This window comes from Herbaspirillum sp. DW155 (assembly GCF_037076565.1).
In the GTDB taxonomy this organism is placed as follows: Bacteria; Pseudomonadota; Gammaproteobacteria; order Burkholderiales; family Burkholderiaceae_D; genus Herbaspirillum.
In genome coordinates this window covers 57,672-168,537 of the sequence record NZ_AP029028.1, presented here as the reverse complement: position 1 = coordinate 168,537, position 110,866 = coordinate 57,672, and the positions used below count along the sequence as shown (strand labels likewise).

Below are 110,866 nucleotides of genomic sequence, written 5' to 3'. Positions count from 1 at the left end.
CATCAGCCAGGCGCATGTTGCATGTCATTTGCATTGCAACATCCATCCGTGTTTATACCAGAATAACGGGGCGGGATGGAAGCGCCGATGCGTTCGGCCCGCCGGCCAAGACTCAGGCGTGCCGCCGGGCGCACACCGGGCACTGGCGGTCGCGGCCGATGGCGATGCTGGTCCACTCCATCTCGCGCGCATCCAGGATCAGCAGGCGCCCGGCCAGCGAGCGGCCGATGCCGGCCACCAGCTTGATGGCCTCGGCCGCCTGCATGGTGCCGATGATGCCCACCAGCGGCGAAAACACGCCCATGGTGGAACATTGCACTTCCTCGAATTCGCGCTCGGGCGGGAACAGGCAGGCGTAGCAGGGGCTGGCGTCCTGGCGCGGGTCGAACACGCTGACCTGGCCATCGAAGCGGATCGCCGCGCCCGATACCAGCGGCACGCCGGCCGCCATGCAGGCGCGATTGACGGCATGGCGGGTGGCGAAGTTGTCGCTGCAGTCCAGCACCACGTCAGCCGTCTCCACCAGTGCCTGCAGCCGCTCACCTTCCACCTGCTCGGCCAGCGCGGTGACCTGCACGCCGGGGTTGATCTGCTGCAATGCCTCGCGGCCGGACACGACCTTGGGCTGGCCCACGCGCGCGGTGGTATGCATGATCTGGCGCTGCAGGTTGGTCAGGTCAACGCTGTCGTGATCCACCAGGGTGATGTGGCCTACGCCAGCCGAGGCCAGGTACATGGCGGCCGGCGAGCCCAGGCCACCGGCGCCGATCACCAGCGCATGGCCTTGCAGCAACCGGGTCTGGCCTTCGATATCGATCTCGTCGAGCAGGATGTGGCGCGAGTAGCGCAGCAGCTGTTGGTCATCCATCGTCAGATCTGCCGTGGTTGATATGAAAAAAAGGGCCGCTGGCAAGTGCTAGCGGCCCGATGTGCCTGCCCGGAGGCGGCGAATTACTTGGTGGTGTCGATCTTCTCGGCCGGCGCCTTGTTGTCCTTGCGGTCGTCCTTCACCGGGGTGTCGTTCTTGCCTTCTTCATTGCGTACTTCCGGCTTGGCGTTGGAGACCTTGACCGGCAGGCCCTTCAACTGGTTCAGGGCCTGCATCAGCTGGAAGTCGTCCTTGCTGCCGAAGTCCAGCGGCTTGCGCTTCTTCTCGGCGGCGATCAGGCGTTCTTCGGACTGTTCATCCATCGATTGCGCCTTGACCTCGGCGGACTTGTCGGTGTCGTTGGTGAGGTGCTTGGAGAGATCGGCTTCACGCAGGCGCAGGCCGTTCAGGCCGTCGCCATCCGGATATTCGTCCACCATGATGTCAGGCACGATGCCGCGCGCCTGGATGGAACGGCCCTTGGGCGTGTAGTAGCGGGCGGTGGTCAGCTTGACCGCGGTGTTCTTCTCGGGCGGCAGCGCGATCACCGATTGCACCGAGCCCTTGCCGAAGGATTGCGTGCCCATGATGGTGGCGCGCTTGTAATCCTGCAGGGCACCGGCCACGATTTCGGAAGCCGAGGCCGAGCCGCTGTTGATCAGGACCACCATCGGTACCTTCTTGATGGCGTCCGGCAGGCGCGACAGCGGGTCCGACAACGGGTTGGAGGCGTAGTACTCGCGCTTGGCGTAGAAGGTCTGCTTGGAGCTGGGGAGCTGGCCGTTGGTGGACACGACCACCGAATCCTTGGGCAGGAAGGCTGCGGCCACGCCGATGGCGCCCGGCAGCACGCCGCCCGGGTCATTGCGCAGGTCCAGCACGATGCCCTTCAGGTTGGGTTCCTGGGCGTAGATGGCGGCCAGCTTCTTGGACATGTCGTCCACCGTCGGCTCCTGGAACTGGGTCACGCGCAGCCAGGCGTAGCCGGGTTCGACCACCTTGGCCTTGACGCTCTGCACGCGGATCTCCTGACGGGTGATGGTCAGGATGATGGGCTTGTCTTCTTCCTTGCGGGCGATGGTCAGGGTGATCTTGGTGTTGGGTTCGCCGCGCATCTTCTTGACGGCTTCATCCAGGGTCAGGCCCTTGACGGGGGTGCTGTCCAGGCGGGTGATCAGGTCACCGGCCTTGATCCCGGCGCGGAAGGCCGGCGAATCCTCGATGGGGGAGATGACCTTGACGTAGCCATCTTCCATGCCGACCTCGATGCCCAGGCCGACGAACTTGCCCATGGTGCCTTCGCGCAGTTCCTTGTAGGCCTTCTTGTCCAGATAGGCGGAGTGCGGGTCGAGCGAGGCGACCATGCCGGAAATGGCCTCGGTCAGCAGCTTCTTGTCATCGACCTGCTCCACGTAATCCGACTTGATGAGACCGAACACGTCGGCCATCTGGCGCAGCTCCTCCAGGGGCAGCGACGCCGTTGCATTCTTTTGCGCGATGGCGTCGAACTGAATCATTGCAGTGGCACCTGCCACCATGCCCAAACCGATCAGACTGATATTCTTGAGTTTGCTGCCCATGTGTCACCTAGAAGTTACCCACCCCTGTGGGTCGAATGCGCGGCCTTGATACCGCATTTCAAAGTATAAACCCGATTGCTCATTGCCGCCGCTGTTGCCTGCAGTGGCAATGGTTTCGCCGGCCTTGACCAGATCGCCGGCGCGTTTCAATACCGCCTGGTTGTTACCGTAGATCGTCATGTACTGGTTGCCGTGGTCGACGATGATCAGATTGCCGAACCCGCGCAGCCAGTCCGCAAAGACCACCCGTCCCGCCGCCACCGCGCGCACTTCCGCACCCTCGGGGGCGCGGATGAAGAGGCCCCGGCTGGTCGGCCCGTCGCCCCGGCGGCTGCCGAATTTCGAGCTCAGGTCACCCCTGACCGGCAGATGCAGCTGTCCGCGCAGGCTGGCGAAGGGCTTGCCGAAGTTGTCCGACTGCGGCTCGGGCAGGGTGTCGTTGCGGCCCAGGGAGGCGCTTTGCGGCGGTTCGTCATCATCGATGGCGTCAGCCGGATCGGGCATCCTGGGCGCCGGCTTGCCCTCCCTGGCGGCCTTGGCCGCTTCGGCGGCGTGCTTCTCGGCGCGGGCGCGCTGCTCCGCCAGACGCTTCTCGCGTTCGGCCCTGGCTTTGGCCAATTGTTCCTGGCGACGTTTCTCGCGGGCCTCGGCTTCGGCCTTTTTCTGCTGCTCGATGATCTGCGCCAGCTTGTCCACCAGGCTGGACAGGCGCTGCTGGTCCTGCTCCAGACGGCCGACTTCCTGGCGCTGGGCGTTGAGTTTGGTGGAAAGCTGCGCGAGCAGGGTCTGGCGGCGACCCTTCTCGCGCTCCAGCACCTTCTTTTGCTCCAGTTCTTCCTGGGCGATTTCTTCCAGTTCGAACTTGGCATTCTGCGTGTCGGCCTTGTTGGCACGGATCGCCTGCTGGTTGGCGCGCAAGGTTTCAATGAGCTTGGCCTGGGCTTGCGAGACATAGCCCATGTACTGCAGCTCGCGGTTGATGCGGTTGGGATTGTCCCCTGAGAGCAGCAGCTTGATGCGATCTTCGTTGCCGGCCACGTATTGCTCGCGCAGCAGCTTGGAAAGCTGCGCCTGCTGAGCGTTGACCAGGGCGGTCAGTTCATTCAACTGCTTGACCAGCTGCGCCAGGCGCGCCTCGGTATCCTGCTGTTCCTGTGCCAGGTCACGCAATGAACGATTGGCCTTGGAGATCGCCTGCTCGGAAGCGGCCAGGGCATCGGCCGCATTGTCCTTGGCGGTTTCGGTCTGGTCGATATCGCGCTTGAGCGCGCTCAGGCGCTGCTGCAGGTCGGCCTGCTCCTTCTCGGCGGCCTGCTTCTGCCGGGTGCGCTCGGTGATCGGCTGGGCCTGCAACGCTGCACACAGCAGCATCCCCGCCGCCAGCGCCGAGAACAGGCGCACAGCGGCCCGCGGCGCGCCTGTCAACAGGACCGAACGCGCCGGTGCAATGCACTTGGCGGAAAGAGACGCCGCCTGTGCGGCCGGCGTCTTGCTGGAGCAACGCAGTTTTATTTCGACTTCCCTTGATTGGCCACGGCCTTGAGCGCTGCCTCGATGGCGGACTGGTCGCCCAGGTAGTAGCTCTTGATGGGCTTGAGATCGGCATCCAGTTCATAGACCAGCGGCTGGCCATTGGGGATGTTCAGGCCGACGATATCGTTGTCGCTGATGCCGTCCAGGTACTTGATCAGGGCGCGCAGGCTGTTGCCGTGCGCCGAGATGATGATCTGCTTGCCGGCGCGGATGGCCGGGGCGATGGAGTCATTCCAGGCCGGCAGGACGCGGGCCACGGTGTCCTTCAGGCATTCGGTCAGCGGCACCTGTTCGCGCGAGAGACCGGCGTAGCGGGCATCACCGAAGGAGTCACGCTCTTCGCCCGGAGTCAGCGGATTGGGCGGGGTGTCGTAGCTGCGGCGCCAGACCAGCACCTGCTCGTCGCCGTACTGGGCGGCGGTCTCGGCCTTGTTCAGACCTTGCAGGGCGCCGTAGTGGCGTTCGTTGAGGCGCCAGTCGTTCTTGATCGGGATGTACATCTGGTCCATTTCATCCAGCGTGGTCCAGAGGGTGCGGATGGCGCGCTTCAACACCGAGGTATAGGCCAGGTCGAAGGAGAAACCGGCTTCCTTGAGCAGCTTGCCGGCCTGGCGGGCTTCGGCCACGCCCTTTTCGGTCAGGTCGACGTCGACCCAGCCGGTGAAGCGGTTGGCCAAGTTCCAGGTCGATTCGCCGTGGCGCATGAATACGATTTTGTACATAGCAGGACTTGTATTGATGATGGATAAACCGCTGCGGCTGCCCCAAAGATCGACTACGCGAGACCGGGCACACACCTTAGACTAGTCTGTTCGGTCCGGATGCAAACCGCGAATGCTTCTATTTTATAATGCCGGGATTCAGTAAACTCATTGGACTGCCGTGAAATTCATCATCGACAATATTTTCCTGATCGCCCTGGCCTTGGTCTCGGGCGGTGCGCTGCTGGTTCCCTACCTGCAGCAGCGCGGCAACAAGCTGAGCCTCTTGCAGGCCACCCAGATGCTCAACCAGGGCAAGGTGCTGGTGCTGGACGTGCGTGACACCGAGCAATTCGCGGCCGGCCACCTGCGCGACGCCCGCAACATTCCCCTGAAAGAGTTGCCGCAGCGCATCGGCGAACTGGACAAGCTGAAGGCCCGCCCGGTCATCGTGGTGTGCCAGACCGGCACCCAGGCCAACCGTGCCGAGGCGTCGTTGAAGAAAGCCGGCTTCACCGAAGTATACGGCCTGAACGGCGGCATCGCCGCCTGGCAGGGCCAGGGCCTGCCGCTGACCACCAAGGAGGCCAAATGAGCGCCCCCGTGACCATGTACTGCACCGCCGTGTGCCCGTATTGCATGATGGCCGAGCGTTTGCTGGCCAGCAAGGGAATCACGCAGATCGAGAAGATCCGCGTGGATCTCGAACCTCAGCAGCGTGAGCTGATGATGCAAAAGACCGGCCGCCGCACCGTGCCCCAGATCTATGTCGGCGACACCCATGTCGGCGGCTTCGATGACCTGAGCGCACTGGACCGCGCCGGCAAGCTGGACCCGCTGCTGCAAGCCTGAAGCCAGGGCAGCACACTCCCCCTATCGATTCACCGAACCTGAAAGAGATCCATGTCGGAACAGAACCAAGAAGCCCAACAGCAACCCGTTTTCCAGATCCAGCGCGTCTACCTGAAGGATCTGTCGCTGGAACAGCCGAATTCCCCGGCCATCTTCCTGGAGCAGGAAGCCCCTTCGATCGAAGTGTCGGTGGACGTCGGCGCCGAAGCGCTGGCTGAAGGCGTGTTCGAATCGACCGTGACCATCACCGTGACCGCCAAGGTCAAGGACAAGGTGGCCTTCCTGGTCGAGGGCAAGCAAGCCGGCATCTTCGAGATCCGCAACGTGCCGGCCGAGCAACTGGACCCGCTCTTGGGCATCGGCTGCCCCAACATCATCTACCCGTACCTGCGCGCCAACATCGCCGACGCCATCACCCGCGCCGGTTTCCCGCCGGTGCACCTGGCCGAGATCAACTTCGAGGTGTTCTACCAGCAGCGCCTGCAGGCCCTGGCCGAGCAACAAGGCGCGACCCTGGTCAACAACGGCTCCACCGCCGTCAACTGATCCTGCATCACCCTCTGTCCGCCTGCCGGGCCGGCCGCATCCCCTGCGGCAGCCCGGCACGACAACGAGCCGCCGCAGCCTGTGCTGCGGCGCTTTCCCTTCTGCGGAGACCTTCACGATGAAACGCCTGCCCCTGATTCTTTGCGCCACCCTGCTCGGCGCCTTCATGGCCAAGGATGCCCTGGCCCTGGACTTCAAGTCGGTCGGTGCCTCGCCCGCCATCATGTACGACGCCCCTTCCGAAAAGGGCCGCCGCGTCTACGTCGCGCCGCGCGGCATGCCGGTCGAGGTGGTGCTGACCTATGGCGAATGGAGCAAGGTCAGGGATGCCGCCGGCACGCTGTCCTGGATCTCTTCCAAGGCCTTGACGCCCAAGCGCATGCTGGTGGTATCGGTGGCCAATGCGCGCATCTTCAGTGCCGCCGATGAAGGCAGCCCGGTGGTCTTCACCGCCGACAAGTCGGTGCTGCTGGAGATGCTGGAGAGCCCCAGCAATGGCTGGGTCAAGGTGCGCCATCGCGACGGCCAGAGCGGCTTCGTGAAGGCTGGTGAAGTCTGGGGCGATTGAGCGAAGAACGGCTGACCATGAAGATCACTATTCTGGGCGCCGGCGCATGGGGTACCGCGCTGGCCATTCCGCTGGCACGCAAGCACCAGGTCGTGCTGTGGGGGCGCAATGCCCAGGCCATGCAGGCGGCCAGCCAGCAGCGTGAAAACAGCCTGTACCTGCCGGGCTTCCCGCTGCCGCCTGAACTGACGGTGAGTTCGGACTTCGATGCCGCCGTGCGGCATGTCTGCGACGATCCTGATGATGCGCTGCTGATCGCGGCCTCGTCGGTGTCGGGCCTGCGCGAACTGGCCGGACAACTGCGCGCCCGTGCCATCCCCAACCTGGTATGGCTGTGCAAGGGTCTGGAAGAAGGCACGAGGCTGCTGCCGCATCAGGTGGTGCAGGAGGTCTTGGGTTCAGAGCTGGCCGCAGGCGTGCTCTCTGGCCCCTCCTTTGCCCAGGAAGTGGCGCGCGGCCTGCCCTGCGCGCTGACCATCGCCGGCGCCGATGCGGCGCTGTGCGAGCGCGTGGTGGCCGCCGTGCATGGCAACAACATCCGCATCTATTCCAGCGATGACCTGGTGGGCGTGGAGATCGGCGGCGCCGTCAAGAACATCCTGGCCATCGCCACCGGCGTGGCCGATGGTCTGCAACTCGGCCTGAACGCCCGCGCCGCATTGATCACGCGCGGCCTGGCGGAGATCACGCGATTGGGCGTGGCGCTGGGCGGACGTGCAGAAACCTTCATGGGACTCTCAGGCGTGGGCGACCTCATCCTGACCTGCACCGGCGACCTTTCGCGCAACCGGCGCGTCGGCCTGGGACTGGCTCAGAACAAGAAGCTGACGGATATCGTCGCCGAACTCGGTCACGTGGCCGAGGGTGTGCGCTGCGCACAGGCGGTACGTGAGCTGGCGCGCGAAAAAGGCATCGAGATGCCGATCACCGATGCGGTGGCGGCGGCCTTGTTTGATGGCGTATCGGTGCAAGAAATGGTGGCCCGGCTGCTGGCGCGGGATCCGCGCGAAGAAAGCCTGTAAGACAGCCGCCCCCGCTCGCAAGCTGGGGCGGGAGATTCACCAAACCTCACCTGAAAGTGAAGCGGAGAAAACGACAGCCGGAGCAGACATGCCTCCGGCTGTTTTTTTATCGCACGAGAATTGGAAGGGATTCAGGCCGGACGCCGCCTGAATCCACCCTGCATCAACGCGCGATGATGTCGCTTTCCATCTTGGGACGCTTGAAACGCTGCGGCGAACCGCCTTCCAGGGCGTCATCCATCTGCTTGGAAATCTTGTCGTAACGCGCGCCGCAGTCGTCGTCCTGATGCGCGGCGTCCGCGCCCTTGAGGCGCTTGGCCAGGCGGGAAGTGCGCGCTTCCCCGCCCATGACGTATTGCTGGGCGGCGCGGCCGGCGTGGTTGTTATTGGTGGTCTTGTTGCGTTGTATGGCTTGCATCATATTTCCTCTTACGTCGCTGACGCTCAACGTTCTTCCTTCCTGAGTTGTTGTTCGGAAGAACACGCAGCGCCCCGGAAGATGTTGCCTGCTGCCTTGATTCCGGGAGACTGCTCCAGATACACAAGCGCTGCTTTTCTTGACAGCACTTTAGCTATGTAACGTCCGAGCGGCGATTTGGAATACGCGAAAAGTCAGTATTTTGTCAGCCAAATTGAAATTCCCTGGCTGAAACAATTCCGTGCGGCTCCGCAAAAAACGGCGCAAACCCGCATCCATCAAGGCTGACAGCGCTGTCAGAATGTGCCGGATTGTGCACTTTTACTGAACAAAAAAAACGAAAAAAAAGTGTTTCGAAACGTATCTTCCTTCACGTGACGCGACAAAAAAGCGACGAAAACTTACTCCACAGCATAGTTGTCAGGCGCCGCGACAGCTCAGGTACGCACCGGGACAGGAAGCCCCAGATCGGTCGGCACCAGTGAAAAAACCTTGGCATCGCGCGGTTCGCCATGAAAGACCAGGCGATTGCGGGCCAGGCATTCCAGCGTCGCCCCGGCCTTCTCAGCGACCCGCTGGCTGCGCAGGTTGCCGGCTTGGGCGACGATTTCCAGGCGCGTCAGTCCCGTTTTTGAAAAGGCGAAGACCGCCGCCGCCCGCGCGGCAAGGGCGGCGATGCCGCGCCCCGTGTAACCTTCGCGTACCCAGTAGCCGAGATTGGCCATCTGGTTCAGCTGGCTGACCTGGTTGACGGCCACCGAGCCAATCACCAGGCCGTTGCTGCGATCGATGATGTTGAAGTCGTAGGCCGCGTGGACATGCCATTGCTCGATGGAACGCTGCAAGAAGAGCTTGGCGTCCAGCAGGCCGTAATCGGGGGTACACCAGGCTTCCCACTGGCTGATGGCCACGCGCGACTGGTGTACGGCGTCATACAGCGCCGGGGCCTCGCGCAGGCCCAGCGGACGCACTTCGATGGCGCGGTCGCAATAGATGATTTGCCGTTCGCGGTCTAGGGAGCGGAGCATGGGAGCCGTCAGGTGAAGTTTCTTGCAGATCTTACCGAAATCGGGCGCAGCGGGAACTGTCCCCGCGGTCAGCCCAGTTGCGCGCGCAACTGCGCCAGGTGGGTGATGACCGCTACCCCCTCCGGCATCTCCGGATGCACGCCATGCTCCTGCAGGGCGATCACCTGCATGCCCGCTGCCAGTCCGGCCTGCACGCCCGGCAGGCTGTCTTCCACCACCGCGCAGCGCTGCGGGGCCACCCCCAGGCGGTCGGCCGCGAACAGGAACAGGGCCGGGTCGGGTTTCCAGCGCTGCACGTCATAGGCACTAAAGATGCGGCCGGCGAAATGCGGCAGCAGGCCGGTCACGCGCAGGCACAGCTCGATCTTGTGATGCGGGGCATTGGAGGCCAGGGCGAAGGGCAGATGCAACTGCTCCACCATCTCCAGCGCACCGTTGATGGGTTGCAGGTGCCGCTCCAGCATGCCGCCCATGAGCGCGCGCAGTTCCTGCTCGAAATGTGCCGGCAGGACCTGGCCGCTCAATTGCTCGATATGCGCGATACACCACTTCATGCTCACCCCGCGAAAGCGCGCCAGCGCTTCCTCGGGACTGAGCGTGACGCCATACCCGGCCACATACTCGGACCAGGCACGCGCGGCCACCACTTCGCTGTCGACCAGGGTGCCATCGCAGTCGAAGATGACCAGTTCCGGCGCGGCAGAGGGGTGCTTCATCGTTGCTCCTTGTAATTCAGAGGGCGGGGCCGCCCTCTTCAAGGAGCCGCCGGCGCCATCAAAGTTCGCCGTAAGAATGCAGGCCCGAGAGGAACATGTTCACCCCCAGGAAGGCAAAGGTCGTCACCAGCAGGCCCACCAGCGCCCACCACGCGGCGGTACGGCCACGCAGGCCCTTCATGAGGCGCATGTGCAGCCAGGCAGCATAGTTGAGCCAGACGATCAGGGCCCAGGTTTCCTTGGGATCCCACGACCAGTAGCCGCCCCAGGCCTCGGCCGCCCATAGCGCACCCAGAATGGTGGCGATGGTGAAGAAGGCGAAGCCGACGGCAATGGCCTTGTACATCACGTCATCGAGCACCTCCAGCGAGGGCAGGCGATCGGCCAGGATGCCGCGCTCGCGCAGCAGGTAAGCCACCGCCACCATGGCGGCCAGGGCGAAGGTGCCGTAGCCGATGAAATTGGCCGGCACGTGGATCTTCATCCACCAGCTCTGCAGGGCCGGTACCAGCGGCTGGATCTCGGCCGCATCCCGCGAGACGGTATACCACATCAGAAAACCGACCGCTGCCGTGATGACGGTCAGCACGAAAGCACCGAGCTGGCGCGTGGCGTAACGTTCTTCGTAATACAGGTAGAAAAGCGCCGTAATCAGGCAGAACAGGACAAAAACTTCATATAAATTGGAAATCGGGATGTGGCCCACATCCGGCCCGATCAGGTAGGACTCGTACCAGCGCACCATCATGCCGGTAAAGCCCAGCACCACCGCCGCCCAGCACAGGCGCGAGCCGATTGCGCTGCCGGTGCCGGCCCGGGTGGCCAGGCCGCCCCAGTAGAACAGCGTAGACAGGCAGAACAGCGCGCTCATCCACAGGATGGCCGACTGGCTGGAGAGCATGTACTTGAGGAAGAACTTCTTGTCGGCCAGTTCCAGCGCGCCGCCATACATGGCGATGGCCCCCAGCGAGAGCACGGCGATCACCAGCATCAGCAGGCGCACCGGCTTCCAGTGCCAGCCCAGCCAGGCGAAGGTCGGTGCGGCCAGCAACAGCACGGCTTTCTCGTAGTAATCCATATAGCTGCCGAAGCGCCCGAAGGCGTACAGCGAGCCCGCCACCAGGGCGACGGCGTAAATCCAGTCGACGATGCCGAGGCGCCGGAAGAAGCCTTGCTCTTGCTCGTAGGCCTGGTTTGCTTGGGTCAGTTGCATTGCGTTCTCCACTGCTGCTGTCCCGGACGATGCGACCGGGCAAGGCCCTGGCGCAACGCTCGGAAGAATGGCCGCCGTAGCCCGGCGGCATGAGGGTACTAGGCCGACGGACCTGGTGCGGATTGTGCCGCACCGGTCAGACGGCCCTTCATCTGTTCGAATTCCTTGTCGAAATCCAGCGTGCGGCGCTGCGTGCTCATGGCCAGCAGCGCCTGGCTGCCCTGGCCATCGGGGCCGGGCTTGATCCAGATCCACAGGCGCCGTTCACGAATGTACAGCATCGCGAACACGCCCAGTACCAGGAACAGGCAGCCCAGGTACACCACCTTCTTGCCGGGCGAACGCGTCACCTGCAGCACCGAGGCCTTGATCTCCTGGAAGCCTGATAGCTGCAGGAACACCGGCGCCGGGTAGAACGCGGCGTCGGCCAGGGCATTGATGGCCAGTTGCAGATAGCGGCCATGCTTCTCATCGCTGGCCACCGGACCCAGCCCATCCCGGGCGCGCGCGGCTTGCCACAGTTCCCACATGCTGCCGTTGAGGATCTTCATGAAGATGTCGGCGGCCTTTTCCTGCTCGGCAGCGGGCAGTTGTTCCAGGAAGCGCGTCACCGCGATGTAGCCCGAGACCTTGCCGTCGCCGGCGAAGATGGTCAGGCCGCGCAGGGCCGATTGTTCCAGTTGCTCGCGCAGCGCGGGTGACGTTTCGCGCCCGCCGCTGATGGCCTGGCGCGCATAGCGGCGCGCCGCTTCCTCGCGCAGGGCCGGATTGGCCAGGGCGGCACGCAGGCGCATCCATTCGGCCACGCTGTCCTGGTCATCGGCGGGAATGCGCAGGTAGCGGAAGGGCTGGTCAGGCTGCTCGCGCATGCCGGCCAGGAAGACGTCGGCGCCATCGATGGGCAGCGACTGCATGTAGTTGAAGTATTCGCGCGCCTGGCCGGTCTTGTCGCGCAGCTTGTACTGCACGCTCGGGCCGACATTCTTGAAGTCCTTGCTGTTGGCGTTCTTGGCGCCGGAGCCGAGATGCTTGTCGAGATCGGCGATGAAGCCCCGATTGACGTTCTTGCCGACGTTGACCGCACGGGCATCACCCGAGGCCGAGCCGGATCCCTGGGTCTGCATGTTCTCCACGTTGAAGGGGCGGAAGCCGCTCCATTCGATCGTGTAATCGCCCATGCCGGCCGGCAGCGGCGTACTGCCGTTGACTTCGCCGGACAGGTCGAAGCGGCTGTTGGTGCCGCCGCGCATCGGATAGCCGACCAGCTTGAGCTTGCTGCCGCCATCCTCGAAGCTGGACTGGTAGATCGCCACGCCCTTGTAGATCAGCGGTTCGTTGACCTTGATGGTGGCGGCGGTCTCCTTGCCGGTCTCATGGTCACGCACCACCACTTCGCTGGCGAAGAGCTTGGGCATGCCGGTCGAGTAGAAATCGATGATGAAGCGCTTCAACTGGATGGTGAAGGGCAGGTCCTGGATCATCACGCCATCCTTCTGCGGGATGATGGCGGTGCTGCTGCTGGAGCCTTCCGGGATGAGCGTGTTGCCGCGGAAGGTCGGGTTGTTCAGTCCCAGGCGATAGCGTTCCGGGATGTCAGCAATGATGCCATTGCCGGCAAAGGCCGATTTGCCGTAGAACCATTGCTGGAAGCGGATCGGCAAATCCGAATCGAGCAGGCCGCCCAGACAGATGATGACGATGGCCGCGTGCGCGAAGATGTAGCCCCACTTGTTGGCCGCGCCCTGCTTGGCCGCCAGCAGCGTGCCACCCTCCTTGTCGGCCAGCCTGGTCTTGTAGCCGCGTGCGCCGACCTGGCGGGCCAGCCGTGCGGCAGCCTCGGCCGGGGCTTCGGCCGTGGTCCACTCGTGCTTGTGATGGAAATTGCGCAGCGACTGCTCGCGCACGTTGTCGCGCCAGCTCTTCACGTCGCGCAGCATCTTGGGCGCGTTGCGGGCGATGCACAGCGAGGTCGACAGCACCAGGAAGCCCATGAACAGCAGGAACCACCAGGCCGAATACACCGCATACAAGCCCAGCTTGTCGAAAATCTCGAACCAGAACGGGCCGAACTGGTTCACGTAGTTGGGCATCGGGTCGTTCTGCTTCATCACCGTGCCGATCACCGAGGCGATGGCGATCAGCGTCAGGAGGCTGATCGCAAAGCGCATCGATGAGACCAGTTCCACGGCCTCGCCCAGCCAGCGCTGGCGGGTCCTGATCTGGATTCCTTGGGTACTGCTGCCCGTCGTCATATTCCTGCCTTACCGGACCGGGCCTGCCGGTTCCGCTTACCTGTTGGGGATCTCCTTGCCCATGGGCAAAGCGACGCGAACCCGGATTTTACCGCTCCGGGGGAAACTCCGTGATACGCGCCTGCGTAGTACAGATATGCCGGGGCGCCTATCCGGTCCGGCGGGAAGGGATGATGCCGCGCAGCGGCACCGCGCGCCACGACGTGCGTCAATTCCCATGAAAAAAGGCGGCACGCCGGCCGCCTCTTTTCTGCCCGCGCCATCCAGCGGCGCCTGGCTGCTTACTTCAAACCGGCAATGTAGTCGGCCACGGCCTTGATTTCCTTGTCCGAGAGGCGGTCGGCGATGGCCGTCATCTGCGTGCTGTTGGTGCGCGCACCACCACGGAAGTTGGTCAGCTGCGCGATCGTATAGTCCTGATGCTGGCCGGCCAGGCGCGGATACTGCGACGGGATGCCGGCACCATTGGGGCTATGACAGCCGGCACAGGCCGGTACGTTCTTGGCAGCGATACCGGCGCGCCAGATGTGCTTGCCCAGCTCGATGGTTTCCTTGTTCTTGGCCGCACCCGGCTTGGCTGCCTGGGCCGACAGGTAGGCGGCGACGTTGTGGATGTCTTCATCCGAGAGCGCCTTGGCCAGCGGCGACATCACCGGGTTGTTGCGCTCGGGCGTACGGAAATTGAGCAGCTGCTTGGCGATATAGGCCTCATGCTGGCCCGCCAGCTTGGGATTCTGGGTAATGGTCGAATTGCCGGCCGCGCCGTGGCAGGACACGCAGGCCACGATGTTGCGGGCGTTGTCGCCATTGGTGTAGAGGGCTTCCCCCTTGACCGGATCGGCCTTGATCGGGGCTTTCTTGTCATCGGCCGCATGGGCCGCCGAGGACACTGCCAGCACGGCAGCAAGAACGGTATACAACAGTGGGGAAAAGGCACGGTTCATTCGTCACCCTAATACTTATTGTGGAATTGAGAGATTTTGCCCGTTCGGCGGCTGGCTGCCCCCTTCCCAAATGCCTGTTGTTTGACCTGTCTCCAATGGCCGCCATATTTTTTGCTTGCTGGGCGTCAACGAGGCGTTGGGTTTCGGGCCATTGTACAATAGCTTCTCCGCGTTTTTCCCTCCTCTTTCGGATTTCCCCCCACCATGTCGCAACTTTGGCAAGCCCGTTTCTACACCACCGTCAATCACCTGCGGGACCTGCCCAAGACCAGTGTGCCAGAGATCGCCTTCGCCGGCCGTTCCAACGCCGGCAAGTCCAGCGCCATCAACGTGCTGTGCAACCAGAAGCGCCTGGCCTTCGCCTCCAAGACGCCGGGGCGCACCCAGCACATCAACTATTTCTCGCTGGGCGGCGCCCACGTGGGCCAGCACCGCAATGACGAGGCGCGCCCCGACGAGATCCGCGCCATGCTGGTGGACTTGCCCGGTTACGGCTATGCGGAAGTGTCCGGCTCGGCCAAGCACCACTGGCAGGCGCTGCTGGGCGACTACGTGCGCCAGCGCGAGCAGCTGGCGGCGCTGGTGATGATCGTCGATTCGCGCCGTCCCTTCACCGACCTCGATATCCAGATGATCGAATGGTTCGCCCCCACCGGCAAACCCATCCATTGCATCCTGAGCAAGGCCGACAAGCTCAACCGCAATGAGTCCACCAATGCCCTGCGCCAGGCCCAGACCTTCCTGCAAAGCTATGTGGATGCGGACGGCCAGCCCTTCCCGTTCACGGCCCAGCTGTTCTCGGCCTTGAAGCGCATCGGCCTGGAAGAAGCCAACGACAAGATCCTGGAACTGGCCGGCCTGAACGAACCGGCCACGCCGCCGGTGCCGGCCGAGGCTGCCGGCGCGGCCGAACCCGGGGCCGAAAGCGCACAAGCCTGATCGCCGACAAGGCAAGAACCTTCCAGACGGAGTACAACGCATGAATAAAAAAACCCCGGAGAACAGGGATATTCTCCGGGGCAGAACGCCTTTCGCTTGCGCGATCAGCCCCGCTCAGGGAGGGAAGGGGAAGCGGGAGGTGAAAAAATCACCTGCCGCCAAGATAAAGTAAGTCATGGAAATTTGGGCGGATTCGCAATCAAAGGAATCAAATCTCCGAAGATAGCGATATTTGTCTCGAAATAATTCCAAGATCGCCTCAAATAACATCTAATTTTTTGAAAGCTGACCTATGTCTCTGACCGATTTCAGTTCCAACGCCGGCTACCCTGCACTGCGTATGCGCCGCATGCGCCGCGACGGTTTCTCGCGTGCTCTGATGGCCGAAAATGTCATCACCAGTGCCGACCTGATCTACCCGGTATTCGTACAGGAAGGCCAGAGCCTGCGCACGCCCGTGCCCTCGCTGCCGGGGGTGGAGCGCCTGTCGCTGGACGCGCTGCTGCCGGTAGCGGAGCAATGCGTGACGCTGGGCGTGCCGGTGCTGGCGCTGTTCCCGGTGATCGACCCGTCCCTGAAGACGCCCGACGGCATCGAAGCCACCAATCCCGATGGCCTGATCCCGCGCGTGGTGCGTGCGCTCAAAGACCGCTTCCCGGAACTGGGGGTGTTGTGCGACGTGGCACTGGACCCCTACACCAGCCACGGCCAGGATGGCGTGCTGGATGAAACCGGCTACATTCTCAACGACGAAACCCTGGCCCTGCTGGTCCGGCAGGCGCAAACCCAGGCCGACGCCGGCGTGGACGTGGTGGCGCCGTCGGACATGATGGATGGCCGCATCGCCGCCATCCGCGCCATGCTGGAGGCCAAGGGCCACATCTACACCCGCATCATGGCTTATTCGGCCAAGTACGCCTCGGCCTTCTACGGTCCCTTCCGCGATGCGGTCGGCTCGGCCGCCAATCTGGGCAAGGGCAGCAAGGCCACCTACCAGATGGACCCGGCCAACAGCGACGAAGCCCTGCGCGAAGTGGCGCTGGACCTGCAGGAAGGAGCCGACATGGTGATGGTCAAGCCGGGCATGCCCTATCTGGACATCGTGCGCCGCGTGAAGGATGAATTCCGCGTGCCCACCTTCGCCTATCAGGTCAGCGGTGAATACGCCATGATCAAGGCCGCTGCCCAGAACGGCTGGCTGGACCACGACAAGACCATGATGGAAGCCATGATGGCCTTCAAGCGCGCCGGTGCCGATGGCGTGCTGACCTACTTCGCGCTGGACATCGCGCGCAAGCTCAAGCAAGGCTGATCCCCGCCGCTGCCCAGGCCGATGACGGACGATCCCGCGCTCGCCCTGTTCACGCAGCACCGGCCGCGCCTGTTCGGCGTGGCCTACCGCATGCTGGCCTCGCGCAGCGATGCGGAAGACGTCCTGCAGGATGCCTGGCTGCGCTGGCACGCCCAGGACAAGTCGGTGCTGGATTCAGCCGAAGCCTGGCTGGTCACGGTAGTCACGCGGCTGTGCATCGACCGCCTGCGCCAGCTGCAGCAGGAGCGCCAGCACTACGTCGGCCACTGGCTGCCCGAGCCGCTGGTGGGCCTGGCCGAGCCCGGCCCCGACATCGACCTCTACGGCCAGACGCAGCTCACCCCCTCCCCGGAAGCCCTGCTGGAACAGCGAAGTGACGTTTCCTTCGCCTACCTCCTGCTGCTGGAGCGCCTGAAGCCCGAGGAACGCGCCGCCTTCCTGCTGCGTGAAGTTTTCGACAACGACTATCCCGACATCGCGGCGATCCTGCAAAAGTCCGAGGCGAACTGCCGCCAGCTGGTGCATCGTGCCCGCCAGCGGCTGGCGCGCCAGGATACCGATGCAAGCCAGAAATCAAACCGCGCAGCCTCCAGCCCCGTGACGCGCGAAACCCACGCGCTGCTGCTGGACAAATTCCGGCAAGCCGTCCAAAGCGGGCAGCGCGAGGCCATGCTGGGCCTGCTGGCCGAGGATGCGCGCCTGATCGGCGACGGCGGCGGCAAGGTGGCCTCCTTCCCTCATCCACTGGCCGGCGGCGAACGCATCTCCTGGCTGTACTACGCCAACGTGCGCCGCTTCGTCCGGCGCATCGTCTATCGTGCAGCCTGGATCAACGGCAGCCCGGGCCTGCTGCGCTATGTCGATGGCGCGCTGGAATCGGCCCAGGTGCTGGAAACGGATGGCAGCCGCATCCACGCCATCTACGTGGTGCGCAACCCGGACAAGCTGGCATCCATCGCACAGCAAAACAAGGACCGCTGAGATTTTTCAGATTTCTTCACTTCTTTTTCATCAAAACTGTCACAACGGGAGAGCCCACCCCGTCTGGTAGGGGAACACCGGCGATTGGCGCCGTTGTCACCTTATCCCGATGGAGAATTCCCATGTCCGACTTCAAGCAACGCCTGCCCTACGCCCGGCTGGCCGCCCCCGCCTACAACGCCCTCATCAAGGCCAGCGAAGCGGTACACCAGAGCGGCGTCGATCCCAGGCTGGTGGAACTGGTCTTTTTGCGCATCTCGCAACTGAACGGGTGCGCCTTCTGCGTCGACATGCATGCGCATGACCTGCTGCAGAAGGGTGAAGACCAGCAGCGTCTGAACACCCTGGCGGCCTGGCGCGAGATCCCCTTCTTCAGCGAGGCCGAACGTGCCGCGCTGAACTGGGCCGAGCGCCTGACCCACCTGCACCAGCAGGATGCCGACCAGGAGGACGCCGCCTTCGCCCGCTTGCAGCAGCACTTCAGCGATGCCGAGATCGCCCACCTGAGCTTCGCCGTGGCCATCATCAATGCCTGGAACCGCCTGGGCGTGGGCATGCGTCCACAGGTGACGCGCCGCACCTGATCCCCCGCGCAGCGCCGAAAAAAAACGCACCCCGGTTACCCGGGATGCGTCGAACATGGTCCGATCCACATCGGACCTCCTGCTCAAAGACGGATCAAGTCTTATCCGATGGTGGCGCGCGTCTGTTCGCCATCGACCAGGCGCATCAGGCCCAGCGGATTGGCGTTCTGCAGCGCGGCCGGCAGCATCGCGTCCGGGTAGTTCTGGTAGCACACCGGGCGCAGGAAGCGCTCGATGGCCAGCGTGCCCACCGAGGTGCCACGCGCGTCGGAAGTAGCCGGATACGGGCCGCCGTGGACCATCGCATCGCACACCTCGACACCGGTCGGGAAGCCGTTCAGCAGCAGGCGGCCGGCCTTCTGTTCGAGGATCGCGATCAGGTCCTGGTTGCCTTGCAGGTCAGCGATCTCGGCTTGCAAGGTGGCAGTCAGCTGGCCGTTCATCTTGGCGGCGAAGTCCAGCAGTTGTTCACGGCTTTCCAGCTCGACGATGACGGTGGAGGGGCCGAAGACTTCTTCTTCCAGCGGCGCTTCCTTGGAGAACAGCAGGGCGGCATCGGCCTTGAACAGGTGCGGTACGGCCTGGGTGTAGCTGGTGCCGCCGGTGGCGATGACCTTCACGCCCGGCAGCTGGGTCAGGCGCGCCACGCCACCGTTGTAGTGGGTCAGGCCGCCGCTGTTGAGCATGGTGGCCGGACTGGTGCCGCCGAAGGCGGCCGACAGCTTCTCGATGAAGGCGGTCAGTTCCGGCGAACGCACGCCCAGCAGCAGACCGGGGCTGGTGCACAGCTGGCCCACGCCGACCGTGACGGAGCCGGCCAGGTCCTTGGCGATGGCGTCACCGCGCACCTTCAGCGCTTCGGACATCAGGATGATGGGGTTGATGCTGGACATCTCGGCAAACACCGGGATCGGCTGCGGACGGGCTGCCGCCATGTCGCACAGGGCGCGGCCACCGCGCAGCGAGCCGGTGAAGCCGACGGCCTGGATGCCGGCGCTCTTGACCAGCTGGGCGCCCACGCGGTCACCGTAGACCATGTTGAAGGTGCCGGCCGGCATGCCGGTCTTCTTGACGGCGCGTTCGATGGCATCAGCCACCAGTTCGGAGGTGACCAGGTGGCCGCTGTGGGCCTTGAACACCACCGGGCAGCCGGCCGCCAGGGCAGCAGCGGTATCGCCACCGGCCACCGAGAAGGCCAGCGGGAAGTTGCTGGCGCCGAAGACAGCCACCGGACCCACGCCGATCTTGTACTGGCGGATGTCCGGACGCGGCAGCGGCTGGCGCTGCGGCAGGGCGGTATCGATGCGGGCACCGTAGAAGTCGCCACGGCGCACGACCTTGGCGAACAGGCGCATCTGGCCGCTGGTGCGGGCGCGCTCGCCGGCCAGGCGCGGGGTGGCCGGCAGGGCGGTTTCGCGGGCCACGGCGGCGAGGAAGTCGTCGCCCAGGGCGTCGATCTCGTCAGCGATGGCTTCCAGGAACAGCGCGCGCTGCTCGGCCGGGATGGCGCGGTAGAGGGGATAGGCCTTCTCGGCGGCTTCCACGGCGGCCGCGACTTCCTTCTCGGTGGCGGTCAGGAAGGGTGTCTCGAAGAGAGCGCCGGTGGTTGCGTCCACGCTGTGCAGGGCGACGTCGCCCTGGCCGCTGCGCTGGCCGCCGATGTAGTTGTGTCCAAGGATCTTGTAGCTCACGTTGTGCTCCTGCTGGTGTCGTTGATGCCGCCCGTGGCCGGGTCAGGCAAGAAAACCGCGCCCGCGCATGGCGGAAGCAGCTGAGGGGGACATGCGGACAGGCCGGTTCCGGCCTGCCCGCGCTGTTCATTGTCGGCCATCACATGGATTGCTGCAGCATGTGCAGGTAATCCTGTTCCGAGGCTTCGCGCGGATTGGTCTTGTGGCTGTGGTCGGCCAGGGCGCCCTGGATGATCCGGGGGAACCAGTCCGGGCTCACGCCCAGTTCGGCCAGCCCTGCGGGCAAGCCCAGGCGGCGGCTCATGTCGCGGATCGCCGGGCCGATCTCGGCGCCGCTGGCCAGGCCCATGGCGTGGGCCATGCGCGCCATCTTGTTGTCCTTGACCATGCTGGGCGCGCTTTCGTTGAAGGCGATGATGGCCGGCAGGAAGATGGCGTTGAGGGTGCCGTGGTGCAGCCGGGGATTGAGGCCGCCCAGCGCATGCGACAGGCTGTGCACGCAACCGAGTCCCTTCTGGAAGGCCATGGCGCCCTGCATGGAGGCGCTCATCATGTTCAGCCGCGCCTCGCGGTCGCCGGGTTCGCGGGTGGCGCGCTCGATGTGCGCCCAGGCGCGCCACAGGCCGTCCAGGGCGATGCCATCCGCGGGCGGGTTGAAAGCGGGGGCCATGAAGGTTTCCAGGCAATGTGCGATGGCATCCATGCCGGTGGCAGCCGTCATCAGCGGCGGCAGGCCTAGGGTCAGTTCGGGGTCGCAGATGGCCATCCTGGGCACCAGATGCGGCGAGATGATGCCGACCTTGCGGCCATCATCGAGGATCAGGATGGCGCCGCGGCCGACTTCGCTGCCGGTGCCGGCCGTAGTCGGGATGGCGATCACCGGGGCGGTCCTGGCGGTAATGTTGGTCAGACCGCCTTCGATCAGCGCGAAGGACTTCAGCGGCCCCTCATGCGTGCCGCACACGGCCACGCCCTTGGCCAGGTCGATGGAGGAACCGCCACCAACGGCCACGATGCCATCGCAGCCATGCGCACGAAACAGCGCCACGGCTGCGCGTACCGCTGCCTCGTTGGGGTTGGGCGGGGTCTGGTCATAGACCACGGCGCTGGCGCCCTGCGTCAACTGGGCCAACACCTTGTCCAGCAGGCCGGCGTTGCGGATGCCCATGTCGGTCACCACCAGCGGCCGGCTGATGCCCAGGCGGTCGCATTCCTGCTGCAGCAGGGCCAGCGCGCCATAGTCGAACTGGACCTGGGTGATGTAGTTGATGAGTGCCATTAGCTTGTCTAGCGTGCCGTTACATAGCCTTGATTTATAGACGTCTCCACTGCGTCCGCTCCCGGCGGGCATCTTCCGGAAGTCGCCAGAGCGGCATTTTCGCAGCCGCGTCCAGTTTTTGAAAGCCAGACTCTAAGCCATCGCGGGCCCCTTGGCTAATGAGAGCTGTTGATATGGGTATAACCAACGCTCATACTAAGCGCTTCTTCAAGGACGATTGCCATGCACAACACCCTGCCTTCGCTGGCTTCCATCACTTCGCGCCTGCACCTGCGCCAGTTGCGCCTGCTCATCGCCCTGTCCGACCACGGTTCCCTGCTCAAGGCGGCCGAACAGGTCGCCCTCACCCAGCCGGGCGCCAGCAAGGCCTTGCAGGAAATCGAGAGCACCCTGGGCGCACAATTGTTCACCCGCACCAATCGCGGACTGGAGCCGACCGAACTGGGCCATTGCGTGATCCGCTATGCACGGCTGATCCAGACCGACCTGACCCACCTGCGTGAAGAAATGTTATCCATCATGCAAGGCCACGGTGGACGGCTGTCGGTGGGCACCATCATGGGCGCGGTGCCACTCTTGACCGATGCGCTCACGCAATTGCTGGAGACGCACCCGGCCCTGTCGGTGGAAATCGTCGAAGACACCAGCGCGCGCCTGCTGCGCCTGCTCGACCAGGGCCGGCTGGATCTGGCGATCTGCCGCACCAGCATCAGCCAGCGCCCGGACCTCTATGACGCCTTCAACATCCATGAGGAAGAGCTGGCCGTGGTGGCCAGCGTGCAGCATCCGCTGGCCGGGGCGCAGAGCCTGCAACTGGCCGACCTGGCCGATTCGCGCTGGGTGGTCTATTCGGCCAACATGCCCATGCGGGTTACGCTGGAGCGCGAATTCCACGATGCCGACCTGCGCTTCCCGCTGCACCTGATGGAAACCACCTCGGCCTTCACCACCTTGTCACTGCTGCAGAAGAATCCGCACTTCGTGGCGCTGCTGTCGGTGGACGTGGCGCAGTTCTGTACGCGCTTTGGCATGACACGCATCCTGCCCCTGACACTGCATACCCGCAGCGAGCCCTACCAGCTGGTGACGCGACGCGGCACCTTGCTCTCGCCAGTGGCCCGGCTGTTCGTGGACGGTTTCGCACGCACGGTGACGCCAGCCGTCTGAAGGCAAACAAAAAGCGCTCCCGCAGGAGCGCTTTCTGATCGGTTCCGACGCAAGGATTACTTGTTCGGTTGCGGCGTGATGCGCAGGTAAGGACGCGGTGCCTTGTAGCCCTTGGGATATTTCTGCTTGATGGTTTCCTCATCCTTGATCGACAGCGGGATGATGACGTCATCGCCATCCTTCCAGTTGCCCGGCGTGGCCACGGTATAACCGTCGGTCAGTTGCAGGGCATCGATGACGCGCAGCACTTCGTCGAAGTTGCGGCCGGTGCTCATCGGGTAGGTGATGATGAGGCGCACCTTCTTCTTCGGATCGATGATGAAGAGCGAACGCACCGTCGCGGTTTCGGACTGGTTGGGGTGGATCATGTCGTAGAGGCCCGCGACCTTCTTGTCCACATCAGCCACGATGGGGAAGCCGACCACGGTCTGCTGGGTTTCCTCGATGTCCTTGATCCACTGGTTGTGGGCCTCGGCACCATCCACCGACAGGGCGATGGCCTTGACGTTGCGCTTGTCGAATTCGGGCTTGAGCTTGGCCGTCAGCCCCAGCTCGGTGGTGCAGACCGGCGTGAAGTCGGCCGGGTGCGAGAACAGCACGACCCAGGAGTCACCCGCCCAGTCGTGGAATTTGATCTTGCCGATCGAGGATTCTTGCTCGAAATCCGGTGCGGTATCGCCCAGGCGCAACGTCATGGTGGTCTCCTTGGTGGACAGAATGAAAACAGAAGGCTGACTATAACGCGGGGCCAGCCTCGGGCCAACGACTATAAAGTGCTTTTCAAATTACCTTGGGACATGAGGAAACTACAGGTTTTGCAGGGTAGAAATGAACTTGTCGGCATCCTGATAACCGATCACGCGGCGCGACGTCAGTTCCCGTCCATCGGCATCGAAGAACATGATCCCCGGCGGACCGAAGAGATTGAAGCGCTTCAACATGGCGCGGTCATCGGCATTGTTGGCGGTGACATCGATCTGCAGCAGCAGCATCTGGCCGAAACGTTCCTTCACGCGCGGGTCGGTGAAGGTGAACCGTTCCATCTCCTTGCAGGACACGCACCAGTCGGCATAGAAATCCAGCATGACCGGGCGACGCTCACCGGCGGCGTTCTGCTGCAGCGCTGCATCCAGCTCGGCACTGGAGCGGATGCGCACGAAGTCGGTAGCACCGGTCGCAGCGGACTGCCCGCGCAGATGCGACAGCGGCGCCAGCGGATCGCGTCCGCCCGTGACGACACTGACCAGCTGCAACAAGCCCAACGTGACCACGGCCAGCCCGAGCGCGCGGGACATCCATCCGGCCGGACGCGTCCACAGCAGGAAGGCGCCATAGCCGATGCCCAGGGCTGCCCAGCCCGCCACCTGCAGCCAGGCCGGGATCACCGGCGACACCATCCACAGCGCCGTGCCCAGCATCAGGACGCCAAAGAAGCGCTTGACCGCATCCATCCAGGCCCCGGCGCGCGGCAGCAGCGCGCCCGCCGAAGCGCCGATCAGCAGCAGCGGCACGCTCATGCCGGCCGCCATCGCAAAGAGCGCACTACCGCCCAGCACCACATTGCCGGTCTGGCTGATATAGAGCAGCGCACCCGCCAGCGGGGCAGCGACGCAGGGGCCGACGATCAGTGCGGAGATCGCGCCCATCAGGAATACGCCCAGCCATTTGCCACTGCCGCCGCCGGAGGCTGTGGATAATTTGGACTGGAGCGCAGCGGGCACTTGCAGCGTGTAGAGATCGAACATCGACAAGGCCAGTGCGGCCATCAACAGCGCGAAGGCGCCCAGCACCCAGGGATTCTGCAGATAGGCCGACAAGCCTTCGCCCAACATTCCAGCGACCACGCCCAGTGCCGTATACACCAGCGCCATGCCGAGCGAATAATCAACCGAGAGGAGGAAGCTACGGACCCGTCCGCCACCCGCAGCCGGCGCCTGGCCAACGATGATGGACGACAGGATGGGCAGCATCGGCAGCACGCAAGGCGTGAACGCCAGGCCGATGCCCAACACGAAGAACAGCGACAGGATGCGCCACAGCTGCCCGCCCTTGAGCACGGCGGCGATGCCGTCGATGTCACTGCCGCCTGCACTCTGACTCGCGCCAGCGGCACCAGCCGGGCTCACGCTCTGGCCGATGGCCTGGGCCGACATGGGCAGCTTCAAGGTCATCGGTGGATAGCACAAGCCCTTGTCGGCGCAGCCTTGCGAAACCGCCGAAACGACAAAATCCTTCACTGCGCCGCTCACCGGAATACGCGCGGTCACCGACTGGTGGTAGATTTCGACTTCCTTCTGGAAGTTTTCGTCATACTTGCGTTTACCCGCCGGAAACCGGGGCTCGCCAAGCGTAGCGCCCTCGGCGCTGAAGTGGAAACGGTCCCGGTACATGTAGTAGCCATCAGCGATGCGATAGCTCAGCTCCAGGGTCTGGCCATCGACCATGCGGCCGCTGAGCTGGAAGGCTTGTTCGGGTGGCAGGTAATCGTCCGCCGCCTGGGCGGCCTTGGCCAGCAGCAGGCCGAGCAGCGCCAGCAACGCCAGTACGACCAGCAGGGGAAATCTTGTCAGGCGCTCGCGCCGGTTGATGCGGTTCAACGGTGTTCCTCGTTCAAAGGGCCGGCTTGCGCTTACACGCGCAGGGGCCGGGCGGTCTCATCCTGCATCCACGCCAGATAAGCGGGCAGGCCGGAGGTGATGGGCAGGGCGATGATCTCGGGCAGGTCGTAGGGATGGCGTTGGACAATCGCCTGCTCCAGCTCCTGATAGCGCGCCTGGGTGGTCTTGATCAGCAAGGGGATCTCGGTATCCCGCTGGACCTTGCCCTGCCAGCGATAGACGGAGCTTGCCGGCGCCAGAATATTGACGCAAGCCGCCAGCCCTTGCTCGACCAGAGCATCGGCAATGCGTTCGGCCACGGCCAGGTCAGGCACATTGGCCAGCACCAGCAAGGGCTGGTTCAACAGAGAAGCGGACATGGATGGATCTCCTTGCAGAAGCGGTATTCAACCACATCCGGAGGCCAGGCGTGACGGCGCATATCAGCCGCATGAAAGAAAATGCAGGCGCACAAAAGAAAAAAGCCAGGCAGAGCCTGGCTTTTTGTCGATGATGCAGCGCCCGGTGAATTATTCAGCGGTCGGAGCGTCAGCAGCGTCGGTGACTTCCGGACGATCGACCAGCTCGACGAAGGCCATCGGTGCATTGTCGCCTTGACGGAAGCCCATCTTCAGGATGCGCAGGTAGCCGCCGTTACGGGCAGCGTAGCGCGGGCCCAGTTCGGAGAACAGCTTGCCGACGATTTCGCGGTCGCGCAGGCGGTTGAAGGCCAGACGCTTGTTGGCCAGGGTGTCGGTCTTGCCCAGGGTCAGGATCGGCTCGACGACGCGGCGCAGTTCCTTGGCCTTCGGCAGGGTGGTCTTGATGGCTTCATGACGCAGCAGCGAAACAGTCATGTTGCGCAGCATGGCCAGACGGTGGGACGAAGTACGATTCAGTTTGCGGAGACCGTGACGGTGACGCATGGTAATTTCCTTTCAGGTTACAGTTTTGATCCAGTTCTTCTATCGGCAGGGCAGCTGGGCTGTCCGGACCGCGGACCGGTAAATATCGGATAAAAGTTTTTTGCTACAGATATGACGACTACTTCAGGTAATGCTTCGTATCAGCCTGGCAGGGCGGCTCGCACCGCAGCCCGCCAGGCGATATGAATTACTTTTCCAGACCGGCCGGCGGCCAGTTTTCCAGCTTCATGCCCAGGGTCAGGCCACGCGAAGCCAGGACTTCCTTGATTTCGTTGAGCGACTTGCGACCCAGGTTCGGGGTCTTCAGCAGTTCGTTTTCGCTGCGCTGGATCAGGTCGCCGATGTAGTAGATGTTCTCGGCCTTCAGGCAGTTTGCCGAACGGACGGTCAGTTCCAGATCGTCGACCGGGCGCAGCAGGATAGGATCGACCTGCGGTGCGCGCGACGGTGCTTCTGCAGTCGCTTCGGTGCCTTCCAGGGCAGCGAACACGTTCAGTTGATCAACCAGCACGCGAGCCGACTGGCGGATCGCTTCTTCCGGGGTGATGACGCCGTTGGTCTCGATGTTCATGACCAGCTTGTCCAGGTCGGTACGCTGTTCCACACGAGCGGATTCGACGGCGTAGGACACGCGACGCACCGGCGAGAACGAGGCATCCAGGATGATGCGGCCGATGGTCTTGTTGGTGTCTTCGGACAGGCGACGCACGTTGCCCGGCACGTAGCCACGGCCCTTTTCGACCTTGATCTGCATGTCCAGCTTGCCGCCACCGGTCAGGTTGGCGATGACGTGATCCGGGTTGATCAGTTCGACGTCGTGCGGCAGATCGATATCGGAAGCCAGGACGGCGCCTTCGCCTTCCTTCTTCAGGGTCAGGGTCACTTCGTCACGGTTGTGCAGCTTGAAGACCACGCCCTTCAGGTTCAGCAGGATGTCCACGACGTCTTCCTGCACGCCGTCCAGGGACGAGTATTCGTGCACCACACCAGCGATGGTCACTTCGGTGGGAGCGTAACCGCTCATGGTCGACAGCAGCACGCGACGCAGCGCGTTGCCCAGGGTGTGACCGTAACCACGCTCGAACGGCTCCATCACGACCTTTGCGTGACCGGGGGCCAGGGTTTCCACTTCGATGATGCGGGGCTTCAACAAACTGTTTTGCATGAATTGTCCTTTTCAATACCCTCGGCTCGTTACACCGATAAGGCTGATGGCAGTTCGGAAAAATGCCCACCATGAGGTGGGCACGAGGTAAAGCAGGTACGACGAATTAACGCGAGTACAGTTCGACGATCAGCGATTCGTTGACGTCGGCAGCGATTTCGCTACGGTCCGGAGCGGACTTGAAGGTGCCTTCCAGCTTCTTCGAATCCACCGAAACCCACTGCGGGAAACCGTTCGACTCGGCCAGCGACAGGGCTTCGGCGATACGCACTTGCTTCTTGGCCTTTTCGCGGACGGCGATGACGTCGCCAGCCTTGACGGAGTAGGAAGCGATGTTGACGACTTGACCGTTCACGGTCAGGGCCTTGTGGGACACCAGCTGACGCGCTTCAGCGCGGGTCGAGCCGAAGCCCATACGGTAGACGACGTTGTCCAGACGCGATTCCAGCAGCTTCAGCAGGGTTTCGCCGGTGTTGCCCTTGCGGCGGTCGGCTTCAGCGAAGTAGCGGCGGAACTGGCGCTCGAGGACGCCGTACATGCGCTTGACCTTCTGCTTTTCGCGCAGCTGGTTGCCGTAGTCGGAGGTGCGGGCGCCCGAGGTGCGGCCGTGCTGACCCGGCTTGGAATCCAGCTTGCACTTGGAATCCAGCGAGCGGCGTGCGCTCTTGAGGAACAGGTCGGTGCCTTCGCGGCGGGAGAGTTTTGCTTTCGGTCCGATATAACGTGCCACGGTATTTCCTTTATCAATGACGTCCCATGTTGCCGGACGCTAGTCTGACCTGCATGCGGCCAGACAGTGGTCTTAAGAACAAAACCCGCCAAGGTGATTGGCGGGTGATTTGCCTGCACTTTTGCCTGACGAACAGGCGAAAGCGCAAGATTATACTACAACTTAGATGCGACGGCGCTTCGGCGGACGGCAGCCGTTGTGCGGGACCGGGGTCACGTCCTGGATCTGAGTGATCTTGATGCCCAGGTTGTTCAGAGCGCGCACTGCGGATTCACGGCCCGGGCCGGGGCCCTTGATACGCACTTCCAGGTTCTTGATGCCGCATTCGATGGCAACCTTGCCGGCGCTTTCAGCGGCGACCTGGGCTGCGAACGGAGTCGACTTGCGCGAACCCTTGAAGCCAGCACCACCCGAAGTTGCCCACGACAGAGCGTTGCCCTGACGGTCGGTGATCGTGATGATGGTGTTGTTGAACGAAGCGTGAACGTGCGCGATGCCTTCAGCAACGTTCTTCTTGACTTTCTTACGAACACGCGATGCTGCTGCGTTGTTGGGGGACTTTGCCATAATTTCTTCCTTGAATCCGACCAGTGCTTGCGCCTGCCGGGATTATTTCTTCAGCGATTGAGCGGCCTTGCGCGGACCCTTGCGAGTACGGGCGTTGGTGCGGGTGCGTTGACCACGGACCGGCAGACCACGACGGTGACGCAGGCCGCGGTAGCAACCCAGGTCCATCAAACGCTTGATGTTCATGGACAACTCACGGCGCAGATCGCCTTCCACGACGAACTTGGCGATTTCGTCACGCAGCTTTTCCAGCTCGTTATCGTCCAGGTCCTTGACCTTCTTGTTGGTCGGAACGCCGGTAGCAGCGCAAATGTCTTGTGCGCGCGGACGGCCAATACCATAGATGGCGGTCAGGCCGATCACGGTGTGCTGATGGTTGGGGATGTTGACCCCTGCAATACGTGCCATTCGTTATTCCTCGATCAATAACGTTAAGTTAACCCTGGCGCTGCTTATGGCGGGGTTCGGTGCAGATCACACGAACGATGCCATTGCGCTTGATGATTTTGCAGTTGCGGCAGATCCGCTTGACTGATGCGAGCACTTTCATTGTGGCCCTCTTTCTTTCAATGTTTCACTGTTACTTGGTTCGGAACACGATACGTGCCCGGCTCAAATCGTAAGGCGTCAGTTCCACCGTTACCTTATCGCCAGGCAGGATGCGGATGTAATTCATGCGCATCTTGCCGGAAATATGGCCGAGTACAACGTGACCGTTTTCCAACTTAACCCTGAATGTCGCGTTGGGCAGATTTTCAAGAATCTCGCCCTGCATCTGAATAACGTCGTCTTTTGCCATTCCGTGTCTTCTTCCTCTGGAGCATGCGCCCGCTTATCGCGGTGTCATGCCACCCTTGAAATTAGCTTTGCGGAGCAACGATTCATACTGCTGCGACATCACATAGTTCTGCACTTGGGCCATGAAATCCATCGTCACGACCACAATGATCAGCAGCGATGTGCCACCGAAGTAGAACGGCACCTTCCAGCGTGCGATCAGGAACTCTGGCAGCAGGCACACCAAGGTGATGTACACGGCGCCGGCCAGGGTCAGGCGCATCAGGATCTTGTCGATATAACGCGCAGTCTGGTCACCCGGACGGATACCCGGAACAAAAGCACCACTCTTCTTCAGGTTGTCTGCCGTTTCCTTGCTGTTGAACACCAGTGCGGTGTAGAAGAAGCAGAAGAAGACGATAGCTACCGCATACAGCAAGGCATGGATCGGTTCGCCTGGTGCCATCGATGCCGCCAGATCCTTCAGGAAACGAATGAAGGGATTGGACGTATCACCCGAGGTAAACCAGCTGGTGATCGTGGCCGGGAACAGGATGATCGACGATGCAAAGATCGGCGGGATCACGCCAGCCATGTTCAGCTTCAGCGGCAAGTGGCTGCTCTGGCCACCATAGATCTTGTTGCCGACCTGACGCTTCGCATAGTTCACCAGGATCTTGCGCTGACCACGTTCGATGAAGACCACTAGGAACGTCACCAGACCCACGATCGCACAGATCAGGATTGCCGACAGGGCGTTCATCGAACCGGTACGGACCAGCTCAAACAAGCCACCCAGAGCATTCGGCAGACCTGCCGCAATACCGGCGAAGATGATGATCGAGATGCCATTGCCCAGACCACGTTCAGTGATCTGTTCACCCAGCCACATCAGGAACATCGTACCGGTAATCAGCGTCACCACCGTGGTCAGACGGAAGGCCAGACCCGGATCCAGCACCAGGCCGGCTTGCGACTCCAGCGCCACCGCAATGCCCAGCGCCTGGAAGGTCGCCAGCACCAGGGTGCCGTAACGGGTGTACTGCGTGATCTTGCGACGACCGGCTTCACCCTCTTTCTTCAATGCTTCCAGCTGCGGCGAAACCACCGACAGCAGCTGCATGATGATCGATGCCGAGATATACGGCATGATCCCCAGTGCGAAGATCGTGAAGCGCGACAGGGCACCACCGGAGAACATGTTGAACATGCCCAGAATGCCGCCCTGATTCTGCTTGAACAGCTGCGCCAACTGCGTCGGATCAATACCCGGAACCGGGATATGTGCACCGATGCGATAAACGATCAACGCCCCCAGCAGGAACCACAAACGACCCCAGGGGAATCCTTTTGCAGCGCCTTTTGCTAATTGAGGAGTAGTTGCCAATTAATGCTCCGGGACCGGATCACTCAGCGATGGAACCACCGGCAGCTTCGATAGCGGCCTTGGCACCAGCGGTTGCGATCAGACCCTTGACGGTTACCTTCTTGGTCAGTTCGCCAGCCTTGATGATACGCACGACACGAGCCAGTTCCGACACGAGGCCGGCTTGCTTCAATGCCAGCACGTCGATCTCGGCGACGGGCAGCTTTTCCAGGTCGGACAGGCGCACTTCAGCCTTGTAGGGCGTAGCCAGCGACTTGAAACCGCGCTTGGGCAGACGACGTTGCAGGGGCATCTGGCCGCCTTCAAAGCCGACCTTGTGGAAACCGCCCGAACGCGACTTCTGACCCTTGTGGCCACGGCCGGCCGTCTTGCCCAGGCCAGAACCGATACCACGACCGACGCGACGCTTAGCGTGCTTTGCGCCTTCTGCGGGTTGGATAGTGTTTAATTGCATGATTCGCTCCGTTCGCAAGCCGCGGCTTACGACACAACTTTCACAAGATAGGACACTTTGTTGATCATGCCGCGCACCGACGGGGTGTCTTCCAGTTCGGACACCGAGTTGACGCGACGCAGACCCAGACCGCGCACGGTAGCGCGGTGATCCTGACGAGTACCGATCAGACCCTTGACCAGCTTGACTTTGATTGTGTTAGCCATCTCGATCACCTTAGCCCAGGATTTCTTCGACCGACTTGCCGCGCTTGGCAGCAATTTCAGCCGGAGTGTTCATCTTCGACAGACCGTCCAGGGTGGCACGGACCATGTTGTAGGGGTTGGTCGAACCGGTCGACTTGGCCACCACGTTGGTCACGCCCATCACCTCGAAGATCGCGCGCATCGGACCGCCGGCGATGACGCCAGTACCGTCCTTGGCCGGCGAGATCATCACCGAGGAGGCGCCGTGCTTGCCGATGACGGTGTGTTGCACGGTACCGTTCTTCAGGGTCACCTTGATCAGCTTGCGACGGGCTTCTTCCATCGCCTTCTGCACGGCCACGGGCACTTCCTTGGACTTGCCCTTGCCCATGCCGATACGGCCATCGCCGTCACCGACCACTGCCAGCGCTGCGAAACCCATGATGCGGCCGCCCTTCACCACCTTGGTGACGCGGTTGACCGCGATCATTTTTTCGCGCATGCCGTCATCAGGCTTGTCGCTTTGCGTTTTCGATTGCATTTTTGCCATGATCGATAATCCTTAGAACTTCAGGCCGGCTTCACGCGCAGCCTCAGCCAGCGCCTTGACGCGACCGTGATAACGGAAACCGGAGCGGTCGAATGCGACTTCAGTCACACCGGCCTTCAGAGCCTTCTCCGCCACGCGCTTGCCGATCAGGGCAGCAGCGGCAGCATTGCCACCCTTGCCGGACTGACCTGCCAGCTGGGCGCGGACTTCTGCTTCCAGGGTGGAAGCTGAGGCCAGCACGTTGGCGTCGGGGCCGATGACGCTGGCGTAGATGTGCGTGTTGGTACGGTGCACAGCCAGACGATTCACCTTCAGTTCTGCGATCTTGGCGCGAGTCTGAGTCGCACGGCGCAGGCGAGATTGTTTCTTGTCCATCGTCAACCCCTATTACTTCTTCTTGGTTTCTTTGAGCGTCACCACTTCGTCAGCGTAGCGCACACCCTTGCCCTTGTAGGGTTCGGGTTCGCGGTACGCGCGAATTTCAGCGGCGACCTGGCCAACCACCTGGCGATCGATACCCTTGATCAGGATTTCGGTCTGGGTCGGGGTCTCAACCTTGATGCCGGCAGGCATCTGGTGAACGATGGGGTGCGAGAAGCCCAGCGACAGGTTCAGCTTGTCGCCTTGTGCTTGAGCACGGAAACCCACGCCAACCAGGTTCAGCTTCTTTTCGAAGCCCTTGGTGACGCCGTTGACCATGTTGTTGACCAGAGCACGCAGGGTGCCCGACATCGCGTTGGCTTCGCGGCTGTCATCAGCCACTTCGAAGCTCAGCGAGCCATTGTTGTTGACCACCTTGACCTTCTTGGTCAGCGGTTGGGTCAAGGAGCCCAGCGGGCCCTTGACGGTGATTTGCTCTGCAGTGATGGTCGCTTCCGCGCCATTCGGCAGTGCAACAGGCATTTTACCTACACGAGACATCTTGCACTCCTTAGGCCACGTAGCAAATCACTTCGCCACCGACACCGGTTGCGCGTGCTTTGCGGTCAGTCATCACGCCGCGCGGGGTGGACACGATTGCCACACCCAGGCCGTTCATGACGTTGGGGATATCGTCCTTGCCCTTGTAGATGCGCAGACCCGGACGGGACACGCGCTCCAGGCGCTCGATGACCGGACGGCCAGCGTAATACTTCAAACCGATTTTCAATTCAGCCTTGCCATCAGCGGCAACCACGGCGAAATCTTCGATATAACCCTCGTCCTTGAGGACGTTGGCAATGGCGACCTTCACTTTGGAAGACGGCATGACGACGGTAGTCTTGTTCACGCCTTGCGCATTGCGGATACGGGTCAGCATATCGGCGATAGGATCGCTCATACTCATTGCTTCTTCTCCTATTACCAGCTAGCTTTGGTCAAACCCGGGATTTCGCCGCGCATGGCGATTTCACGGACCTTGATACGGCCCAATCCGAACTTGCGGAAAGTACCACGGGGACGGCCAGTCAGCGCACAACGGTTGCGCTGGCGGGTCGGAGCGGAGTTACGCGGCAGGGCCTGCAGCTTCAGGCGGGCTTCGTAACGCTCTTCTTCCGACTTCGATTGGTCGTCGATAATAGCCTTCAACTCGGCGCGCTTGGCAGCATACTTCTTCACCATTTCTGCGCGCTTCTGTTCACGGTTAATCAGTGCCAGTTTTGCCATGGCATCCTCAGTTTCTGAACGGGAATTTAAATGCGGCGAGAAGCGCCTTCGCTTCGTCGTCGGTCTTTGCAGTCGTGGTGATGCTGATGTTCATGCCACGCAGTGCATCGATCTTGTCGTACTCGATTTCGGGGAAGATGATCTGCTCTTTCACACCGATGTTGTAGTTGCCACGACCATCGAACGCACGACCGGACACGCCACGGAAGTCACGCACGCGCGGCAGGGCCACGGTGATCAGACGATCCAGGAATTCGTACATGCGGGCGCCACGCAGGGTCACCATGCAACCGATCGGGTAGCCTTCGCGGATCTTGAAACCTGCGATAGCCTTGCGAGCCTTGGTCACCACCGGCTTCTGACCAGCGATCTTGGTCAGATCGCCAACGGCGTGCTCGATGATCTTCTTGTCCGCAACTGCTTCGGACAGACCCATGTTCAGGGTGATCTTCAGGATGCGCGGAACTTCCATCACCGACTTGTACGAATACTTCGTAGTCAGATCGGCGACGACCTTATCTTTATAAAACTGTTGAAGACGTGCCATGATGTTTAAACCTTAACGACTTCGCCGTTGGACTTGTAAGCGCGGACCTTCTTGCCGTCCACTTCCTTGTAAGCCACACGATCTGCCTTGCCGGTCGCAGCGTTGAACAACGCGACGTTCGACACATGAATTGGCATCAGCTTATCGACGATGCCGCCAGTTGCACCCGTCATCGGGTTCGGACGGGTCGCCTTCTTTGCGACGTTCACGCCTTCCACGACGACATAATCGGCGCTGACGCGAGCAGTCACGACACCGCGCTTGCCCTTGTCTTTGCCGGTCAACACGATGACTTCATCGTTTTTACGAATCTTTGCCATGACCACTCCTTACAGAACTTCAGGCGCCAGGGAGACGATCTTCATGAAGCGCTCTGTACGCAGCTCACGAGTCACCGGCCCAAAGATACGGGTGCCGATGGGCTCCAGCTTGGCGTTCAGCAGGACGGCAGCATTACCATCGAACTTGACCAGCGAACCATCCTGACGACGCACGCCCTTGGCGGTACGAACGACGACAGCGTTATAAATTTCACCCTTCTTGACGCGACCACGCGGTGCTGCGCTCTTGACAGTAACCTTGATCACATCGCCAATGCCCGCATAGCGGCGCTTGGAACCACCCAAGACCTTGATGCACAGAACTTCGCGCGCACCAGTGTTGTCGGCCACTTCGAGCCGGCTTTCAGTTTGAATCATGATATTTTCTTTCCCAACTTAATCCGCTTCGCAGGATGCGCTGGCGGTCAGTCTTGGTCCTGTTAGCAAGCGAACTCGCTAGTTAGGGGACGAATAGAGCTACTCTTGAGCCTTTCTCTGCAAACTTTGTTTTGCAAAGAAAGAGCTCGATATTATGGCACCATAATATCGAGCACGCAAGTACTACATTTACTGCTTAGACGATTTGTGCTTCCTGCACCACACGGGTCACAGTCCACGCCTTCGTCTTGGAGATCGGACGGCTTTCGGTGATTTCCACCACATCGCCGGCCTTCGCCGAGTTTTGCTCATCATGCGCGTGGTACTTCTTGGTGCGCTTGATGATCTTGCCGTACAGCGGGTGCTTCATTTGACGCTCGATTTCGACAGTGACGGTCTTATCCATCTTGTCCGACACAACTTTGCCAATCAGCGTGCGCTTGAGCGCTTGTTTCACTTGATCGTTCATTGTTGGCCATCCTTCGAGTTGATCACAGTTTTCACACGTGCGATGTCGCGACGTACCTTCTTCAGCTGTGCGGTATTGTTCAGTTGCTGGGTCGCAATTTGCATGCGCAGGCTGAACTGAGCTTTCAACAGCTCGCCCAGTTCCTTTTCCAGTCCTGCCTTGTCCTTACCGCGGAGTTCAGATGCTTTCATGTTCCGCTCCTAATTATTGACCGACTTGGCGAACAACGAAAGTCGTCGACAGCGGCAATTTGGCAGCAGCCAAACGGAACGCCTCGCGCGCCAGGGCTTCGTCCACACCGTCCATCTCGTACAGTACCTTACCCGGCTGGATTTCAGCCACGTAGTACTCCGGATTACCCTTGCCGTTACCCATACGCACTTCTGCAGGCTTCTGGGAAATTGGCTTGTCCGGGAAGACGCGGATCCAGATACGACCACCGCGCTTGATGTGACGGGTCATCGCACGACGAGCAGCTTCGATCTGACGGGCAGTGATACGGCCGCGGCCGGTTGCCTTCAGACCAAAATCGCCGAACGAGACGGCAGTTCCGCGGGTGTGCGAAATGCCGGTGTTACGACCTTTTTGTTCTTTACGATATTTTCTACGTGCTGGTTGCAGCATGATTATTCTCCTGCTTTCTCAGCCGACACACCGGCATCGGCAGCTTGAGGACGACCACCGCCACGCTTTGCACCAGCGCCAGGAGCGCCAGTCTTGGAGCGGGGACGTGCACCCGGCTTGCCGTCGTCACGACGGGGGCCACGACGCTTCTTGTCGTCTTCCGGTTCGCCGACCAGCACCGGCGCTTCGCCGTTTGCCAGGCGATCGCCCTTGTAGACCCACACCTTCACACCGATGATGCCGTAGGTGGTTTCAGCTTCGCCGAAGCCATAGTCGATATCGGCGCGCAGGGTGTGCAGGGGCACACGGCCTTCGCGGTACCATTCGGTACGTGCAATTTCGATGCCGTTCAGACGGCCCGAGGACATGATCTTGATACCTTGGGCGCCCAGACGCATGGCGTTCTGCATCGCACGCTTCATGGCGCGACGGAACATGATGCGCTTTTCCAGCTGCTGGCAGATCGAGTCGGCGATCAGCTGAGCATCGGCTTCCGGCTTGCGGATTTCTTCGATGTTGACGTGCACGGGCACGCCCATCAGCTTGGCCAGTGCGGTCTTCAGCACTTCGATGTCTTCGCCCTTCTTGCCGATCACAACGCCCGGACGGGAGCTGTAAATGGTGATGCGGGCGTTCTTGGCCGGACGCTCGATGACCACGCGGCCAACCGAAGCGTTCTTCAGCTTCTTCTTCAGGTAAGCACGGACCTTCAGGTCCTCGTTGAGCATGTCGGCAAAGTTGTTGTTGCCTGCATACCAACGCGAGCCCCAGTTACGCGTAACCGCCAGACGGAAACCGGTTGGATGAATCTTCTGTCCCATCGTGACTCCTTAGTTTCCGACGGTCACGTAAATGTGACACGACTGCTTGGAAATACGATCACCACGGCCCTTTGCACGCGCTGTGAAGCGCTTGAGGACCGCACCCTTTTCCACATAAATGGTCTTGACTTTCAGCTCGTCAATGTCGGCACCATCGTTATGTTCGGCGTTCGCGATTGCGGACTCCAGAACCTTCTTGATGATGACCGCGCCCTTCTTGGGGCTGAAGGCCAAGATATTCAGTGCCTGATCAACTTTTTTACCGCGGATCAGGTCTGCAACCAGACGGCCTTTCTGGGCCGACAGGTGCACACCGCGCAGAGTAGCTTTAGTTTCCATCATAGGACCTTATTTCTTAGCCTTCTTATCGGCAGCGTGACCCTTGAAAGTACGGGTCAGCGCGAATTCGCCGAGCTTGTGACCAACCATGTTTTCCGACACATAGACCGGCACGTGTGCCTTGCCATTGTGCACGGCAATCGTCAGACCGATGAAGTCCGGCATGATGGTCGAACGACGCGACCAGGTCTTGATCGGCTTCTTGTCCTTGGTAGCCTGGGCAGCCTCAACCTTTTTCACCAGGTGGGCGTCGCAGAAAGGACCTTTTTTCAATGAACGTGTCATGTTTTATCCTTTATTTCTTGCCGCGACGCGAGACAATCATCGAAGTCGTACGCTTGTTGCTACGAGTCTTCTTGCCCTTGGTCTGCTGGCCCCACGGGGAAACCGGGTGACGACCAGCGGCGGTCTTGCCTTCACCACCACCGTGCGGGTGATCCACCGGGTTCATGACAACGCCACGAACGGTCGGACGCACACCGCGCCAACGGGTTGCACCGGCCTTACCGATCTTGCGCAGGTTGTGCTCGCCGTTACCGACTTCACCGATGGTGGCGCGGCATTCGATGTGAACGCGACGCACTTCACCGGAGCGCAGACGAACCTGGGCGTAGGTGCCTTCACGTGCCATCAGCACGACAGCGGCGCCAGCGGTACGGGCGATTTGCGCGCCCTTGCCCGGCAGCATTTCCACGCAGTGGATGGTGGTACCGACGGGGATGTTGCGGATCGGCAGGGTGTTGCCCGACTTGATCGGAGCTTCAGAACCGCTGATCAGCTGATCGCCAACCGACACGCCCTTGGGAGCGATGATGTACTTGCGCTCGCCGTCCGCATAGCACAGCAGTGCGATGTGCGCGGTACGGTTCGGGTCGTATTCGATACGCTCAACCTTGGCAGGGATACCATCCTTGTTGCGACGGAAGTCGACAACACGGTAGTGCTGCTTGTGACCACCGCCGATGTGGCGGGTGGTGATGTGGCCGTTGTTGTTACGGCCGGCGGTCTTGGACTTCTTTTCGACCAGCGATGCCAGCGGACGGCCCTTGTACAGGTCGGGATTGACGACCTTGACCATGCCGCGCCGACCGGGCGAGGTCGGCTTCACTTTTACGAGTGCCATTATTTAGCCTCCTCGGTGAAGTTGATTTCTTGACCCGGCTTCAGGCTGACGAAAGCACGGCGGGTGTGGTTGCGGCGACCCATACCGTTGCGCGAGCGCTTCTGCTTGCCCTGACGGTTGGCGACTTGCACCGATTCCACTTCCACCTTGAACAGCAGTTCGACGGCGGCCTTGACTTCCAGCTTGGTGGCGTCCTTGGCGACCAGGAAGACGACTTGCTCGTTCTTCTCGGCGACAAAGGTTGCCTTTTCGGAGATCACCGGTGCCAGCAGCACCTTCATCAGGCGCTCTTCGCTATGTTTCACGATTGCGTTCATGCCAGCAACTCCTCAATCTTTGCCAGAGCCGGCTTGGTGATCAAGACATTCTTGAAGTACACCAGCGACACGGGATCAGCTTGACGCGGCTCGACCACCAGCACGCCCGGCAGGTTGCGCGAGGCCAGCAGCAGCTTTTCGTCCAGGCTGTCGGTAATAACCAGCACCGATTCCATGCCCATACCCTTCAACTTCTGGGCCAGCAGCTTGGTCTTCGGGGCTTCGACGGCGAACTCTTCGACGACCGACAGGCGGCCTTCACGAGCCAACTGGGACAGGATCGAGCAGACACCTGCGCGATACATCTTCTTGTTGACCTTGTGGGTGAAGTTTTCGTCAGGCGAGTTCGGGAAGATACGGCCACCACCGCGCCACAGAGGCGACGAGGACATACCGGCACGTGCACGGCCAGTACCCTTTTGACGCCACGGCTTCTTGGTGGTGTGGCTGACTTCTTCACGATCCTTTTGCTTGCGGTTGCCGCTACGCGCGTTGGCTTGGTAGGCAACCACGACCTGGTGGATCAGGGCTTCGTTGTAGTCGCGGCCGAAAATGGTATCCGGTGCGGCGACGTTCGAAGCAGCTTGACCTTGGTCATTCAGGAGCTTCAGTTCCATTGATTAAGCCCCCTTCTTCGCTTTGACTTTGACTGCCGGCGAAACGATCACTTGACCGTTCTTGGCGCCAGGAACGGCACCCTTGACCAGCAGCAACTGACGCTCTGCGTCCACACGGGCGATTTCCAGGTTCTGGACGGTGGTCTTGACATCACCCAGATGACCGGTCATGCGCTTGCCGGGGAACACGCGGCCCGGATCCTGCGCCATACCGATGGAGCCAGGAACGTTGTGCGAGCGGGAGTTACCGTGGGTCGCGCGACCCGACGAGAAGTTGTAACGCTTGATGGTACCGGCGTAGCCCTTACCGATCGACACGCCTTGCACGTCGACTTTCTGGCCAGCTTCAAACATGCCGATGCCAACGACGTCGCCCGCCTTCAGTTCGGCAGCCTTGGAAGCGTCAACACGGAATTCTTTGAGGACAGTACCTGCCTCGACGCCAGCTTTGGCGAAGTGGCCGGCGGCGGCTTTCACCACGCGCGAAGCGCGGCGTTGACCGAAGGTCACCTGAACAGCGGAATAACCATCCACTTCAGGCGTTTTGATTTGAGTCACGCGGTTGTTGGACACGTCCAGCACGGTCACAGGGATCGAATCCCCATCTTCCGTGAAGATGCGCATCATACCAACCTTGCGACCAACAAGGCCCAGGCTCATTGTTTTCTCCATTCCCGCCTGCGATTGGGCGGGGCTGATGTTCGTACTACCATAAATTATGGGCCTTGCAGACGCAAAACCCACATCGAAGCCGAGCATTATAGCCCGTAAAACAAAAGCGCACAACCGAGGTTGTGCGCTTTTCCAACACTATGCCAGCTGATTACTGCAGCTTGATTTCAACATCAACGCCAGCGGGCAGGTCCAGCTTCATCAATGCGTCAACCGTCTTGTCGGTCGGATCGACGATATCCATCAGGCGCTGATGGGTACGGATTTCGAACTGATCGCGGGAAGTCTTGTTGACGTGCGGCGAACGCAGGACGTCGAAGCGCTGGATGCGGGTCGGCAGGGGAACCGGGCCCTTGACGACAGCACCGGTACGCTTGGCGGTGTCAACGATTTCCAGTGCGGACTGGTCGATCAGACGATAGTCGAAAGCTTTCAGACGGATACGGATTTTTTGGCTAGGAACCGACATGATTTTCCTTTAAAGAACGAACCGGGGATGGGGATCATCCCCGGCGATGTTAAAAATGCGACTGGTGTTACTTGGGTACTGCCACTGCTGATCCGACGATTAGTCGAAGATCTTGGCAACCACGCCGGCGCCGACGGTACGGCCGCCTTCACGGATAGCGAAGCGCAGACCTTCTTCCATGGCGATCGGGTTGATCAGTTGCACGGTGATCGACACGTTGTCGCCCGGCATGACCATTTCCTTGTCCTTCGGCAGTTCGATCGCACCGGTCACGTCGGTGGTACGGAAGTAGAACTGCGGACGGTAGTTGTTGAAGAACGGGGTGTGACGGCCGCCTTCGTCCTTCGACAGAACATAGATCTCGCCGGTGAAGTGCTTGTGCGGCTTGATCGAACCCGGCTTGGCCAGAACCTGGCCACGCTGAACGTCTTCACGCTTGGTGCCGCGCAGCAGCACGCCAACGTTGTCGCCAGCCTGCCCCTGGTCCAGCAGCTTGCGGAACATTTCCACGCCGGTGCAGGTGGTCTTCTGGGTGTCAGCGATACCGACGATTTCGATTTCTTCGCCGACCTTGATGATGCCGCGCTCAACGCGACCGGTCACCACGGTGCCACGGCCGGAGATCGAGAACACGTCTTCCACCGGCATCAGGAAGGTACCGTCAACGGCACGTTCCGGGGTCGGGATGTAGGTGTCCAGAGCTTCTGCCAGAGCCATGATGGCTTGTTCGCCCAGGGGACCGGTGTCGCCTTCCAGCGCCAGCTTGGCCGAACCCTTCACGATGGGCAGGTCGTCGCCAGGGAACTCGTACTTCGACAGCAGTTCGCGGACTTCCATTTCCACCAGTTCCAGCAGTTCAGCGTCGTCCACCATGTCGGCCTTGTTCAGGAAGACGATGATGTAAGGCACGCCAACCTGACGCGACAGCAGGATGTGTTCACGGGTCTGGGGCATCGGGCCGTCAGCGGCCGAGCACACCAGGATCGCGCCGTCCATCTGCGCTGCGCCGGTGATCATGTTCTTCACATAGTCGGCGTGGCCAGGGCAGTCAACGTGTGCGTAGTGACGGTTTGCGGTTTCGTATTCGACGTGCGCGGTGTTGATGGTGATGCCGCGGGCCTTTTCTTCAGGCGCTGCGTCGATCTGGTCGTAGGCCTTCGCTTCGCCGCCGAACTTCTTCGACAGAACGGTTGCGATTGCAGCGGTCAGGGTGGTCTTGCCGTGGTCAACGTGACCGATGGTGCCGACGTTCACGTGCGGCTTGGTCCGTTCAAACTTGCCTTTTGCCATTTTAAATTTCCTTCAAAAGAACGATATGTTCGATGTTCAATATTCAATGATTGGCTGGTAATCCAGCCGGCGCTCCGCCCCACACGGAGCAGAACGCCATTCCCGCAACTTACTTGGCCTTGGAGGTGACGATTGCGTCGATCACGTTCTTGGGCGCTTCGGAGTAGTGCTTGAATTCCATCGTGTAGGTTGCACGGCCTTGGGTAGCCGAACGCAGCGAGGTCGAGTAACCGAACATTTCCGACAGCGGAACTTCGGCCTTGATGATCTTGCCGCCGCCACCAGCGATTTCGTCCATGCCCTGCACCATGCCACGACGGGACGACAGGTCGCCCATCACGGTACCGGCGTAGTCTTCCGGGGTTTCCACTTCCACGGCCATCATCGGCTCCAGGATGACCGGCGAAGCCTTGCGGCAGCCGTCCTTGAAGGCCATCGAACCCGCCATGCGGAAAGCGTTTTCGTTCGAGTCCACGTCGTGGTACGAACCGAAGAACAGGGTGACCTTGACGTCAACCACCGGGTAACCAGCCAGCACGCCGGTGTTCAGGGTCTCACGGATACCCTTTTCGACGGCGGGGATGAATTCACGCGGAACCACACCACCCTTGATCGCATCGACGAACTCGAAGCCAGCGCCCGGTTCTTGCGGTTCGATCTTCAGGACAACGTGACCGTACTGACCACGACCGCCCGACTGCTTGACGAACTTGCCTTCGATTTCTTCGCAGGTCTTGCGGATGGTTTCGCGGTAGGCCACTTGCGGCTTGCCGACGGTGGCTTCCACGCCGAACTCGCGACGCATACGGTCGACGATGATGTCCAGGTGCAGCTCGCCCATACCGGAGATGATGGTCTGGCCGGATTCTTCGTCGGTCTTCACGCGGAAGGACGGATCTTCCTGTGCCAGGCGGTTCAGGGCCAGGCCCATCTTTTCCTGGTCAGCCTTGGTCTTGGGCTCGACGGCCTGCGAGATCACGGGCTCGGGGAAGACCATGCGCTCCAGGGTCACGATGGCCGACGGATCGCACAGGGTGTCACCGGTGGTGGCTTCCTTCAGACCGACGGCAGCAGCGATGTCGCCAGCGCGCACTTCCTTGATTTCTTCACGCTGGTTGGCGTGCATCTGCAGAATACGGCCCAGGCGTTCCTTCTTGTTCTTGACCGGGTTGTACACGGTGTCGCCCGAATTGACGACGCCGGAGTACACGCGGAAGAAGATCAGCTGGCCGACGAACGGATCGGTCATGATCTTGAAGGCCAGCGCCGAGAACTTCTCGTCGTCAGCAGCCTTGCGCACGGTTTCGGTTTCGTCTTCGGCGATGCCCTTGACCGGGGGAATGTCGGTCGGTGCCGGCAGGTACTCGATCACGGCGTCCAGCATGGCTTGCACGCCCTTGTTCTTGAAGGCGGTGCCGCACATCATCGGAACGATTTCGCCAGCGAGGGTGCGCGCGCGCAGGGCCTTCTTGACGTCTTCTTCCGACAGGTCGCCATCTTCCAGGTACTTGTTCATCAGGTCTTCCGACGACTCGGCGGCGGTTTCAACCATCTTTTCACGCCATTCCTGGGCGGTTGCCTTCAGGTGCTCGGGGATGTCGCGGTAGTCAAACTTCATGCCCTGGGAAGCGTCGTCCCAGTAGATGGCGCGCATCTTGACCAGATCGATCACGCCTTCGAAGTTGTCTTCGGCGCCGATAGGCACCTGGATGGGCACCGGGTTGGCCTTCAGGCGGCTACGCATCTGCTCGTAGACCTTGAAGAAGTTGGCGCCGGTACGGTCCATCTTGTTGACGAAGGCCAGACGGGGCACGCCGTACTTGTTGGCCTGACGCCACACGGTTTCAGACTGCGGCTGCACGCCACCCACTGCACAGTAGACCATGCAGGCGCCGTCCAGAACGCGCATCGAGCGTTCCACTTCGATGGTGAAGTCAACGTGGCCCGGGGTATCGATGATGTTGATGTGGTGCTCGGGGAAGTTGTTGGCCATCCCCTTCCAGAAGCAGGTGGTCGCAGCCGAGGTGATGGTGATGCCACGCTCTTGCTCTTGCTCCATCCAGTCCATGGTGGCCGCGCCGTCGTGCACTTCACCGATTTTGTGGTTCACGCCGGTGTAGTACAGGATACGCTCGGTAGTGGTTGTTTTACCTGCGTCGATGTGCGCCGAAATACCGATATTACGGTAGCGCTCGATGGGGGTCTTACGGGCCATAATTAATCCTAAGTCTTTAATGCACGAAACCGAGCGTCATTTTTTTCAAATAAACGCTCGGCTCGAACCAATTTTAAGATGCAGACCCGGACTTCCCATCATCGCAAAAGCCCAGGTCCAGTCTTGATTAGAAGCGGAAGTGCGAGAACGCCTTGTTCGCTTCTGCCATACGGTGCACTTCATCACGACGCTTCATTGCGCCGCCACGGCCTTCGGCGGCTTCCATCAGCTCACCAGCCAGACGCTGGGGCATGGACTTCTCGCTGCGCTTGTTGGCAGCTTCACGCAGCCAGCGCATCGACAGGGCCATACGGCGCACCGGACGCACTTCAACGGGCACCTGGTAGTTGGCGCCACCGACGCGGCGGGACTTGACTTCCACCAGCGGCTTGCAGTTGTTCAGGGCTGCGGAGAACACTTCCAGCGGGTCCTTGCCCGACTTGGACTGGATGTGGTCGAAGGCGCCGTAGATGATGTTTTCTGCGACGGACTTCTTGCCCGACAGCATCAGCACGTTCACAAACTTGGCGACTTCAACGTTGCCGAACTTCGGATCCGGCAGAATTTCCCGCTTGGGGACTTCACGACGACGTGGCATTTCGATTCCTTTCAATCTTCAGTTGAGTGGGCGAACCCTGCTTCAACTTCGCCTGCACTCGCGGAGAGCCATCATGGCTTCCACTTACTCGGCCCGTCCTGGACCGACTCTGAGTCTGTTCACACGACGCGCGAGCGTCATGATAAACACCAATTATTACTTCTTCGCTGCCTTGGCGCGCTTGGCACCGTACTTCGAGCGAGCTTGCTTACGATCCTTGACGCCCTGGGTATCCAGTGCACCGCGAACCATGTGGTAACGCACACCCGGCAAGTCCTTCACACGGCCGCCGCGGATCAGCACGACGCTGTGTTCTTGCAGGTTGTGGCCTTCACCGCCGATGTACGAAATGACTTCGAAACCGTTGGTCAGACGCACCTTGGCCACCTTACGCAGCGCCGAGTTCGGCTTCTTCGGGGTGGTGGTGTACACGCGGGTGCAGACACCGCGCTTTTGCGGGCTGTTTTCCAGCGCCGGCGACTTGCTCTTCACGATCGCGCGGACACGTGGTTTGCTAATCAGTTGATTGATGGTTGGCATCGTTTTAATCCAACAAAGTACAACATTGAAAACAGGTTCCGGAATCGGTTGCCCGGAACCACACAGGAAACTCTTGTGCGCAAGACAATGCGCAAATCGGATTTAAGACCGGAAGGGAGAATAGCGTCGCAGAAGCGATGTTTCAGACCAAAGAACGCATAAGCCCGGGAGAGCCTAAATTCGAGAACTCGCGAGTGTACGCCTGAATGTCCAGCGGGTCAACCCGAACGCCGCTGCGGCGCCGATTTGACGCGGTTTATGGCCATTTCGCCACGGTTTACGGGTGGCGAAATGGCAATGTTTGCCCTCGTGCAAGTGCTGCATCGCTCCGGAGGGGGGCCTGACTGGCAAGTTCAGCCGCGCGGCAACGCCTCCACCATGCTGCGCCATTGTGGCGTCTCGGGCTGGCCGCGGTCGCGGCGGGAGAAGAAGTTGACGATCTGGCGCCCCTGGGCATCGTAGAACTCCACCGAGGTGATCATCCCGTGATCGGTCGGTCGCCGCACCGCCCAGCCATGATCGATGGCGCTGGTGCGCAGGTGCAGGTTGAAGTCGGGGTCGAGCACGTTGAACCAGCCGCCGCCGACCGCCGTCTTGCCGATCAGGCCGCTATAGATCTGCGTCATGCCGCCATTGCTGACGAACACCATGACGGGCTGCTGGCGCGCCCCGGCCTCTTCCAGCAGCGTTTGCGCGGCCTGTGGCGAAAGCCGCCAGGCCAGGTCGCTGCCGATGAGCTGCAGCGCCTGTTCGCGCGTGAGCTTCAGTTCGCGCAACAGGCGCGGGAACTGGTGGACATCGGTGAGCTCCTGCCAGGACTGGCGCAGCTCGCGGATGGCTTCGGGGCTGGGCGCGGTGCTCGTGCTCGCGGTGGCCTCGGCAGCGGGCGCCTCGATGGTCAGCGCAGCCTGCTGGTCAGCCAGGCGGAAATCCGCCACCAGACGGTCAAACTGCGCCACGTGCTGGTCGTTGTCGAGATAGACCTTGTGCACGGCATCACCCTGGCGGTCGAAGAACTGCAGGCTGCGGCTGGTCTTGCCATCCCGTCCCGGCTGCACCACGGCGAAGGCGCTACCCCAGCGGCTCATGGCAAACCGCAGGTCGATGGCGCCGCCGGCGAAGCCGGTACCGGGGATTACCCTGCCCTGCTCGTCCCGCCTGACCGGCGCGACTTCGCCGCTACGCTCCAGCACCGCATCTTCATTGCGGGTGATGGCCTTGATGCGGCCCAGTTCGGGCAGCCGCTCGAACAGCGCCTGCAGGTCGGCCGGGTCGCCCTTGAGGCGAACGGCATTGCGGCCGACCTGGGTGGCCAGCAAGGCCGATTCCTTGACACCAAGTTCACGTGCGGCATCTCGCGTATGAAGCGTTGGCTGCGTTCGCCGGAGTTCTGCCCAGCGTTCGGAAAGGGGAGCCTGGCTTGCGCAGCCGGCCGCAGCCAGGGCGGTCGCCAGCAAGACGGCGAGGGAAGTACGGTGCAATACGGGGCGAGCGATGATGTGCTTGCTCATGGGAATTCCTTGACCAGGTAAGGCAAGGGGGATCAGCAGGCAATCTTCAGGCTGACGTGAGGCTGCACACCGCGATCTGCATGGAGACACTGGTAACCACCCTTGGGATGTGGATCGGTTACTGGCGCAGGCTGGCTACCTTGGAAAAACGACCTGCGGGCGCAGGCCGTCGGGCATATGAACATGGATTCCATCGAGAAGCCTCAGATGAGAACCATTATTGTTAGTGGATGATAAAAGCTTCACGCATGCTTGGCAATGCCGCACACCATCAACCCCATGCGATTTGGGATATGAAGTTGCCGGCAAGCCCCAAACAGCCGCTATGAACGAAAAAACGGCGCCGGAATTGCTTCCGGCGCCGTTCTTTCTTGCAGCCATTTTCTTGTCGGGGCAGCCGATGCTTCTGGCCGCCCCTGATGCAAGAGGTGAAGTGCTTACGCTTCGCCTTCGCCGCCACCGATGGATTCGGTCGAGGAGATTTCCTCGTCGGCGAAGTCGGAACGGGAGGCACGTTCGGCTTCGAGCAGTGCTGCGCGCTCTTCGGCTTCCCATGCATCCTTTTCCTTGCGGGCGCGGTGGAAGGCCAGGCCAGTACCGGCCGGGATCAGGCGGCCGACGATGACGTTTTCCTTCAGGCCGCGCAGGCCGTCCTTCTTGCCCATGATGGCCGCTTCGGTCAGCACGCGGGTGGTTTCCTGGAACGATGCGGCCGAGATGAAGGAGTCGGTCGACAGCGATGCCTTGGTAATACCCAGCAGCACGTTTTCGTAGGTCGCCGGAATCTTGCCTTCGGCCACCACGCGGTCGTTCTCGTCCAGCAGTTCGGAGCGCTCGACCTGCTCACCGGTGATGTAGTTGGTGTCGCCCGGCTCCACCACTTGCACGCGGCGCAGCATCTGGCGCACGATCACTTCGATGTGCTTGTCGTTGATCTTCACGCCCTGCAGACGGTACACGTCCTGCACTTCGTCGACGATGTAGCGGGCCAGCGCTTCGATACCCAACAGGCGCAGGATATCTTGCGGATCGGCCGGGCCGTCCACGATCATTTCGCCCTTGTTCACCACCTGGCCGTCGTGCACCAGCACCTGCTTGTCCTTGGTGATCAGGAACTCGTGCTTGGTGCCTTCCATGTCGGTGATTTCCAGACGCTGCTTGCCCTTGGTTTCCTTGCCGAAGGCAACGGTACCAGTGACTTCGGCGAGCATGCCGGCATCCTTCGGCGAACGGGCTTCGAACAGCTCGGCCACGCGCGGCAGACCACCGGTAATGTCACGGGTCTTCTGCGATTCGGTCGGGATACGGGCCAGCACTTCACCCACATGCACCTGCTGGCCGTCCTTCACGGTGATCAGCGCGCCGACCTGGAAGCCGATGGTCACCGAGTGTTCGGTGCCGGCGATCTTCACTTCTTCGCCTTGTTCGTTGAGCAATTTCACCTGCGGACGCATGACCTTCGAGGAAGGACCACGACGCTTCGCATCGATGACCACCAGGGTCGACAGACCGGTGACTTCATCGATCTGCTTGGCCACGGTGGAGCCTTCTTCCACGTTTTCGAACTTCACGGTACCGGAGTACTCGGTGATGATCGGACGGGTCAGCGGATCCCAGGTGGCCAGTGCGGTACCGGCCTTGATGGTCAGGCCATCCTTGACGATCAGGGTGGCGCCGTACGGCACTTTGTGACGCTCACGCTCACGGCCCAGGTCGTCGGTGATCAGCACTTCGCCGGAACGGGAAATGACGATCTGTTCGCCCTTGCCATTGGTCACATAACGCATCGTGGCGGTGAAGCGCACGGTGCCGTTGGACTTGGCTTCCACCGAGGAGGCCACCGCTGCACGCGATGCCGCACCGCCGATGTGGAAGGTACGCATGGTCAGCTGGGTACCCGGCTCACCGATGGACTGCGCAGCCACCACACCGACGGCTTCGCCGGAGTTCACCAACAGGCCACGGCCCAGGTCGCGGCCATAGCACTTGGCGCACAGGCCGTAGCGGGTGTCGCAGGTCAGCGGAGTACGAACCTTCACTTCGTCGATACCCATGCGTTCGATCTCTTCCACCTTGTCTTCGTCCAGCAGGGTGCCGGCTTCGAACAGGGTGGATTGATCTTCCGGATTGACGATATCGGTCGCAGCCACACGGCCGAGGATACGGTCGCGCAGGGCTTCGATGACTTCACCGCCTTCGACCAGCGCCTTCATGGCCGAACCGTTGGAGGTGCCGCAATCGTCTTCGATCACGACCAGATCCTGGGTGACGTCCACCAGACGACGGGTCAGGTAACCGGAGTTCGCGGTCTTCAGCGCGGTATCGGCCAGACCCTTACGGGCGCCGTGCGTCGAGATGAAGTACTGCAACACGTTCAGGCCTTCGCGGAAGTTCGCGGTAATCGGCGTTTCGATGATGGAGCCGTCAGGCTTGGCCATCAGGCCGCGCATACCGGCCAGCTGGCGGATCTGGGCAGCCGAACCACGGGCGCCGGAGTCGGCCATCATGTAAATCGCGTTGAACGATTCCTGAGTGGTCTTCTTGCCTTCGCGGGTGATGACCTCTTCCACCTTCAGCTGGTCCATCATGGCCTTGCCGACTTCGTCGCCGGCCTTGCCCCAGATGTCCACGACCTTGTTGTAGCGCTCGCCTGCGGTCACCAGACCGGAGGAGTACTGCTGTTCGATCTGCTTGACTTCGGACTCGGCAGCGGCGATCAGGGTGGCCTTTTGCGGCGGCACCAGCATGTCGTCCACGCAGATGGAGATACCGGCGCGGGTCGCCAGGCGGAAGCCCGACTGCATCAGCTGGTCGGCAAACACGACGGTGGCACGCAGACCACACTTGCGGAAGGACGTGTTGATGAGCTTCGAGATTTCCTTCTTCTTCAGCGCGCGGTTCAGCACCGAGAACGGCAGGCCCTTGGGCAGGATCTCGGAGAGGATCGCGCGGCCGACGGTGGTCTCGTAACGCTTGACGGTACGCACGAATTCGCCGGTGACCGGGTCCTTCGGATGCTCGACGATACGCACCGTGATACGGGTGGCCAGCTCGACTTCCTTGTTGTCGTAGGCGCGGATGACTTCGGACACATCCTGGAACATCATGCCTTCGTTCTTGCCGTTGATGGCTTCACGGGTGGCATAGTACAGACCCAGCACGATATCCTGGGACGGCACGATCGACGGTTCGCCGTTGGACGGGAACAGGATGTTGTTGGAGGCCAGCATCAGGGTGCGGGCTTCCATCTGCGCTTCGATCGACAGCGGCACGTGGACGGCCATCTGGTCGCCGTCGAAGTCGGCGTTGAACGCCGCGCAGACCAGCGGGTGCAGCTGGATCGCCTTGCCTTCGATCAGGACCGGCTCGAACGCCTGGATGCCCAGACGGTGCAGGGTCGGCGCGCGGTTCAGCATGACCGGGTGTTCGCGGATGACTTCTTCCAGGATGTCCCAGACCACCGGCTCTTGCGCTTCCACCAGCTTCTTGGCGGCCTTGATGGTGGTCGACAGACCCATCAGTTCCAGCTTGTTGAAGATGAAGGGCTTGAACAGTTCCAGGGCCATCAGCTTGGGCAGACCGCACTGGTGCAGCTTCAGCTGCGGACCCACCACGATGACCGAACGGCCCGAATAGTCCACGCGCTTGCCCAGCAGGTTCTGACGGAAACGACCGCCCTTGCCCTTGATCATTTCGGCCAGCGACTTCAGCGGACGCTTGTTGGCGCCGGTCATGGCCTTGCCGCGACGACCGTTGTCCAGCAGCGAGTCCACCGCTTCCTGCAGCATGCGCTTTTCGTTGCGCGTGATGATTTCAGGCGCGCGCAGTTCCATCAGGCGCTTCAGGCGGTTGTTGCGGTTGATGACGCGGCGATACAGGTCGTTCAGGTCGGAGGTCGCGAAGCGGCCGCCATCCAGCGGCACCAGCGGACGCAGTTCCGGCGGCAGCACGGGCAGCACTTCCATGATCATCCACTCGGGCTTGATGCCCGAGCGCTGGAACGCCTCCAGCACCTTCAGGCGCTTGGCGTACTTCTTAATTTTGGCTTCGGACTTGGAGTCCTTCAGTTCCTGGCGCAGGGTTTCCGCTTCGCGGTCGATATCGATCGAGCGCAGCAGTTCGCGGATACCTTCGGCGCCCATGAAGGCGATGAAGTCGTCGCCGTACTCTTCGTACTTGGCGGCGTAGTCATCTTCGGACATGATCTGGCACTTCTTCAGCGGGGTCATGCCGGGATCGGTCACGACGTAGGCTTCGAAGTACAGCACGCGCTCGATGTCGCGCAGGGTCATGTCCAGCACCATGCCCAGACGGGACGGCAGCGACTTCAGGAACCAGATGTGGGCAGTCGGGGAAGCCAGCTCGATGTGGCCCATGCGCTCGCGGCGCACCTTGGCCAGGGTCACTTCCACGCCGCACTTCTCGCAGATCACGCCGCGGTGCTTCAGGCGCTTGTACTTGCCGCACAGGCACTCGTAGTCCTTGATGGGGCCGAAGATCTTGGCGCAGAACAGGCCGTCGCGCTCGGGCTTGAAGGTACGGTAGTTGATGGTTTCCGGCTTCTTGACTTCGCCGAAGGACCACGAGCGGATCTTGTCAGGCGAAGCCAGACCGATCTTGATCGCGTCGAATTGTTCGTTTTGCTGGACTTGCTTGAATAGATCGAGCAGTGCTTTCATGTATCACTCCAGGTTGGCGTGAAAAAACTAAATTTACGTGTGGCCGGTTCACCCTGCTTAACCCTGTTCGCATCGGCGGGAGAGCCAGCGAAGCCTCTGCTTCGTGGTGCCGCTCGATACCGGGACAGACCTCCCCAGCTTACTGCCGTACTTCGCTTGAATCTCTTGAATCTCTTGATTCGTTCACATCGCCCGTGGAGCGATGCGTCAATACTGAATTCTTGAATTATCGGTTCGCCGGAAAAACCGGCGGGGTGCGCAGCCTGCGCCGCGCACCCCTTTACATCATTCGCGTTCCAGGTCGATGTCGATACCCAGCGAGCGGATTTCCTTGACCAACACGTTGAAGGATTCCGGCATGCCGGCATCGATCACGTGATCGCCCTTGACCAGGTTCTCGTACACCTTGGTACGGCCGTTCACGTCGTCGGACTTGACCGTCAGCATTTCCTGCAGGACGTAGGAGGCACCGTAAGCTTCCAGTGCCCACACTTCCATTTCGCCGAAACGCTGGCCGCCGAACTGCGCCTTGCCGCCCAGCGGCTGCTGGGTCACCAGCGAGTACGGGCCGGTGGAACGGGCGTGCATCTTGTCGTCGACCAGGTGGTGCAGCTTCAGGTAGTGCATGTAGCCAACCGTCACGGTGCGCTCGAAGGCTTCACCGGTGCGGCCGTCATACATGGTGACCTGGTTCTTGGAAGGCGTCATGCCCAGCTGCTTGGCGATCGGGTCCGGATAGGCCAGATCGAGCATGCGGCGGGTTTCTTCTTCATGCGCACCGTCGAACACCGGGGTAGCGAAGGGCACGCCCTTCTTCAGGTTGGTCACCAGCTCGATGATTTCTTCATCGGTGAACGAGTCCAGCTCTTCCTTCTTGCCGGATTCGTTGTAGATGGTGGTCAGGAACTTGCGCAGTTCCGCAACCTTGGCTTGCGCCTGCACCATCTCGCCCAGACGCAGGCCCAGACCCTTGGCCGCCCAGCCCAGGTGAACTTCCAGCACCTGACCGACGTTCATACGGGACGGCACGCCCAGCGGGTTCAGCACGATGTCGGCGGGGGTACCGTCGGCCATGTGCGGCATGTCTTCGATCGGCAGGATACGCGAGACCACACCCTTGTTACCGTGACGGCCGGCCATCTTGTCGCCAGGCTGCAGGCGGCGCTTCACGGCCAGGTAGACCTTGACCATCTTCTGCACGCCCGGCGGCAGTTCGTCGCCCTGGGTCAGCTTCTTGCGCTTCTCTTCGAAGGCCAGGTCGAACTGGTGACGCTTCTCGGCGATGGATTCCTTGATGGCTTCCAGCGCGTTGGCGATATCGTCATCAGCCGGGCGGATGTCGAACCAGTGGAACTTGTCCAGATCGTCCAGATATTCCTTGGTCAGCTTGGTGCCCTTGACCAGCTTCTTGGGGCCGCCATTGGCGACCTTGCCGATCAACAGACGCTCCAGACGCTGGAAGGCATCGCCTTCCACGATACGCAGCTGGTCGTTCAGGTCCAGGCGATAGCGCTTGAGTTCATCATCGATGATCTGCTGGGCGCGCTTGTCGCGCTGAATGCCTTCGCGGGTGAACACCTGCACGTCGATGACGGTACCGACCATGCCCGAGGGCACGCGCAGCGAGGTGTCCTTCACGTCGGAAGCCTTCTCGCCGAAGATCGCGCGCAGCAGCTTCTCTTCCGGCGTCAGCTGGGTCTCGCCCTTCGGGGTGACCTTGCCGACCAGGGTGTCGCCGGCTTCGACTTCAGCGCCGATGTAGACGATACCCGACTCATCCAGACGGGCCAGTTGGTTCTCGGCCAGGTTGGAGATGTCGCGGGTGATTTCTTCTGCACCCAGCTTGGTGTCACGTGCCACCACCGACAGTTCCTCGATGTGGATCGAGGTGTAGCGGTCATCGGCCACGACCTTTTCGGAGATCAGGATCGAGTCTTCGAAGTTGTAGCCGTTCCAGGGCATGAACGCCACCAGCATGTTCTGGCCCAGTGCCAGCTCGCCCATGTCGGTCGAGGCGCCGTCGGCGATCACGTCATGCTTGGCCACGCGGTCACCGATCTTGACGATCGGGCGCTGGTTGATGTTGGTGTTCTGGTTGGAACGGGTGTACTTGATCAGGTTGTAGATGTCCACACCGACTTCGCCCGCTTGCGCTTCGTCGTCGTTGACGCGGATCACCACACGGCCTGCATCGACGTAATCGACCACGCCGCCACGCAGGGCTTGCACGGTGGTGCCGGAGTCAACCGCCACGGTACGTTCGATGCCGGTGCCGACCAGCGGCTTTTCCGGACGCAGGCAAGGCACGGCCTGGCGCTGCATGTTGGCGCCCATCAGTGCACGGTTCGCGTCATCGTGCTCCAGGAACGGAATCAGCGAGGCTGCCACCGACACCACCTGGCCAGGGGCCACGTCCATGTACTGCACGCGTTCCGGCGAGACCAAGATGGTTTCGCCAGCTTCACGGGCCGACACCAGTTCGTCGGACAGCTTGCCTTCAGCGTCGATGGTCGCGTTCGCCTGGGCGATCACGTAACGACCTTCTTCGATGGCCGACAGGTAGTCGATCTGGTTGGTGACCTTGCTGCCCTCGACCTTGCGGTACGGGGTTTCCAGGAAACCGTATTCGTTCAGGCGGGCATACAGCGCCAGCGAGTTGATCAGGCCGATGTTCGGGCCTTCAGGGGTTTCGATCGGGCAGACGCGGCCGTAGTGGGTCGGGTGCACGTCGCGCACTTCGAAGCCGGCGCGTTCGCGGGTCAGACCGCCAGGGCCCAGGGCGGAAACGCGGCGCTTGTGCGTGATTTCCGACAGCGGGTTGGTCTGGTCCATGAACTGCGACAGCTGCGACGAACCAAAGAACTCACGGATGGCAGCCGAGATCGGCTTGGAGTTGATCAGGTCGTGCGGCATCAGGTTGTCCGCCTCGGCCTGGCCCAGACGTTCCTTGACGGCGCGCTCCACGCGCACGAGACCGGCGCGGAACTGGTTCTCGGCCAGTTCGCCCACGCAGCGCACGCGACGGTTACCCAGGTGGTCGATGTCATCGACTTCGCCACGGCCGTTACGCAGTTCGACCAGGATCTTGATGACGGCCAGGATGTCGTCATTGGACAGCGTCATCGGACCGGTCAGCTCATCGCGGCCCACGCGGCGGTTGAACTTCATGCGGCCCACGGCCGACAGGTCGTAGCGGTCTTCGCTGTAGAACAGGCCGTTGAACAGGGCTTCCACGGACTCTTCGGTCGGCGGTTCGCCAGGACGCATCATGCGATAGATCGCCACGCGTGCGGCGGTCTGGTCGACGGTGTCGTCGGTACGCAGGGTCTGCGAGATGTAGCCGCCCTGGTCCAGGTCGTTGGTGTACAGGGTCTGGATGGCCGAGATGTTGGCTTCGCGCAGCTTGGCCAACAGTTCTTCGGTCAGCTCGTCGTTGGCGCTGGCCACGACTTCGCCGGTGTCCGGATCGACGATGTTCTTGGCCAGCACGCGGCCCAGCAGGTAGTCCTCAGGCACGGAGATGTGCTTGATGCCGGCCGCTTCGATGTCACGCACGTGCTTGGCGTTGATGCGCTTGTCCTTGGCGACCATCACCTTGCCCGACTTGTCGGTGATGTCGAAACGTGCGACTTCACCGCGCAGGCGCTCGGAGACGAACTCCATGTCCGCGCCTTCGGCGTGCAGGTTGAAGTTGTCGAAGACGAAGAAGTTGGCCAGGATCTGCTCGGAGGTCATCCCGATGGCCTTCAACAGGATCGTCACCGGCATCTTGCGGCGGCGGTCGACGCGGAAGAACAGGATGTCCTTCGGGTCGAATTCGAAGTCCAGCCAGGAGCCACGGTAAGGAATGATGCGGGCCGAGAAGAGCAGCTTGCCGGACGAATGCGTCTTGCCGCGGTCGTGTTCGAAGAACACGCCCGGGGAGCGGTGCAGCTGGGACACGATCACGCGCTCGGTGCCGTTGATGACGAAGGAACCGGTGGTGGTCATCAGGGGCAGTTCGCCCATGTAGACTTCCTGTTCCTTCATTTCCTTGACGACCGGCTTGGTGGGCGATTCCTTGTCCAGGATCACCAGGCGCACCTTGGCGCGCAGCGGGGACGCGAAGGTCAGGCCACGTTGTTGGCACTCTTTGACGTCAAACGGCGGAGCGCCCAGCACATACGACAGGAATTCGAGACGCGCAAAGCCATTGTGCGAAACGATGGGGAAAATCGAGGTGAAAGCCGATTGCAGGCCTTCATTCTTGCGTTCCGATGCAGCACGTTCGGGTTGCAGGAAATTCTGATACGACTCGATCTGAGTCGCGAGCAGGAACGGAACGTTGTGGACGTTTGCGCGTTTCGCGAAGGATTTGCGAATGCGCTTCTTCTCAGTAAATGAGTAGTGCATGGACACTCCGTGAGTGACAGGAAGGATAGAGAATTCAAGATTCGATCAGACCGCGCGACTTGCCGGCAAAGCAGTCCGGGCCATCGGCACTCAAATCTTCAAATGTCTACCCTAGTTTTTTGCTGAGATCGCGCTTAATATTCCCGACAACGAATACTGCAACGCATCAACATCACCAGCAAAAATAAGAAACGACAAAGGAGCCAAAGCCGAATCCCTTTTTCAAGGGATTCTGCACTTTGACTCCGGAGTAATGACTCGCCTTGGCAGGCAAGAGAATTACTTCAGTTCGGCCTTGGCGCCAGCTTCTTCCAGCTTCTTCTTGGCAGCTTCAGCGTCAGCCTTGGCGATGCCTTCCTTGACCGGCTTCGGTGCACCGTCAACCAGATCCTTGGCTTCCTTCAGACCCAGGCCGGTGATTTCACGGACGGCCTTGATGACGCCGACCTTGTTGGCGCCGACTTCAGCCAGCACAACGGTGAACTCGGTCTGTTCTTCAGCAGCGGCAGCACCACCACCAGCAGCGCCACCGGCGGCCGGAGCAGCCATAGCGGCAGCGGAAACACCAAACTTCTCTTCGAATGCCTTGACCAGGTCATTCAGTTCCATCACGGACAGCGCGCCAACGGCTTCCAGGATGTCTTCTTTGCTAATTGCCATTTGAAACTCCTAAATTTATTTCGGTAATAACATCAGATTGGTAGTGACGCGAAAGCGTCGAAACTGCAGAGCGGGGCCGCCTCAAGCGGCCGTGCCTCATGCGGCTTCGGCTTCCTTCTTGGCTGCCAGGGCAGCCAGAGCGCGCGCAAAGCCCGACACCGGAGCCTGCATCATGCCCAGGACCTGGGCCAGCAGAACTTCGCGAGACGGGATGTTTGCCAGCGAAGCCACAGCAGCCTTGTCCAGCTGCTTGCCTTCGTAGTTGCCTGCCTTCACAACCAGCTTGTCGTTGGTCTTGGCAAAGTCGGACACGACTTTGGCAGCGGCCACGGCATCTTCCGAGATCGAGTAGATCAGCGGACCGGTCAGTTGCGGGGCGAGGTCGGCAAACTTCGTGCCTTCGATGGCGCGACGAGCCAGCGTGTTTTTCAACACGCGCAGGTACACGCCTTGGGCACGCGCTTGTGCGCGCAGTTGCGTCAAGGAACCAACCTGGATGCCACGGTATTCGGCCACGACGATCGTTTGCGCAGATGCAACCTTTGCGGAAACTTCGGCGACGACGGCCTTCTTGTCATTCAGATTGAGACTCAAGATCAACCTCCAAAAATAGTACTCGGCCACTACACAGGCCACTGCCTGCTTGCCTTGCACCGGTTCGAACACGGCGTCCGACGTTTAGGAGTTCACTGCAGCATAGGGCAAAACTGAATATGCTGCCTGAGACTACGAAACTTGCTCGGGTTCACCATCTGCGTTGGGTCCACTGGACTTGCGACCAGCGTTTTTAACTTCGTCCGGCTTGTTGCTGCCGGCTTCCGCCCAACGGTCTTTGAAGGCCTGCCGCAGTCAATTGCTGATTGCTTTCAATTGCGACAGCCCAAAGAGATGCCCCGCTTCCTTACGGAAACGGGGACTGTATTGCTTGCTTAGGCAACCAGGGAAGCCTGGTCCACGCGAACGCCGGCGCCCATGGTGGACGACAGAGCGATCTTGCGCAGATAGACACCCTTGCTGCTGGCCGGCTTGGCCTTGTTCAGGGCATCGATCAGAGCCAGCAGGTTGGCCTTCAGATCGGCGTCGGAGAACGACTTGCGGCCGATGGTGGCGTGGATGATACCGGACTTGTCGGTACGATATTGCACCTGACCAGCCTTGGCGTTCTTGACGGCAGTTGCCACGTCCGGAGTCACGGTACCGACCTTCGGGTTAGGCATCAGGCCACGGGGACCCAGGATCTGACCCAGGGTACCGACGATACGCATGGTGTCGGGCGAAGCGATGACGATATCGAACGGCATGTCGCCGGCCTTCACGCGCTCTGCCAGGTCTTCCATGCCAACCACGTCAGCGCCAGCTGCCTTGGCAGCTTCAGCCTTGTCGCCGGAAGCGAACACGGCCACGCGAACGGTCTTGCCGGTACCGGCAGGCAGCACCACCGAACCACGGACCACTTGGTCCGACTTCTTCGCGTCCACGCCCAGCTGGACGGACACGTCGATCGATTCGTTGAACTTGGCGGTTGCGAATTCCTTGATCAGGGAGACGGCGTTGTCGAACGGATAGGCCTTGGTACGGTCGACCTTTTCCTTCATTGCCTTGACGCGCTTGGATACCTTAGCCATTACAGACCCTCCACCGTGATGCCCATCGAACGTGCGGAACCAGCGATGGTACGCACGGCAGCTTCCAGATCAGCAGCGGTCAGGTCCGGCTTCTTCTGGGTTGCGATTTCTTCCGCTTGCTTGCGGGTGATCTTGCCAACCTTGTCGGTATGCGGCTTGGAGGAACCCTTCTGGATACCAGCAGCCTTCTTGATCAGGATGGTCGCCGGCGGGGTCTTCATCACGAAGGTGAAGGACTTGTCCGCGAAGGCGGTGATCACGACGGGAATCGGCAGACCCGGTTCAACACCTTGAGTCTGGGCGTTGAAGGCCTTGCAGAATTCCATGATGTTCAGACCGCGCTGACCCAGCGCAGGACCGATCGGGGGAGACGGGTTCGCTTTACCAGCTGGCACTTGCAGCTTGATAAAACCAATAATCTTCTTTGCCATGACGGCTCCTTATTGATTGAGTTGTAGCGCCGTTTCATCGGCCTTGCGGCGTCTTACTCGGGCTCCTCGGAATGCTGAATTGGCGGACGGTGATTTGTCCGGTACGCTCCAGCGGGCGTTGAAAACTTGACAGGGAAAGGCGGGATTCCGGAAGGCGGGATCAGACTTTTTCCAGTTGGCCGAATTCGAGTTCGACCGGGGTGGCGCGACCGAAGATGGTGACCGAGACGCGCACGCGCGATTTCTCGTAGTTCACTTCCTCGACGTTGCCGTTGAAGTCGGTGAACGGGCCTTCCTTGATACGGACCATTTCGCCCACTTCGTAGAGCACCTTAGGACGGGGCTTCTCGACGCCTTCTTGCATCTGGCGGAGCAGCGAGTCCACTTCGCGCTGCGGCAGCGGGGTCGGACGATTCGACTTGCCGCCGATGAAACCGGTCACTTTGGCGGTGTTCTTCACCAAGTGCCACGTTTCGTCCGTCATTTCCATTTCGACTAGGACGTAGCCCGGGAAGAAACGACGCTCGGTCACGGACTTGTGACCATTCTTCATATCAACGACTTCTTCAGTCGGCACCAGGATCTGGCCGAACTGGTCTTGCATGCCGGCGCGGTTGATGCGCTCGGTCAGCGCGCGCTGCACGCTCTTTTCCATGCCGGAATACGCATGCACCACGTACCAGCGCTTGTTTCCTGCGCCTGAAACGCTTTGCGCACCAATCGGTGCGCTGTCTTGCGTGCTATCGCTCATGTTATTTCCAGCCCAAAATTACGTCGTACAACAGGAACTCGAGCAACTTGTCCGTGCCCCACAGGAAGATGGCCATGATCAGCACGAAGGCGAACACCACCCCGGTGATCTGCATGGCTTCCTTGCGGGTGGGCCAGACGACTTTCTTGGTTTCGCGCACGGATTCCTTGGCGAAACCGACGAAGCCGCGGCCTTGTGCAGAGGTCCAGGCAAACGCTACCGCCACCAGCAGACCGGCGACCAGGGCGACGGCGCGCACCGGAGTCGACTGATCAGACAACACAAAAAAACCGACCACGCCAGCAACCACAGCCACGATCGCCAGGGCGATCTTGATCTTGTCGTTGGAGGTGTTGACGGTTTGAACTGGCTGGCTAGACATATTTACTTTCAGTACCCTGCACCAGATTCGGTGGCAGGGGCGGAGGGCATCGAACCCCCAACCTTCGGTTTTGGAGACCGACGCTCTGCCAATTGAGCTACGCCCCTACAAAAACTCGCGATTGAGACACGAATGCCGCGATACATTACGCACCGCGGCAAAGTGTTTTACAGCTTGATCTTAGTCGAAGATCTTGGCAACCACGCCGGCGCCGACGGTACGGCCGCCTTCACGGATAGCGAAGCGCAGACCTTCTTCCATGGCGATCGGGTTGATCAGTTGCACGGTGATCGACACGTTGTCGCCCGGCATGACCATTTCCTTGTCCTTCGGCAGTTCGATCGCACCGGTCACGTCGGTGGTACGGAAGTAGAACTGCGGACGGTAGTTGTTGAAGAACGGGGTGTGACGGCCGCCTTCGTCCTTCGACAGAACATAGATCTCGCCGGTGAAGTGCTTGTGCGGCTTGATCGAACCCGGCTTGGCCAGAACCTGGCCACGCTGAACGTCTTCACGCTTGGTGCCGCGCAGCAGCACGCCAACGTTGTCGCCAGCCTGACCCTGGTCCAGCAGCTTGCGGAACATTTCCACGCCGGTGCAGGTGGTCTTCTGGGTGTCAGCGATACCGACGATTTCGATTTCTTCGCCGACCTTGATGATGCCGCGCTCAACGCGACCGGTCACCACGGTGCCGCGGCCGGAGATCGAGAACACGTCTTCCACCGGCATCAGGAAGGTACCGTCAACGGCACGTTCCGGGGTCGGGATGTAGGTGTCCAGAGCTTCTGCCAGAGCCATAATGGCTTGTTCGCCCAGGGGACCGGTGTCGCCTTCCAGCGCCAGCTTGGCCGAACCCTTCACGATGGGCAGGTCGTCGCCAGGGAACTCGTACTTCGACAGCAGTTCGCGGACTTCCATTTCCACCAGTTCCAGCAGTTCAGCGTCGTCCACCATGTCGGCCTTGTTCAGGAAGACGATGATGTAAGGCACGCCAACCTGACGCGACAGCAGGATGTGTTCACGGGTCTGGGGCATCGGGCCGTCAGCGGCCGAGCACACCAGGATCGCGCCGTCCATCTGCGCTGCGCCGGTGATCATGTTCTTCACATAGTCGGCGTGGCCAGGGCAGTCAACGTGTGCGTAGTGACGGTTTGCGGTTTCGTATTCGACGTGCGCGGTGTTGATGGTGATGCCGCGCGCCTTTTCTTCAGGCGCTGCGTCGATCTGGTCGTAGGCCTTCGCTTCGCCGCCGAACTTCTTCGACAGAACGGTTGCGATTGCAGCGGTCAGGGTGGTCTTGCCGTGGTCAACGTGACCGATGGTGCCGACGTTCACGTGCGGCTTGGTCCGTTCAAACTTGCCTTTTGCCATCTTAGACTCCTAGATTTGATGAGAATGTCCAGGCAACACGCCCGACTGATTACTGACTTGTCAGCGATACGACGAGAAACTGGTGCCCTTGACGTGGATTGAACACGTGGCCTCTCCCTTACCAAGGGAGTGCTCTACCACTGAGCTACAAGGGCATTTTTCCGACTGCACAACAACCAAACATGCAACCGGACCAAAACTTGGAGCGGGTGAAGGGAATCGAACCCTCGTCTTAAGCTTGGAAGGCTTCAGCTCTACCATTGAGCTACACCCGCGAGGAAACAACTTTCACTTCACAACCGCCGCGTCTTTCGATCGCGTATGTACTGCAGGACTGCTTTGACTCCCGGCCTAATGGTGGAGAGGGCTGGATTCGAACCAGCGTACTCGTAAGAGGGCAGATTTACAGTCTGCTGCCATTAACCACTCGGCCACCTCTCCGTGCAGGGAACTCAAAACTATATAGGAACATCTCTAGACTGTCAACTAAATTTTCGCTTCAGGGCTAAATATTTTATCGACTGCCGGATATTGCTCAGAGGAACGACCCGCGACGTTTTTTCGAATCTTCAGGCTTTTTGTGTCTGCGACTCAACCGGCTTTTCATTCCAGGGCGCAATTCTAGGCAACATCAGCATTCCAGGCAAGGCCAGAACGAAACAAATCAGAAAAAAATTTAACCAGCCGGTGTCGGCGACGATATATCCCACCGAAGAATTCACGAACGTACGTGGCACGGCCATCAAACTCGTGAACAGCGCAAACTGGGTGGCGGTGTAGCGTGGATCGGTCTCGCGCATGATGTAGGCCACGAAGGCGGTAGTGCCCAGCCCCACGCCAAAGGCTTCCACCCCGATCACCACGGCCAGCACCGGCAGGCTGGCGCCGACGTGGGCCAGCCAGGCAAAACCCAGGATGGGAATGGCCTGCAGCACCCCGAACACCCACAAGCCGCGATTGATGCCCAGCCGCACCATCCAGATGCCGCCGATGATGCCGCCGGCCACGCTGGCCCACAGGCTGGTGGTCTTGGAGACCACGCCGATCTCGGTCATCGAGAAGCCCAGATCGATGTAGAACTTGGTGGCTAGCGCAGTGGCCATGCTGTCACCCAGCTTGTAGAGGAAGATGAAGCCCAGCACCCACAGCGCATTGCCCCAGCCGCCACGGGCGATGAATTCACGGAACGGCAGCACCACTGCCTCGTAGAGATTCTTGGGCGGGGCGCCATAGACCTTGGGCTCCTTGACCACCAGCGAACACAGCAGCCCCGGCAGCATGAAGGCAGCCGTGATCCAGAACACGGTCGGCCACGGCATCTGGTCGGCCAGCACCAGCGACAACGCGCCCGGCACCATGCCGGAGAGCTTGTAGGCATTGACGTGGATGGCGCTGCCCAGGCCGAGTTCGGCTTCGGGCAGGATCTCGCGGCGGTAGGCGTCGATGGCGATGTCCTGGCTGGCCGAGAGGAAAGCGACGACCGAGGCCATGAAGGCGATGGTGCTGACATCGGTCAGCGGATCGAGCATCCCCATGCCGCCAATGGCCAGAAACAGCAGCAGCTGCGTGAACACCATCCACCCGCGCCGCCGCCCCATGCGGCCGAAGTGGAAGCGGTCCATCAGCGGCGACCACACGAACTTCCAGGTGTAGGGGAACATCACCAGCGCGAACAGCCCGAGTGTCTTCACGTTCAGGCCCGACTTGGCCAGCCAGGCCTGCAACAGGCTCAGCAGGATGAACAGCGGCAGGCCGGAAGTAAAGCCGAGGAAGACGCAGATCAGCATGCGCCGGTTCAGGTATTGATGCCAGGAAGCGGCGGGTGAGGTCATAGAGTTGGGGCGGATCAGCTCGAAAAACGCGGGATATGAAACAAAAAACGAAACAAAAAACGCCGGTGGCCAGCGCTGGGCGCTGCCGGACCGGCGTCTGCGGGCATGGTGAAGCTTTTGGCTATTTTGTGGCGGATTTCTTGCGCAGCCTGAACACCGCCAGGCTGCCACGCCAGTTGGGCAGGTAGCGCACCGGTTTGCCATCCTTCAGGGCGACGCATTCCAGCACTTCCAGCCCCAGCTCGTTGGCCAGCGCCTCGAAGTCCCTGATCGTGGCGCAGCGCAGGTTCGGCGTATCATACCACTGGTACGGCAGGCTCCTCGACACCGGCATGCGCCCCCGCAGCAGCGCCACGCGGTGCGGCCAGTAGGCGAAGTTGGGGAAGGAAACCGTCACCTCGCGCCCGACCCGGGCGATCTCGCGCAGGGTCCCCTCCACATCCTTGACCATCTGCAGCGCCGACAGGCACAGCACGGTATCAAAGGCATTGTCCTCGAACATGGCCAGGCCGCCATTCAAGTCCTGCTGGATCACCGACACGTTGCGCGCCACGCACTTGGGAATCTGGGCATCGTCGATCTCCACGCCGTAGCCGGAGCAGCCCTTGTCGCTCTGCAGATAATCCAGCATCACGCCATCGCCACAGCCCAGGTCCAGCACCTGCGACTTTTCGCGCACCCAATGGGCGATGAAAGCCAGGTCGGGGCGCAGTGCGCTCAATTGTTCGAAAGTCATGCGCGGCCCTCCTGCTGCAGTTCAGTCCAGATGCTTCCGTAGTACTCGCGCACCACCTTCATGTAGCGTGCATCGTCCAGCAGGAAAGCGTCATGCCCGTGCGGGGCGTCGATTTCGGCATAGCTCACGCGGCGCTTGTTGGCCACCAGCGCCTGCACCATCTCGCGGCTGCGCTCGGGCGAGAAGCGCCAGTCGGTGGTGAAGGACACCAGCAGGAATTTGGCGCGCGTACGCGCAAATGCCCGCGCCAGATCGCCGCCAAATTCGCGCGCCGGGTCGAAGTAGTCCAGCGCCTTGGTGATGAGCAGATAGGTATTGGCGTCGAAGTAGGTGGAGAACTTGTCGCCCTGGTAGCGCAGGTAGGATTCGATCTCGAAATCCACGCCATAGCCGAACTGGTACTCGCCCGAGCGCAGGTCACGACCGAATTTCTCGGCCATGTCGTCATCCGACAGATAGGTGATATGCCCCACCATGCGCGCCACCCGCAAGCCATTCTTGGGCACCACGCCATGCGCGTAGAAATCGCCGCCGTGGTACTGCGGATCGGTCAGGATGGCCTGGCGCGCCACGTCGTTGAAGGCGATATTCTGGGCCGACAGCTTGGGCGTGGACGCGATCACCAGACAGTGGCGCAGGCGCTCCGGATACATCATGCTCCAGGCCAGCGCCTGCATGCCGCCCAGGGATCCTCCCATGATGGCGGCGAAGCAGTTGATGCCGAGGCGGTCCGCCAGGCGGGCCTGGGCGTTGACCCAATCTTCCACCGTCACCACCGGGAAATCGGCGCCGTAGGGCTTGCCGGTGGCCGGATTGGTATGCATCGGCCCGGTCGAGCCGAAACAGGAACCGAGGTTGTTGACGCCAATGACGAAGAAACGGTCTGTATCCAGCGACTTGCCCGGACCGACCATGTTGTCCCACCAGCCCACGTTGTCCGGGTCATCGGCATACACGCCGGCCACGTGATGTGAAGCATTGAGCGCGTGGCAGACCAGCACGGCATTGGATTTGTCGGCATTGAGGGTGCCGTAGGTTTCATAGGTCAGCGAATAGTCCGACAGCGAGGCGCCGCTTTGCAGCGGCAGCGGCCCGGCGAAATGCATGACCTGGGGCGATACGATTCCGATCGACATGATTGTTCTGCGTAAGTGACTCGGCGCCAGGCGGCTCGGGGGGAGCGGCGCTGGCGGTCGCTTCGCCGGGCGGCATGGCCAGTCTCGTGCGCGGGCAACAAAAAAGCCCGGAAGCAGTGCTTGCGGGCTTACTCATCGATGGGGCCAAGTCTTGGGAAGAACAGCTGATCCAAGCTCGCTTTAGCCGCATTTAGATGGGATCAGGATCCCGGCGCCCGCAAGCTGAAGTTGGTCAAACCGTTCAAATCGGCGCAGTGGCGTAAGAATACCCAAGTCGGGCAGGCCCGTCAAACGGCCCAGCCCGGCTTGCATCCAGCCTCTCAACGGCGGCGCGCGGCGACTTTGACATCGGCCACGACCGGTTCCGCCTGCAGCGCCTGCAACTGCGCCATGGCCGCGCTGATGGCGGCCGGCTCGGTGGCGCGCAGCACCTTCTTGACCTGCGGTTCCAGAAGGCGCAGGTCGCTGTTCAAGATCTCGTTCTTCACCGAGAGAATCTGCGAAGGATGCATGGAAAATTCCAGCAGCCCCATGCCCAGCAGCAGGCGCGTCCATTTCAGGTCGCCTGCCATTTCGCCGCAGACCGAGACCGGGATGCCGGCCTTGCGCCCCTGGGAAATGACGGTGGAGAGCAGGAACAACACGGCCGGATGCAGCGGATCGTAGAGATGCGCCACTTCATGGTCCACGCGGTCGATGGCCAGGGTGTACTGGATCAGGTCATTGGTGCCGATGGAAAGGAAGTCCAGCCGCTTGATGAACAGCGGCAGCGCCAGCGCAGCGGCCGGGATCTCGATCATGGCGCCGACCGGGATGTCTTCATCGAACTTCTGCTTGCGCTCGCGCAGCTGCTGCTTGGCCTGCTCGATCATGGTCAGGGTCTGATCGATCTCGAAGGCATGCGCCATCATCGGCACCAGCAGCTTGATCGGGCCATAGGCCGAGGCACGCAGGATGGCGCGCAACTGTGTCAGGAACATCTGCGGCTCGGACAGGCAATAGCGGATCGCGCGCAGGCCCAGGGCCGGGTTCAGGGCGGTTTCCTCATCCTCGTCCAGCGGCTTGTCGGCGCCCACGTCCAGGGTACGGATGGTGACCACCCGGCCCTTCATGGCAATGACGGCCTGCTTGTAGGATTCGAACTGCTCATCCTCGCTGGGGAATTTCTCCAGATGATGGCCGGCGCGTCCCATGAACAGAAATTCCGAACGGAACAGGCCGATGCCCATGGCCCCCGCCTCGAAGGCATTGGCCGCATCGTTGGGCAATTCGATGTTGGCCAGCAGCGTGATCGGCTCGCCATCCTGGGTGATGGCCGGCGTTTTCTTCAGACGTGAAAGTTTCTTCCGCTCGCGCAGCAGTCTTTCTTGCCGCGCGCGGTACTGCGCCAGCACGAGCGGTGAGGGATCGACGATGACCACGCCGGCATCGCCATCGATGATGAGCACGTCATCGTGCTTCACCAGGACTGAAGCATTGTGCATCCCCACGGCCGCCGGGATGGCCAGGCTGCGGGCCACGATGGCGGTATGCGAGTTGGGACCGCCCAGATCGGTGACGAAGCCGGCAAAGGCGCTCTCGCGGAATTGCAGCATGTCGGCCGGCGAAATGTCGTGCGCCACCACGATGATGTTGGCGGCCGCTTCGCCGGTAGGGGGCAGCGGGCTGGCGCTGCCGGTGAGAATCTTGAGGATGCGCTCGCCGACCTGCTGGATGTCGGCCTTGCGCTCGCGCAGGTAGGGGTCCTCGATTTCGTCGAACTGCGCGGACAACTCTTCGATCTGCGTCACCAGCGCCCATTCGGCGTTGTAGTAACGATGGCGGATGATGTCTTGCGGCACCTCGGCCAGCATCGGGTCCGACAGGATCAGCGAATGCACATCGATGAACGCGCCCAGTTCGGGCGGCGCATCCTTGGGCAGTTCGGAGCGGATGATATGAAGTTCCTGGTGCACCGCCTTGACCGCGCTGCGCAGGCGCTCGATCTCGGCCTCGACCTGATCGGGTGCGATCAGGTAATGCTTGACGTCCAGTGCGGCCGGCGCCATCAAATGCGCGCGTCCGATGGCGATGCCTTGCGACACCGCGATTCCATGTAAGCTGAATGAAGCCATCGCGTATCTCCTGCTAGTCTTTTTATAGTCCGCCGTGTTGCCTGCGCGCGGTAGCCAGGAGCAAGTTACCGAACAAAGTATAGTTTGGCAATCACCGCCATTGGCATCAGGGGAAGACTATAAGACCAGCAGCGTATATGAACATTGTTTCAGCCCGCACGCGACGCGTGCAGGCGTTGACATATCGCAAGAAGCATTCCAGCCAGGCTGCGGTGTTGCGCCGCAATACCACAGCCCTGGTAACCATCACTGGCCTTCGCCGAACTTGTCCGCAATCAGGGCTTCCAGCGCGGTGAAGCATTCCTGTTCATCGGCGCCGTTGGTTTCCAGGGTCACGATGCTGCCCTTGCCGGCGGCCAGCATCATCACGCCCATGATGGACTTGGCGTTGACGCGGCGCTTGTTGAAGGTCATCCAGACTTCGCTCTTGAACTTGCCGGCCAGCTGGGTGAGCTTGGCGGAGGCACGGGCATGCAGGCCCAGCTTGTTGACGATTTCGAGTTCTTTTTGAATCATGTTCTGCTTTCGTTTTTATCTTGTTGGCGCGGTACCGGCCATGACTACGTGAAGCGCCTCAGGCCGAGGCTGCCACGCGGATGCGATTGTCGATCCGCACCGCACCATTCTGGCCCCCTGCCAGGGCCATTTCAACCACCACATCCAGCGTGTCGTTACGGTAGGTCAGCGCCCGCAACAGCATGGGCAGGCTGATGCCGGCGATCACCTGGACGTTGCCCAGCCCGCACAGGAAGCCCGTACAGTTGGAGGGCGTACCGCCCATGACGTCGGTGATGACCAGCACGCCGCTGCCATCATCGAGGCGTTCGACCGCCTCGATGGCCAGTTTTTGCACTTCGGCCGGGTTCTGGTCGGCGATCACGTCGATCGCCTCCATCTTTTCGGGCCGGCCGCGGAAGACGTGCGTGGCGGCGGCTACGAAGGCTTGCCCCAGCGGGGCGTGCGTCAAGAGAAGAATACCAACCATGGAATATTTGCCATCTGATGCGACGCGCTTTTCCCCGAGCAGCCCGTCATGCTCCGTCGATCCCATCAGCCGACCGACCCCGTTGTTTCTGCTGCCCCTGCAGCGGCCTCCAGCGCATCCACGAACATCGCTGCCACATCAAACCCGGTCTGCTGCGTGATTTCCTGGAAGCAGGTCGGGCTGGTGACGTTGATCTCGGTGAGATAGTCGCCGATGGCGTCCAATCCTACCAGCAGCAAACCACGCTGATACAGGATCGGGCCCAGCGCCTCGCCGATCTCGATATCGCGGGCCGACGCCGGCTGGGCACGGCCCAAACCTCCCGCCGCCAGATTGCCGCGCACCTCGTTACCCTGCGGAATGCGTGCCAACACATTGGGCACCACCTTGCCGCCGATCAGGAGAATGCGCTTGTCGCCCGCGCTGATCTGCGGAATGAAACGCTGCGCCATGATCGTGCGTTGACCGTTGTCGGTCAGGGTTTCGATGATGGAACCCAGATTCATGCCATCGGCCTTGACGCGGAAGATGCCCATGCCGCCCATGCCATCGAGCGGTTTCAGGATCACGTCCTGATGCTCGGCGTGGAAGTCGCGCAGGCGCTTGGCGTCGCGCGTGACCAGGGTAGGCGCGGTGTATTGCGGGAACTGGGCAATGGCCAGCTTCTCGTTGTGGCTGCGGATGGCCGCCGGCTTGTTGAACACGCGCGCACCCTGCTTCTCGGCCAGCTCCAGGAGGTAAGTCGTGTAGATGTACTCCATGTCGAAGGGCGGATCCTTGCGCACGATCACCGCATCGAATTCGGAGAGGAAAGAGGAGCCCCGCTTCTCCGCCCGGTACCAGTCATCGGCCTCGCCGGTGAGCGTGATCTTGAAGGCGTTGGCCGTCACCAGGCCGCTCTCCAGCACCAGGTCGCCCTGTTCGAAGGCATACAGGGTATGACCGCGGCGGGCGGCCTCGCGCATCATGGCGAAGGTGGAATCCTTGTAGGTCTTGAACGACTCCAGAGGATCGGCGAGGAAAGCGATTTTCATGAGACTAGGGTCCTGTTGAGCCTGGTGCAGGCTCTGTGTTTAATAAACTTCCGGGTTGGGATCGGTCTTTTCCATCTCCACCGAGGCCGCCAGCAACGCCAGCCGCGCCACCACGCCATACATGTAGAAACGGTTGGGCGCGGCCGTACCCGGCTTGGCGTGCATGTCCGGCAGCGCGTGCTGCTGGGCGAAGGCCAGCGGCACGAAATGCGCGCCGGGCGCATTGAGGTTTTCATTCACGCCGCGCTCGGCATGAACGCGATAGAAGCCGCCCACCACGTAGCGGTCGATCATGTAGACCACCGGCTCGGCCACGGCCTGATTGATGCGTTCGAAGGAGTGCACGCCTTCCTGCACGATCACTTCCGACACCTCCAGCCCTTCCTTGCCGGCCAGCATGCCGGTGCGCTGCTTGCGGTTGAGATCCTTGATCTCGCTGGCATCCTTGACCGTCATGATGCCCATGCCATAGGTGCCGGCATTGGCCTTGATGAAGACGAAGGGCTGCTCCTTGATGCCGTATTCCTTGTACTTCTTGCGGATCTTCGACAGCAGCGAGGAGACGCTATCGGCCAGTGCGTCGGTGCCGGTGTTGTCCTGGAAATCGATGTCGCTGACCTTGGCGAAGAGCGGGTTGAGCATCCAGGGATCGACCTCGACCATTTTGGAAAACTTCTTCACCACTTCATCGTAGGCGGCAAAGTGATTGCTCTTGCGGCGCAGCGCCCAGCCCGCATGCAGCGGCGGCAGGACGCTTTGTTCATGTAGCCCTTCCAGCACCGAAGGAATGCCGCTGGAGAGGTCATTGTTGAGCAGCACGGTACAGGGATCGAAATTCTTCAAGCCCAGTCGGCGCCCATTGGCCGAGCGCTCCAGCGGTTCCAGCGTGATGTGGGTGCCATCCGGCAGTTCGATCTGCTGCGGCTTGGTGGCGCCCGGCGCCAGCGTGCCCAGGCGGACGTTCAGGCCGGTCTGGCGGAAGATCTGCATGAGCCGGCCGATGTTCTGCAGGTAAAAGGTATTGCCGGGCTGGGTTTCCGGGATCAGCAGCAGGTTGCGCGCATCCGGACAGTATTTCTCGATGGCCGCCATCGCCGCCTGCACCGCCAGCGGCAGCATTTCCGGCGAAAGGTTGTTGAAGCCACCCGGGAACAGGTTGGTATCGACCGGCGCCAGCTTGAAGCCGGCATTGCGCAGGTCCACCGAGCAATAGAAGGGCGGCGTGTGCTCCTGCCACTCCATGCGGAACCAGCGTTCGATGGCCGGCGTGGCGCCCAGGATTTTCTTCTCCAGCTCCAGCAGGGGACCATTCAGAGCGGTGACGAGATGCGGGACCATAAAAGACCTTAACTAAATGTAAATGCCGGCAGCGAGTGTCGATTTTAGCGGATTCCTGAAACCGTGTTGCGACGCAGTAGACGCCGTTGTTGCCATTTCAGCAAAGCCCTGAACCGGCCACGGTCGCTGCAAAGGCGTGGCTGGGAGTGTACAGGTGGCGATGATGGCGGCATTTTAAAGAGTCCGACTCAAATACTCGGGAATTATCCTCGCTCGACGCGGGAATGCATCAGGAAACCGTTTTTCCTGAAGGAAATGGCCAAAATGCGACAACTTGGCGGTATGACAAGTATGCGCTTCTGTTCAGCTCTCGACGCATCCAAATGAAAAAAGGCGCCCGAAGGCGCCTTATAAAGAGGCCGTTTCCAGCCCCGAAGGAATACTGCAGACTCAGTACGACAGATGATGCTTAGTGGTAAGCCGATTCGCCGTGGCTGGAGATATCCAGGCCTTCGCGTTCTTCTTCCTCGGTCACACGCAGGCCGATGACGACATCGACGATCTTGTAGGCGATGAAGGAGACCACGCCCGACAGGATCACGGTGGTCAGCACGCCCTGGAACTGGATCCAGACCTGGCCGCCGATGGAGTAGTCAGGCGCAACAGCGTTGGTCACGTAGTCGTAGATACCGGTGCCGCCCAGGCTGGGGGCTGCGAACACGCCGGTCAGGATGGCACCCAGGATACCGCCCACGCCGTGCACGCCGAAGACATCCAGCGCGTCGTCCGAACCCAGGATCTTCTTCAGGCCGCTCACGCCCCACAGGCACAGCAGACCAGCGATCAGGCCCATGACCACGGCACCGATGACGCCCACGAAACCAGCAGCCGGGGTGATCGCCACGAGGCCGGCAACGGCACCGGAAGCCGCGCCCAGCATGGAGGGCTTGCCCTTGCCGATCCATTCGCCGAAGCTCCAGGACAGCACTGCGGCAGCGGTGGCCAGGATGGTGTTGACGAAGGCCAGAGCGGCGCTGCCGTTGGCTTCCAGGGCCGAGCCGGCGTTGAAGCCGAACCAGCCGAACCACAGCAGCGAGGCACCGACCATGGTCAGGGTCAGGCTATGCGGCTTGAAGGCTTCCTTGCCGAAACCGATACGCTTGCCGATCACGTAGGAGCCGACCAGGCCGGCGATAGCGGCGTTGATGTGCACCACGGTACCGCCAGCGAAGTCCAGCGCGCCCTTCTGGAACAGCCAGCCCGAGATGGCGGTCGCCTTTTCAGCGGCAGCCGTGTCGGTGAAGGCATCCGGACCCGGCCAGAACCAGACCATGTGGGCCATCGGCAGGTAGGAGAAGGTGAACCACAGGACCGAGAACAGGATCACGGCCGAGAACTTCACACGTTCGGCGAAGGAACCGATGATCAGCGCCACGGTGATGGCGGCGAACGCACCCTGGAAGGCGACGAAGGCCAGTTCCGGAATCACCACGCCCTTGCTGAAGGTGCCGGTGTTGGAGTCACCATTGAGGCCGTGCAGGAACAGGCGATCGAAGCCACCGAAGAAGGCATTGCCCTCGGTGAACGCGATGCTGTAGCCGTAGACGAACCACAGGATGTAGATCAGAGAGAAGATCACGAAGCACTGCATCAGCACCGACAGCATGTTCTTGCTGCGCACCAGGCCGCCGTAGAACAGGCCCAGGCCCGGCAGGGTCATCAGGATGACGAAGGCGGTCGAGATCAGCATCCAGGCGGTGTCGCCCTTGTTGGGAACCGGTGCCGGTGCGGCAGCGGCAGCCGCCGGAGCAGCCGGTGCTGCTGCAGCGGGAGCGGCCGCGTCGGCCTTGGGCGCTGCCGGGGCGGCAGCGGCCGGAGCAGCGGCGGCGGCCGCTGCAGCTTCAGGCTTGGGCGCGTCCTGCGCCTGGGCCGGAGCGGTAAAACCTACCGCCAACAACAGCGCGCCAATGGCGAGCGCGCCGGAAAACATTTTCTTCATGCTCATTAGAATTCCCCTTTTTTACAGAGCGTCTTTGCCGGTTTCGCCGGTACGGATACGGATCACGTCCAGCAGATCCTGGACGAAGATCTTGCCGTCACCGATCTTGCCGGTGCGTGCGGCGGTTTCGATGGCTTCCAGGGCGCGCTCGACGATGGCGTCGTCCACCGCGGCCTCGATCTTGGTCTTGGGCAGGAAATCGACCACATACTCGGCGCCCCGGTACAGCTCGGTATGGCCTTTCTGACGACCGAAGCCCTTGACTTCGGTCACGGTGATGCCTTGCACACCGATCGCGGAGAGGGCTTCTCGCACCTCATCCAGCTTGAACGGTTTGATGATCGCAGTGATCAGTTTCATACGAACCTCTTGTTAGAAAGTTTTGCTGATGGAGAACACAACGCCGCCCTTGCCGACGTTCTTGAAACCATCCGAGCCCGGGGTGGTGGAGACACCATCCTTCAGGTCGGTACCGACGTAGGCCAGGCCCAGAGTGATGCCGGCTGCTTCGTCGAAGGTCTTGGACAGACCGATCTTCCAGTCGGTATAGCTCAGCTGCGAGTTGCCGCGCACTTCCTGGCGACCCAGGTGCAGACCCAGCACCACACCGTAGAAGGTATCGATATTGGCGCCCAGGTCGAAGTACTGGCTGTACTTGCTGTTGACGTTGCCGAACAGGTTGGTCAGCGACTGGGAATACTTGAAGTAAGCCGGGCCATAGCCGACCTGGCCATACAGTTCGAAGGTATTGGCGTTCTTCACGCCGCTGTTGGCCAGGGTGTTGCCGGGGTAGTAGTAGTACAGGCCACCGACGTCATAAGTGAAGCCGCCGCCGATGTCGCCGCGCTTGCCGCCGTAGATATCCCACTCGACGTTGCCCTTGGTGTCGGTACCGGTGAGGGCGCCGGCATCCTTGATCCACTTGATGGTGCTCAGCCAGGTACCGGCGTAGAGACCGGTCGGGTTGTGCGTGTAGTCAGCACCAACCTGCAGGGCCGGGTCGAAGCGGGTCTGGGTCAGGCCGCGGTAGCGGTAGTCGCTCACCACGGCAGCGTTGAAGCTCAGTTCATTGTCCGGCTTGGCGTCCTCTGCGCGGGCCACGGTAGAAACGAAGGATGCGGCGATGGCTGTTGCAAGAATCAGTTTCTTCATGACTTTCCCTCTGGTTTATGTTTGAACAATAAAGTCTTTTTTATCTTTGCCCCAACCCATTAGCAGGAGCCGTGCCATGTCTTCTCGGCAAGGCAGACTTGTGTTTTCGCGAGAAACCAGAGATTTGCAACGATTTTTTTCTAGATCAGCTTCAAAATAGTGCACGAAGCATCGAAATGCACGTCATTGGTGCGATATTGATTGTTTTTTGTCAATCCTGCATCGAACGCGGCAAACACATTTTGGTGCGCGGGCGGCGGGCGAGGCCAGGATCACCAAGACGGCGCATTCCCGGAAGGAAATTTCATCTTCAGCCCGGCACCTGTGCACAAAATTGCGGTCAGAACAGGTCAGCGCGGTTTAATTTGAGGATGGGCGGGAAACCGCTAAACTTGCGGCACAGCTATCTGACAAGGAGATCCACATGGACAAGTCCCCATTTTTTGAAGACCTGCAATCCAAGATCAACAAGGCAATCGAGAACTCTCCGGCCAAGGACATCGAGAAGAACGTCAAGGCCATGCTGAGTCAAGGTTTTGCCAAGCTGGACCTGGTGACGCGCGAGGAATTCGACGTCCAGGCCCAGGTCCTGGCCAAGACCCGAGCCCGCCTGGAGGCGCTGGAAGCGCGTGTTGCCGAGCTTGAGGCTCAGCAAAAACAGACTCCATGATCCTGACCAAGACACTTTTCTCTTTCCCTCCCCCTTCCCTTCTCTGTTCTGCCAAGCTGCCAGGCGCATTGCGATGAGCCTGGCGGTCTTGCGCAGCCGCGCCCTGGCGGGCATGAGCGCCCCGCCGGTGACGGTCGAGGTGCATCTGGCCAATGGCTTGCCGGCTTTCACCATCGTCGGGCTCCCCGAAGCCGAGGTGAAGGAAGCCCGTGATCGCGTCCGGGCGGCACTGCAGAATGCCCGGTTTGAATTCCCTGCCCGCCGCATTACCGTCAACTTGGCCCCGGCCGACCTGCCCAAGGAATCCGGGCGCTTTGACCTGGCCATCGCCTTGGGCATCCTGGCGGCTTCCGAGCAGATCCCGGGCGACCGCCTGGACGATCATGAATATGCCGGCGAACTGTCGCTGTCGGGCCAACTGCTGCCGATTCGCGGCGCGCTGGCGATGACCTGCGCGATGCAGCGCCAGCATCAACAGGATGGCCACCCGCGCAGCTTCATCCTGCCGGCCGCCAATGCCGACGAAGCGGCGCTGCTGCCGCAGGCCCACATCCTGCCGGCGACCTCGCTGCTGGAGGTCTGCAATCACTTCAGCACGCGCGATCCGGCAGCGCGGCTGCAACGACACCAGGCGCGGAGGGCCACCGGCACGCCGGCGTATCCGGATTTCAGCGACATCAAGGGACAATTGCAGGCGCGGCGTGCCATGGAGGTGGCGGCGGCCGGCAATCACAGCATCTTGCTGGTCGGCCCGCCCGGAGCAGGCAAGTCCATGCTGGCCACGCGCTTTCCCGGCATCCTGCCGCCGATGACGCAGGAGCAGGCGCTGGAATCGGCTGCCGTGCAGTCGCTGACCGGCCGTTTCGACATCAACCGCTGGCAGCAGCGCCCGTACCGCGCCCCGCATCACACGGCATCCGCAGTGGCGCTGGTCGGCGGCGGCAGCCCGCCGCGGCCGGGCGAGATTTCGCTGGCCCATCATGGCGTCCTGTTCCTGGACGAGATCGCAGAGTATCCCCGCAGCGTGCTCGACGTGCTGCGCCAGCCGATGGAGTCGGGACACATCGTCATCTCGCGGGCGGCCAGGCAGGCGCAGTTTCCGGCCCGCTTCCAGCTGGTCGCGGCGATGAATCCTTGCCCGTGCGGGCTCTTTGGAGATGCGGCGGGGCGCTGCCGCTGCACGCCGGAGGTCGTCAAACGCTACCAGGCCCGCCTGTCGGGGCCGCTGCTGGACCGCATCGACATGCAATTGCAGGTGGCGGCCCTGAGTCCGGCCGAACTGGCGGCCCAGCAGCCGGGGGAAGCCAGCGCCGTCATGGCACAGCGCGTCGCGCATGCCTTTGAACGGCAATTGCAGCGCCAGGGCAAACCCAACAGCCAGCTCAGCGGCAGCGAAATCGACCGGATCTGCCGGCACGACGCAGCCGCCGCCCAACTGCTTCAAGCCGCCATATTGCGGCTGAACTGGTCGGCGCGGGCCTATCACCGGGTACTGAAGCTGGCGCGCACGATTGCCGACCTGGCCGGGTCCAGCGTGATCACGCACGCGCACGTGGCCGAGGCAGTGCAATACCGGCGGATGCTGACCGGGAATTGAGCGGCAGCGATATGCAATCTGACGCAACGATCCGCTCACCGGGGCCACATCGCTGCATCGTCTTCTGCCTCGCCTGCCCGCTGCAACCTTGCCAAAAGCGATGACATTCAATCAATGCGTGCCTTGAATGGCTACGAGAACTCCCTCCTCTTTCCGTTGAATTCCATTTCTGCTCGCATCAGGGGGGGAACAAAAGACGCCATTGCTTTGCCAAAGGTGAGCTTCGCCCGACACAACAAATAACAACTCAGAATCGACAACAAGGACGATCCCCCATGCCCTCTCCCCTCCCCGACGACCGTGCGGCAGGCGCCGCATGATCAGCATCTATCAACTCAAACCCCGCTTCCAGGCGCTTTTGCGACCCATGGTGCGCGCCCTGGCCCAGGCCGGCGTGACGGCCAATGCGGTGACCGTGCTGGCCATGCTGGTCTCGCTGGCACTGGGCGTGCTGCTGTTCGTGGCCGGGCCGCAGCGGCCGGCGCTGTTCCTGCTGCTGCCGCTGTGGATGTTCCTGCGCATGGCCTTCAATGCCGTCGATGGCATGCTGGCGCGTGAATTCGGCCAGCAGTCGGCGCTGGGGGCCTATCTCAACGAGTTGACCGACGTCATCTCCGATGCGGCGCTGTACCTGCCCTTTGCACTGGTGGCCCCGTTCGGCTGGGCCAGCGTGGGCGGGGTGATCTTCCTGTCTGCGGTGTCGGAGATGACCGGGGCGCTCGGCCCCATGGTCGGTGCACCGCGCCAGTACGACGGCCCCATGGGCAAGAGCGACCGCGCCTTCCTGTTCGGCGCGCTGGGCCTGTGGCTGGGACTGGCCGGCAACCTCCCGGCCTGGATCTTCTGGGCGCTGCCGGTGGCTGTTGCCGCCATCCTCCTCAATATCGTCAACCGCATCCGCAGCGGCCTGCGCGCCGCCTCCCACCCATGACTCGATCCTGCCAGGAACACCAGTTCACCACCCACGACGGCCAATCCCTGTTCTATCGCCGCTGGCCGGCCACCGGCGGGCAGCGGCGCGGCGCAGTCGTCATGTTCCATCGCGGCCACGAACACGGCGGGCGCATGGCGCACCTGGTCGATGAACTGGGCCTCTCCGATTTCGATTTCTATGCCTGGGATGCGCGCGGTCATGGCCGTTCGCCAGGCCCGCGCGGCTATTCCCCCAGTTTTGCGCACTCGGTGCGGGACATACAAACCTTCATACACCACCTGCGCGACCAGTGGCAGGTGGCCGAGGAAGACATGGCCGTGCTGGCTCAGAGTGTGGGCGCGGTGCTGGTCTCGACCTGGGCGCATGACTACGCGCCCCGCGTGCGCTGCCTGGTACTGGCTTCGCCCGCCTTCAAGGTGAAGCTTTATGTTCCTTTCGCGCGTCCGGGACTGGCCCTGCAGCAGAAGCTGCGTGGCAATTTCTTCGTCAACAGCTACGTAAAAGCGAAGTATCTGACCCACGACCGGCAGCGCCAGGTCTCCTACGACAGCGATCCGCTGATCAGCCGCCCGATCTCCGTGAACATTTTGCTGGCGCTGTATGAAGCGGCTGAACGCGTGGTCGCCGATGCCCAGGCCATCACCATTCCCACGCAATTGCTCATTTCGGGCGCGGACTGGGTGGTGCACCATGGCCCCCAGCACGATTTCTTCGCACGCCTGGGCACAACGGTGAAGGAAAAGCACGTCCTCCCGGGCTTCTACCACGACACCTTCGGCGAGAAGGATCGCAAGATCGCCACCGATCTTGCGCGTGAATTCATCCTGCGCCAGTTCTCCCAACCCTGGGCCCGTCCGGACCTGCGCCAGTCGCACCGCCAGGGTCCGACCTTCGAGGAGTCGCGCCGGCTCTCCGCAGCGCTGCCCGCCCTCAGCTCCAAGGGTCTGTACTGGGCCGGGTACCGCGCCAACATGAAGCTGGGCGGCCTGCTCTCCAAGGGCGTGGCGCTGGGCCATCGCACCGGTTTTGATTCGGGCAGCACGCTCGACTACGTCTACCGCAACACACCCGAAGGCGTCGGTCCGCTGGGCCGCGCCATCGATCGCCAGTATCTGGAGGCGATCGGCTGGAAAGGCATCCGCCAGCGCAAGCTGCACGTGGAGGAATTGCTGCGCACGGCGCTGGCGCGCCTGCAGGCCGACGGACAGCCGCTGCACGTACTCGACATCGCCGCCGGCCATGGCCGCTACGTGCTGGAAGCGCTGGGCCCGGGACCGCGTCCCGACTCCATCCTGCTGCGCGACTACAGCGAACTGAACGTGCAGCAAGGGACGGCGCTGATCGCCGAGAAGGGCCTGACCGACATCGCCCGCTTCGTGCAGGGCGACGCCTTCGACCGCGCCAGCCTGGCCGCCGTCACGCCGCGCCCGACGGTGGGCATCGTCTCCGGCCTCTATGAACTGTTCCCGGACAATGAGGCCGTGACCACCTCCCTGGCCGGCCTGGCCGATGCCATCGCGCCGGGCGGCTATCTGGTCTATACCGGCCAGCCCTGGCATCCGCAGCTGGAACTGATCGCACGCGCCCTCACCAGCCATCGCGGCGGCCAGGCCTGGGTCATGCGCCGCCGCACGCAAGCCGAGATGGACCAGCTGGTGGCTGAGGCCGGGTTCGAAAAGATAGAACAGCGCATCGACCAGTGGGGCATCTTTACCGTCTCCCTGGCCCGGCGCAAGGCTGCATGAGCCAGGCCGACCGCCTGCTGCCCGCGGCAGCACCGGCCACGACGCTGCCCTGGAAACGCGGCGTGGCGTGGCTGCTGTTGCTGGGGCCGCTGTTCTTCCTCAGCTATGGCTTCGCCAACCACGCGGCGGCCGCGCGCGCCAGCGTGCCCAGCTTCTTCTATGGCTGGGAACGCCATCTCCCCTTCCTGCCCTGGACCATCCTGCCCTATTGGTCCATCGACCTGCTCTACGGGTTTTCCTTCCTGTGCTGCCGCACCCCACGCGAGACTGATCGCCATGCCCTGCGGCTGCTGACGGCGCAGCTGATCGCGGTGGCCTGCTTTTTGGCCTTTCCGCTGCGCTTTGCCTTCGTGCGGCCGGCGACCGACGGGCTGTTTGGAGCGCTCTTTGCCTCACTGGCGGCCTTCGACCTGCCCTTCAACCAGGCCCCTTCGCTGCATATCGCGCTGTTGGTGCTGATCTGGGTCCAGTTCGTCCGGCTGCGCACCCACTGGTTCTGGCAGCTGGTGATCCACAGCTGGGCGCTGCTGATCGGCCTGTCCGTGCTGACGACCTGGCAGCATCACTTCATCGATATCCCGACCGGTGCCATGCTGGGCCTGTTCTGCCTGTGGCTGTGGCCGGATGAGGGACGCAGCCCGCTCTGTCGCAGCGGCCAGCGCAGTGCGCGCCGCACGCGTCTGGCGCTGGCCTACGCGCTGGCGGCCATGCTGGCACTGGCTCTGGCAGTGGCCGTGCGCGCCCTGGCCGCACCGCTGGGCTGGCTGGCCTTGTCACTGGCCGTCGTGGCGTGGAATTACGCCCATGCCGGTGCCGCCGGTTTCCAGAAACGCCACGGCCGCCGCTCGCTGGCCGCCGCCTGGCTGCTGGCCCCGCACGCATTGGGCGCGTGGATCAATGCGCGCCTGTGGACCCGCCGCCGTCCGCAGCCTGATGCCATCACAGCCGATGTCTGGCTGGGCCGCTTGCCCGGCGCTGCCCACATGCGCGCCGGCCCGTTCGCCGCCCTGTGCGATCTCTGCGCCGAATTGCCCGCTCCGCGCGGTCCTTGGGCCTATGCCGGCCATGCCTGGCTGGACCTGGTCGCACCCGACGCCGACCAATTGCTGGCAGCCGCGCGCAGCATCGAATCGCTGCGCCGCCACGGACCGGTGCTGGTGGCCTGTGCGCTGGGCTATTCGCGCAGCGCCGCTGCAGTGGCGACCTGGCTCTGCCTGAGCGGACGCTGTGCCGACATGGCCTCTGCTCTCGCCCTGCTGGCCGAACGCCGCCCCTCGGTGGTGATCAACGCGGCGCTGCAGGAACGCCTGCGGGAGGTCGAGCTGCGCCTGCTGAAGGGGGAACGCCATGTCTGACCTGCGCCCGGGTTCCGGGGACGATGCCGCCAATGACCCCGCCCATCAAGACCTGTCGCCTGACGCCCGGCAAGCCGCTCTGAAGGCGGCGCATCAGGCCGAGATCGCCGCAGCGCTGTTGGGTCTGAGCCGTCCAGTGGATTGCTTCAGCCGACTGCTCACCATCGCCGCTCTGGTCCTGCTGGTCTTGCAGGTGAACACATCCGGCCTCTGGATACCCCTGACGATGTCCATCGCATTTGGCATCCTCGAATGCGGTTTCGCGCTACGCTGCGCCTTCGATGCGCCCCTCTTCGCCTCTTGGGCGCGCCGCTGGCAGCAGGGTATTGCACACCAGGACGATCTGGCCGCCTTCGACCTGGCCATCAAGGAAAGCGGCTTGGGTCGTCAACCTGAGCCGACACGCGGAATTGCCGAGCGCACTGCCGGTGCGCGCCGGCTGTTGCGCAACCAGTGCCGATGCCTCGCGTTGCAGGTCGGGGCCTGGATTGGGGGTTTCGTGTTCATGTTCATTTCCTGACCCTTGAAGACTGAATTTGTATGCTGATCGACCGCCTCTTCGCCTCCGCCATTTGCACCTTCGCCCGCGTCCTCACGGGCGTGCGCGCCCGCTGGTTCGCCGCGCCCGACCCCGGCAAGTTGCGCGTCTACTATCCCAACCACCGCAGCCACGGTGATTTCGTGCTGGTCTGGAGCATGCTGCCGCGCGCCATGCGCAAGCGCACCCGGCCGGTGGCCGGATCGGACTACTGGCTCAGGAGTGCGGTGCGGCGTTATGTGATCAACCGGGTGTTCCGTGGCGTGCTGGTGGATCGCCAGGCCGGCCGCAGCGCCGATCCCATTGGCGTGATGGGCCAGGTGCTGGCGGGTGGCGAGTCGCTGATTCTGTTCCCGGAAGGCACGCGCAACCTGGAAGAGGGCCTGCTGCCCTTCAAGAGCGGCCTGTATCACCTGGCCTGCGCTCATCCGGAAGTGGAACTGGTGCCGGTGTGGATCGAGAACCTCGGCCGTGCCATGCCCAAGGGCCATCTGGTACCGCTGCCGCTGCTATGCACCCTCAGCTTCGGCGAGCCCCTGATGCTGCGCCCCGATGAAAGCAAGGAACAGTTCCTGGCCCGCACCCGCCAGGCGCTGCTCGCCCTGGCCCCCGTGGCCGAATGATCTGCAACGAACGACCATGACTCCCCAAGATACCCTCCTCGCCCTGTTTGGCGGCGTGTTCGCCGTCCTTGCCCTGGCCAGTTCGGTCGGCGGCCTGCTGCGCTGGCGGCTGGCCGGACGCAGCAGCAGCGTCATCGACAATCTCAATGCCCGCATCAAGGCCTGGTGGTGGATGATCGGCGCGCTGGCCATCGCGTTCTGGATCGGCAAGACCGGTGTGGTCGTGCTGTTTGCCTTCATCTCGCTCCAGGCGCTGCGTGAATTCATTTCCGTCACCTACACCCGCGTGGGCGACCATCGGGCGCTGCTGTGGTGCTTCTTCGTGTTCCTGCCGCTGCAGTACGTACTGATCGGGATGGACTGGTATGGGCTGTTCTCCATCCTGATTCCGGTCTACGCCTTCCTGCTGCTGCCGATCTCGGCCTCGCTCTCCACCGATACCAAGCACTTCCTGGAGCGGGCGGCCAAGGTGCAGTGGGGGCTGATGATCTGCGTCTACTGCATCTCGCACGTGCCGGCGCTGCTGACGCTGCCCATCGAGGGCTTCGAAGGACGCAACCTGCAGCTGATCGTGTTCCTGGTGCTGACGGTGCAATCCAGCGATGTGTTCCAGTATGTGTGGGGTAAGCTGTTCGGCAAGCGCAAGCTGGCGCCGCAGATTTCCCCCTCCAAGACGCTGGAAGGCCTGGTCGGGGGCGTGCTGACCTCTACCGCCGTCGGTGCTGCGCTGTACTGGATCACACCCTTCAATGTCTGGCAGGCGGCGCTGGTGGCGCTGACCATCAATATCCTGGGCTTCTTCGGGGGATTCGTGCTGTCGGCGATCAAGCGTGATCGCGGACTCAAGGACTGGGGTGCCATGATCGAAGGCCATGGCGGCATGCTGGACCGGGTCGATTCGATCAGTTTCTCGGCACCGATTTTCTTTCATATCCTGCGCTACTGGTGGGTGCACTGAACCACCACCAGCAGCGCATTCTCGCTACCGTCAGCGTGCCGGCAAAATACGCCGCGCAAACGCGATCAGCACCAGCACCATCGCGGCCAGCCCCAGCCACTGCCCGGTCGATTCAAACGCGCCCGACACCACCGCCAGCGGCGCATCCTTGCCGGTAAAGCCGATGATGGCGGCCAGCAGCACGCCCACCAGGCTCTCGCCAACGATCAAGCCTGAGGCCACCAGGATGCCGCGCTGGCGCGGCTTGTCGGCATAGGCGTCCAGATCCATCCCGGCCGCCCGTGCACGGCGGCGCAGGCCGCGTTCGATCAGCCAGCCCAATACCGCGCCCAGGAACAGGGCGCTGCTGACCATCGGCGGCAGGTAGATGCCGATGCCCACGGCCAACACCGGCAGGCGCGCCACACCGCCACGGCGGGCCAGCAGCCAGTCGATGACGATGAGCACGATGCCCAGCGCCACGCCCACGCTCAACATGGTCCAGTTCAGCTCACGGGTGAAGATGCCGGTGGCGATGGCCGTCATCAGCGTGGCTTGCGGCGCCGCCAGCGCTTGCGCGGCATCCATGCCCGCACGCGGCAGGGCGCCGGTGAAGCCGTAGGCGTTGTAGAGCAGGTTCAGTACCGGCGGGATGACGAGCGCACCCACCACGCAACCGATCAGCAGCGCCACCTGCTGGCGCCAGGGCGTGGCGCCGACCAGCTGGCCGGTCTTGAGGTCTTGCAGGTTGTCATTGGCGATGGCCGCGACCGCAATGATGGCCGCGGTCACGAACAGCGCCACCGCGATGGCCAGCTTGCTGCCTTCCGGCGTGGCCAGCAGCGGGTCGACCGCGCCCGAGACCAGCAGCAGCACCGACACCAGGATCACGGCCACGATGCCGATGCCCGAGATCGGGCTGGAGGAAGAACCGATCAGCCCGGCCATGTAGCCGCAGGCCGCCGCCACCAGGAAGCCGAACACGAAGGCAAACACCACCGCATAGACGATCAGCCCGATGAAGAGCGCCGGCGACACCGGTGCCTCCGAAAGGAAGGACGCAAACACCACCGCCAGCAGCGCAATCATGGCCAGGCTGATGACGATGATCCAGCGCGGCGACAGATCCTGGTCGGTGCGCTCGGTGCTGCCCTGCTGACGGCGCGAGAGCGTCGACAGCGAGGCCTTGACGCCTTCCAGCATGGGCTTGAAGAGCGTGGCCAGGGTCCAGACCGCCGCCACGCCGATCATGCCGGCACCGATGAAGCGCACCTGGCTCTTCCACAAGCCGTTGGCAAAGTCCGACAGAGCGACATCGGCCGCATGCGGGGTGACGGCGGTGAGATAAGGCACGGCCACGCCCCAGGCGATCACCAGGCCGATCAGGATGGCGATGCCGGAGACGATGCCGATCATGTAGCCCGCCCCCACCAGCGCCAGCGAAAAGCCCATGGTCAGGCGCACCACCGAGGCACCGGCAGTGAACCAGAGGCTCATGCTTTCGGCAAAAAGCTTCAGCCCGCTGGACACCACACTGAAGATTGCTGCCAGAGTGCCGCCGAAGAGGATGTCGCGCAGGCCGCGCCGGGTTTCCTCGCCGCCGTCGGCGTCGGCACTGCCCACGCGCAGGATTTCAGCGGCCGCCACGCCTTCCGGATAGGGCAGCGCACTTTGCACCACCATCACCCGGCGCAGCGGGATGGAAAACATCACCCCCAGCATGCCGCCGGCGGCGCAGATGCCCAGCGTCTGCAGGAAGGGGAAGCCCTGCCAGTGGCCCATCATGACCAGGCCGGGCAGGATGAAGATGATGGAAGAGAGCGTCCCGGCCGCCGAAGCCTGGGTCTGCACCATGTTGTTCTCCAGGATGTTGGCATGGGAGAACAGGCGCAGCACGGCCATCGAGATGACGGCGGCGGGAATCGCCGAGGAAAAGGTGAGGCCGACCTTGAGACCCAGGTAGACATTGGAGGCGGTAAACACCACCGTAATGAGCGCACCCAGCAGCATGCCGCGCAGGGTCAGTTCCGGCAGGCCGGCGGAGGTATGGTTGTTCATAGCGGGTGAGGTAGTCCGTTGAGATGCGTTCTTATACTGCAAGAATTGCCTGGCGGCTATCGGACAATCGCGGATTTTGCTTCATATCGGCAAAAAAGCGCCTTTGTTATGATGGCCTCCCGCCTTTTCGGACCGTTGCCATGTACCGCTTTGCGTGTCTCCCGCTGTTGCTGGCCTGCCTGTGCCTGGCGGCCTGTTCGCCGCGCTACAACTGGCGCGAAGCCAGCGATGCCGGCAACGGCGCGGCCCATTTCGTGGTGCTGCTGCCCGCCAAACCGGCCAGCGTGACGCGCCCGGTCGACCTGGACGGCCCCAGGGCCGACATGAGCATGACCGCCGCCGAGGTCGACGGCCTCACCTTCGCCGTAGGCACCGCCGAGCTGCCCGATGCCGCCGCCGCCAACCGGGCGCTGGAGGCCATGCGCACCGCCCTGCTCAACAACATCGCCGGCCAGCCGCAGGGCACGCCGGTGTGGCCGGGCAAGACCGATGGATTTGCCCGCACCCTCGACCTCGACGCCCGTGGCGTGGCCCGTGGCCGGCCGCTGCGGCTGGTGGCCCGGCTGGCCGTGCGCGAACGTCGGGTGTATCAGATTCTCATCGTGGGAGATGAAAAAGCCTTCACCGAGGAAAATATTGAAACCTTTTTCAGCTCGTTCAAACCAAGCTGAGCGGGGCCGAACCGGATGACAAAAATCCGGCTACCGGAGTATTCTTGTCCTGTCCGTCACTCCAAACGGGCATTCCCGCAGAAATGCGGATGCAGTCTGCAGCGCATTTCCAGCGCATCGCCACTGGCGAGCGCCCCAAAAAACGTTTTCATCCAAAGACCCTGAGGAAATATGCTGATCACCTTCAAATCAAAAGCGGCCGCCGATGTGGTGATGTACGAGTCGCACGCCAAACCCATCCTGGACCTGCTGCACAAGGATCCCGCCCGCGGCGTGATCACCGCCGCCGAGGCCGCTGACGCCATCGCCGTGCTGGAACAGCAGATCAATGCCAGCAAGGCCCACGAAGCGGCCGAAGTGCTGGCGCGCGACGTCAACGCCCATCACAACGGCGAGGTCGACGACCACCACCACGAAAAGATCGAGCCGGTCAGCTTCTCGGCGCGCGCCTATCCGCTGCTGGACATGCTGCGCGAAGCCAAGAAGGGCAATTACGACATCCTCTGGGGCGTCTGATTTCCCCAGAACGCCGGCGCCACTGCTGCGCCGGCGCCCAGACGGCTGCCGCGATCATCCACCGCGGCAGCCGTTTTTGCATCCTTGCCTTGCCGCCCGCAGCTGACGAAATGCAGCCGGCAGGTGTCGGCATGATGGGCCGCTGGTACACTGGCGGCCCGCGCCCGTTGCAACGACCATTGCCGTTGTGCAACTTGAGCGCTGCCGTATCTTCCTGAGCCTGCAAAGACGTGATCCAGATTTCTCTCCTTTCTCCCGGCATCAAGGCCGATTCCCTGGCCTATCAGCTGGCCTATGCCGCCCAGGCGGTGGCGGCCGTGCACGCCGGTCACGCCCTGCCGCAGGCGCTGGCACAGATCTTCGCCCGCAGCGACGCCCCGCCGCCCGCCCGCGGCGCCATCCAGGACCTGAGCTACCGCGCCATGCGCCATCTGGGGCTGGCCGACAGCCTGCTCGGTCTGCTGGCCAACAAGCCGCCCCAGCCGGACGTGCTGCATGGCCTCCTGGTCACGGCCCTGGCGCTGCTGGTCAATGAGGAAGAGGCCGGCTACGACAGCTTCACCGTGGTCGACCAGGCCGTGCAGGCGGCCGCCATCAGCCCGGAAATGAGTTTTGCCAAGGGGGTGGTCAACGCCATCCTGCGCCGCTTCCTGCGCGAACGCGCGGCGCTCATGCCGCAGGCCACCAAGACCCCGCCCGGCACCTGGAATTACCCGACCTGGTGGATCGACCGCCTCAAGGCGTCCTATCCCGAACAGTGGCAAGCCATCCTGCACGCCGGCAACCAGCCGCCGCCGCTGACGCTGCGCGTGAACCGCCGCCGCGCCAGTGTCGGGCAGTACCTGGCCACGCTGCAGCAGGCCGGCATCGGCGCACGCGCCGTCGGTCCCTACGCGGTGCGGCTGGACAAGCCGGTGCCAGTGCAACAGATTCCCGGCTTTGCCGACGGCGTGGTCTCGGTGCAGGATGCCGCCGCCCAGCTGGCCGCGCCACTGCTGGACGTGGCCGATGGCATGCGGGTGCTGGACGCCTGCGCTGCGCCCGGCGGCAAGACCGGCCACCTGCTGGAACTGGCCGATCTGGACCTGCAGGCGCTGGACCACGACCCGCGCCGCCTGCAGCGCATCGCCGAGAACCTCGACCGCCTGCAGTTGAAGGCGCGCCTGCAGACGGGAGATGCCCGTGAAGACGACTGGTGGGACGGCCAGGGCTTCGACCGCATCCTGGCCGACGTGCCCTGTACCGCCTCGGGCATCGTGCGGCGCCACCCGGATATCCGCTGGCTGCGCCGCAAGACCGATACCGCGCAGCTCGCAACACTTTCGGCGCAAATTTTGGACAAGCTTTGGCAGATGCTGCGACCGGATGGTAAATTGCTGCTCGTAACCTGCTCGCTGTGGCCCCAGGAATCGGAGCAGCAAGCGATCGCCTTCGCGCAGAAAAACAATGCCATCCGGCTGCCCGCACCAGGTCAACTGCTGCCCACCGCCAGTGCCGATGCCGATGCCGATCACGATGGCCTGTTCTATGCGCTGTTCCAAAAACCTGGTGCATGAATTTGACGCAATCGGTCCCCTCCCCCGCTACCCCCGCACGCACGCTGCCCGTCGACGGCGCCCGCCTGCTGCGTGTGCTGCTGTCCTGGCTGCTGGCACTGCTGCTGGCCTGTTCCACCCTGGCCGCCCGCGCCGCTGAAATCACCGTCAACCAGGCCAGCATCGAGGCCAGCGACGAAGGCTACCGGCTCTCGGTCTCGTATGACTTCGATTTGAATCGCGGCCTGGAAGATGCGCTCTCGCGCGGCGTGCCGCTGTATTTCACCACCGATGTCCAGCTGACCCGGCGGCGCTGGTACTGGTTCGACGAAACCAGCGTCTCCAGCTCGCGCACACTGCGGCTGTCCTACAACGTGCTGACCCGGCAGTACCACACCGCCATCAGCGGCCAGCTGCAGCAGAGCTTCACCAATCTGGACGATGCCCTCACGCTGATCCGCCGCCCGCCGCGCTGGATCATCGCCGACAACAATACCCTGAAGGCCGGCGAGACCTACCAGGTCGGCCTGCGCATGCGGCTGGACGTGGCGCAGCTGCCCAAGCCCTTCCAGGTCAATGCGCTCAACAACAGTGACTGGCGCCTGTCCTCGGACTGGATCGAATTCAACTACAAACCCGAATGAGCCGCACCTTACGCTATCTGCTGGTGGTCGGCGGGGGCGTCATCAGCGTCCTGCTGTTCCTGCTGGCCTCGGCCTCCGAAAATTCCGCCCTGTTCGAGCAGCACTACCCGTGGCTGCTGTTCCTGAACGGCCTGGCCGCCATCTCGCTGCTGGGGCTGGTGCTGTTGCTGCTGGGACGGCTCTACAAACGCTACCGGCGCGGCAAGTTCGGCTCCAAGCTGCTGGCGCGGCTGGTGCTGATGTTTGCACTGGTGGGCATCGTGCCAGGGGCGGTGATCTACCTGATGTCGGTGCAGTTCGTCTCGCGCTCCATCGAATCCTGGTTCGACGTGCGCATGGAAGCGGCGCTCGAATCGGGCCTGAACCTGGGCCGCAACGCGCTGGATTCCTCGCTTTCCGATCTGGTCTCGCGGGCGCGCGGCATGGCCCAGGAGCTTTCCGACATGAGCGACTCGGAACAGGTCACCTACCTCTCCCGCCAGCGCGACCAGAATATGGAAATCACCATCGTCAACGGCAACGGCCAGGTGATGAGTACGGTCGGCGGCTCCATCGGCGCGCTCACGCCCATCCTGCCCAGCAGCCAGGCGATGCGCCAGGCGCGGGTCTCGCGCGCCTTCTCGGCGGTGGAAAGCGATGACACCCGCCCGCCCAATGGCGAGTCCGATTCCGACGGCAACCTGCGGCTGCACGTGGTGGTGCTGGTGCCGGCGCCCAGCCGTGGCATGTCCCTGCAAAACGAAACGCGCTACCTGCAGATCCTGCAACCGGTGCCTGACTATCTCGCCAGCAATGCCGAAACGCTGCGGCTGGCCTACAACGAATACCAGCAGCGCTCGGTGTCGCGCTCGGGCCTGCGCAAGATCTACCTGGTGACGCTGACGCTGACGCTTCTGCTGGCCATCTTCGCCGCCATCGCCAGCGCCTTCCTGATCGCCAGCGACCTGGCCAAGCCGCTCTTGCTGCTGGCCGAAGGCACCAAGGCGGTGGCCGAGGGCAATCTCTCGCCCCGGCCCATCGTCAGTACCTCCGACGAGCTGGGCACGCTCACGCAATCCTTCAACACCATGACGCGCCAGCTGCTGGAGGCGCGCACCTCGGTGGAAAAGAACCGCGCCGAGCTGGAAAACGCCAAGGCCTACCTGGAATCGGTGCTGGCCAACATGTCGGCCGGGGTGATGGTGCTGGATGGCCAGTTCAACATCGTCAGCGCCAACGATTCGGTGCGGCGCATCCTGGGCTACGACTTCTCGGCCAACATCGGCACGCCCCTGCAGACCATCGACAGCCAGGCGCCGTTTGCCCAGGCCATCATCCGCGCCTTCTCCGAACAGCTGGCCCAGCACAGCAGCGACGGCGCCGACGGCCTGCACTGGCAGCGCCAGTTTGAACTGTCGCGCCAGCCCGGCGCGATGCTCGATGCCAACGACGAGCAAGGCGGCAAGCCCGACCACGACAAGCTGACCCTGCTGGCGCGCGGCTCGCACCTGCCGGTGGAAAACGGCGTGGGCTACGTGGTGGTGTTCGACGACATCAGCAACGTCATCTCGGCCCAGCGCTCCATTGCCTGGGGCGAAGTGGCTCGCCGCCTGGCGCATGAGATCAAGAATCCGCTCACCCCCATCCAGCTCTCCGCCGAACGCCTGCAGCATCGCCTGGCCGACAAGCTCATGCCGGCCGACGCCGCCATCCTGGACAAGGGCACCACCACCATCGTCAACCAGGTCACGGCCATGAAGCGCATGGTCGACGACTTCCGCGACTACGCCAAGACCCCGCCGGCCAAGCCGGTGGCGCTGGACCTCAATGCCCTGATCGAGGAAATCCTCAACCTCTACCTGGCCGGTGACGGCCGCGACGTGATCCATGCCCGCCTCGCACCGGAGATGAGCAAGATCATGGGAGACGCCACCCAGATGCGCCAGGTCATCCACAATCTGCTGCAAAATGCCCAGGATGCGGTCAGCGATGACGGAGAAACCTCGCCGCGCATCGACGTGCTGACCGAACAGATCGACATTGCCGGCACCGATGGCCAGCGCCGCCCGGCCGTGCGCCTGTCGATCATGGATAACGGTCCCGGTTTCTCGCCCACCATCCTGGCGCGCGCCTTCGAGCCCTACGTCACTTCCAAGGCCAGAGGCACCGGTCTGGGGCTGGCCATGGTGAAGAAAATCGTCGAAGAACATGGCGGCCGCATCGATATCCAGAATCGACCCGATGGGCGGGGCGCAAAAATTGTAATTTTGCTGGTAAAGTTAGCACCTATTGATTAAGAGACAGTTTTCTCCGAAAACCGTAGCCAGGATCAAGATTCGACAGCAAGGCGCCGGGAGGGACCCGGCAGTTCATCAAGGCAGGTACGTCAAGGCCGCGTCGAACGCGCCCGCCCGGAACAAGATCGAAAAACTTGGATAATGAACTAGCAGCGAGGAAAGCAGCACATGGCTAACATCCTGGTCGTCGATGACGAAATGGGTATCCGCGAATTGCTCTCAGAAATTCTGGGCGATGAGGGGCATGTCGTGACCACTGCGGAAAACGCGCAGCAGGCACGCGAACTTCGCCAGGCCGGCATCCCGGACCTCGTGTTGCTCGATATCTGGATGCCCGATACCGATGGCGTGACGCTGTTGAAGGAATGGCAGCGCGATGGCCTGTTGACGATGCCGGTCATCATGATGTCCGGCCACGCCACCATCGACACCGCCGTCGAAGCCACCCGCATCGGCGCGCTCAACTTCCTGGAAAAACCGATCGCGCTGCAAAAGCTGCTCAAGGCCGTGCAGCAAGGCCTCTCGCACAGCCGCGAAGCGGTGCGCCCGGCCAGCTACCGCCCGGCCCCGGTGGCGGCCGTGGCCAATGGCGCAGCCGACAGCCTGCATGTCCCGGAGCACGCTGCCCCGGTGACTAGCTACGCTCCCGCCATGGGTGGCGAGACTTCGCATCACGGCACGGCCACCGCTACCCCCTTCGGCCAGGTGGCCGACAATGCCGCCAATATCTCCTTCGACCTGCCGCTGCGCGAAGCCCGCGATGCCTTTGAACGTGCTTATTTCGAATACCACCTGGTGCGCGAAAACGGCAGCATGACGCGCGTGGCCGAACGTACCGGCCTGGAGCGCACCCACCTCTACCGCAAGCTCAAGCAGCTGGGCGTGGAACCGGGCAAGCTGGCGCGCAAGAATCACTGAATCTGAACGGCATCGCTGCCGCACGGAGCACAGACAAGGACAACGGGATCGCAGCGCGGTCCCGTTTCTTTTGGCACTCTGGCGATATCTGAGTCGCCACGGCTGTGGCTGCGTCAGAAATTTCCTGATGTTCTTTTGGGTCCGTCAGCGTCATGCTGAGGGCGTGATGAAGCTTGCCGGGACGCAACCGGCCTGCGTTCCGGCGCTGAACTTCCGCGCGGGCATATCATCTACTTTCAGTAGTTGACGATGCTTCATGAAGAAAAAAGGCAATATTGCAGCCATGCAGGCCGGCAACACCGCAGCCATCAAAGTTTTGCCCGCGGTCTGCCGTTACCAGACTCAGGAGCGCAAGCGACGCGGCGTTTCCCGAGGAGCTGTATCGAAGTGACAAAGATGCACAGAGAGGCGATTCCAGGTGAAGGATCTTGAAATTTACAGTGAAGGCGCCACTTCCTTTTCGAAGCAGTATTCCAGCATAAGGAGTCACTATGAACCTGATCTACAACAGTGAGCAGTACAGCGTCGTCGAATTCGGTGCCGATACCGACCACGAAGCCCTGCGCTTCGGCGGCTACGAGATCATGGACAAGTCCGGCCAGCGCGAAATCTACATCGACGGTCCGGCCGCCGAACTGTTCCGCAAGGACGTCCAGGAGCTCATCGCCTCCGAGCCCACCATGGAAGACATCGACAACTTCCTGAGCCGCTACGACGTGATGATGCGCCACCCCATGACCCTGCACTGATCCGGTCAGGCTTTCCGCTCGCCAGGCAATGACGCCGCGCCCACAGCGCGGCGTTTTCTTTTGGTCAGCTTGTCATCGGCGAAGGCAGCGCGGCGTCCTTTAAAATGGCGTTTTGCCGCCCTCTTCCTCCTTGTCGTGAATTCCTCCCCCATCAGCAGCGCCCAGACCGGCGTGCATGAGCAACTGGCCACCCTGGTGGCGCGCCATGCCGACCCGGCCCACCCCTTCCGCAAGCCCATCACCGACTACAACCAGCGCGCCTTTGATGCCAGCATGGCGGCCTGGCGCGCGGCCGGCGCGCCGCCGCTGATCCTCGATACCGGCTGCGGCGTGGGCTTGTCCACGTTGCACCTGGCCAGCCGATACCCGGATCATTTCGTCATCGGCATCGACCAGTCGGCCGACCGCCTGGCGCGCAATACGCACTGGGACGGCCCCGAGCCGACCAATCTTTGTTTCGTGCGCGCCGACCTGGTGGATTACTGGCGCCTGGCGCAGCAGGCCGGCCTGCGTCCGGCGCGGCACTATCTGCTCTACCCCAATCCCTGGCCCAAGATCGGCCACCTGGCCCGGCGCTGGCATGGCCATCCGGTGTTTCCCTTCATCCCGGCGCTGGGCGGGCAGCTGGAATGCCGCAGCAACTGGCGGATTTATGTCGAAGAATTCACATCGGCCCTGAACCGCCTGACTGGCGGCACTTTCAAGACCGAAGCCTGGCAGCCCGAACAACCCATCACGCCCTTCGAGCGCAAGTACCTGGCCTCCGGTCATGAACTATGGCGTTGCGTGGCCGACCTGGATGCGGGAAGCGCTCCATGAACCTGGCCGTCATCGCCCTGGTGCTGGCTGCCGCTCTGCTGCATGCTTCCTGGAACGCCCTGCTCAAAAGCAGCCACGACCGCCTGGCCTCGCTCTCGCTCATGACCCTGGGCGCCGGGCTGGGCTCGCTCCCGCTGGTGCTGTGGCGGCCGCTGCCGCAGGCGGAGAGCTGGTGCTACATCCTGCTCTCGGGCCTGCTGCATACCGGCTACAACCTGTTCCTGATCCGCGCCTACCGCATCGGCGACTTCGGCCAGTCCTATCCGATTGCACGCGGCTCCTCGCCCTTGCTGGTGGCGCTGGGTGCGGCCCTGTTCGCGGGCGAGCAGCTGGGGCTTTACACGGTGATCGGCATTGCGCTGGTCTCGGTGGGCATCGTGAGTCTGGCCAACCTGCGCGCCCTGCGTGAGCGCGAGCACCTCTCCGCCCCGCTGGCGGCGCTGGCCACCGGCGCCTTCATCGCGGCCTACACCATCACCGATGGCATCGGCGCGCGTCTGGCGGGCGATGCCATCGCCTATGCGGGCTGGCTGTTCGTGGCCGACAGCATCCCGCTGGCGCTGCTCTACCAGTACAAGCACGGCCGCTCGCCGGTGGCGCTGTCACAGAAGGAAACCTGGATCGGACTGGGCGGCGGCGTGATGTCGCTGCTGGCTTACGGCATCGTGATCTGGGCCGTGACGCCGGCGCCCATGGGGATGGTCTCGGCGCTGCGCGAGACTTCGGTGCTGTTTGCGCTGCTGATCGGCACGCTCTTCCTGGGTGAAAAACTGAGCCTGCGGCGGGTGCTGTCCTGCCTGGTGATTGCAGCCGGGGCCATCGTGCTGGGGGCGCATCACTGAGGCGGCCAGGCAGAAACGAAAACGCCGGGATCACTCCCGGCGTTTTTACTTCTTACTATTGCTTACAGCACCTTGCGCAGGAAATCGCGCGTGCGTTCATGCACCGGCTCACCCAGCACCTGCTGCGGCGGTCCTTCTTCCATGATGACGCCCTGGTCGATGAAGAAGACGCGATCGGCCACTTCACGGGCAAAGCCCATCTCGTGCGTGACCACCACCATGGTCATGCCTTCCTCGGCCAGCTGCTTCATGACGGTCAGCACCTCGCCCACCAGTTCCGGGTCCAGCGCGGAGGTCGGTTCGTCGAACAGCATCACCTTCGGTTCCATCGCCAGCGCGCGGGCAATGGCCACGCGCTGCTGCTGGCCGCCCGAGAGCTGGTTGGGGAAGGCATCGATCTTCTCCAGCAGGCCCACCTTCTGCAGCAGCTTCTCGGCCACCAGCACGGCTTCGCGGCGGGAGAGCTTCTTGACCTGCATGGGTGCCATGATCAGGTTTTCCAGCACCGTCATGTGCGGGAACAGGTTGAAACGCTGGAACACCATGCCCAGCTCCGCGCGCAAGGCATTGAGGTTGACCTTGGGATCGTTGAGCTTGACGCCTTCGATGAAGATGTCGCCATCGCTGACCTCTTCCAGGCCATTGAGGCAGCGCAGGAAGGTGCTTTTGCCCGAGCCGGAAGGACCGATCACGCACACCACTTCGCGCGCGCGAATCTCGCAATCGATGCCGCGCAGGATATGCGCCTGGCCGAAGCTTTTCTGCAGTTGGCTGACCTTGATCATCGTGCTCATCGTGCATCTCCCTTGCCGTAACGCGCTTCCAGATGGCGCACCAGCGCCGACAGCGCCAGCGTGATGAGCCAGTAGATCACCGAAATGGTCAGGTACGGCTCCCAGTAGCGCGCATAGGCGCCCGAGACGGTCCGTGCGGCATAGGCCAGTTCAGCCAGGCCGATGGCCGAGGCCAGCGAGGAATCCTTGACGATGGCAATCGCATTGTTGCCCAGCGGCGGCAGCATGCGGCGAAAAGCCTGCGGCAGCACCACGCGGCGCAAGGTGCCGAGATAGCTCATGCCCAGCGAGCGCGAGGCTTCGCTCTGACCACGGTCGATGGACTGGATGCCGGCGCGGAAGATTTCCGAGACATACGCGCCCGAATTGAGCGTGATGGCCAGCACCGCCGAAGCGAAGGCGCCATAGTGCGAGCGGATTTCACGCGCCAGGTCGCCGGAGAGGATCAGGCCGCCGCTGGGGTTGATGAGCATGGGCATGAGCGCGAAGTGGATCAGCAGGATCTGCACGAACAGGGGCGTACCGCGCAGGAAGCTGACGTAGAAGCGGATCGGCCACTGCACGCAGTAGCACAGGAAATATTTCCAGAAACCATGGCGTGCCTCGGCCAGGCGGCCCACGCCCAGCACCAGGCCCCAGCAGGTGCCGGCGATGACGCAGATGATCGCGGCCTTCAGGGTCATCCAGGTGCCTTCGACGAACAGCGGCGCGTATTCGCCGATGATTTCCCATTGGAAGAAGGAATGCATGATGAATCCGTTCAAACGGAGAGATTAAGAAAAGCGGAGAAGCAGAGAACGCAAAAAACAACCAGAAACAGGCAGCGCGCCCCGCACCCCGGCGGGACGGCGCTCTCGGACGGGCAACAGCCCCACCACCGGGGCCGCGCCGGAAGGCTTACTTCAGCGGCAGGGTCGGCACTTCGCCGTCGAACCAGGTCTTGTAGATCTTGGCGTAGGTGCCATCGGCGACGATCTGCTTCAGGCCGGCGTTGATCTTGTCCAGCAGTTCCTTGTTGCCCTTCTTGACGGCGATACCGAAGTACTGGCGCACGAACTTGGCGTCACCCACCACCTTGAACTTCTTCTCGGGATGGCTCTTGATGTAGAACTTGATCACGCCCACATCGCCCACGGCCGCATCGACGCCGCCGCGATACAGTTCTTCCAGCATCAGCACGGTGTTGTCGAAGCGGTGGATGGCGGTGCTGGCCTTGCCCAGTTCTTCGGAGACCACGATGTCACCGGCGGTGGAGTTGACCACGGCCACTTGGGTCTTCTTCAGGTCGGCCAGCGAGGTGATCTTGGCATCGGCATTGGTGATGATGACCTGCTCGGCCGGGAAGTACGGCAGCGAGAAGTCCACCATCTGGGCGCGCTTGTCGGTGATGGTGATGCCGGAGATGATGATGTCGCGGTCACCCTGGCCCAAGGTGGCGAAGATGCCTTCCCAGGGCGTGCTCACCAGCTGGATCTTGAAGTTGGACGCCTGCGAGATGGCCTTGATCAGGTCGATGTCGAAGCCGACCAGTTCCTTCTTCGGGGTTTCGAATTCGAAGGGGCGGTAGGTACCGCCCGCGCCGACCACGTAGGTCTGGTCAGCGGCGAAGGTGCTGCCGGCGGCGCAGGACAGGGCCAGCGCGCTGGCGGCCACGGTGAACAATTTCTTGAGAGACATGATGACTTCTTTCTGACGGAGGAATGAACCGGGAGAGCAAGATGCATGCGCACCCTCGTTGCCGCCCCGGTATGCGGGCGCTTCCCGGCACGCGGGAATGCGGGCTGGCTGCCCTGCTCCTGCCCGCCGGATGCGGAAAACCCTGAATGATCAGGCATTGGCCGCAATCCTTCAACCTCCAATTGCAGACAGTGAGAAGCGTCAGCGAATCAGTGTCGATTTGCCGAAAAGACTCTCCACCAGGTCCACCACCACCTCCGCCGTCTGGTTGCGCACATCGCAGGCGGGATTGAGTTCCATCAGGTCCAGCGAAGCGAGACGGCCGGTATCGGCGATCATCTCCATGCACAGCTGCGCCTCGCGGTAGGTCGGCCCGCCCAGCACCGCCGTACCCACGCCGGGGGCCAGCGCGGCATCGAGGAAATCCACATCGAAACTCACGTGCAGATGGGTATCCGGTCCCATGCCGGACAGCGCCTCCTGCATGGTGGCGCGCATGCCGTATTCATCGATGTGGCGCATGTCGAAGACGCGCACGCCGAGTTCGCGCAGGTGACGTTTTTCTTCGCGGTCCACGCTGCGGATGCCGATCTGGCAGATCTGCTGCGGCTCTAGGGCCGGCGTCTGGCCGCCCAGACGGGTCAGCGCTTGCGGTCCCACGCCCAGCAGGCAGGCCACCGGCATGCCGTGGATGTTGCCGGTCGGGGTGGAGTCGCTGGTATTGGCATCGGCATGGGCATCCAGCCACAGCACGCGCAGCTGCTTGCCCTGCGTGCGGCAGTGCTGCGCCACGGCGGCAATGGAGCCGACCGCCAGCGCATGGTCGCCGCCCATGAGCAGCGGTATTTCCGCCTGCGCCAGGGTGGCCGCCACCGCCTCGAAGACGGCCTGGTTCCACTGCACCACCTGCTCCAGGTGGCGCAATCCCTGCACGGGCGGCTGCTGCGGATTGGCCGGGCCGCCCAGGTCGCCGCCATCGATGACGTCCAGCCCGTGCTGCTGCAAGCCGCGCTGCAGTTCCGCCACGCGCAAGGCGGCCGGCCCCATCGAGGCGCCACGGCGGCTGGCGCCCACGTCGGTGGGGGCGCCCATCATCCGGATCTTGTTCATGTGCCTGCTGCTCCTTGCTCAAGGTGATGGTGAAAGATACTGCATCCATGCCCGCCATGCTGCGGGCCTGGCCCTTCGACGCGGCCGGACGATATGAATTCCTCAGCCATTTTGCGACCGCCAAGAAAAATGCCGTTCAGCCAGACACTGAACGGCATTCTTCACGCGAGCCACCGGAACGTCAGATCTCGACCTTGGTCCCCAGCTCCACCACCCGGTTGGCCGGGATGTGGAAGAAGTCCGACGGCTTGGCGCCGTTCTGGTACATCCACGCAAACAGGCGCTCGCGCCACAGCGACATGCCCAAGAGCTTGCTCGGCACCACCGTGTCGCGCGCCAGGAAGAAGGACGTATCCATCAGGTCGAAGTGATGGCCGAACTGCTGCTCGGTCAGGGTCATGACCTTCTGCACTTCCGGCGCTTCCTTAAAGCCGAAGGCCGCGCGCAGCAGGTAGACCTCGCCACCCAGGTCCTTCATGGTCAGGCGCTCGCTGTCGGCAACATAGGGCACATCCCAGATGCTGATCTTGAGGAAGAACACCCGCTCATGCAGGATGCGGTTGTGCTTCAGGTTGTGCAGCAGCGCCACCGGCACGGTGGCGATATTGCCGGTCATGAAGACGGCGGTGCCGCCCACGCGGTGGGGCGGATGCGCCAGCAGGCCTTCGATGAAGGGCTCGATGGGGATGCCGTCATCCTTGATGCGCATGCGCAGCAGCATGCGGCCCGAGTACCAGGTCATCAACAGGAAGAACGCGGCGCCGCCGATGACCAGCGGGAACCAGCCGCCTTCGGTGAGCTTCAACAGATTGGCCGCGAAGAAGGCCACGTCGACCGCCATGAAGCAGGCAGTGGCCACGACCACGGCCGGCATGCGCCACTTCCAGATATGGCGCATCACCACCGCCAGCAGCATGGTGGTGATCACCATGGTGGTGGTCACGGCCACACCATAGGCCGCGGCCAGGTTGTCGGATTTCTTGAACGCCAGCACCACCGCCACCACCAGCACCAGCAGCATCCAGTTGATGAGCGGGATGTAGATCTGGCCCTGCTCGTCCTCGGAGGTGTGCAGGATGCGCATGCGCGGAACAAAGCCCAGCAGGATGGCCTGGCTGGTCAGCGAGAAGGCGCCCGAGATCACCGCCTGCGAGGCGATCACCGTGGCTGCGGTGGCCAGCAGCACCATGGGCAACACCAGCGGCTCGGGGATCATCAGGTAGAAGGGATTGGCCAGCGCCTTGGGATTGGCGATCAGGTTGGCACCCTGGCCGAAGTAGTTGATCAGCAGCGAGGGCATCACCGTGAAAAGCCAGGCATAGCGGATCGGCTTGATGCCGAAGTGGCCCATGTCGGCATACAGCGCCTCGGCCCCGGTCAGCACCAGCACCACCGAACCCAGCACGATGAAGGCCTGCAGCGAGTGCTCGGCCATGAAGTGGACGGCGTAATACGGATTGATCGCCACCAGCACCTGGGGTGCCTTGATGATGTTGTACAGACCCAGCAAGGCCAGCGAGAAGAACCACAGGAACATCACCGGACCGAAGAAACGCCCCACCACGCTGGTGCCATGCCGCTGGATCAGGAACAGGATCACCACGATCACCAGCGTGAGCGGAATGACCGCATGCGCCGTCGTGGGCGCGGCGATCTCCAGCCCTTCCACCGCCGACAGCACCGAGATGGCCGGCGTGATCACCACGTCGCCGTAGAACATGCAGGCGCCGAAGACGCCCAGCATCATCAAGAGCTTGGCGCGCGGCGAGCCCGAGATGGCCGAGCGCAGCGACAGCGCCATCAACGCCAGCACGCCGCCTTCGCCGTTGTTGTCGGCGCGCAGCACGAACATCACGTACTTGATGGTGACCACGATGGAGATCGACCAGAACAGCATCGAGATGATGCCCAGCACCGCGCCGTGTGAAAAGGCGATGCCATGGTCGGGGCTGAAACATTCCTTCAGTGCATACAGCGGGCTGGTACCGATATCGCCAAACACCACGCCCAGCGCCGCCAGGGTAATCATGTGGAATTTGCTCGACCGGAGGGAAAGGCCTGGATTGGTGTGAGATGAACTCATCTTGCTCCCTTTGCTTCTTCAAATAGAGTGCCGGCGGACAGGGATCTGGGGGCAGACACCACCCTCGGCGGGGAGGGCCGGCCACTGTCCGGGCAGGACGCGTACTTTAGCGCACTCTACCCGTGGTGCGCTCAAAATGCGCCTGACACCATCCTGACGTTGCGCGCGCGCCTCTCGACCCGCCTGCGAAACTTGACAGGCGGGCATGGACGCGGTTGCAGAACGAAACCCGGGAAAAAACCTTCATTTCGCCTGAAACCTGCGCCGGACAAGGGTTTCCAGCCTATACGGGGGCTGCATATCGATATGCGGTAATCGAGTTTTTCTTTCTCCCCTACCCTTTATATACTCCGAACGAATAAAGAACCGCGTTTTACCAGCATGACGGTTCTAAGCCGGACCCACCATCCACTGCCGGATTCTCCACCGAAGCCGGCCCTCCACCGCACAGGACAGCATGACTACACGACTCTCTTTCAGGGGACGCCTGCGGCGTCTGCTCACCACCACGCTGGCGCTGTCGCTGCTGGGCGCGCCGCTGGCGCATGCCGAAGGCCAGCTGCGCATTGCCGAGCAGTTCGGCATCGTCTATCTGCTCCTGAACGTGGCGCAGGACCAGCAACTGATCGAAAAGCACGGCAAGGCCGCCGGTGTGGATATCAAGGTGGAATGGCTCAAGCTCTCTGGCGGCTCGGCCGTCAATGATGCCCTGCTCTCCGGTTCGGTGGACATCGCCGGTGCCGGCGTGGGTCCGCTGCTGACCATCTGGGATCGCACTTACGGCAAGCAGAACGTGCGCGGCGTGGCCTCGCTGGGCAATTTCCCCTACTACCTGGTGAGCAACAATCCCAAGGTCAAGACCATCGCCGACTTCAGCGACAAGGACCGCATCGCCCTGCCTGCGGTGGGCGTGTCGGTGCAGTCGCGCGTGCTGCAACTGGCCTCGGCCAAGCTGTGGGGCGATGCCCAGTACAACCGCCTGGACAAGATCAGCATCGCCGTGCCGCACCCGGATGCGACGGCGGCCATCATCAGCGGTGGCACCGAGATCACCGGCCACTTCGGCAATCCTCCCTTTCAGGAACAGGAGCTGGCGGGCAATCCCAATGCCCACATCGTGCTGAAGTCCTATGACGTACTGGGCGGCCCGTCCTCGGCCACGGTGCTGTACGCCACCGAGAAATTCCGCAAGGACAATCCCAAGACCTATGGCGCCTTCCTGGGTGCGCTGGATGAAGCGGCCAGATTCATCAGCGCCAATCCGGAAAAGGCCGCCGACATCTACCTCAAGGTGAACAAGGGCAACACCGACCGCAAGCTGCTGCTGCAGATCATCAAGAACCCTGAAGTGCAATTCAAGATCGCCCCGCAGAACACCTACGGCCTGGCCGAATTCATGCATCGCGTGGGCGCCATCAGGAACAAGCCGGCCTCGGTAAAGGATTACTTCTTCGACGATGCCCATATTCAGGGAGGTAGCTGAAATGGCTGCATCTTCTAACTTATATAAATCATTTACGCTCTTGCTGGCCAGTCTCGCCGCACTGGGCAGCGCAGCCTCAGTCCACGCCGAAGGCACCATCCGCATCGCCCAGCAATTCGGCATCGGCTACCTGATTCTGGATGTGGTGCAGGACCAGAAGCTGATCGAGAAATACGGCAGGCAGGAAGGCGTAGACATCAAGGTCGAATGGACCAGCCTGTCCGGCGCCACCGGCATGAACGAGGCCCTGCTGGCGGGTGCCCTCGATGTGGTCTCGGCCGGTGCACCGCCCGCGCTGGTGCTGTGGGACCGCACGCGCGGCCGCCAGAACGTCAAGGCGATTGCCTCGCTGGGTTCCATGCCCAACTACCTGTTGAGCAACAACCCCAAGGTCAGAAGCATCAAGGATTTCAGCGACAAGGACCGCATCGCCGTCCCCGCTGCGGGCGTAGGCTTCCAGTCGCGCACGCTGCAGATCGAGACCGCGAAGGTTTTCGGCAAGGATGATTTCAAGCGCTTCGACAGCATCACCGTCAGCCTCTCGCATCCGGATGCCACGGCCGCCCTGATCGCGGGCGGCTCCGAGATCAACGCGCACTTCTCCAGCCCGCCCTTCCAGTACCAGGCACTGGAGCACAAGAACGTGCACAAGGTCATCAGCTCCTACGACATCATGGGCGGCCCGGCCACGTTCAACGTGCTCTACACCACCCAGAAATTCCACGACGAGAATCCCAAGACCTACCGCGCCTTCTACAAGGCGCTGGTGGAAGCGGCCGGGTTCGTGCGCAACAACAAGGCCAAGGCCGCCGATACCTTCATCCGCGTGCAGAAGTCAAAACTGGCACCGGAGTTCGTGCGCAAAATCGTGGAAGACCCGGAAATCAACTTCACCGTCTCGCCCGAGCGCACTTTCGTCTATGCCGAGCAGTTGCACGCGCTGGGCGTGCTGAAGAACCGCGCCGGCAGCTGGAAGGATTACTTCTTCGAGGAAGCGTATGCACAACCCGGCAGCTGAAACCGCCAGCGTCAGCGCGGCGGCGCGCCTGCAGCCACTCTTGCAGGTGGACCATGTGAGCCTGCAATACCGCAGCGCCACGGCGGTGGTGCAGGCCACGCATGAAGTCAGCTTCGATGTCCATCCCGCCGACCGCTTCGTGCTGTTGGGGCCCTCGGGCTGTGGCAAGTCCAGCCTGTTGAAATCGGTGGCCGGCTTCCTGCCGCCGGCTGGCGGCGAGATCCGGCTGGATGGTCAGGTAGTGCATCAACCGGGGCCGGATCGTATCGTCGTGTTCCAGGAATTCGACCAGCTGCCGCCGTGGAAGACGGTGCTGCAGAACGTGATGTTCCCGCTGCTGGCCTCGCGCACGCTGGGCAAGCGCGAGGCCGCCGAGCGCGCCCGCCACTACCTGGAGAAGGTCGGACTGGCGCGCTTTGCCGATGCCTATCCGCATACGCTCTCCGGTGGCATGAAGGCGCGCGTGGCCATCGCCCGCGCGCTGGCCATGCAACCCAAGATGCTGCTGATGGATGAACCCTTCGCCGCGCTCGATGCACTGACCCGGCGCAAGATGCAGGAAGAATTGCTGATCCTGTGGGAAGAGGTGCGTTTCACCCTGCTCTTCGTGACGCACTCCATCGAAGAGGCGCTGGTGGTGGGCAACCGCATCCTGCTGCTGTCCCCGCATCCGGGCCGGGTGCGCGCCGAGATCAACAGCCATCAATACGATCTGTCCAGCCTGGGTGGCGTGGGCTTCCAGCAGACCGCACAACGCATCCATCGCCTGCTCTTCGATGAAGGCGGCGAGACTGGCGCGGCCAGCACAGCGGCGCCGGTCATCAATTTCAGTGATGTCCGTTTTTCTTACTAAAGACCGAAATACGCCATGCCCCAGACTCCCCCGATCCGCGACGAATATGAACTGCCGCTGACTCCCCTGCCCGGCCTGGTGCTGCAGCGCCAGTTCTCGCTGCCGCAGCGCCTCTGGCAACAGGGCTGGGTGCGCAAGGGCGCCATCCTGCTGTTGCTGGCGCTGGTGTGGGAAGGCATTGCGCGCTGGCAGAACAATGACCTGCTGCTGCCGACCTTCCTGCAGACGGCGCAGGCCTTCGTCGATGGCATCAGGAGCGGCGAACTGTTCGGCAAGACCTGGCTGTCACTGCAGGTCTTGCTGAAGGCCTATCTGCTGGGCATCGTGGCGGCCTTCGTGCTGACCACGCTGGCCGTGTCCACGCAATTCGGACGCGACCTGCTGGGTACGCTGACCTCGATGTTCAATCCGCTGCCGGCCATTGCGCTGTTACCGATCGCGCTGCTGTGGTTCGGCCTGGGCGAAGGCAGCCTGATCTTCGTGCTGGTGCATTCGGTGCTGTGGGCGCTGGCGGTCAATACCTATGCGGGCTTCCTCGGTGTCTCGGACACCCTGCGCATGGCCGGCCGCAACTATGGCCTGCGCGGCCTGGGCTTCGTGCTGCAGGTACTGGTGCCGGCCGCGCTGCCCTCGATCCTGGCGGGATTGCGCATCGGCTGGGCGTTTGCATGGCGCACGCTCATTGCCGCGGAGCTGGTCTTTGGCGCGACCAGCGGCAAGGGCGGACTCGGCTGGTACATCTTCCAGAATCGCAACGAACTCTATACCGACAAGGTATTCGCCGGATTGGCCATGGTGATCCTGATCGGCCTGTTGGTGGAGAACCTGGTCTTCAATACGCTGGAGCGCGTGACCGTGAAGAAGTGGGGCATGCAGCGATGATTAAATAATTTAAATTATTTAAATCATTTATAGCAGCGACAACTGATTGGGATCTTCCCGCCGACGCGACTGTGCCTTGCGGCGCGGATCGATGACCTGGCCGATGTCGCGGCCTTCGGTGGAAATACCTTCGATGGCCAGCAGCAGTTTCTTGACATGCAGGCCACCGGCAAAGCCGGTCAGTTCGCCACCGGCGCCGATGACGCGATGGCAGGGCGCGATGATGCAGATGGGATTACGGCCATTGGCCGCGCCCACGGCGCGCACCGCCTTTTCGTTGCCGAGCTGGCGGGCGATGTCGAGGTAGGTACGGGTCTGTCCGTAGGGAATGTCGAGCAGTGCCGACCACACCTGGCGCTGAAATTCGGTGCCCTCGAAATGCAAGGGCAGATCGAAGCTGTCGCGCTCACCGGCAAAGTATTCGCGCAGCTGATGTTCGGTCTCGATCAGGACCGGGCGGTCTTCATCTTCCACCATCTCGCCCAGGCGCACGCGCAGGGCGTCGTCGTCTTCCCACAGAATGGCCGCCAGGTGATCCCCCCTGGCCACCAGCTTGAGCAAACCGGCCGGCGAGGCCATCAGCTTGTACGCGTATTCCATTGGCATCTCTTTTGTTGCGTTGAGGGGGCTGATTCTACTGTGTCACCGGCGCAAATGGGAGGCATCGTCCAATGAAAACAGGGCGCCACTTTTCAGCGGCGCCCTGTGGGTGATGTCCGCATCCGCATCAAATCGTCAAGACCGAATGCCCGCTCTCATTGAACGCGTCATACACCCGCGTGCAGACGCGGCAAAACAGATGGCTGCGCTTCACATGGTGATGCCGCAGCACCAGTTGCAGCGCCACGCCTTCGCAATGCGGGCAGGCTTCGCGCATGGGGCCGACCGGAGTGACGTCGGCTGTCAGGTAACCATTGGGGGTCATGACGCCTTCCACCACGTCGCGCGGGTCCAGCTCGACCAGTTTCAACAGCAGCGGGGCGGTGCGCTGCTGGTAGCGCATCCGTTCGCGCGGCGGCACGAGCGGACTGAAGGGCAGGGACGGGGACGGTCGGGCATCCGGGTGCCGGGTGGCCATGCTCATGGGTATCTCCTTGGTGAGAACTGCTGAGACTGCGGAGCTGCGTGATGGAGAAGGCCGCGTACGGCGCTTCCGGGTGTCGCACCGGGACTGGCTGAAGTCTCCTCGGAGAGGCAGCTGGCGGCGCGACGAGTCTTTACTGTAGTCGGCGCACAGGCGGAGTTCAATGGCCACCATCAAAGAAATTTTGTATTGTCTGGACTGCAATTTTCCGGGTGGCGGTTATCACCGACTGCGCAAACTTTCGCAGCTCCGGTTTTTGAATTTACAAGTACGATGGCCTTCGGCTTTCATTTCCCGCCATCCTTGCGCATGGCATGAGCGAACTGCTACAAACCCGGCCATTGCCTCTACAATCACAGCATGACAACGCTCAACGACATCCAAGCAGCCGCCCGGCGGCTCAAAGGCCAGATTCTGGAGACTCCCTGCGTGGAATCGCGCACGCTGTCCCAGATCGTCGGCGCCCAGGTCTTCCTGAAATTCGAGAACCTGCAATTCACCGCCTCCTTCAAGGAACGCGGTGCCTGCAACAAGATGGTGGACGTGGCCGCCAGCGAGGGCGGGGCGCGCGGGGTGGTAGCGATGTCGGCCGGCAACCATGCGCAGGGCGTGGCCTATCACGCGCAACGGCTGGGCTTGCCGGCCACCATCGTGATGCCGCGCTTCACGCCCGGCGTGAAGATCGAACGCACGCGCGGCTTCGGCGCCAACGTGGTGCTGCACGGGGATACCCTGGAAGCGGCCCGCACCCACGCCTACGAACTGGCCGAGAAAGAAAACCTGACCTTCGTCCACCCCTACGACGACGAAGCCATCATCGCCGGCCAGGGTACGGTCGCGCTGGAGATGATGCAGGCAGTGCCGGACCTGGATTGCCTGGTGGTCTCCATCGGCGGCGGCGGCCTGCTGGCCGGCATGGCCGTGGCCGCGTGCGCCATCAAGCCGGAGATCGAGATCGTGGGCGTGCAGACGCGGCGCTTCCCGACCATGGTCAATGCCGTCAAGGGGACCGAACATCCGGTCGGTGCCAGCACCATCGCCGAGGGCATCGCGGTGGGTACGCCCGGCACGCTCACCCGCGCCATCATCGCGCGCGAAGCCGATGAGCTGCTGCTGGTCGACGAAGGCGATATCGAACAGGCCGTGCTGATGCTGCTGGAAATCGAGAAGACTCTGGTGGAAGGTGCCGGTGCGGCCGGACTGGCCGCGCTGGTGCGCTATCCCGACCGCTTCCGCGGCAAGCGGGTGGGGCTGGTGCTGTCGGGCGGCAACATCGATCCGCTGCTGCTGACGGCCATCATCGAACGCGGCATGGTGCGCGCCGGTCGCCTGGCCCGCGTGAAGGTCAGCTCACGGGATGTGCCGGGCACGCTGGCCCGCATCACCGGCATCGTCGCCGAGGCCGGCGCCAACATCGATGAGGTCCACCACCAGCGCGCCTTCACGCTGCTGGCGGCACAGAACGTGGATATCGAACTGGTGCTGCAGACCCGTGGCCGTCCCCATCTGGCCCAGGTGCTGCAGGCCTTGCGCGCGGCGGGTTTCGAGGCCGAGGAACTACACTGACCAGGGTCGCCGCCGCACTTTCAGCGGCGGCGATGAAACCGGATCTTCTGTTCCAGCGGCGGCAGCGCGTCGCCGCTGTCACCACAGCCATCACAGGCGCCACCGCCACAGCCCCCGGCCCTGGCGGGCGGCAACAGCCGCCTCCCCATTGCCCGCCATGCGCCTGCACGACGCCGTATCAGCCAACTGGCCAGCCGCGCCTGCCAGCGCCAGCTCGCAGCCGGCACCAGCTTGCGCAGCATGTAGAGCGCACTGGCGACCACCAGCGCGGCGATGATCGCGTATTGCCACCACAGCGTGTGATTCATGCCAGCCACCTCGCCATATGGAAGGTCAGGAACGACGCCGTATAAGCCAGCACGAACATGTAGCCGAAGGACAGCGCCACCATGCGCCAGGATTGCGTCTCGCGGCGGATGATGGCCAGGGTCGACATGCACTGCGGCGCAAAGGCGAACCACACCATCAGCGACAAGGCACTGGCCAGCGAGATATGCGAGGCCAGCGCGCTCTGCAGGGCCGCCCCCTCGTCACCGCCCACTGCATAGACGGTGGCCAGCGTGGCGACCGCCGTTTCGCGCGCGGCGAAGGCCGGGATCAGCGACAGGCTGATCTGCCAGTTGAAGCCCAGCGGCGCAAACAGCACCTGCAGGCTGTGGCCGATATAGCCGGCGATGGAGTAGTCGATGGCTGCGCGGGTGGCATCGGCCGGCGGCGAAGGGAAGGTGCAGATGGCCCACATCAGCACGGTGAGCGCCAGCATGACGCCGGTCAGGCGCTTGAGGAAGATGGTGCCGCGTTCCCACAGGCCCAGTCCGATATCGCGCCAGTGCGGCAGGCGGTAGGAGGGCAGTTCCATCAACAACGCGCGCTCCTGGCGCGAATGGCCGATGCGCTTGGCCACCCACGCCACCAGCATGGCCGCCGCAATCCCCGCCACATACAGGCAGAACAGCGCCAGCCCCTGCAGGTTGAAGACGCCCAGCACCGGACGATGGGGAATGAAGGCGCTGATCAGCAACGCATAGACCGGCAGGCGCGCAGAACAGGTCATCAGCGGTGCTACCAGGATGGTAGCGATCCGGTCACGCGGGTCAGTGATGCTGCGCGTGCCCATGATGCCGGGGATGGCACAGGCGAAGCTGGAGAGCAGCGGAATGAAGGAACGTCCCGACAGGCCCACCGAGACCATGAGCTTGTCCAGCACGAAGGCCGCGCGCGGCAGGTAGCCGGATTCTTCCAGCAGCAGGATGAAGAAGAACAGCACCAGGATCTGCGGCAGGAAGCCCAGGACCGTGCCCAGCCCCGCCAGCAGGCCATCGGTGAGCAGCCCGCGCAGCGGACCTTCCGGCAGCCACGCGCCGGCCGCACCGCCCAGCGTACCGAAGCCATCGGCGATGGCGTCCGTCATGGGCTTGCCGATGGCATAGACCGCCTGGAACACCAGGAACATGGTCAGCGCAAGCAACAGCACACCGAACACGGGATGCAGGGCGACGCGATCGATCGCATCGTCGCGGCGGTCGGTCGGGGCCGGCATCATCACGGTATCGGCCAGCAGCGAACGCACTTCGACATGCAGGTCGGCCGGTGTCGGCACCGAAGGGGCAGGCACGGAGGAGCCGGCATCGATGGCCGCCACCAGCGCGCGCGCACCGCCGCGCTGGACGGCGATGGTCTCGACGACCGGCATGCCCAGCCGCTGCGACAGCGCCGCCACGTCGATGCGCATGCCCCGGCGCGCAGCCGCGTCCATCATGTTCAGCGCCAGCACCATGGGACGACCCAGGCGCCGCACTTCCAGCACGAAACGCAGATGCAGGCGCAGGTTGGTGGCATCGGCCACGCAGACGATCAGGTCCGGCACCGCCTCGCCGGGGTAGCGGCCGGCCAGCACGGCCTGCGTGACGCGCTCGTCAGGACTGACCGATTGCAGGCTGTAGGCGCCCGGCAGGTCGACCACGCGCACCTGCCGCCCCGAGGGGGCGGTGAAGGCGCCGGATTTGCGCTCCACCGTCACGCCGGCGTAATTGGCCACCTTCTGGCGAGCGCCGGTCAACTGGTTGAAGAGGGCGGTCTTGCCGCAGTTGGGATTGCCGACCAGGGCGATGTTGAGGGCGCTGCTGCTCATGCAGCCTCCCGTGCGGCCAGCATCACGCGCCGGGCTTCGGCGCGGCGCAGCGCAAAACGCGTCGAGCCGATCTGCACCACGATGGGGTCGCCGCCAAAAGGCGCGCTGGCCACCACCCGCACCGGTTCACCGCGCACGAAACCCAGATCGCGCAGGCGCGCAGCGACCGCATCGGCGGCGTGCAGGTCGGTCACATGGTCGACGATGGCGCCGATCCCCTTGGCAAGTTCAGTAAGACGCATGGTTTTTTTCCGGGCGGAGTCTAGAAACGATTCTCATTATATTGTCTCGTCCTGAGAATCGGCTGACGGCTCCTGACCACCTGCCGCCTGAACCGCGCTGCCACGCGCGGCTGCACGCCCGCTGCGACGATATGTCGCATCCAGGTGACTAAAAGCCTCTCGGAACCGTTGTTTTGATAACAACTCGAATGCGCAAGCCTGCGTTTTTCTTTTATTATTTCGTCAACAACTTCGGCCAGATTGTCGCTTCTTCGCCGACCGCCACAGAAATTTTCATGCGTAAATTATTGCACCGCACTATACTTCTCGATGTTTCCGCATGGAAATTAATCGCCGGCGACGCAGACCGGACGACAGGGAGCCAGCAATGCCGCGCGGGGGCGGCGGGTTGGTGCGATCGATTCAAGCAGCAGCTTGCACGGGAGCCAGGCCGGTTGGCCTGAGTGACAACAACAAGATGATTCCACATCCAGCAGGTCCGGCCGAATCCGATATGCCGCAACAGATGCCACTGCGCACGTTGCTGGCCGAAATCAGCGCATTGACGCTGCACGTGCAGCAACTGAGCCGCATGGCCGGGGAAGCCCGCGCGCTCATCGACAACAGCCAGATGTCCGCGCCCACCGACCCGGCGTCGTCGCACCCGCACGACAGCGCCATGCCGGACGAGCCGGACCAGCGGGCGCAACGGGTGGAACTGGAAGAAGCCATCCTGCGCCTCTTCGATGAAACTTTCGGTCCGCGTCCCGACACCCTGGAACGCCAGATGAGCATGAGCCTCATCGCCGAGATCGGCCCGGCGGCCTTCGTGCAGAAGGTGCTATGGGGCGAGGAGATCAGCGATATCGCCCTGACCATCGCGCTCGAACGCATGCTGCCCGCGCTGGACATGCTGGTGGAAGCGCATCCCGAGGCCTTCCTGAGGCAGGCCAATTCCGTGCTGGGACGCTTCAGGTCCAACTGAACTCTTGCATCAACAGGTATGCGATGCGATCCAGGGCGGCCGTCTTCTCTGTTCATTTGTCATGCATGCCGCGCTTGAGCGAACGCTGCAGGTGCGCCGCAAAGCGCGCCGCCGCAATCGATTGCCGGTGATATGCCAGCGACAGTTGCGCGCGCGGCGCCGGCTCGCGGATGTCGATGTAGCGCACCTGCGCCAGCTGCACCTGTTCGATGGCCTCGGGAACGATGGAAATGCCCAGGCCGGCGGCCACCAGGTTGATGGCCGAGGTCAGTTGCGGCGCCAGCTGAATCACCTGCGGATCAAACCCGGCGGCCTGGCAGGCGCTGAAGATGCTGTCATAGAGCGCCGAGCCCTTGCCGCGCGGGACCATGATGAAATTCTCCTCGGCCAGATCCTGCAGACGCAGCGACTTGCGCCGCGCCAGCGGATGCGAGCGCGGCAACGCCACCTTCAGTTTTTCAGCGGGCAGCTCGACCACGCCAAGCTCTGCCGAGGGCGTCGTCACGATGCGCACGAAAGCGGCATCCAGCTGGGAGGCGGCGATATCGGCCAGCAACTGCTCGGTGATCCCTTCGCTCAATGAAATCTCCAGCTTGCGGTGGCGCTCGCGGAACTGCTGCAGGGCATGCGAGACCTGCGGATGAAACACCGCCGAGGACGTAAAGCCCATGCGCAGCAAACCCGCTTCGCCGCTGGCGGCCTGCCGGGCTGCGCGCAGCGCCTGCTCGGCATCGTCCACGGCCTTCTGCGCATGGGGCAGGAACACCCGCCCGACCTCGGAGAGTTCCACCCCATGCGAAGTGCGCCGGAACAGGGCGCCACCGATCTCTTCTTCCAGATCCTTGATCTGCATCGACAGCGGCGGCTGGCCAATGCCGACCTTCTCGGCAGCACGGGTGAAGCTGCGTTGTTCGGCCACGGCGAGGAAATAGCGGAGGTGTCGGAGTTCCATATCGGGGTGAATTGCAGGCTGTGATATCTGTCCGATAGATGGACGGGGCAGGTGCCATATATTGGACAATATATTCTAACTGTTCCAGACTGCCCCCTCCACAACACACTTCGCGCGCGCCCCACCTGCGCGCCCATTGCCATGCAGTCCCTCTCGGATTCCTCCGCCACCGCCAGGCCGGCTGGCGTCAGCGCCGACGGCGCGCTCAACCGCGCCACCCATCGTCCTGCGGGCGGTGCCGTGCGCGGCTCGGCCGCCTATCGCAACATCGTGCTGGCGCTGTTCTGCTCGGGCTTCGCCACCTTTTCTCTGCTGTACTGCGTGCAACCGCTGCTGCCGGCCTTCGCCCGTGAATTCCGGATCGGCGCGGCCAGTGCCTCGCTGGCGCTGTCCTTGTCCACCGGTTTTCTGGCCATCTCGATCCTGCTGGCGGGGATGGTCTCGGAACGCTACGGCCGCAAGGAACTGATGTTCGCCTCGCTGGCCACGGCCGCCTGCTGCAACCTGCTGGCCGCGGTGGCACCCGACTGGGAGCTGATCCTGGTCGCGCGCGCGCTCGAAGGCATTGCCCTGGGCGGCGTACCGGCAGTCGCCATGGCCTACCTCGCCGAAGAGATCGATGCCGCCGGACTGGGCTATGCCATGGGCCTGTACGTAGGCGGCAATGCCTTTGGCGGCATGGTAGGGCGGGTCGCCATGAGTACGCTGTCCGAACACTTCGGCTGGCGTCATGCCATGCTCGCCATCGGCGTGCTGGACCTCGCGCTGGCGGTGGCCTTCGTGCTGATGCTGCCGGCTTCGCGCAACTTCGTACGCAATGGCACGATGCGGCTGCGCGACCACCTCGCGCTGTGGCAGCGCCACCTCGGCCATGCGCGCCTGCCGCTGACCTTCGGCATCGCCGCGCTGAACATGGGCATCTTCGCCACCTCGTACAACTACGCGGGCTTTCGCCTGATGAGCCCACCGTTCTCGCTCTCGGCCACGGTGACCGGGCTCATCTTCAGCGCCTACATCTTCGGCATCGTCTCCTCCTCGTGGGCGGGTGCCCTGGCTGATCGTTATGGTCGCGCGCCGCTGGTGGCTGCGGGCATCGGCACTTCCTGCCTGGGTCTGTTCCTGAGCTGCACGCCGTGGCTGGCGGTCGTCATCGCGGGCATCGTGCTGCTGACCATCGGATTTTTCACCACGCATTCGGCCGCCAGCAGCTGGGTCGGCCGCATGGCCAGCAGCGGACGCGGACACGCGGCCTCGCTCTATCTGCTGTCCTACTATCTGGGTGGCAGCGTGCTCGGCTCGGTCGGCGGCTGGTTCTGGGAACACGCGGGATGGAATGCCGTGGCCGGGTTCATGCTGTTGCAGGTGGTGACGGCGGCATGGATGGCGCGGTGCTTGTGGCGGCAGGGGCGCAACTGATCCGGCGCCGCGGCAGATAAAAAAATCCCCGGCCGCAGCCGGGGATACAGATTGATGACAAAGCCCTGGCGAGAGCCAAGGCTTTGTTGTTTAATCGGTCATGCTCAAAAAACCGACAGCCGCCCAGCACGAGTTAGAGATGGTGACCATCGAGATGCTCGTGCCCAAGGACCACCTGCTGCGCAAGATCGACGCGGCGGTGGATTTCGAGTTCATCCGCGAGAAGGTGGCGCATCTGTATTGCGCCGACAATGGCCGCCCGGCACTGGACCCGGTGGTACTCTTCAAGCTCTTGTTCATCGGCTACCTCTTCGGTATCCGCAGCGAGCGCCAGCTCATCCGCGAGGTCCAGGTCAACGTGGCCTATCGCTGGTTTGCCGGATTCCGTCTGACCGACAAGGTGCCGGACTCCTCCACCTTCTCCCAGAACCGGCGCCGCCGCTTCATTGATACCACCGTCTATCAAGACATCTTCGACGAGATCGTGCGCCAGGCCATTGGACGCGGCATGGTCGATGGCCGTGTGCTCTACAGCGACAGCACCCACCTCAAGGCCAACGCCAACAAGAACAAGTTCGACTACGTTCAAGTTGCCCAG

At 62.4% G+C, this 110,866-nt stretch carries 119 protein-coding genes and 4 tRNA genes (1 of these 123 running past the window's edge); 38 read left to right on the top strand and 85 right to left on the bottom strand.

The annotated features are described in order from the left end of the window. Nucleotides 1-112: 112 nt before the first annotated feature. The 4 genes from AACH55_RS00845 to gpmA form a co-directional block, all read right to left on the bottom strand. Entirely contained in the window at nt 113-868 is a 756-nt protein-coding gene (locus tag AACH55_RS00845; RefSeq protein ID WP_338717508.1) for a HesA/MoeB/ThiF family protein, read from the bottom strand. Nucleotides 869-951: 83 nt separating this feature from the next. Continuing rightward, the gene (locus tag AACH55_RS00840; RefSeq protein WP_338717507.1) at nt 952-2,448 is read right to left on the bottom strand and encodes a S41 family peptidase; all 1,497 of its coding nucleotides are present in this window, start codon (nt 2,446-2,448) and stop codon (nt 952-954) included. A 3-nt stretch (nt 2,449-2,451) separates the two neighbouring features. Beyond that, entirely contained in the window at nt 2,452-3,819 is a 1,368-nt protein-coding gene (locus tag AACH55_RS00835) for a peptidoglycan DD-metalloendopeptidase family protein (RefSeq protein WP_338720429.1), read from the bottom strand. 137 nt (nt 3,820-3,956) lie between these two features. After that, on the bottom strand, nt 3,957-4,703 hold the full coding sequence (gene gpmA / locus AACH55_RS00830; protein WP_338717506.1) for a 2,3-diphosphoglycerate-dependent phosphoglycerate mutase: 747 nt from the start codon (nt 4,701-4,703) through the stop codon (nt 3,957-3,959). 160 nt (nt 4,704-4,863) lie between these two features. Here gpmA and AACH55_RS00825 point away from each other — a divergent pair, with 160 nt between their 5' ends. The 5 genes from AACH55_RS00825 (at nt 4,864) to AACH55_RS00805 (ending at nt 7,670) form a co-directional block, all read left to right on the top strand. After that, the gene (locus AACH55_RS00825) at nt 4,864-5,277 is read left to right on the top strand and encodes a rhodanese-like domain-containing protein (protein ID WP_338717505.1); all 414 of its coding nucleotides are present in this window, start codon (nt 4,864-4,866) and stop codon (nt 5,275-5,277) included. Next, a complete protein-coding gene (grxC, locus tag AACH55_RS00820) occupies nt 5,274-5,534 on the top strand; it encodes a glutaredoxin 3 (RefSeq protein ID WP_034340510.1) in 261 nt (86 codons plus the stop codon). The genes AACH55_RS00825 and grxC overlap by 4 nt, the downstream gene beginning before the upstream one ends. Before the next feature lie 51 nt (nt 5,535-5,585). Next, on the top strand, nt 5,586-6,080 hold the full coding sequence (secB, locus tag AACH55_RS00815) for a protein-export chaperone SecB (RefSeq protein ID WP_013232209.1): 495 nt from the start codon (nt 5,586-5,588) through the stop codon (nt 6,078-6,080). Nucleotides 6,081-6,198: 118 nt separating this feature from the next. Next, nucleotides 6,199-6,648 (top strand): SH3 domain-containing protein, encoded by a 450-nt coding sequence (locus AACH55_RS00810; RefSeq protein ID WP_338717504.1) that lies wholly within the window; start codon nt 6,199-6,201, stop codon nt 6,646-6,648. Between the two features lie 17 nt (nt 6,649-6,665). Next, nucleotides 6,666-7,670: an NAD(P)H-dependent glycerol-3-phosphate dehydrogenase gene (locus tag AACH55_RS00805; protein WP_338717503.1), complete on the top strand. Its 1,005-nt coding sequence runs from the start codon at nt 6,666-6,668 to the stop codon at nt 7,668-7,670. 163 nt (nt 7,671-7,833) lie between these two features. Here AACH55_RS00805 and AACH55_RS00800 read toward each other — a convergent pair whose 3' ends face one another. The 6 genes from AACH55_RS00800 to AACH55_RS00775 form a co-directional block, all read right to left on the bottom strand. Beyond that, complete coding sequence (locus AACH55_RS00800) at nt 7,834-8,088, bottom strand: hypothetical protein (protein ID WP_338717502.1); 255 nt, start codon at nt 8,086-8,088, stop codon at nt 7,834-7,836. Between the two features lie 437 nt (nt 8,089-8,525). After that, a complete protein-coding gene (locus AACH55_RS00795; protein ID WP_338717501.1) occupies nt 8,526-9,116 on the bottom strand; it encodes a GNAT family N-acetyltransferase in 591 nt (196 codons plus the stop codon). 68 nt (nt 9,117-9,184) lie between these two features. Continuing rightward, the gene (locus tag AACH55_RS00790; RefSeq protein ID WP_338717500.1) at nt 9,185-9,832 is read right to left on the bottom strand and encodes an HAD-IA family hydrolase; all 648 of its coding nucleotides are present in this window, start codon (nt 9,830-9,832) and stop codon (nt 9,185-9,187) included. A gap of 58 nt (nt 9,833-9,890) precedes the next feature. Continuing rightward, nucleotides 9,891-11,045: a c-type cytochrome biogenesis protein CcsB gene (gene ccsB / locus AACH55_RS00785; protein ID WP_338717499.1), complete on the bottom strand. Its 1,155-nt coding sequence runs from the start codon at nt 11,043-11,045 to the stop codon at nt 9,891-9,893. Nucleotides 11,046-11,143: 98 nt separating this feature from the next. After that, nucleotides 11,144-13,297, bottom strand: a complete 2,154-nt coding sequence (locus tag AACH55_RS00780) for a cytochrome c biogenesis protein ResB (protein WP_338717498.1) — start codon at nt 13,295-13,297, stop codon at nt 11,144-11,146. Between the two features lie 281 nt (nt 13,298-13,578). Next, nucleotides 13,579-14,241 carry a c-type cytochrome gene (locus AACH55_RS00775; protein WP_338717497.1) on the bottom strand — a complete coding sequence of 221 codons (663 nt, stop codon included), beginning with the start codon at nt 14,239-14,241 and terminating at the stop codon, nt 13,579-13,581. A gap of 204 nt (nt 14,242-14,445) precedes the next feature. Here AACH55_RS00775 and yihA point away from each other — a divergent pair, with 204 nt between their 5' ends. From yihA to AACH55_RS00755, 4 genes are all read left to right on the top strand, one after another. Further along, nucleotides 14,446-15,180 carry a ribosome biogenesis GTP-binding protein YihA/YsxC gene (yihA, locus tag AACH55_RS00770; protein WP_338717496.1) on the top strand — a complete coding sequence of 245 codons (735 nt, stop codon included), beginning with the start codon at nt 14,446-14,448 and terminating at the stop codon, nt 15,178-15,180. A 292-nt stretch (nt 15,181-15,472) separates the two neighbouring features. Continuing rightward, entirely contained in the window at nt 15,473-16,492 is a 1,020-nt protein-coding gene (gene hemB / locus AACH55_RS00765; protein WP_338717495.1) for a porphobilinogen synthase, read from the top strand. 21 nt (nt 16,493-16,513) lie between these two features. Then, nucleotides 16,514-17,473: an RNA polymerase sigma factor SigJ gene (gene sigJ / locus AACH55_RS00760; RefSeq protein WP_338717494.1), complete on the top strand. Its 960-nt coding sequence runs from the start codon at nt 16,514-16,516 to the stop codon at nt 17,471-17,473. A gap of 122 nt (nt 17,474-17,595) precedes the next feature. Continuing rightward, nucleotides 17,596-18,057, top strand: coding sequence for a carboxymuconolactone decarboxylase family protein (locus AACH55_RS00755; protein ID WP_338717492.1), 462 nt, complete (start codon nt 17,596-17,598; stop codon nt 18,055-18,057). Nucleotides 18,058-18,158: 101 nt separating this feature from the next. Here AACH55_RS00755 and AACH55_RS00750 read toward each other — a convergent pair whose 3' ends face one another. Further along, nucleotides 18,159-19,748 carry an aldehyde dehydrogenase (NADP(+)) gene (locus tag AACH55_RS00750; protein ID WP_338717490.1) on the bottom strand — a complete coding sequence of 530 codons (1,590 nt, stop codon included), beginning with the start codon at nt 19,746-19,748 and terminating at the stop codon, nt 18,159-18,161. Nucleotides 19,749-19,887: 139 nt separating this feature from the next. Further along, nucleotides 19,888-21,027, bottom strand: a complete 1,140-nt coding sequence (locus AACH55_RS00745) for an iron-containing alcohol dehydrogenase (protein WP_338717489.1) — start codon at nt 21,025-21,027, stop codon at nt 19,888-19,890. A gap of 222 nt (nt 21,028-21,249) precedes the next feature. Between AACH55_RS00745 and AACH55_RS00740 the strand changes: the two genes are divergently transcribed. Beyond that, on the top strand, nt 21,250-22,194 hold the full coding sequence (locus tag AACH55_RS00740; protein WP_338717488.1) for a LysR family transcriptional regulator: 945 nt from the start codon (nt 21,250-21,252) through the stop codon (nt 22,192-22,194). A gap of 56 nt (nt 22,195-22,250) precedes the next feature. On the opposite strand, the gene AACH55_RS00735 is transcribed toward AACH55_RS00740, so the two are convergent. The 3 genes from AACH55_RS00735 to cutA all read right to left on the bottom strand — a co-directional run bounded on the left by AACH55_RS00735 (nt 22,251) and on the right by cutA (nt 25,171). Then, on the bottom strand, nt 22,251-22,889 hold the full coding sequence (locus AACH55_RS00735) for a peroxiredoxin (protein WP_013232193.1): 639 nt from the start codon (nt 22,887-22,889) through the stop codon (nt 22,251-22,253). Nucleotides 22,890-23,000: 111 nt separating this feature from the next. Further along, nucleotides 23,001-24,791 (bottom strand): protein-disulfide reductase DsbD, encoded by a 1,791-nt coding sequence (gene dsbD / locus AACH55_RS00730; RefSeq protein WP_338717487.1) that lies wholly within the window; start codon nt 24,789-24,791, stop codon nt 23,001-23,003. A gap of 32 nt (nt 24,792-24,823) precedes the next feature. Beyond that, on the bottom strand, nt 24,824-25,171 hold the full coding sequence (cutA, locus tag AACH55_RS00725) for a divalent-cation tolerance protein CutA (RefSeq protein WP_338717486.1): 348 nt from the start codon (nt 25,169-25,171) through the stop codon (nt 24,824-24,826). A gap of 2 nt (nt 25,172-25,173) precedes the next feature. Between cutA and AACH55_RS00720 the strand changes: the two genes are divergently transcribed. After that, entirely contained in the window at nt 25,174-25,305 is a 132-nt protein-coding gene (locus tag AACH55_RS00720; RefSeq protein ID WP_338717485.1) for a hypothetical protein, read from the top strand. Between the two features lie 16 nt (nt 25,306-25,321). Here the strand turns inward: AACH55_RS00720 and rplQ are convergent, their stop codons facing one another. The 58 genes from rplQ to AACH55_RS00430 form a co-directional block, all read right to left on the bottom strand. Then, entirely contained in the window at nt 25,322-25,717 is a 396-nt protein-coding gene (gene rplQ, locus AACH55_RS00715) for a 50S ribosomal protein L17 (RefSeq protein ID WP_008334167.1), read from the bottom strand. Between the two features lie 187 nt (nt 25,718-25,904). Further along, complete coding sequence (gene rpoA / locus AACH55_RS00710; protein WP_006464909.1) at nt 25,905-26,882, bottom strand: DNA-directed RNA polymerase subunit alpha; 978 nt, start codon at nt 26,880-26,882, stop codon at nt 25,905-25,907. Nucleotides 26,883-26,988: 106 nt separating this feature from the next. Continuing rightward, on the bottom strand, nt 26,989-27,612 hold the full coding sequence (rpsD, locus tag AACH55_RS00705) for a 30S ribosomal protein S4 (RefSeq protein WP_338717483.1): 624 nt from the start codon (nt 27,610-27,612) through the stop codon (nt 26,989-26,991). Nucleotides 27,613-27,774: 162 nt separating this feature from the next. Continuing rightward, the gene (gene rpsK, locus AACH55_RS00700) at nt 27,775-28,179 is read right to left on the bottom strand and encodes a 30S ribosomal protein S11 (RefSeq protein ID WP_006464911.1); all 405 of its coding nucleotides are present in this window, start codon (nt 28,177-28,179) and stop codon (nt 27,775-27,777) included. 42 nt (nt 28,180-28,221) lie between these two features. After that, nucleotides 28,222-28,587 (bottom strand): 30S ribosomal protein S13, encoded by a 366-nt coding sequence (rpsM, locus tag AACH55_RS00695; protein WP_006464912.1) that lies wholly within the window; start codon nt 28,585-28,587, stop codon nt 28,222-28,224. Between the two features lie 28 nt (nt 28,588-28,615). Beyond that, complete coding sequence (gene rpmJ / locus AACH55_RS00690) at nt 28,616-28,729, bottom strand: 50S ribosomal protein L36 (RefSeq protein WP_013232189.1); 114 nt, start codon at nt 28,727-28,729, stop codon at nt 28,616-28,618. 30 nt (nt 28,730-28,759) lie between these two features. Next, nucleotides 28,760-28,978 (bottom strand): translation initiation factor IF-1, encoded by a 219-nt coding sequence (gene infA / locus AACH55_RS00685; RefSeq protein ID WP_005663428.1) that lies wholly within the window; start codon nt 28,976-28,978, stop codon nt 28,760-28,762. 33 nt (nt 28,979-29,011) lie between these two features. Further along, nucleotides 29,012-30,343 carry a preprotein translocase subunit SecY gene (gene secY, locus AACH55_RS00680; protein ID WP_017453026.1) on the bottom strand — a complete coding sequence of 444 codons (1,332 nt, stop codon included), beginning with the start codon at nt 30,341-30,343 and terminating at the stop codon, nt 29,012-29,014. A 19-nt stretch (nt 30,344-30,362) separates the two neighbouring features. Beyond that, complete coding sequence (gene rplO / locus AACH55_RS00675; RefSeq protein WP_006464915.1) at nt 30,363-30,797, bottom strand: 50S ribosomal protein L15; 435 nt, start codon at nt 30,795-30,797, stop codon at nt 30,363-30,365. A 26-nt stretch (nt 30,798-30,823) separates the two neighbouring features. After that, nucleotides 30,824-31,003 carry a 50S ribosomal protein L30 gene (rpmD, locus tag AACH55_RS00670; RefSeq protein ID WP_006464916.1) on the bottom strand — a complete coding sequence of 60 codons (180 nt, stop codon included), beginning with the start codon at nt 31,001-31,003 and terminating at the stop codon, nt 30,824-30,826. A gap of 10 nt (nt 31,004-31,013) precedes the next feature. Further along, on the bottom strand, nt 31,014-31,532 hold the full coding sequence (gene rpsE, locus AACH55_RS00665) for a 30S ribosomal protein S5 (RefSeq protein WP_006464917.1): 519 nt from the start codon (nt 31,530-31,532) through the stop codon (nt 31,014-31,016). A 12-nt stretch (nt 31,533-31,544) separates the two neighbouring features. Continuing rightward, a complete protein-coding gene (rplR, locus tag AACH55_RS00660) occupies nt 31,545-31,907 on the bottom strand; it encodes a 50S ribosomal protein L18 (protein ID WP_050469965.1) in 363 nt (120 codons plus the stop codon). Nucleotides 31,908-31,919: 12 nt separating this feature from the next. Further along, nucleotides 31,920-32,453 (bottom strand): 50S ribosomal protein L6, encoded by a 534-nt coding sequence (rplF, locus tag AACH55_RS00655; protein ID WP_008334141.1) that lies wholly within the window; start codon nt 32,451-32,453, stop codon nt 31,920-31,922. Between the two features lie 10 nt (nt 32,454-32,463). Beyond that, the gene (rpsH, locus tag AACH55_RS00650) at nt 32,464-32,859 is read right to left on the bottom strand and encodes a 30S ribosomal protein S8 (protein ID WP_006464920.1); all 396 of its coding nucleotides are present in this window, start codon (nt 32,857-32,859) and stop codon (nt 32,464-32,466) included. A gap of 14 nt (nt 32,860-32,873) precedes the next feature. After that, nucleotides 32,874-33,179 (bottom strand): 30S ribosomal protein S14, encoded by a 306-nt coding sequence (gene rpsN / locus AACH55_RS00645; protein ID WP_008334139.1) that lies wholly within the window; start codon nt 33,177-33,179, stop codon nt 32,874-32,876. Nucleotides 33,180-33,186: 7 nt separating this feature from the next. Next, the gene (gene rplE / locus AACH55_RS00640; protein ID WP_006464922.1) at nt 33,187-33,726 is read right to left on the bottom strand and encodes a 50S ribosomal protein L5; all 540 of its coding nucleotides are present in this window, start codon (nt 33,724-33,726) and stop codon (nt 33,187-33,189) included. A 5-nt stretch (nt 33,727-33,731) separates the two neighbouring features. Next, nucleotides 33,732-34,046, bottom strand: coding sequence for a 50S ribosomal protein L24 (rplX, locus tag AACH55_RS00635; RefSeq protein ID WP_006464923.1), 315 nt, complete (start codon nt 34,044-34,046; stop codon nt 33,732-33,734). Between the two features lie 9 nt (nt 34,047-34,055). After that, complete coding sequence (gene rplN, locus AACH55_RS00630) at nt 34,056-34,424, bottom strand: 50S ribosomal protein L14 (RefSeq protein ID WP_006464924.1); 369 nt, start codon at nt 34,422-34,424, stop codon at nt 34,056-34,058. Nucleotides 34,425-34,620: 196 nt separating this feature from the next. Next, a complete protein-coding gene (rpsQ, locus tag AACH55_RS00625; protein ID WP_008334137.1) occupies nt 34,621-34,893 on the bottom strand; it encodes a 30S ribosomal protein S17 in 273 nt (90 codons plus the stop codon). Next, complete coding sequence (gene rpmC, locus AACH55_RS00620; RefSeq protein ID WP_006464926.1) at nt 34,890-35,084, bottom strand: 50S ribosomal protein L29; 195 nt, start codon at nt 35,082-35,084, stop codon at nt 34,890-34,892. Before rpmC ends, rpsQ begins: the two co-directional genes overlap by 4 nt. A 13-nt stretch (nt 35,085-35,097) precedes the next feature. After that, nucleotides 35,098-35,517 (bottom strand): 50S ribosomal protein L16, encoded by a 420-nt coding sequence (rplP, locus tag AACH55_RS00615; protein ID WP_008334136.1) that lies wholly within the window; start codon nt 35,515-35,517, stop codon nt 35,098-35,100. A gap of 2 nt (nt 35,518-35,519) precedes the next feature. Continuing rightward, on the bottom strand, nt 35,520-36,338 hold the full coding sequence (gene rpsC / locus AACH55_RS00610; protein WP_058893869.1) for a 30S ribosomal protein S3: 819 nt from the start codon (nt 36,336-36,338) through the stop codon (nt 35,520-35,522). A gap of 9 nt (nt 36,339-36,347) precedes the next feature. After that, nucleotides 36,348-36,680: a 50S ribosomal protein L22 gene (rplV, locus tag AACH55_RS00605; protein WP_008334132.1), complete on the bottom strand. Its 333-nt coding sequence runs from the start codon at nt 36,678-36,680 to the stop codon at nt 36,348-36,350. 6 nt (nt 36,681-36,686) lie between these two features. Beyond that, nucleotides 36,687-36,962, bottom strand: coding sequence for a 30S ribosomal protein S19 (gene rpsS, locus AACH55_RS00600; RefSeq protein WP_006464930.1), 276 nt, complete (start codon nt 36,960-36,962; stop codon nt 36,687-36,689). Nucleotides 36,963-36,972: 10 nt separating this feature from the next. Then, nucleotides 36,973-37,800, bottom strand: a complete 828-nt coding sequence (gene rplB, locus AACH55_RS00595) for a 50S ribosomal protein L2 (RefSeq protein ID WP_006464931.1) — start codon at nt 37,798-37,800, stop codon at nt 36,973-36,975. After that, nucleotides 37,800-38,117 carry a 50S ribosomal protein L23 gene (rplW, locus tag AACH55_RS00590; protein ID WP_006464932.1) on the bottom strand — a complete coding sequence of 106 codons (318 nt, stop codon included), beginning with the start codon at nt 38,115-38,117 and terminating at the stop codon, nt 37,800-37,802. The genes rplB and rplW overlap by 1 nt, the downstream gene beginning before the upstream one ends. Then, nucleotides 38,114-38,734 (bottom strand): 50S ribosomal protein L4, encoded by a 621-nt coding sequence (gene rplD, locus AACH55_RS00585; RefSeq protein ID WP_006464933.1) that lies wholly within the window; start codon nt 38,732-38,734, stop codon nt 38,114-38,116. The genes rplW and rplD overlap by 4 nt, the downstream gene beginning before the upstream one ends. A 3-nt stretch (nt 38,735-38,737) precedes the next feature. Beyond that, nucleotides 38,738-39,406, bottom strand: coding sequence for a 50S ribosomal protein L3 (gene rplC, locus AACH55_RS00580; protein WP_013232185.1), 669 nt, complete (start codon nt 39,404-39,406; stop codon nt 38,738-38,740). A gap of 151 nt (nt 39,407-39,557) precedes the next feature. Then, a complete protein-coding gene (gene rpsJ / locus AACH55_RS00575) occupies nt 39,558-39,875 on the bottom strand; it encodes a 30S ribosomal protein S10 (RefSeq protein ID WP_006464935.1) in 318 nt (105 codons plus the stop codon). A 99-nt stretch (nt 39,876-39,974) separates the two neighbouring features. Further along, nucleotides 39,975-41,165, bottom strand: coding sequence for an elongation factor Tu (tuf, locus tag AACH55_RS00570; RefSeq protein ID WP_008334097.1), 1,191 nt, complete (start codon nt 41,163-41,165; stop codon nt 39,975-39,977). A 109-nt stretch (nt 41,166-41,274) separates the two neighbouring features. Next, nucleotides 41,275-43,380, bottom strand: a complete 2,106-nt coding sequence (gene fusA, locus AACH55_RS00565) for an elongation factor G (RefSeq protein WP_338717480.1) — start codon at nt 43,378-43,380, stop codon at nt 41,275-41,277. Between the two features lie 127 nt (nt 43,381-43,507). Beyond that, the gene (gene rpsG / locus AACH55_RS00560; RefSeq protein WP_338717479.1) at nt 43,508-43,978 is read right to left on the bottom strand and encodes a 30S ribosomal protein S7; all 471 of its coding nucleotides are present in this window, start codon (nt 43,976-43,978) and stop codon (nt 43,508-43,510) included. A 156-nt stretch (nt 43,979-44,134) separates the two neighbouring features. Then, nucleotides 44,135-44,518 (bottom strand): 30S ribosomal protein S12, encoded by a 384-nt coding sequence (gene rpsL, locus AACH55_RS00555; RefSeq protein ID WP_006465490.1) that lies wholly within the window; start codon nt 44,516-44,518, stop codon nt 44,135-44,137. Nucleotides 44,519-44,871: 353 nt separating this feature from the next. Further along, the gene (locus AACH55_RS00550; protein ID WP_338717478.1) at nt 44,872-46,029 is read right to left on the bottom strand and encodes a ChuX/HutX family heme-like substrate-binding protein; all 1,158 of its coding nucleotides are present in this window, start codon (nt 46,027-46,029) and stop codon (nt 44,872-44,874) included. Nucleotides 46,030-46,466: 437 nt separating this feature from the next. Next, the gene (rpoC, locus tag AACH55_RS00545) at nt 46,467-50,708 is read right to left on the bottom strand and encodes a DNA-directed RNA polymerase subunit beta' (RefSeq protein WP_338717477.1); all 4,242 of its coding nucleotides are present in this window, start codon (nt 50,706-50,708) and stop codon (nt 46,467-46,469) included. Between the two features lie 285 nt (nt 50,709-50,993). Then, nucleotides 50,994-55,100: a DNA-directed RNA polymerase subunit beta gene (gene rpoB, locus AACH55_RS00540; protein ID WP_338717476.1), complete on the bottom strand. Its 4,107-nt coding sequence runs from the start codon at nt 55,098-55,100 to the stop codon at nt 50,994-50,996. 279 nt (nt 55,101-55,379) lie between these two features. Continuing rightward, a complete protein-coding gene (rplL, locus tag AACH55_RS00535; protein WP_008334117.1) occupies nt 55,380-55,760 on the bottom strand; it encodes a 50S ribosomal protein L7/L12 in 381 nt (126 codons plus the stop codon). A gap of 96 nt (nt 55,761-55,856) precedes the next feature. After that, complete coding sequence (rplJ, locus tag AACH55_RS00530) at nt 55,857-56,354, bottom strand: 50S ribosomal protein L10 (protein ID WP_041309939.1); 498 nt, start codon at nt 56,352-56,354, stop codon at nt 55,857-55,859. A gap of 335 nt (nt 56,355-56,689) precedes the next feature. Continuing rightward, a complete protein-coding gene (gene rplA, locus AACH55_RS00525; protein ID WP_338717475.1) occupies nt 56,690-57,385 on the bottom strand; it encodes a 50S ribosomal protein L1 in 696 nt (231 codons plus the stop codon). Beyond that, a complete protein-coding gene (gene rplK / locus AACH55_RS00520; RefSeq protein WP_013232178.1) occupies nt 57,385-57,816 on the bottom strand; it encodes a 50S ribosomal protein L11 in 432 nt (143 codons plus the stop codon). Before rplK ends, rplA begins: the two co-directional genes overlap by 1 nt. Nucleotides 57,817-57,976: 160 nt before the next feature. Then, nucleotides 57,977-58,567, bottom strand: coding sequence for a transcription termination/antitermination protein NusG (gene nusG, locus AACH55_RS00515; RefSeq protein ID WP_338717474.1), 591 nt, complete (start codon nt 58,565-58,567; stop codon nt 57,977-57,979). Nucleotide 58,568: 1 nt separating this feature from the next. After that, a complete protein-coding gene (gene secE, locus AACH55_RS00510; RefSeq protein WP_338717473.1) occupies nt 58,569-58,949 on the bottom strand; it encodes a preprotein translocase subunit SecE in 381 nt (126 codons plus the stop codon). Between the two features lie 31 nt (nt 58,950-58,980). After that, nucleotides 58,981-59,056, bottom strand: a tRNA-Trp gene (locus AACH55_RS00505). 73 nt (nt 59,057-59,129) lie between these two features. Continuing rightward, nucleotides 59,130-60,320 (bottom strand): elongation factor Tu, encoded by a 1,191-nt coding sequence (gene tuf / locus AACH55_RS00500; protein WP_008334097.1) that lies wholly within the window; start codon nt 60,318-60,320, stop codon nt 59,130-59,132. An 80-nt stretch (nt 60,321-60,400) separates the two neighbouring features. Then, nucleotides 60,401-60,475: transfer RNA gene (locus AACH55_RS00495), tRNA-Thr, on the bottom strand. 46 nt (nt 60,476-60,521) lie between these two features. Continuing rightward, a tRNA-Gly gene (locus tag AACH55_RS00490) sits at nt 60,522-60,595 on the bottom strand. Nucleotides 60,596-60,675: 80 nt separating this feature from the next. Continuing rightward, nucleotides 60,676-60,761: transfer RNA gene (locus AACH55_RS00485), tRNA-Tyr, on the bottom strand. Between the two features lie 128 nt (nt 60,762-60,889). Next, nucleotides 60,890-62,152: an AmpG family muropeptide MFS transporter gene (locus tag AACH55_RS00480; protein WP_338717471.1), complete on the bottom strand. Its 1,263-nt coding sequence runs from the start codon at nt 62,150-62,152 to the stop codon at nt 60,890-60,892. A gap of 121 nt (nt 62,153-62,273) precedes the next feature. After that, nucleotides 62,274-62,888, bottom strand: a complete 615-nt coding sequence (metW, locus tag AACH55_RS00475) for a methionine biosynthesis protein MetW (RefSeq protein WP_338717470.1) — start codon at nt 62,886-62,888, stop codon at nt 62,274-62,276. Next, nucleotides 62,885-64,024 (bottom strand): homoserine O-acetyltransferase, encoded by a 1,140-nt coding sequence (locus AACH55_RS00470; RefSeq protein ID WP_338717469.1) that lies wholly within the window; start codon nt 64,022-64,024, stop codon nt 62,885-62,887. Before AACH55_RS00470 ends, metW begins: the two co-directional genes overlap by 4 nt. A 320-nt stretch (nt 64,025-64,344) precedes the next feature. Further along, complete coding sequence (gene ptsP, locus AACH55_RS00465) at nt 64,345-66,138, bottom strand: phosphoenolpyruvate--protein phosphotransferase (protein ID WP_338717468.1); 1,794 nt, start codon at nt 66,136-66,138, stop codon at nt 64,345-64,347. A gap of 246 nt (nt 66,139-66,384) precedes the next feature. After that, a complete protein-coding gene (locus AACH55_RS00460; RefSeq protein WP_139969367.1) occupies nt 66,385-66,654 on the bottom strand; it encodes an HPr family phosphocarrier protein in 270 nt (89 codons plus the stop codon). A 58-nt stretch (nt 66,655-66,712) separates the two neighbouring features. After that, nucleotides 66,713-67,123, bottom strand: coding sequence for a PTS fructose transporter subunit IIA (locus AACH55_RS00455; RefSeq protein WP_198937161.1), 411 nt, complete (start codon nt 67,121-67,123; stop codon nt 66,713-66,715). Nucleotides 67,124-67,188: 65 nt separating this feature from the next. Next, nucleotides 67,189-68,157, bottom strand: a complete 969-nt coding sequence (gene gshB / locus AACH55_RS00450; RefSeq protein WP_338717466.1) for a glutathione synthase — start codon at nt 68,155-68,157, stop codon at nt 67,189-67,191. A 39-nt stretch (nt 68,158-68,196) separates the two neighbouring features. Further along, nucleotides 68,197-69,495, bottom strand: coding sequence for a glutamate--cysteine ligase (gene gshA / locus AACH55_RS00445; protein ID WP_338717465.1), 1,299 nt, complete (start codon nt 69,493-69,495; stop codon nt 68,197-68,199). A gap of 409 nt (nt 69,496-69,904) precedes the next feature. Continuing rightward, a complete protein-coding gene (gene amt, locus AACH55_RS00440) occupies nt 69,905-71,440 on the bottom strand; it encodes an ammonium transporter (RefSeq protein WP_338717463.1) in 1,536 nt (511 codons plus the stop codon). A 15-nt stretch (nt 71,441-71,455) separates the two neighbouring features. Further along, a complete protein-coding gene (locus AACH55_RS00435) occupies nt 71,456-71,794 on the bottom strand; it encodes a P-II family nitrogen regulator (protein ID WP_006713297.1) in 339 nt (112 codons plus the stop codon). A 12-nt stretch (nt 71,795-71,806) separates the two neighbouring features. Then, a complete protein-coding gene (locus AACH55_RS00430; RefSeq protein WP_338717458.1) occupies nt 71,807-72,586 on the bottom strand; it encodes a TorF family putative porin in 780 nt (259 codons plus the stop codon). A 424-nt stretch (nt 72,587-73,010) separates the two neighbouring features. Here AACH55_RS00430 and AACH55_RS00425 point away from each other — a divergent pair, with 424 nt between their 5' ends. The 8 genes from AACH55_RS00425 to AACH55_RS00390 all read left to right on the top strand — a co-directional run bounded on the left by AACH55_RS00425 (nt 73,011) and on the right by AACH55_RS00390 (nt 81,006). Beyond that, nucleotides 73,011-73,256 (top strand): accessory factor UbiK family protein, encoded by a 246-nt coding sequence (locus tag AACH55_RS00425; protein ID WP_338717457.1) that lies wholly within the window; start codon nt 73,011-73,013, stop codon nt 73,254-73,256. 73 nt (nt 73,257-73,329) lie between these two features. Next, on the top strand, nt 73,330-74,853 hold the full coding sequence (locus AACH55_RS00420; RefSeq protein WP_338717456.1) for a YifB family Mg chelatase-like AAA ATPase: 1,524 nt from the start codon (nt 73,330-73,332) through the stop codon (nt 74,851-74,853). 316 nt (nt 74,854-75,169) lie between these two features. Next, a complete protein-coding gene (locus tag AACH55_RS00415; RefSeq protein WP_338717455.1) occupies nt 75,170-75,784 on the top strand; it encodes a CDP-alcohol phosphatidyltransferase family protein in 615 nt (204 codons plus the stop codon). Then, complete coding sequence (locus tag AACH55_RS00410) at nt 75,781-77,532, top strand: bifunctional alpha/beta hydrolase/class I SAM-dependent methyltransferase (protein ID WP_338717454.1); 1,752 nt, start codon at nt 75,781-75,783, stop codon at nt 77,530-77,532. The genes AACH55_RS00415 and AACH55_RS00410 overlap by 4 nt, the downstream gene beginning before the upstream one ends. Beyond that, on the top strand, nt 77,529-78,887 hold the full coding sequence (locus AACH55_RS00405; RefSeq protein WP_338717453.1) for a phosphatase PAP2/dual specificity phosphatase family protein: 1,359 nt from the start codon (nt 77,529-77,531) through the stop codon (nt 78,885-78,887). Before AACH55_RS00410 ends, AACH55_RS00405 begins: the two co-directional genes overlap by 4 nt. Continuing rightward, nucleotides 78,880-79,407 (top strand): hypothetical protein, encoded by a 528-nt coding sequence (locus tag AACH55_RS00400; protein WP_338717452.1) that lies wholly within the window; start codon nt 78,880-78,882, stop codon nt 79,405-79,407. The genes AACH55_RS00405 and AACH55_RS00400 overlap by 8 nt, the downstream gene beginning before the upstream one ends. A 20-nt stretch (nt 79,408-79,427) precedes the next feature. Next, nucleotides 79,428-80,048 carry a lysophospholipid acyltransferase family protein gene (locus AACH55_RS00395; RefSeq protein WP_338717450.1) on the top strand — a complete coding sequence of 207 codons (621 nt, stop codon included), beginning with the start codon at nt 79,428-79,430 and terminating at the stop codon, nt 80,046-80,048. Between the two features lie 16 nt (nt 80,049-80,064). Next, entirely contained in the window at nt 80,065-81,006 is a 942-nt protein-coding gene (locus AACH55_RS00390) for a phosphatidate cytidylyltransferase (protein WP_338717449.1), read from the top strand. A gap of 30 nt (nt 81,007-81,036) precedes the next feature. Here AACH55_RS00390 and AACH55_RS00385 read toward each other — a convergent pair whose 3' ends face one another. Then, nucleotides 81,037-83,043, bottom strand: coding sequence for an oligopeptide transporter, OPT family (locus tag AACH55_RS00385; RefSeq protein ID WP_338717448.1), 2,007 nt, complete (start codon nt 83,041-83,043; stop codon nt 81,037-81,039). A gap of 140 nt (nt 83,044-83,183) precedes the next feature. On the opposite strand from AACH55_RS00385, the gene AACH55_RS00380 reads away from it, so the two are divergent. The 10 genes from AACH55_RS00380 to AACH55_RS00335 all read left to right on the top strand — a co-directional run bounded on the left by AACH55_RS00380 (nt 83,184) and on the right by AACH55_RS00335 (nt 92,013). Then, on the top strand, nt 83,184-83,714 hold the full coding sequence (locus tag AACH55_RS00380) for a hypothetical protein (RefSeq protein WP_338717447.1): 531 nt from the start codon (nt 83,184-83,186) through the stop codon (nt 83,712-83,714). Nucleotides 83,715-83,885: 171 nt separating this feature from the next. Further along, nucleotides 83,886-84,230: a DUF1840 domain-containing protein gene (locus AACH55_RS00375; protein WP_338717446.1), complete on the top strand. Its 345-nt coding sequence runs from the start codon at nt 83,886-83,888 to the stop codon at nt 84,228-84,230. Between the two features lie 230 nt (nt 84,231-84,460). Next, nucleotides 84,461-85,786, top strand: a complete 1,326-nt coding sequence (rsmB, locus tag AACH55_RS00370) for a 16S rRNA (cytosine(967)-C(5))-methyltransferase RsmB (protein WP_338717445.1) — start codon at nt 84,461-84,463, stop codon at nt 85,784-85,786. Then, complete coding sequence (locus AACH55_RS00365) at nt 85,783-86,409, top strand: DUF4390 domain-containing protein (protein WP_338717444.1); 627 nt, start codon at nt 85,783-85,785, stop codon at nt 86,407-86,409. Before rsmB ends, AACH55_RS00365 begins: the two co-directional genes overlap by 4 nt. Beyond that, complete coding sequence (locus tag AACH55_RS00360) at nt 86,406-88,685, top strand: ATP-binding protein (protein ID WP_338717442.1); 2,280 nt, start codon at nt 86,406-86,408, stop codon at nt 88,683-88,685. Before AACH55_RS00365 ends, AACH55_RS00360 begins: the two co-directional genes overlap by 4 nt. Before the next feature lie 168 nt (nt 88,686-88,853). Continuing rightward, complete coding sequence (locus AACH55_RS00355; protein ID WP_338717441.1) at nt 88,854-89,603, top strand: response regulator; 750 nt, start codon at nt 88,854-88,856, stop codon at nt 89,601-89,603. Between the two features lie 256 nt (nt 89,604-89,859). Then, nucleotides 89,860-89,994, top strand: coding sequence for a hypothetical protein (locus AACH55_RS00350; RefSeq protein WP_338717440.1), 135 nt, complete (start codon nt 89,860-89,862; stop codon nt 89,992-89,994). A 100-nt stretch (nt 89,995-90,094) separates the two neighbouring features. Further along, the gene (locus AACH55_RS00345; protein ID WP_006713246.1) at nt 90,095-90,352 is read left to right on the top strand and encodes a DUF3567 domain-containing protein; all 258 of its coding nucleotides are present in this window, start codon (nt 90,095-90,097) and stop codon (nt 90,350-90,352) included. Between the two features lie 135 nt (nt 90,353-90,487). Beyond that, nucleotides 90,488-91,171 (top strand): methyltransferase domain-containing protein, encoded by a 684-nt coding sequence (locus tag AACH55_RS00340; RefSeq protein WP_338717439.1) that lies wholly within the window; start codon nt 90,488-90,490, stop codon nt 91,169-91,171. Continuing rightward, complete coding sequence (locus tag AACH55_RS00335; RefSeq protein ID WP_338717438.1) at nt 91,168-92,013, top strand: DMT family transporter; 846 nt, start codon at nt 91,168-91,170, stop codon at nt 92,011-92,013. Before AACH55_RS00340 ends, AACH55_RS00335 begins: the two co-directional genes overlap by 4 nt. 62 nt (nt 92,014-92,075) lie before the next feature. On the opposite strand, the gene AACH55_RS00330 is transcribed toward AACH55_RS00335, so the two are convergent. The 5 genes from AACH55_RS00330 to AACH55_RS00310 all read right to left on the bottom strand — a co-directional run bounded on the left by AACH55_RS00330 (nt 92,076) and on the right by AACH55_RS00310 (nt 97,623). Further along, complete coding sequence (locus AACH55_RS00330) at nt 92,076-92,798, bottom strand: amino acid ABC transporter ATP-binding protein (protein ID WP_338720422.1); 723 nt, start codon at nt 92,796-92,798, stop codon at nt 92,076-92,078. Between the two features lie 5 nt (nt 92,799-92,803). Then, entirely contained in the window at nt 92,804-93,556 is a 753-nt protein-coding gene (locus AACH55_RS00325) for an amino acid ABC transporter permease (protein ID WP_338717437.1), read from the bottom strand. A gap of 148 nt (nt 93,557-93,704) precedes the next feature. Beyond that, the gene (locus AACH55_RS00320; protein WP_338717436.1) at nt 93,705-94,484 is read right to left on the bottom strand and encodes a basic amino acid ABC transporter substrate-binding protein; all 780 of its coding nucleotides are present in this window, start codon (nt 94,482-94,484) and stop codon (nt 93,705-93,707) included. 201 nt (nt 94,485-94,685) lie between these two features. After that, entirely contained in the window at nt 94,686-95,594 is a 909-nt protein-coding gene (rocF, locus tag AACH55_RS00315) for an arginase (protein ID WP_338717435.1), read from the bottom strand. A gap of 181 nt (nt 95,595-95,775) precedes the next feature. Further along, complete coding sequence (locus AACH55_RS00310; protein WP_338717434.1) at nt 95,776-97,623, bottom strand: potassium transporter Kup; 1,848 nt, start codon at nt 97,621-97,623, stop codon at nt 95,776-95,778. A gap of 511 nt (nt 97,624-98,134) precedes the next feature. Between AACH55_RS00310 and AACH55_RS00305 the strand changes: the two genes are divergently transcribed. Genes AACH55_RS00305 through AACH55_RS00290 form a run of 4 tightly spaced genes read left to right on the top strand, consistent with a single transcriptional unit; the run spans nt 98,135 to nt 101,913 of the window. Next, entirely contained in the window at nt 98,135-99,160 is a 1,026-nt protein-coding gene (locus tag AACH55_RS00305; RefSeq protein WP_338717433.1) for an ABC transporter substrate-binding protein, read from the top strand. 1 nt (nt 99,161) lies between these two features. Beyond that, nucleotides 99,162-100,178 (top strand): ABC transporter substrate-binding protein, encoded by a 1,017-nt coding sequence (locus tag AACH55_RS00300; RefSeq protein WP_338717432.1) that lies wholly within the window; start codon nt 99,162-99,164, stop codon nt 100,176-100,178. Further along, the gene (locus AACH55_RS00295; RefSeq protein ID WP_338717431.1) at nt 100,159-101,031 is read left to right on the top strand and encodes an ABC transporter ATP-binding protein; all 873 of its coding nucleotides are present in this window, start codon (nt 100,159-100,161) and stop codon (nt 101,029-101,031) included. The genes AACH55_RS00300 and AACH55_RS00295 overlap by 20 nt, the downstream gene beginning before the upstream one ends. Before the next feature lie 15 nt (nt 101,032-101,046). Then, nucleotides 101,047-101,913: an ABC transporter permease gene (locus tag AACH55_RS00290; protein WP_338717430.1), complete on the top strand. Its 867-nt coding sequence runs from the start codon at nt 101,047-101,049 to the stop codon at nt 101,911-101,913. A 27-nt stretch (nt 101,914-101,940) separates the two neighbouring features. Here the strand turns inward: AACH55_RS00290 and AACH55_RS00285 are convergent, their stop codons facing one another. Then, nucleotides 101,941-102,513 (bottom strand): methylated-DNA--[protein]-cysteine S-methyltransferase, encoded by a 573-nt coding sequence (locus tag AACH55_RS00285; RefSeq protein WP_338717429.1) that lies wholly within the window; start codon nt 102,511-102,513, stop codon nt 101,941-101,943. 127 nt (nt 102,514-102,640) lie between these two features. After that, nucleotides 102,641-102,997 carry a hypothetical protein gene (locus tag AACH55_RS00280; RefSeq protein ID WP_338717428.1) on the bottom strand — a complete coding sequence of 119 codons (357 nt, stop codon included), beginning with the start codon at nt 102,995-102,997 and terminating at the stop codon, nt 102,641-102,643. A gap of 360 nt (nt 102,998-103,357) precedes the next feature. Between AACH55_RS00280 and AACH55_RS00275 the strand changes: the two genes are divergently transcribed. Then, nucleotides 103,358-104,563 (top strand): threonine ammonia-lyase, encoded by a 1,206-nt coding sequence (locus AACH55_RS00275; protein ID WP_338717426.1) that lies wholly within the window; start codon nt 103,358-103,360, stop codon nt 104,561-104,563. Between the two features lie 20 nt (nt 104,564-104,583). On the opposite strand, the gene AACH55_RS00270 is transcribed toward AACH55_RS00275, so the two are convergent. From AACH55_RS00270 to AACH55_RS00260, 3 genes are read right to left on the bottom strand one after another with little or no spacing between them, the layout of a single operon-like run. After that, nucleotides 104,584-104,871, bottom strand: a complete 288-nt coding sequence (locus AACH55_RS00270; protein WP_338717425.1) for a DUF6587 family protein — start codon at nt 104,869-104,871, stop codon at nt 104,584-104,586. Next, nucleotides 104,868-106,694, bottom strand: a complete 1,827-nt coding sequence (locus tag AACH55_RS00265) for a ferrous iron transporter B (RefSeq protein ID WP_338717424.1) — start codon at nt 106,692-106,694, stop codon at nt 104,868-104,870. The genes AACH55_RS00270 and AACH55_RS00265 overlap by 4 nt, the downstream gene beginning before the upstream one ends. Next, nucleotides 106,691-106,936: a FeoA family protein gene (locus AACH55_RS00260; protein ID WP_338717423.1), complete on the bottom strand. Its 246-nt coding sequence runs from the start codon at nt 106,934-106,936 to the stop codon at nt 106,691-106,693. The genes AACH55_RS00265 and AACH55_RS00260 overlap by 4 nt, the downstream gene beginning before the upstream one ends. Before the next feature lie 188 nt (nt 106,937-107,124). On the opposite strand from AACH55_RS00260, the gene AACH55_RS00255 reads away from it, so the two are divergent. Then, complete coding sequence (locus tag AACH55_RS00255) at nt 107,125-107,379, top strand: hypothetical protein (RefSeq protein ID WP_338717422.1); 255 nt, start codon at nt 107,125-107,127, stop codon at nt 107,377-107,379. A 62-nt stretch (nt 107,380-107,441) separates the two neighbouring features. Continuing rightward, nucleotides 107,442-107,900, top strand: a complete 459-nt coding sequence (locus AACH55_RS00250; RefSeq protein WP_338717421.1) for a hypothetical protein — start codon at nt 107,442-107,444, stop codon at nt 107,898-107,900. 52 nt (nt 107,901-107,952) lie between these two features. Here the strand turns inward: AACH55_RS00250 and AACH55_RS00245 are convergent, their stop codons facing one another. Further along, a complete protein-coding gene (locus AACH55_RS00245; RefSeq protein WP_338717419.1) occupies nt 107,953-108,852 on the bottom strand; it encodes a LysR family transcriptional regulator in 900 nt (299 codons plus the stop codon). 141 nt (nt 108,853-108,993) lie between these two features. On the opposite strand from AACH55_RS00245, the gene AACH55_RS00240 reads away from it, so the two are divergent. Next, nucleotides 108,994-110,268 carry an MFS transporter gene (locus tag AACH55_RS00240; RefSeq protein WP_338717418.1) on the top strand — a complete coding sequence of 425 codons (1,275 nt, stop codon included), beginning with the start codon at nt 108,994-108,996 and terminating at the stop codon, nt 110,266-110,268. A gap of 100 nt (nt 110,269-110,368) precedes the next feature. Then, nucleotides 110,369-110,866, top strand: partial view of an IS1182 family transposase gene (locus AACH55_RS00235; protein ID WP_338714814.1) — the 5' end (the start) only. The gene runs 969 nt beyond the window's last position; only the first 498 of its 1,467 coding nucleotides appear in the window; the start codon lies at nt 110,369-110,371; the stop codon falls past the right edge of the window.

Excerpts from the sequence above, each read along its gene's own strand:
- rpsH (WP_006464920.1), bottom strand. The coding sequence starts at position 32,859 with ATGAGTATGAGCGATCCTATCGCCGATATGCTGACCCGTATCCGCAAT.
- gshA (WP_338717465.1), bottom strand. The coding sequence starts at position 69,495 with ATGGTCCCGCATCTCGTCACCGCTCTGAATGGTCCCCTGCTGGAGCTG.
- rplP (WP_008334136.1), bottom strand. The coding sequence starts at position 35,517 with ATGCTGCAACCAGCACGTAGAAAATATCGTAAAGAACAAAAAGGTCGT.
- tuf (WP_008334097.1), bottom strand. The coding sequence starts at position 41,165 with ATGGCAAAAGGCAAGTTTGAACGGACCAAGCCGCACGTGAACGTCGGC.
- hemB (WP_338717495.1), top strand. The coding sequence starts at position 15,473 with ATGTCTCTGACCGATTTCAGTTCCAACGCCGGCTACCCTGCACTGCGT.
- AACH55_RS00265 (WP_338717424.1), bottom strand. The coding sequence starts at position 106,694 with ATGAGCAGCAGCGCCCTCAACATCGCCCTGGTCGGCAATCCCAACTGC.
- AACH55_RS00250 (WP_338717421.1), top strand. The coding sequence starts at position 107,442 with ATGCCACTGCGCACGTTGCTGGCCGAAATCAGCGCATTGACGCTGCAC.
- sigJ (WP_338717494.1), top strand. The coding sequence starts at position 16,514 with ATGACGGACGATCCCGCGCTCGCCCTGTTCACGCAGCACCGGCCGCGC.
- rpmJ (WP_013232189.1), bottom strand. The coding sequence starts at position 28,729 with ATGAAAGTGCTCGCATCAGTCAAGCGGATCTGCCGCAACTGCAAAATC.
- rpsM (WP_006464912.1), bottom strand. The coding sequence starts at position 28,587 with ATGGCACGTATTGCAGGGGTCAACATCCCCAACCATCAGCACACCGTG.
- rpoB (WP_338717476.1), bottom strand. The coding sequence starts at position 55,100 with ATGCACTACTCATTTACTGAGAAGAAGCGCATTCGCAAATCCTTCGCG.
- AACH55_RS00380 (WP_338717447.1), top strand. The coding sequence starts at position 83,184 with ATGTACCGCTTTGCGTGTCTCCCGCTGTTGCTGGCCTGCCTGTGCCTG.
- rplF (WP_008334141.1), bottom strand. The coding sequence starts at position 32,453 with ATGTCTCGTGTAGGTAAAATGCCTGTTGCACTGCCGAATGGCGCGGAA.
- AACH55_RS00240 (WP_338717418.1), top strand. The coding sequence starts at position 108,994 with ATGCAGTCCCTCTCGGATTCCTCCGCCACCGCCAGGCCGGCTGGCGTC.
- AACH55_RS00275 (WP_338717426.1), top strand. The coding sequence starts at position 103,358 with ATGACAACGCTCAACGACATCCAAGCAGCCGCCCGGCGGCTCAAAGGC.
- rplE (WP_006464922.1), bottom strand. The coding sequence starts at position 33,726 with ATGGCACGTCTTCAACAGTTTTATAAAGATAAGGTCGTCGCCGATCTG.
- infA (WP_005663428.1), bottom strand. The coding sequence starts at position 28,978 with ATGGCAAAAGACGACGTTATTCAGATGCAGGGCGAGATTCTTGAAAAT.
- rpmD (WP_006464916.1), bottom strand. The coding sequence starts at position 31,003 with ATGGCTAACACAATCAAAGTCAAGCTGGTCAAGGGTCTGATCGGTACT.
- grxC (WP_034340510.1), top strand. The coding sequence starts at position 5,274 with ATGAGCGCCCCCGTGACCATGTACTGCACCGCCGTGTGCCCGTATTGC.
- AACH55_RS00425 (WP_338717457.1), top strand. The coding sequence starts at position 73,011 with ATGGACAAGTCCCCATTTTTTGAAGACCTGCAATCCAAGATCAACAAG.
- gpmA (WP_338717506.1), bottom strand. The coding sequence starts at position 4,703 with ATGTACAAAATCGTATTCATGCGCCACGGCGAATCGACCTGGAACTTG.
- rpmC (WP_006464926.1), bottom strand. The coding sequence starts at position 35,084 with ATGAAAGCATCTGAACTCCGCGGTAAGGACAAGGCAGGACTGGAAAAG.
- AACH55_RS00310 (WP_338717434.1), bottom strand. The coding sequence starts at position 97,623 with ATGATTACCCTGGCGGCGCTGGGCGTGGTGTTTGGCGATATCGGTACC.
- rplO (WP_006464915.1), bottom strand. The coding sequence starts at position 30,797 with ATGCAATTAAACACTATCCAACCCGCAGAAGGCGCAAAGCACGCTAAG.
- rpsJ (WP_006464935.1), bottom strand. The coding sequence starts at position 39,875 with ATGTCGGTTCCTAGCCAAAAAATCCGTATCCGTCTGAAAGCTTTCGAC.
- rplB (WP_006464931.1), bottom strand. The coding sequence starts at position 37,800 with ATGGCACTCGTAAAAGTGAAGCCGACCTCGCCCGGTCGGCGCGGCATG.
- AACH55_RS00410 (WP_338717454.1), top strand. The coding sequence starts at position 75,781 with ATGACTCGATCCTGCCAGGAACACCAGTTCACCACCCACGACGGCCAA.
- AACH55_RS00420 (WP_338717456.1), top strand. The coding sequence starts at position 73,330 with ATGAGCCTGGCGGTCTTGCGCAGCCGCGCCCTGGCGGGCATGAGCGCC.
- rplL (WP_008334117.1), bottom strand. The coding sequence starts at position 55,760 with ATGGCAATTAGCAAAGAAGACATCCTGGAAGCCGTTGGCGCGCTGTCC.
- AACH55_RS00255 (WP_338717422.1), top strand. The coding sequence starts at position 107,125 with ATGCGCAAGCCTGCGTTTTTCTTTTATTATTTCGTCAACAACTTCGGC.
- rpoC (WP_338717477.1), bottom strand. The coding sequence starts at position 50,708 with ATGAAAGCACTGCTCGATCTATTCAAGCAAGTCCAGCAAAACGAACAA.
- rpsG (WP_338717479.1), bottom strand. The coding sequence starts at position 43,978 with ATGCCACGTCGTCGTGAAGTCCCCAAGCGGGAAATTCTGCCGGATCCG.
- rpsQ (WP_008334137.1), bottom strand. The coding sequence starts at position 34,893 with ATGAACGATCAAGTGAAACAAGCGCTCAAGCGCACGCTGATTGGCAAA.
- AACH55_RS00780 (WP_338717498.1), bottom strand. The coding sequence starts at position 13,297 with ATGACGACGGGCAGCAGTACCCAAGGAATCCAGATCAGGACCCGCCAG.
- fusA (WP_338717480.1), bottom strand. The coding sequence starts at position 43,380 with ATGGCCCGTAAGACCCCCATCGAGCGCTACCGTAATATCGGTATTTCG.
- AACH55_RS00295 (WP_338717431.1), top strand. The coding sequence starts at position 100,159 with ATGCACAACCCGGCAGCTGAAACCGCCAGCGTCAGCGCGGCGGCGCGC.
- rocF (WP_338717435.1), bottom strand. The coding sequence starts at position 95,594 with ATGAACAAGATCCGGATGATGGGCGCCCCCACCGACGTGGGCGCCAGC.
- tuf (WP_008334097.1), bottom strand. The coding sequence starts at position 60,320 with ATGGCAAAAGGCAAGTTTGAACGGACCAAGCCGCACGTGAACGTCGGC.
- AACH55_RS00270 (WP_338717425.1), bottom strand. The coding sequence starts at position 104,871 with ATGAATCACACGCTGTGGTGGCAATACGCGATCATCGCCGCGCTGGTG.
- rplK (WP_013232178.1), bottom strand. The coding sequence starts at position 57,816 with ATGGCAAAGAAGATTATTGGTTTTATCAAGCTGCAAGTGCCAGCTGGT.
- AACH55_RS00795 (WP_338717501.1), bottom strand. The coding sequence starts at position 9,116 with ATGCTCCGCTCCCTAGACCGCGAACGGCAAATCATCTATTGCGACCGC.
- AACH55_RS00390 (WP_338717449.1), top strand. The coding sequence starts at position 80,065 with ATGACTCCCCAAGATACCCTCCTCGCCCTGTTTGGCGGCGTGTTCGCC.
- AACH55_RS00775 (WP_338717497.1), bottom strand. The coding sequence starts at position 14,241 with ATGAACCGTGCCTTTTCCCCACTGTTGTATACCGTTCTTGCTGCCGTG.
- AACH55_RS00415 (WP_338717455.1), top strand. The coding sequence starts at position 75,170 with ATGATCAGCATCTATCAACTCAAACCCCGCTTCCAGGCGCTTTTGCGA.
- AACH55_RS00735 (WP_013232193.1), bottom strand. The coding sequence starts at position 22,889 with ATGACGTTGCGCCTGGGCGATACCGCACCGGATTTCGAGCAAGAATCC.
- AACH55_RS00800 (WP_338717502.1), bottom strand. The coding sequence starts at position 8,088 with ATGCAAGCCATACAACGCAACAAGACCACCAATAACAACCACGCCGGC.
- AACH55_RS00260 (WP_338717423.1), bottom strand. The coding sequence starts at position 106,936 with ATGCGTCTTACTGAACTTGCCAAGGGGATCGGCGCCATCGTCGACCAT.
- AACH55_RS00470 (WP_338717469.1), bottom strand. The coding sequence starts at position 64,024 with ATGTCGATCGGAATCGTATCGCCCCAGGTCATGCATTTCGCCGGGCCG.
- AACH55_RS00355 (WP_338717441.1), top strand. The coding sequence starts at position 88,854 with ATGGCTAACATCCTGGTCGTCGATGACGAAATGGGTATCCGCGAATTG.
- AACH55_RS00810 (WP_338717504.1), top strand. The coding sequence starts at position 6,199 with ATGAAACGCCTGCCCCTGATTCTTTGCGCCACCCTGCTCGGCGCCTTC.
- AACH55_RS00840 (WP_338717507.1), bottom strand. The coding sequence starts at position 2,448 with ATGGGCAGCAAACTCAAGAATATCAGTCTGATCGGTTTGGGCATGGTG.
- cutA (WP_338717486.1), bottom strand. The coding sequence starts at position 25,171 with ATGTCCGCTTCTCTGTTGAACCAGCCCTTGCTGGTGCTGGCCAATGTG.
- AACH55_RS00305 (WP_338717433.1), top strand. The coding sequence starts at position 98,135 with ATGACTACACGACTCTCTTTCAGGGGACGCCTGCGGCGTCTGCTCACC.
- AACH55_RS00300 (WP_338717432.1), top strand. The coding sequence starts at position 99,162 with ATGGCTGCATCTTCTAACTTATATAAATCATTTACGCTCTTGCTGGCC.
- rplC (WP_013232185.1), bottom strand. The coding sequence starts at position 39,406 with ATGGAGAAAACAATGAGCCTGGGCCTTGTTGGTCGCAAGGTTGGTATG.
- AACH55_RS00330 (WP_338720422.1), bottom strand. The coding sequence starts at position 92,798 with ATGATCAAGGTCAGCCAACTGCAGAAAAGCTTCGGCCAGGCGCATATC.
- AACH55_RS00835 (WP_338720429.1), bottom strand. The coding sequence starts at position 3,819 with ATGCTGCTGTGTGCAGCGTTGCAGGCCCAGCCGATCACCGAGCGCACC.
- AACH55_RS00335 (WP_338717438.1), top strand. The coding sequence starts at position 91,168 with ATGAACCTGGCCGTCATCGCCCTGGTGCTGGCTGCCGCTCTGCTGCAT.
- AACH55_RS00460 (WP_139969367.1), bottom strand. The coding sequence starts at position 66,654 with ATGATTCAAAAAGAACTCGAAATCGTCAACAAGCTGGGCCTGCATGCC.
- secB (WP_013232209.1), top strand. The coding sequence starts at position 5,586 with ATGTCGGAACAGAACCAAGAAGCCCAACAGCAACCCGTTTTCCAGATC.
- rplX (WP_006464923.1), bottom strand. The coding sequence starts at position 34,046 with ATGGCAAAGATTCGTAAAAACGATGAAGTCATCGTGTTGACCGGCAAA.
- rplD (WP_006464933.1), bottom strand. The coding sequence starts at position 38,734 with ATGGAACTGAAGCTCCTGAATGACCAAGGTCAAGCTGCTTCGAACGTC.
- rpsS (WP_006464930.1), bottom strand. The coding sequence starts at position 36,962 with ATGACACGTTCATTGAAAAAAGGTCCTTTCTGCGACGCCCACCTGGTG.
- ptsP (WP_338717468.1), bottom strand. The coding sequence starts at position 66,138 with ATGGCTTCATTCAGCTTACATGGAATCGCGGTGTCGCAAGGCATCGCC.
- AACH55_RS00325 (WP_338717437.1), bottom strand. The coding sequence starts at position 93,556 with ATGCATTCCTTCTTCCAATGGGAAATCATCGGCGAATACGCGCCGCTG.
- rpsL (WP_006465490.1), bottom strand. The coding sequence starts at position 44,518 with ATGCCAACCATCAATCAACTGATTAGCAAACCACGTGTCCGCGCGATC.
- AACH55_RS00280 (WP_338717428.1), bottom strand. The coding sequence starts at position 102,997 with ATGAGCATGGCCACCCGGCACCCGGATGCCCGACCGTCCCCGTCCCTG.
- AACH55_RS00755 (WP_338717492.1), top strand. The coding sequence starts at position 17,596 with ATGTCCGACTTCAAGCAACGCCTGCCCTACGCCCGGCTGGCCGCCCCC.
- AACH55_RS00395 (WP_338717450.1), top strand. The coding sequence starts at position 79,428 with ATGCTGATCGACCGCCTCTTCGCCTCCGCCATTTGCACCTTCGCCCGC.
- rpsE (WP_006464917.1), bottom strand. The coding sequence starts at position 31,532 with ATGGCAAAAATGCAATCGAAAACGCAAAGCGACAAGCCTGATGACGGC.
- AACH55_RS00805 (WP_338717503.1), top strand. The coding sequence starts at position 6,666 with ATGAAGATCACTATTCTGGGCGCCGGCGCATGGGGTACCGCGCTGGCC.
- nusG (WP_338717474.1), bottom strand. The coding sequence starts at position 58,567 with ATGAGCGATAGCACGCAAGACAGCGCACCGATTGGTGCGCAAAGCGTT.
- AACH55_RS00720 (WP_338717485.1), top strand. The coding sequence starts at position 25,174 with ATGGATCTCCTTGCAGAAGCGGTATTCAACCACATCCGGAGGCCAGGC.
- AACH55_RS00480 (WP_338717471.1), bottom strand. The coding sequence starts at position 62,152 with ATGACCTCACCCGCCGCTTCCTGGCATCAATACCTGAACCGGCGCATG.
- AACH55_RS00845 (WP_338717508.1), bottom strand. The coding sequence starts at position 868 with ATGGATGACCAACAGCTGCTGCGCTACTCGCGCCACATCCTGCTCGAC.
- rpsN (WP_008334139.1), bottom strand. The coding sequence starts at position 33,179 with ATGGCAAAACTGGCACTGATTAACCGTGAACAGAAGCGCGCAGAAATG.
- rplA (WP_338717475.1), bottom strand. The coding sequence starts at position 57,385 with ATGGCTAAGGTATCCAAGCGCGTCAAGGCAATGAAGGAAAAGGTCGAC.
- gshB (WP_338717466.1), bottom strand. The coding sequence starts at position 68,157 with ATGAAAATCGCTTTCCTCGCCGATCCTCTGGAGTCGTTCAAGACCTAC.
- AACH55_RS00455 (WP_198937161.1), bottom strand. The coding sequence starts at position 67,123 with ATGGTTGGTATTCTTCTCTTGACGCACGCCCCGCTGGGGCAAGCCTTC.
- AACH55_RS00740 (WP_338717488.1), top strand. The coding sequence starts at position 21,250 with ATGCACAACACCCTGCCTTCGCTGGCTTCCATCACTTCGCGCCTGCAC.
- rplN (WP_006464924.1), bottom strand. The coding sequence starts at position 34,424 with ATGATTCAAACTGAAAGCCGGCTCGAAGTGGCCGACAACACTGGTGCG.
- AACH55_RS00385 (WP_338717448.1), bottom strand. The coding sequence starts at position 83,043 with ATGAACAACCATACCTCCGCCGGCCTGCCGGAACTGACCCTGCGCGGC.
- AACH55_RS00320 (WP_338717436.1), bottom strand. The coding sequence starts at position 94,484 with ATGTCTCTCAAGAAATTGTTCACCGTGGCCGCCAGCGCGCTGGCCCTG.
- ccsB (WP_338717499.1), bottom strand. The coding sequence starts at position 11,045 with ATGCAACTGACCCAAGCAAACCAGGCCTACGAGCAAGAGCAAGGCTTC.
- secE (WP_338717473.1), bottom strand. The coding sequence starts at position 58,949 with ATGTCTAGCCAGCCAGTTCAAACCGTCAACACCTCCAACGACAAGATC.
- AACH55_RS00360 (WP_338717442.1), top strand. The coding sequence starts at position 86,406 with ATGAGCCGCACCTTACGCTATCTGCTGGTGGTCGGCGGGGGCGTCATC.
- rplR (WP_050469965.1), bottom strand. The coding sequence starts at position 31,907 with ATGGACAAGAAACAATCTCGCCTGCGCCGTGCGACTCAGACTCGCGCC.
- rplW (WP_006464932.1), bottom strand. The coding sequence starts at position 38,117 with ATGAACGCAATCGTGAAACATAGCGAAGAGCGCCTGATGAAGGTGCTG.
- rplV (WP_008334132.1), bottom strand. The coding sequence starts at position 36,680 with ATGATGGAAACTAAAGCTACTCTGCGCGGTGTGCACCTGTCGGCCCAG.
- rplQ (WP_008334167.1), bottom strand. The coding sequence starts at position 25,717 with ATGCGTCACCGTCACGGTCTCCGCAAACTGAATCGTACTTCGTCCCAC.
- AACH55_RS00400 (WP_338717452.1), top strand. The coding sequence starts at position 78,880 with ATGTCTGACCTGCGCCCGGGTTCCGGGGACGATGCCGCCAATGACCCC.
- AACH55_RS00405 (WP_338717453.1), top strand. The coding sequence starts at position 77,529 with ATGAGCCAGGCCGACCGCCTGCTGCCCGCGGCAGCACCGGCCACGACG.
- AACH55_RS00745 (WP_338717489.1), bottom strand. The coding sequence starts at position 21,027 with ATGGCACTCATCAACTACATCACCCAGGTCCAGTTCGACTATGGCGCG.
- AACH55_RS00290 (WP_338717430.1), top strand. The coding sequence starts at position 101,047 with ATGCCCCAGACTCCCCCGATCCGCGACGAATATGAACTGCCGCTGACT.
- AACH55_RS00790 (WP_338717500.1), bottom strand. The coding sequence starts at position 9,832 with ATGAAGCACCCCTCTGCCGCGCCGGAACTGGTCATCTTCGACTGCGAT.
- rpoA (WP_006464909.1), bottom strand. The coding sequence starts at position 26,882 with ATGCAAAACAGTTTGTTGAAGCCCCGCATCATCGAAGTGGAAACCCTG.
- yihA (WP_338717496.1), top strand. The coding sequence starts at position 14,446 with ATGTCGCAACTTTGGCAAGCCCGTTTCTACACCACCGTCAATCACCTG.
- metW (WP_338717470.1), bottom strand. The coding sequence starts at position 62,888 with ATGACTTTCGAACAATTGAGCGCACTGCGCCCCGACCTGGCTTTCATC.
- AACH55_RS00550 (WP_338717478.1), bottom strand. The coding sequence starts at position 46,029 with ATGAGCAAGCACATCATCGCTCGCCCCGTATTGCACCGTACTTCCCTC.
- AACH55_RS00435 (WP_006713297.1), bottom strand. The coding sequence starts at position 71,794 with ATGAAACTGATCACTGCGATCATCAAACCGTTCAAGCTGGATGAGGTG.
- AACH55_RS00375 (WP_338717446.1), top strand. The coding sequence starts at position 83,886 with ATGCTGATCACCTTCAAATCAAAAGCGGCCGCCGATGTGGTGATGTAC.
- AACH55_RS00285 (WP_338717429.1), bottom strand. The coding sequence starts at position 102,513 with ATGGAATACGCGTACAAGCTGATGGCCTCGCCGGCCGGTTTGCTCAAG.
- rpsK (WP_006464911.1), bottom strand. The coding sequence starts at position 28,179 with ATGGCAAAGTCCCCCAACAACGCAGCAGCATCGCGTGTTCGTAAGAAA.
- rpsC (WP_058893869.1), bottom strand. The coding sequence starts at position 36,338 with ATGGGACAGAAGATTCATCCAACCGGTTTCCGTCTGGCGGTTACGCGT.
- AACH55_RS00365 (WP_338717444.1), top strand. The coding sequence starts at position 85,783 with ATGAATTTGACGCAATCGGTCCCCTCCCCCGCTACCCCCGCACGCACG.
- AACH55_RS00430 (WP_338717458.1), bottom strand. The coding sequence starts at position 72,586 with ATGAAGAAACTGATTCTTGCAACAGCCATCGCCGCATCCTTCGTTTCT.
- AACH55_RS00350 (WP_338717440.1), top strand. The coding sequence starts at position 89,860 with ATGAAGAAAAAAGGCAATATTGCAGCCATGCAGGCCGGCAACACCGCA.
- amt (WP_338717463.1), bottom strand. The coding sequence starts at position 71,440 with ATGAGCATGAAGAAAATGTTTTCCGGCGCGCTCGCCATTGGCGCGCTG.
- AACH55_RS00345 (WP_006713246.1), top strand. The coding sequence starts at position 90,095 with ATGAACCTGATCTACAACAGTGAGCAGTACAGCGTCGTCGAATTCGGT.
- AACH55_RS00245 (WP_338717419.1), bottom strand. The coding sequence starts at position 108,852 with ATGGAACTCCGACACCTCCGCTATTTCCTCGCCGTGGCCGAACAACGC.